The organism is Streptomyces sp. NBC_01275 (assembly GCF_026340655.1).
In the GTDB taxonomy this organism is placed as follows: domain Bacteria; phylum Actinomycetota; class Actinomycetes; order Streptomycetales; family Streptomycetaceae; genus Streptomyces.
In genome coordinates this window covers 170,815-286,157 of record NZ_JAPEOZ010000001.1, presented here as the reverse complement: position 1 = coordinate 286,157, position 115,343 = coordinate 170,815, and the positions used below count along the sequence as shown (strand labels likewise).

Annotated in this window: 88 protein-coding genes and 3 pseudogenes (2 of these 91 only partly in view); 40 read left to right on the top strand and 51 right to left on the bottom strand. The window is 70.7% G+C overall.

All coding sequences use genetic code 11. The features are described 5' to 3' along the window. The 7 genes from OG562_RS01230 to OG562_RS01200 all read right to left on the bottom strand — a co-directional run. Positions 1 to 418: the 5' portion of a sugar phosphate isomerase/epimerase gene (locus OG562_RS01230; protein ID WP_266392458.1), read on the bottom strand. Its footprint begins 392 nt before the window's first position; the window shows 418 of its 810 coding nt (coding positions 1-418); the start codon lies at positions 416 to 418; the stop codon falls past the left edge of the window. Continuing rightward, a complete protein-coding gene (locus OG562_RS01225) occupies positions 415 to 2,940 on the bottom strand; it encodes an alpha-L-rhamnosidase (protein WP_266392456.1) in 2,526 nt (841 codons plus the stop codon). Before OG562_RS01225 ends, OG562_RS01230 begins: the two co-directional genes overlap by 4 nt. A 198-nt stretch (positions 2,941 to 3,138) precedes the next feature. After that, positions 3,139 to 4,695 carry an ABC transporter substrate-binding protein gene (locus OG562_RS01220; protein WP_266392454.1) on the bottom strand — a complete coding sequence of 519 codons (1,557 nt, stop codon included), beginning with the start codon at positions 4,693 to 4,695 and terminating at the stop codon, positions 3,139 to 3,141. A gap of 79 nt (positions 4,696 to 4,774) precedes the next feature. Then, positions 4,775 to 5,620, bottom strand: coding sequence for an ATP-binding cassette domain-containing protein (locus OG562_RS01215; RefSeq protein WP_266392451.1), 846 nt, complete (start codon positions 5,618 to 5,620; stop codon positions 4,775 to 4,777). Then, positions 5,617 to 7,677, bottom strand: a complete 2,061-nt coding sequence (locus OG562_RS01210) for a dipeptide/oligopeptide/nickel ABC transporter permease/ATP-binding protein (protein WP_266392448.1) — start codon at positions 7,675 to 7,677, stop codon at positions 5,617 to 5,619. The genes OG562_RS01215 and OG562_RS01210 overlap by 4 nt, the downstream gene beginning before the upstream one ends. Beyond that, positions 7,674 to 8,615 carry an ABC transporter permease gene (locus OG562_RS01205; RefSeq protein WP_266392445.1) on the bottom strand — a complete coding sequence of 314 codons (942 nt, stop codon included), beginning with the start codon at positions 8,613 to 8,615 and terminating at the stop codon, positions 7,674 to 7,676. The genes OG562_RS01210 and OG562_RS01205 overlap by 4 nt, the downstream gene beginning before the upstream one ends. Positions 8,616 to 9,041: 426 nt before the next feature. After that, positions 9,042 to 9,662: a TetR/AcrR family transcriptional regulator gene (locus OG562_RS01200; RefSeq protein WP_266392442.1), complete on the bottom strand. Its 621-nt coding sequence runs from the start codon at positions 9,660 to 9,662 to the stop codon at positions 9,042 to 9,044. A 159-nt stretch (positions 9,663 to 9,821) separates the two neighbouring features. On the opposite strand from OG562_RS01200, the gene OG562_RS01195 reads away from it, so the two are divergent. Together OG562_RS01195 and OG562_RS01190 are read left to right on the top strand one after the other, a co-directional pair. Continuing rightward, positions 9,822 to 11,141 carry a serine hydrolase gene (locus tag OG562_RS01195; RefSeq protein ID WP_266392439.1) on the top strand — a complete coding sequence of 440 codons (1,320 nt, stop codon included), beginning with the start codon at positions 9,822 to 9,824 and terminating at the stop codon, positions 11,139 to 11,141. A gap of 103 nt (positions 11,142 to 11,244) precedes the next feature. Next, the gene (locus tag OG562_RS01190) at positions 11,245 to 13,221 is read left to right on the top strand and encodes a tannase/feruloyl esterase family alpha/beta hydrolase (RefSeq protein WP_266392436.1); all 1,977 of its coding nucleotides are present in this window, start codon (positions 11,245 to 11,247) and stop codon (positions 13,219 to 13,221) included. A gap of 52 nt (positions 13,222 to 13,273) precedes the next feature. Here OG562_RS01190 and OG562_RS01185 read toward each other — a convergent pair whose 3' ends face one another. Next, the gene (locus OG562_RS01185) at positions 13,274 to 13,900 is read right to left on the bottom strand and encodes a TetR/AcrR family transcriptional regulator (protein WP_266392434.1); all 627 of its coding nucleotides are present in this window, start codon (positions 13,898 to 13,900) and stop codon (positions 13,274 to 13,276) included. A 196-nt stretch (positions 13,901 to 14,096) separates the two neighbouring features. Between OG562_RS01185 and OG562_RS01180 the strand changes: the two genes are divergently transcribed. The 4 genes from OG562_RS01180 to OG562_RS01165 all read left to right on the top strand — a co-directional run bounded on the left by OG562_RS01180 (position 14,097) and on the right by OG562_RS01165 (position 19,427). Beyond that, positions 14,097 to 16,115, top strand: coding sequence for a hypothetical protein (locus OG562_RS01180; RefSeq protein ID WP_266392432.1), 2,019 nt, complete (start codon positions 14,097 to 14,099; stop codon positions 16,113 to 16,115). A 126-nt stretch (positions 16,116 to 16,241) separates the two neighbouring features. After that, positions 16,242 to 17,567 carry an ABC transporter substrate-binding protein gene (locus OG562_RS01175; protein WP_266392430.1) on the top strand — a complete coding sequence of 442 codons (1,326 nt, stop codon included), beginning with the start codon at positions 16,242 to 16,244 and terminating at the stop codon, positions 17,565 to 17,567. A gap of 175 nt (positions 17,568 to 17,742) precedes the next feature. Continuing rightward, on the top strand, positions 17,743 to 18,519 hold the full coding sequence (locus OG562_RS01170; protein ID WP_266392422.1) for a carbohydrate ABC transporter permease: 777 nt from the start codon (positions 17,743 to 17,745) through the stop codon (positions 18,517 to 18,519). Continuing rightward, entirely contained in the window at positions 18,519 to 19,427 is a 909-nt protein-coding gene (locus OG562_RS01165) for a carbohydrate ABC transporter permease (RefSeq protein WP_266392419.1), read from the top strand. The genes OG562_RS01170 and OG562_RS01165 overlap by 1 nt, the downstream gene beginning before the upstream one ends. Before the next feature lie 126 nt (positions 19,428 to 19,553). Here the strand turns inward: OG562_RS01165 and OG562_RS01160 are convergent, their stop codons facing one another. Together OG562_RS01160 and OG562_RS01155 are read right to left on the bottom strand one after the other, a co-directional pair. Continuing rightward, positions 19,554 to 20,246 carry an SDR family NAD(P)-dependent oxidoreductase gene (locus OG562_RS01160; protein ID WP_266392416.1) on the bottom strand — a complete coding sequence of 231 codons (693 nt, stop codon included), beginning with the start codon at positions 20,244 to 20,246 and terminating at the stop codon, positions 19,554 to 19,556. A gap of 64 nt (positions 20,247 to 20,310) precedes the next feature. Then, complete coding sequence (locus tag OG562_RS01155) at positions 20,311 to 22,023, bottom strand: IlvD/Edd family dehydratase (protein WP_266392414.1); 1,713 nt, start codon at positions 22,021 to 22,023, stop codon at positions 20,311 to 20,313. 148 nt (positions 22,024 to 22,171) lie between these two features. Here OG562_RS01155 and OG562_RS01150 point away from each other — a divergent pair, with 148 nt between their 5' ends. The 3 genes from OG562_RS01150 to OG562_RS01140 all read left to right on the top strand — a co-directional run bounded on the left by OG562_RS01150 (position 22,172) and on the right by OG562_RS01140 (position 24,908). After that, entirely contained in the window at positions 22,172 to 22,918 is a 747-nt protein-coding gene (locus tag OG562_RS01150) for an IclR family transcriptional regulator (RefSeq protein WP_266392412.1), read from the top strand. A 97-nt stretch (positions 22,919 to 23,015) separates the two neighbouring features. Beyond that, positions 23,016 to 23,876 (top strand): fumarylacetoacetate hydrolase family protein, encoded by an 861-nt coding sequence (locus OG562_RS01145; protein WP_266392411.1) that lies wholly within the window; start codon positions 23,016 to 23,018, stop codon positions 23,874 to 23,876. A gap of 9 nt (positions 23,877 to 23,885) precedes the next feature. Next, entirely contained in the window at positions 23,886 to 24,908 is a 1,023-nt protein-coding gene (locus tag OG562_RS01140; RefSeq protein ID WP_266392409.1) for a zinc-binding dehydrogenase, read from the top strand. Between the two features lie 49 nt (positions 24,909 to 24,957). Here OG562_RS01140 and OG562_RS01135 read toward each other — a convergent pair. From OG562_RS01135 to OG562_RS01125, 3 genes and pseudogenes are all read right to left on the bottom strand, one after another. Next, a pseudogene (locus tag OG562_RS01135) lies at positions 24,958 to 25,726 on the bottom strand (SDR family NAD(P)-dependent oxidoreductase). Next, positions 25,723 to 26,922, bottom strand: a complete 1,200-nt coding sequence (locus OG562_RS01130; protein ID WP_266392407.1) for an acyl-CoA dehydrogenase family protein — start codon at positions 26,920 to 26,922, stop codon at positions 25,723 to 25,725. Before OG562_RS01130 ends, OG562_RS01135 begins: the two are co-directional and overlap by 4 nt. Positions 26,923 to 26,962: 40 nt before the next feature. Continuing rightward, a complete protein-coding gene (locus tag OG562_RS01125; protein ID WP_266392405.1) occupies positions 26,963 to 28,654 on the bottom strand; it encodes an AMP-binding protein in 1,692 nt (563 codons plus the stop codon). Here OG562_RS01125 and OG562_RS01120 point away from each other — a divergent pair. Continuing rightward, positions 28,644 to 29,627, top strand: coding sequence for a LuxR C-terminal-related transcriptional regulator (locus OG562_RS01120; RefSeq protein WP_266392403.1), 984 nt, complete (start codon positions 28,644 to 28,646; stop codon positions 29,625 to 29,627). The genes OG562_RS01125 and OG562_RS01120 overlap by 11 nt on opposite strands. A 382-nt stretch (positions 29,628 to 30,009) precedes the next feature. Here OG562_RS01120 and OG562_RS01115 read toward each other — a convergent pair whose 3' ends face one another. The 3 genes from OG562_RS01115 to OG562_RS01105 all read right to left on the bottom strand — a co-directional run bounded on the left by OG562_RS01115 (position 30,010) and on the right by OG562_RS01105 (position 31,949). Next, positions 30,010 to 30,321: a hypothetical protein gene (locus OG562_RS01115; protein WP_266392401.1), complete on the bottom strand. Its 312-nt coding sequence runs from the start codon at positions 30,319 to 30,321 to the stop codon at positions 30,010 to 30,012. Between the two features lie 126 nt (positions 30,322 to 30,447). Further along, the gene (locus tag OG562_RS01110; protein WP_266392400.1) at positions 30,448 to 31,314 is read right to left on the bottom strand and encodes a hypothetical protein; all 867 of its coding nucleotides are present in this window, start codon (positions 31,312 to 31,314) and stop codon (positions 30,448 to 30,450) included. Beyond that, a complete protein-coding gene (locus OG562_RS01105; RefSeq protein ID WP_266392397.1) occupies positions 31,311 to 31,949 on the bottom strand; it encodes a ParA family protein in 639 nt (212 codons plus the stop codon). Before OG562_RS01105 ends, OG562_RS01110 begins: the two co-directional genes overlap by 4 nt. 688 nt (positions 31,950 to 32,637) lie before the next feature. Here OG562_RS01105 and OG562_RS01100 point away from each other — a divergent pair. Continuing rightward, positions 32,638 to 32,844 (top strand): annotated as a pseudogene (locus OG562_RS01100) (hypothetical protein); the annotation flags it as partial. Between the two features lie 118 nt (positions 32,845 to 32,962). Here OG562_RS01100 and OG562_RS01095 read toward each other — a convergent pair. The 5 genes from OG562_RS01095 to OG562_RS01075 form a co-directional block, all read right to left on the bottom strand. After that, positions 32,963 to 35,518, bottom strand: a complete 2,556-nt coding sequence (locus OG562_RS01095; RefSeq protein WP_266392395.1) for a TniQ family protein — start codon at positions 35,516 to 35,518, stop codon at positions 32,963 to 32,965. After that, positions 35,518 to 36,567 carry an AAA family ATPase gene (locus tag OG562_RS01090; RefSeq protein ID WP_266408933.1) on the bottom strand — a complete coding sequence of 350 codons (1,050 nt, stop codon included), beginning with the start codon at positions 36,565 to 36,567 and terminating at the stop codon, positions 35,518 to 35,520. Before OG562_RS01090 ends, OG562_RS01095 begins: the two co-directional genes overlap by 1 nt. Positions 36,568 to 36,644: 77 nt before the next feature. Further along, positions 36,645 to 38,840, bottom strand: a complete 2,196-nt coding sequence (locus tag OG562_RS01085; protein WP_266392393.1) for an integrase — start codon at positions 38,838 to 38,840, stop codon at positions 36,645 to 36,647. Further along, entirely contained in the window at positions 38,837 to 39,589 is a 753-nt protein-coding gene (locus tag OG562_RS01080; RefSeq protein WP_266392391.1) for a TnsA-like heteromeric transposase endonuclease subunit, read from the bottom strand. The genes OG562_RS01085 and OG562_RS01080 overlap by 4 nt, the downstream gene beginning before the upstream one ends. A gap of 168 nt (positions 39,590 to 39,757) precedes the next feature. Then, positions 39,758 to 41,209: a glyceraldehyde-3-phosphate dehydrogenase gene (locus tag OG562_RS01075; RefSeq protein WP_266392388.1), complete on the bottom strand. Its 1,452-nt coding sequence runs from the start codon at positions 41,207 to 41,209 to the stop codon at positions 39,758 to 39,760. Between the two features lie 371 nt (positions 41,210 to 41,580). Here OG562_RS01075 and OG562_RS01070 point away from each other — a divergent pair, with 371 nt between their 5' ends. Then, complete coding sequence (locus OG562_RS01070; protein ID WP_266392385.1) at positions 41,581 to 42,015, top strand: MarR family winged helix-turn-helix transcriptional regulator; 435 nt, start codon at positions 41,581 to 41,583, stop codon at positions 42,013 to 42,015. A gap of 21 nt (positions 42,016 to 42,036) precedes the next feature. On the opposite strand, the gene OG562_RS01065 is transcribed toward OG562_RS01070, so the two are convergent. Both OG562_RS01065 and OG562_RS01060 read right to left on the bottom strand, forming a co-directional pair. After that, positions 42,037 to 43,470, bottom strand: a complete 1,434-nt coding sequence (locus OG562_RS01065; protein WP_266392382.1) for an MFS transporter — start codon at positions 43,468 to 43,470, stop codon at positions 42,037 to 42,039. A 43-nt stretch (positions 43,471 to 43,513) separates the two neighbouring features. Further along, positions 43,514 to 43,915 (bottom strand): DUF3291 domain-containing protein, encoded by a 402-nt coding sequence (locus tag OG562_RS01060; protein WP_266392379.1) that lies wholly within the window; start codon positions 43,913 to 43,915, stop codon positions 43,514 to 43,516. Positions 43,916 to 44,007: 92 nt separating this feature from the next. Between OG562_RS01060 and OG562_RS01055 the strand changes: the two genes are divergently transcribed. Beyond that, positions 44,008 to 44,625: a MerR family transcriptional regulator gene (locus OG562_RS01055; protein ID WP_266392376.1), complete on the top strand. Its 618-nt coding sequence runs from the start codon at positions 44,008 to 44,010 to the stop codon at positions 44,623 to 44,625. 21 nt (positions 44,626 to 44,646) lie between these two features. Here OG562_RS01055 and OG562_RS01050 read toward each other — a convergent pair whose 3' ends face one another. From OG562_RS01050 to OG562_RS01005, 10 genes are all read right to left on the bottom strand, one after another. Then, a complete protein-coding gene (locus tag OG562_RS01050; protein WP_266392369.1) occupies positions 44,647 to 45,936 on the bottom strand; it encodes an NAD(P)/FAD-dependent oxidoreductase in 1,290 nt (429 codons plus the stop codon). 101 nt (positions 45,937 to 46,037) lie between these two features. Beyond that, positions 46,038 to 46,763 (bottom strand): 4'-phosphopantetheinyl transferase superfamily protein, encoded by a 726-nt coding sequence (locus OG562_RS01045; RefSeq protein WP_266392360.1) that lies wholly within the window; start codon positions 46,761 to 46,763, stop codon positions 46,038 to 46,040. A gap of 1 nt (position 46,764) precedes the next feature. Further along, a complete protein-coding gene (locus OG562_RS01040; protein ID WP_266392357.1) occupies positions 46,765 to 48,555 on the bottom strand; it encodes an acyl-CoA dehydrogenase family protein in 1,791 nt (596 codons plus the stop codon). A 15-nt stretch (positions 48,556 to 48,570) separates the two neighbouring features. After that, positions 48,571 to 50,280: an acyl-CoA dehydrogenase family protein gene (locus OG562_RS01035; RefSeq protein ID WP_266392354.1), complete on the bottom strand. Its 1,710-nt coding sequence runs from the start codon at positions 50,278 to 50,280 to the stop codon at positions 48,571 to 48,573. Next, entirely contained in the window at positions 50,277 to 51,890 is a 1,614-nt protein-coding gene (locus OG562_RS01030) for a PfaD family polyunsaturated fatty acid/polyketide biosynthesis protein (protein WP_266392352.1), read from the bottom strand. Before OG562_RS01030 ends, OG562_RS01035 begins: the two co-directional genes overlap by 4 nt. Positions 51,891 to 51,916: 26 nt before the next feature. Next, positions 51,917 to 59,587: a beta-ketoacyl synthase N-terminal-like domain-containing protein gene (locus tag OG562_RS01025; RefSeq protein ID WP_266392349.1), complete on the bottom strand. Its 7,671-nt coding sequence runs from the start codon at positions 59,585 to 59,587 to the stop codon at positions 51,917 to 51,919. Between the two features lie 74 nt (positions 59,588 to 59,661). Next, positions 59,662 to 66,453 (bottom strand): type I polyketide synthase, encoded by a 6,792-nt coding sequence (locus tag OG562_RS01020; protein ID WP_266392346.1) that lies wholly within the window; start codon positions 66,451 to 66,453, stop codon positions 59,662 to 59,664. 471 nt (positions 66,454 to 66,924) lie between these two features. Then, the gene (locus OG562_RS01015; RefSeq protein WP_266392343.1) at positions 66,925 to 67,782 is read right to left on the bottom strand and encodes an alpha/beta fold hydrolase; all 858 of its coding nucleotides are present in this window, start codon (positions 67,780 to 67,782) and stop codon (positions 66,925 to 66,927) included. Then, positions 67,766 to 68,032, bottom strand: a complete 267-nt coding sequence (locus tag OG562_RS01010; RefSeq protein WP_266392340.1) for an acyl carrier protein — start codon at positions 68,030 to 68,032, stop codon at positions 67,766 to 67,768. Before OG562_RS01010 ends, OG562_RS01015 begins: the two co-directional genes overlap by 17 nt. Before the next feature lie 518 nt (positions 68,033 to 68,550). After that, positions 68,551 to 69,366, bottom strand: a complete 816-nt coding sequence (locus OG562_RS01005) for a helix-turn-helix transcriptional regulator (protein ID WP_266392336.1) — start codon at positions 69,364 to 69,366, stop codon at positions 68,551 to 68,553. Between the two features lie 233 nt (positions 69,367 to 69,599). Between OG562_RS01005 and OG562_RS01000 the strand changes: the two genes are divergently transcribed. The 4 genes from OG562_RS01000 (at position 69,600) to OG562_RS00985 (ending at position 73,184) form a co-directional block, all read left to right on the top strand. Beyond that, positions 69,600 to 70,391 carry an IclR family transcriptional regulator gene (locus OG562_RS01000; RefSeq protein WP_266392334.1) on the top strand — a complete coding sequence of 264 codons (792 nt, stop codon included), beginning with the start codon at positions 69,600 to 69,602 and terminating at the stop codon, positions 70,389 to 70,391. Positions 70,392 to 70,639: 248 nt separating this feature from the next. Continuing rightward, the gene (locus OG562_RS00995; RefSeq protein WP_266392331.1) at positions 70,640 to 72,079 is read left to right on the top strand and encodes a cytosine permease; all 1,440 of its coding nucleotides are present in this window, start codon (positions 70,640 to 70,642) and stop codon (positions 72,077 to 72,079) included. After that, positions 72,076 to 72,627, top strand: coding sequence for a cysteine hydrolase family protein (locus OG562_RS00990; RefSeq protein ID WP_266392329.1), 552 nt, complete (start codon positions 72,076 to 72,078; stop codon positions 72,625 to 72,627). Before OG562_RS00995 ends, OG562_RS00990 begins: the two co-directional genes overlap by 4 nt. A 155-nt stretch (positions 72,628 to 72,782) precedes the next feature. Then, positions 72,783 to 73,184, top strand: coding sequence for an SseB family protein (locus OG562_RS00985; protein ID WP_266392327.1), 402 nt, complete (start codon positions 72,783 to 72,785; stop codon positions 73,182 to 73,184). Between the two features lie 6 nt (positions 73,185 to 73,190). Here OG562_RS00985 and OG562_RS00980 read toward each other — a convergent pair whose 3' ends face one another. From OG562_RS00980 to OG562_RS00940, 9 genes are read right to left on the bottom strand one after another with little or no spacing between them, the layout of a single operon-like run. Next, the gene (locus OG562_RS00980; protein ID WP_266392325.1) at positions 73,191 to 74,564 is read right to left on the bottom strand and encodes an FAD-binding oxidoreductase; all 1,374 of its coding nucleotides are present in this window, start codon (positions 74,562 to 74,564) and stop codon (positions 73,191 to 73,193) included. Beyond that, positions 74,561 to 75,667 carry an acyl-CoA dehydrogenase family protein gene (locus OG562_RS00975; RefSeq protein ID WP_266392322.1) on the bottom strand — a complete coding sequence of 369 codons (1,107 nt, stop codon included), beginning with the start codon at positions 75,665 to 75,667 and terminating at the stop codon, positions 74,561 to 74,563. The genes OG562_RS00980 and OG562_RS00975 overlap by 4 nt, the downstream gene beginning before the upstream one ends. Continuing rightward, positions 75,664 to 76,671: an ABC transporter substrate-binding protein gene (locus tag OG562_RS00970; RefSeq protein WP_266392319.1), complete on the bottom strand. Its 1,008-nt coding sequence runs from the start codon at positions 76,669 to 76,671 to the stop codon at positions 75,664 to 75,666. The genes OG562_RS00975 and OG562_RS00970 overlap by 4 nt, the downstream gene beginning before the upstream one ends. Before the next feature lie 12 nt (positions 76,672 to 76,683). Further along, positions 76,684 to 77,784, bottom strand: a complete 1,101-nt coding sequence (locus OG562_RS00965; protein ID WP_266392317.1) for an LLM class flavin-dependent oxidoreductase — start codon at positions 77,782 to 77,784, stop codon at positions 76,684 to 76,686. A 23-nt stretch (positions 77,785 to 77,807) separates the two neighbouring features. Next, positions 77,808 to 78,776: an ABC transporter substrate-binding protein gene (locus OG562_RS00960; protein WP_266392314.1), complete on the bottom strand. Its 969-nt coding sequence runs from the start codon at positions 78,774 to 78,776 to the stop codon at positions 77,808 to 77,810. Then, positions 78,773 to 79,489: an ABC transporter ATP-binding protein gene (locus tag OG562_RS00955; RefSeq protein WP_266392311.1), complete on the bottom strand. Its 717-nt coding sequence runs from the start codon at positions 79,487 to 79,489 to the stop codon at positions 78,773 to 78,775. The genes OG562_RS00960 and OG562_RS00955 overlap by 4 nt, the downstream gene beginning before the upstream one ends. Before the next feature lie 5 nt (positions 79,490 to 79,494). Next, entirely contained in the window at positions 79,495 to 80,373 is an 879-nt protein-coding gene (locus OG562_RS00950) for an ABC transporter permease (RefSeq protein ID WP_266392308.1), read from the bottom strand. A gap of 15 nt (positions 80,374 to 80,388) precedes the next feature. Next, complete coding sequence (locus OG562_RS00945) at positions 80,389 to 81,300, bottom strand: sulfurtransferase (protein WP_266392305.1); 912 nt, start codon at positions 81,298 to 81,300, stop codon at positions 80,389 to 80,391. Then, positions 81,297 to 81,995: an alpha/beta hydrolase gene (locus tag OG562_RS00940; RefSeq protein ID WP_266392302.1), complete on the bottom strand. Its 699-nt coding sequence runs from the start codon at positions 81,993 to 81,995 to the stop codon at positions 81,297 to 81,299. The genes OG562_RS00945 and OG562_RS00940 overlap by 4 nt, the downstream gene beginning before the upstream one ends. Positions 81,996 to 82,396: 401 nt before the next feature. On the opposite strand from OG562_RS00940, the gene OG562_RS00935 reads away from it, so the two are divergent. After that, positions 82,397 to 83,248, top strand: a complete 852-nt coding sequence (locus tag OG562_RS00935; protein ID WP_266392293.1) for a LysR family transcriptional regulator — start codon at positions 82,397 to 82,399, stop codon at positions 83,246 to 83,248. 31 nt (positions 83,249 to 83,279) lie between these two features. Beyond that, positions 83,280 to 84,371, top strand: a complete 1,092-nt coding sequence (locus tag OG562_RS00930) for a hypothetical protein (protein ID WP_266392290.1) — start codon at positions 83,280 to 83,282, stop codon at positions 84,369 to 84,371. Here the strand turns inward: OG562_RS00930 and OG562_RS00925 are convergent. The 6 genes from OG562_RS00925 to OG562_RS00900 form a co-directional block, all read right to left on the bottom strand. Beyond that, entirely contained in the window at positions 84,368 to 84,784 is a 417-nt protein-coding gene (locus tag OG562_RS00925) for a MarR family winged helix-turn-helix transcriptional regulator (protein ID WP_266392288.1), read from the bottom strand. The genes OG562_RS00930 and OG562_RS00925 overlap by 4 nt on opposite strands. Positions 84,785 to 84,929: 145 nt before the next feature. Continuing rightward, entirely contained in the window at positions 84,930 to 85,283 is a 354-nt protein-coding gene (locus OG562_RS00920) for a VOC family protein (protein ID WP_266392285.1), read from the bottom strand. Between the two features lie 125 nt (positions 85,284 to 85,408). Next, entirely contained in the window at positions 85,409 to 86,443 is a 1,035-nt protein-coding gene (locus tag OG562_RS00915) for a LacI family DNA-binding transcriptional regulator (RefSeq protein WP_266392283.1), read from the bottom strand. Then, on the bottom strand, positions 86,440 to 87,345 hold the full coding sequence (locus tag OG562_RS00910) for a carbohydrate ABC transporter permease (protein WP_266392280.1): 906 nt from the start codon (positions 87,343 to 87,345) through the stop codon (positions 86,440 to 86,442). Before OG562_RS00910 ends, OG562_RS00915 begins: the two co-directional genes overlap by 4 nt. Further along, the gene (locus OG562_RS00905) at positions 87,342 to 88,277 is read right to left on the bottom strand and encodes a carbohydrate ABC transporter permease (RefSeq protein ID WP_266392277.1); all 936 of its coding nucleotides are present in this window, start codon (positions 88,275 to 88,277) and stop codon (positions 87,342 to 87,344) included. The genes OG562_RS00910 and OG562_RS00905 overlap by 4 nt, the downstream gene beginning before the upstream one ends. Continuing rightward, a complete protein-coding gene (locus OG562_RS00900; protein ID WP_266392274.1) occupies positions 88,274 to 89,605 on the bottom strand; it encodes an ABC transporter substrate-binding protein in 1,332 nt (443 codons plus the stop codon). The genes OG562_RS00905 and OG562_RS00900 overlap by 4 nt, the downstream gene beginning before the upstream one ends. A 228-nt stretch (positions 89,606 to 89,833) precedes the next feature. On the opposite strand from OG562_RS00900, the gene OG562_RS00895 reads away from it, so the two are divergent. The 16 genes from OG562_RS00895 to OG562_RS45920 all read left to right on the top strand — a co-directional run bounded on the left by OG562_RS00895 (position 89,834) and on the right by OG562_RS45920 (position 108,011). After that, the gene (locus OG562_RS00895; protein WP_266392272.1) at positions 89,834 to 91,855 is read left to right on the top strand and encodes a beta-galactosidase; all 2,022 of its coding nucleotides are present in this window, start codon (positions 89,834 to 89,836) and stop codon (positions 91,853 to 91,855) included. A gap of 120 nt (positions 91,856 to 91,975) precedes the next feature. Continuing rightward, positions 91,976 to 93,535 (top strand): arabinogalactan endo-1,4-beta-galactosidase, encoded by a 1,560-nt coding sequence (locus OG562_RS00890; RefSeq protein ID WP_266392270.1) that lies wholly within the window; start codon positions 91,976 to 91,978, stop codon positions 93,533 to 93,535. Between the two features lie 213 nt (positions 93,536 to 93,748). Next, the gene (locus OG562_RS00885; protein WP_266392267.1) at positions 93,749 to 94,036 is read left to right on the top strand and encodes an ArsR family transcriptional regulator; all 288 of its coding nucleotides are present in this window, start codon (positions 93,749 to 93,751) and stop codon (positions 94,034 to 94,036) included. Positions 94,037 to 94,156: 120 nt separating this feature from the next. Then, entirely contained in the window at positions 94,157 to 95,125 is a 969-nt protein-coding gene (locus OG562_RS00880) for an SMP-30/gluconolactonase/LRE family protein (RefSeq protein ID WP_266392264.1), read from the top strand. A 128-nt stretch (positions 95,126 to 95,253) separates the two neighbouring features. Continuing rightward, positions 95,254 to 95,709 (top strand): fluoride efflux transporter CrcB, encoded by a 456-nt coding sequence (gene crcB / locus OG562_RS00875; protein ID WP_266392261.1) that lies wholly within the window; start codon positions 95,254 to 95,256, stop codon positions 95,707 to 95,709. A gap of 76 nt (positions 95,710 to 95,785) precedes the next feature. Further along, the gene (locus tag OG562_RS00870; protein WP_266392258.1) at positions 95,786 to 96,166 is read left to right on the top strand and encodes a DUF190 domain-containing protein; all 381 of its coding nucleotides are present in this window, start codon (positions 95,786 to 95,788) and stop codon (positions 96,164 to 96,166) included. Continuing rightward, on the top strand, positions 96,163 to 96,528 hold the full coding sequence (crcB, locus tag OG562_RS00865; protein WP_266392252.1) for a fluoride efflux transporter CrcB: 366 nt from the start codon (positions 96,163 to 96,165) through the stop codon (positions 96,526 to 96,528). The genes OG562_RS00870 and crcB (OG562_RS00865) overlap by 4 nt, the downstream gene beginning before the upstream one ends. 116 nt (positions 96,529 to 96,644) lie before the next feature. Then, positions 96,645 to 97,481, top strand: a complete 837-nt coding sequence (locus OG562_RS00860; protein WP_266392247.1) for an undecaprenyl-diphosphate phosphatase — start codon at positions 96,645 to 96,647, stop codon at positions 97,479 to 97,481. A 187-nt stretch (positions 97,482 to 97,668) separates the two neighbouring features. Continuing rightward, a complete protein-coding gene (locus tag OG562_RS00855; protein WP_266392245.1) occupies positions 97,669 to 98,346 on the top strand; it encodes a FadR/GntR family transcriptional regulator in 678 nt (225 codons plus the stop codon). After that, complete coding sequence (locus OG562_RS00850; RefSeq protein ID WP_266392242.1) at positions 98,343 to 99,782, top strand: amino acid permease; 1,440 nt, start codon at positions 98,343 to 98,345, stop codon at positions 99,780 to 99,782. The genes OG562_RS00855 and OG562_RS00850 overlap by 4 nt, the downstream gene beginning before the upstream one ends. 46 nt (positions 99,783 to 99,828) lie before the next feature. Further along, positions 99,829 to 100,845 carry an asparaginase gene (locus tag OG562_RS00845; RefSeq protein WP_266392239.1) on the top strand — a complete coding sequence of 339 codons (1,017 nt, stop codon included), beginning with the start codon at positions 99,829 to 99,831 and terminating at the stop codon, positions 100,843 to 100,845. 379 nt (positions 100,846 to 101,224) lie between these two features. Then, positions 101,225 to 102,634, top strand: coding sequence for an aspartate ammonia-lyase (aspA, locus tag OG562_RS00840; RefSeq protein ID WP_266392236.1), 1,410 nt, complete (start codon positions 101,225 to 101,227; stop codon positions 102,632 to 102,634). A gap of 79 nt (positions 102,635 to 102,713) precedes the next feature. After that, positions 102,714 to 103,643: a glutaminase gene (locus OG562_RS00835; protein WP_266392234.1), complete on the top strand. Its 930-nt coding sequence runs from the start codon at positions 102,714 to 102,716 to the stop codon at positions 103,641 to 103,643. 142 nt (positions 103,644 to 103,785) lie between these two features. Then, positions 103,786 to 105,117: a hypothetical protein gene (locus OG562_RS00830; protein ID WP_266392232.1), complete on the top strand. Its 1,332-nt coding sequence runs from the start codon at positions 103,786 to 103,788 to the stop codon at positions 105,115 to 105,117. Positions 105,118 to 105,243: 126 nt separating this feature from the next. Continuing rightward, complete coding sequence (gene mptB, locus OG562_RS00825; protein WP_266392229.1) at positions 105,244 to 106,641, top strand: polyprenol phosphomannose-dependent alpha 1,6 mannosyltransferase MptB; 1,398 nt, start codon at positions 105,244 to 105,246, stop codon at positions 106,639 to 106,641. Further along, entirely contained in the window at positions 106,638 to 108,011 is a 1,374-nt protein-coding gene (locus tag OG562_RS45920) for a glycosyltransferase 87 family protein (RefSeq protein WP_323187463.1), read from the top strand. Before mptB ends, OG562_RS45920 begins: the two co-directional genes overlap by 4 nt. Before the next feature lie 83 nt (positions 108,012 to 108,094). Here OG562_RS45920 and OG562_RS45915 read toward each other — a convergent pair. From OG562_RS45915 to OG562_RS00805, 3 genes and pseudogenes are all read right to left on the bottom strand, one after another. Next, positions 108,095 to 108,778, bottom strand: a pseudogene (locus tag OG562_RS45915) (D-alanyl-D-alanine carboxypeptidase family protein); the annotation flags it as partial. Positions 108,779 to 109,054: 276 nt separating this feature from the next. Further along, positions 109,055 to 110,194 (bottom strand): transcription termination factor Rho, encoded by a 1,140-nt coding sequence (gene rho, locus OG562_RS00810; protein WP_266392223.1) that lies wholly within the window; start codon positions 110,192 to 110,194, stop codon positions 109,055 to 109,057. A gap of 272 nt (positions 110,195 to 110,466) precedes the next feature. Further along, positions 110,467 to 110,916, bottom strand: coding sequence for a MarR family winged helix-turn-helix transcriptional regulator (locus OG562_RS00805; RefSeq protein WP_266392220.1), 450 nt, complete (start codon positions 110,914 to 110,916; stop codon positions 110,467 to 110,469). A 162-nt stretch (positions 110,917 to 111,078) separates the two neighbouring features. Here OG562_RS00805 and OG562_RS00800 point away from each other — a divergent pair, with 162 nt between their 5' ends. The 5 genes from OG562_RS00800 to OG562_RS00780 all read left to right on the top strand — a co-directional run. Continuing rightward, on the top strand, positions 111,079 to 111,900 hold the full coding sequence (locus OG562_RS00800) for an alpha/beta fold hydrolase (RefSeq protein ID WP_266392217.1): 822 nt from the start codon (positions 111,079 to 111,081) through the stop codon (positions 111,898 to 111,900). 110 nt (positions 111,901 to 112,010) lie between these two features. Then, on the top strand, positions 112,011 to 113,291 hold the full coding sequence (locus OG562_RS00795; RefSeq protein WP_266392214.1) for a cytochrome P450: 1,281 nt from the start codon (positions 112,011 to 112,013) through the stop codon (positions 113,289 to 113,291). 82 nt (positions 113,292 to 113,373) lie between these two features. Further along, on the top strand, positions 113,374 to 114,144 hold the full coding sequence (locus OG562_RS00790; RefSeq protein ID WP_266392211.1) for an SDR family NAD(P)-dependent oxidoreductase: 771 nt from the start codon (positions 113,374 to 113,376) through the stop codon (positions 114,142 to 114,144). 6 nt (positions 114,145 to 114,150) lie between these two features. Beyond that, positions 114,151 to 114,567 (top strand): VOC family protein, encoded by a 417-nt coding sequence (locus OG562_RS00785; RefSeq protein WP_266392208.1) that lies wholly within the window; start codon positions 114,151 to 114,153, stop codon positions 114,565 to 114,567. Continuing rightward, positions 114,564 to 115,343, top strand: the 5' portion of a protein-coding gene (locus tag OG562_RS00780) for an MFS transporter (protein ID WP_266392205.1). The gene runs 738 nt beyond the window's last position; the window shows 780 of its 1,518 coding nt (coding positions 1-780); its start codon is at positions 114,564 to 114,566; its stop codon lies off the right edge, out of view. Before OG562_RS00785 ends, OG562_RS00780 begins: the two co-directional genes overlap by 4 nt.

Genomic DNA, 115,343 nt, shown 5'->3' with positions numbered 1-115,343 from the left:
TGTGGTACCCCACGCGAACTCCATAATCCGCGCCCTTCGCCGCTGCGGCGTTCAGGCGGGCCGCGGTGTCGCGGATCGCCTCGATGTCCTGCCAGCGCTGGGGCGGGACGAGGGGGTGGACCACGGTGCCGATGCCGAGGCGCCGAGCGGCGGAGAAGATCTCGTCCTGGTCGGGGGGAGTTTCGGCGGGGATGTCGGCGGCGATGTCCGCCGGAGCGTCGATGGGGATCAGGAGGGTGTGGCCCGTCGGAGCCGTGATGTCGTGCTCCGCGAAGGCTGCGGCGAGTTCCTCGGTGCGGGTCTCGAAGGCGCAGGGTTCGACCCGGCGGTAGCCGATCTCGGCGAGTTGTCGGATCGTCCCTTCGAAGTCCGTTTCCAGTGCGTTGCGGACCGAGTAGAGCTGCACGGAATACGTCATGGAAGCAGAGGCCTTTCGGAAGAGGTGTTGTTGCACTCGATGGCCGCCGTCAGTTCGCGGCGCATGTGGTCGGTCACTCCTGGGAGCTCGTTCAGGAGCACGGACAACGGCAGGGCCGTGGACCGGCGGAGCAGTTGCTCCACGTCCAGGTGGGGAGGCAGGTGATCCCGCAGGATGCCGGAAACCGACGCGAGGACCGCGTCGTGCGCGGCGAGGCGCTCCACCGGGCTGTCGAGAGTGAGCAGGTCGGGTGTCGTAGTGGGCGTGTACGTCCATGCGTGCCGGCCGGCACCCACGGCGTGCTCCGCCCGGTCCGGGTGCTCGGGCAGCGCCACCACCGCGGTGGTGCCGTACGGGATCGTGACACGGACGGTCATGGCGTCGTCCTCGTGTTCCCACTCGACACTCACTCGCCCGTGGACGGTGTCGTGCGCGGTCCGGGCATGGGTCAGGCCGCCGCCGGGTCGTGGCGCGATCCGCATCGTCCGGTAGCCCGGGCTTGTCGCCCGTACGCCTCCGATGACGGTGTGCATCCAGTTCGCGACGGAGCCGAGCGCGTAGTGGTTGAGGGACGTCATTCCGGACGGGTTCACCGTGCCGTCGGGCAGGATGGCGTCCCACCGCTCCCAGATGGTGGTCGCTCCGCGGACGACCGGATCGAGGAACGAGGGCGCCCGTGTCTGCAGCAGCAGGCGATAGGCGTCGTCCGGGTGCCCGGTCGCCGTCAGGGCGTGCACCACATGCGGCGTGCCTGCGAAGCCCGTGGAGATGCGGTAGCCGTCGCGCCGCACGATGTCGGCCAGACGCGCGCCGGCGTGGGGCAGTTGGCCCTCGTCGAGCAGGCCGAACCGAATGGCCAGGGCGTATGCCGTCGCACACTCGCCGGTGATACGGCCGCTGGAGCTCACGTACTCGGCCCGGAACCCCGCTCGGACCTGATCCGCGACTTCCGTGAAGTACGCGACGTCGTCCGCACGGTCCAACACGTCCGCAGCGCGCGCCATCTCACGTGCAGTCTGGTGGAAGAAGGCCGTCGCGACGAGATACCGGTCGGCCTTGGACTGGCCGGGGCGGTCCATCGGGGTGGAGGGGTCGAGCCAGTCCCCGAACTGAAACCCGGTATTCCACAAGCCTGTCGGGTCGAGCAGCGGCACCACACTGCGCGTGAACGTCGCCATCGAGTCGTAGCAGCGGCGCAGAATCTCCTCGTCGCCGTACTCCCAGTACAGATGCCAGGGCAGCCGCACCGCTACGTCGCTCCACAGGGCCGTCGGTGTGTCGTGGCCGGGCTGCACATCGGGTACGACGTACGGGACGAACCCGAGGTCCTTCTGCTCAAGTGCGAGGTCGCCGAGCCACGACATCAGCACCCCACGCACGTCGTACAGGTAGGTCGCCGTCGGGGCGAAGGCGTTGATGTCTCCCGTCCAGCCGAGTCGCTCGTCGCGCTGCGGACAGTCGGTGGGAATGCCGACGAAGTTGCCGCGCATCGACCAGACGACGTTCTCGTGCAGCCGGTTCAGCAGGTCGTTCGACGTCTCGAACCATCCCGTACGGGTCATGTCGCTGTGCACGACCACGGCTCGCACGTCTTCCGGTTGCAGGTCGCCGGGGAGTCCGTCGATCTCGGCGTATCGGAAGCCGTGGTAGGTGAACCGTGGCTCGAACTCCTCGGGTCTGTCGCCGGCCAGGACGTACCGGTCGGTGGCCTCGGCCGTGCGCAGGGTCGTGTAGTCCGGCACGCCGTCGACGAGCACCTCGGCGTGCCGGACGGAGACCGAAGTTCCGCGGGGCCCGTCCAGGCGCAGCCGCACCCAGCCAGGGAGGTTCTGGCCGAAGTCCACGACGGTGGTTCCGGCCGGGGACTTCCAGATCCTTAGCGGCGGCAGCTCCTCGACGCGTCGGATCGGCTCCGCGGTGGCCTCGGCCAGGGTGGCCATGTCCCAGTCGACCGGTTCGGACTCGTGCCAGGTGCGGTCGTCGAATCCGGGCTCGGTCCACCCCGCTGGTTCGAGCGTTGCGTCGATGGTGACCCCGTCGTAGAGGGAGTTGGCGCGTACGGAGCCCTGCCCGCACCGGAACCTCTCGCCAGAGGCGACGTACTCCGTCCGGTCCGGGTAGCGCAGTTCGATCAGGGAGAGCAGAGCGGGGCGGTCGGCGTAGATCCGGGGGCGCGTGATCTCCTCGAAGCCGAGGCGGCCGACGGCCCAGCCGTCGCCGACGATGGCGCCGAACGCGTTCGTGCCGGTGCGTACCGTGGCGGTGAGGTCGTGGCTGCGGACGAGGAGGCGGTGCCGGTAGGACGTCCAGCCCGGCGCCAGGACCTCGTCGCCGACCGGGGATCCGTTCAGATGGGTCTCGGCGGTGCCGAGGGCGGTGATGTGGAGAGTTGCGCTCAGGAGGTCCGGGCAAGCTTCGAACTCGGTCCGGAAGTACACCGCCGGATCGCCTGGCTCGCCCACGCGTCGTTCGGGCGAGCCGACGAACACCGCGCCGGCGGCTTCGAACTGTGCTGAGAGCATGGTGTCCATTTCTCGTTCGGAGACAGTTGGCCGCGTGCGGCTCGAACGGTGTCGTGGGCCGGTCGGACACGCGTACGGTCACGTGGCAGAGATCTCGGGCCACCGGCCCGAGCCCCGTCGTGCCAGGCCGATGTCACCCGGCGGGGTGGTGCACCGCTGGGTCCACGCCGAGCGCGACTGCCGTCGGAAGTGCCGCTGTCATGCGGGGGAGAGTTCGGTGAGGTCGAGGAGCGGACGCTGCAGGTCGACCTTCACACCCTTCACCTTGGGTGATGTGTAGTAGAAGACCGAGAAGCTGGTCACTGGCACGAGCCAGGCCTGGTCGATGGCCCGCCGCGTGGCCTGGTCGTAGAGCGAGCGCTGCTCAGCACCCATCGCCGTGTCGCCCTGCTTGACCAGTGACGCCACCTTCGGGTCGTCCCCGCCGTACATCAGGCCAGGGGTCGGAAGGTAGAACTGCTTCGCGTAAAGGAAGAGCGGGATGTAGCCGTACCCGTAGGACACCATGGGATGCTCCCCGCTCAGATACTCCCGTGAATACTTGGAGCCGTCGCTGGCGTTGACCGCGCGCACCTTCACGCCGATCTTGGCCCAGTCCGAGATCACGGCTTGTGCGACGTCACTGGTGGGTGGGTTCACGGTCAGGCTGAGCATGGTGGCGCTGAAGCCGTTCGGGTAACCCGCCTTCGCGAGCAGCGACTTCGCCTTGTCGGGGTCGTAGGCGTAGCGGTCGGCTTCCGACTCGAGGTAGTCGGGCGTGCCCGGTGTCCCTACCTGGTTGACCGGCTTGCCGGTGCCGTGCAACAGGCCCTCGGCGATGGCCTTGCGGTCGATGGCGTAGTTCAGCGCCTGCCGTACGAGCTTGCTGCGCAGGGGCTTTGCCCCGGCACCCTTCGCACGGCCGGTCAGTTGGATTCCGGTCTCCGCGACCAGGGTGGAGTACGTCTTGAGGTTGGCGCTCTTGGCGCTGTCCAGCGTGTTGATATCGCCCTGCGCCAGGTCGGCGGCGCCGGTCTTCAGCAGGGAGAGCGCCGCGTTGGTCGAGCTGACGACCTTGATGACGATCTTGTCGTAGCGGATCGCGGACTTGTTGTAGTAGTTCCGGTTGGGCGTGTAGGTGTAGTGGTCGCCGGAGACGGTGGCCTTCTCGTCGAGCACGTACGGCCCTGCGCCGAACGTCTCGTGTCCCAGTGCCTTCTTGTTGGCGAGTCCCTTCGCGCTGATGACCGAGCTGAGGTGTGTGGTCGATGACAGGTTGTACGGCATTTCCGGGTTGGGCCGGGCGAGCTTGAGGGTGACGGTGCGCTCGCCCGTCGCCTCGACGGTCACCTTCCCGAGCGACGGCGCCTGCGGGCTGTTCGGATCGGCGAAGGTGTACTTCAGCGAATTGACCACCGCGGCCGTCGTGACCGGTGTGCCGTCCGCGAACTTCACACCGGGGCGCAGGGTGAGTTGGAACTCACGGTTGCCCTTGCCCACGTACTTCCACGAAGTGGCAAGGCCGGGCTCGTACTTGCTGTTCCGGCCACGGTGGATGAGTGAGTCGTACGCCAGCGGGGTGTACCAGTTCTCCCCTACGGTGATGCCCGCGCGCGCCGGGTTGAAGGTGCTGGGCGGCATGAGCGAGACGACGTTGAGCGTGCCTCCGGACTTGCCCGTGGACGAGTCGGCCGTGCCGCTGCAGGCCGTCGCGGTCAGTGCGGCGCACAGGGCACCGGCCAGCAATGTCGTGGTGCGGGTGAATCCTCTGTTCATGGAACTTCCTCCATGGAGTGCCGCGCGCCCGGAGCGGGTGTCGGTGCCGGCGGCCCGGTTCGCGCCGGCGGGGGTGTTATCAGGAGTCCTGTGCGACGGTGAGCCGCTGGGAGGGTGCTCGCTCGGGATCCGGGTCGGGCACCGCGGCGAGCAGCTGCCTGGTGTACGGGTCGGTGGGCGCGTTGTAGACGCGCTCCGCCGGGCCGGTCTCGACGATGCGGCCCTGGTGCATCACCGCCATGCGGTGGGACAGGAAGCGCACCACCGCGAGGTCGTGCGCGATGAAGAGATAACTGAGGCCCATCGACTCCTGCAGTTCGGCGAGGAGATTGAGGATCTGGGCCTGCACGGAGAGGTCGAGCGCGCTGACCGGCTCGTCGCAGATGACGAGCGACGGATTGATGATCAGGGCGCGGGCGATGGCGATGCGTTGCCGTTGTCCGCCCGAGAAGTGCGCCGGATAGCGGTCCGCGGCGTCGGGCGGCAGGCCGACCCGGACGAGGATGTCCCGCACGCGCGCGGCGATGTCCCGCCGCGACAGCGAGGACGACTTCAGCAGGAGCGGCTCGGCGATGGACGTGCCCACCCGCCGCGTGGGGTTGAGCGAGCTGTAGGGATCCTGGAAGACCGCCTGGATCTCCGAACTGAGGGCCCGGCGCTCGCGCCGGCCAGCTCCGGTGATGTCGCGCCCCCGGAACCGGATGTGCCCATCGGTCGGGGGCCGGAAGCCCAGGACGATGTTGGCGAGGGAGCTCTTGCCCGAGCCCGATTCGCCGACCAGGCCGAGGGTTTCTCCCTCGGCGATGTCGATGTCGACTCCGTGGAGAACGCGGGCGGGGTTGCGGCGAAACCCCTGCGGATAGTCGAGGACGATTCCGTGTGCGCTCAGCAGGGGCTGAGTGGGCGTCGTGTCGGTCCGGCTCACGAGGCATCCTCCATGTCGAGTTCCCGCACGCGGTCGATGTGGATGCAGCGGCTGTGGTGCTCGGCCGCGACCGCGGCCAGGGGAATCGGGCCCTGCGCGCAGTCGGCAGCGGCGAGTGGGCAGCGGTCCTGGAAGTGGCAGCTGATGGGCCAGGCGGCCGGAGGCGGCACGGTGCCCGGGATCGTGGGCAGCCTCGCCCGGTGTGTGGTGGTGCTGCCGTCGGCCGAGGTGCGGTCGAGTGCGCGGTGCGGGTTGGCCGCGAGGAGGCCGGCCGTGTACGGATGCGCAGGCAAGTGGTACAGGGCGCCGACTGGCCCCTGCTCGACGACCTGCCCGGCGTACATGACGACCGCACGCGCGCACAGCTGCGCAGCGACGCCCCAGTCGTGGGTGATCAGGACGATGGCGAGTCCGCGCTCCGCCTGCAAGCGCCGGAGCAGTGCGAGGATCTCGGCCTGGACGCGGGCGTCGAGCGCGGTCGTCGGTTCGTCCGCGACCAGCAGGTCGGGGTCACCGGCCAGGGCCAGCGCGATGGCGACCCGCTGGGCCATGCCTCCGGAGATCTGGTGCGGGTACCTGCGTGAAACGGCGCCCGGGTCCGGGATGTTGACCAGGTCGAGGAGTTCGACGGCCCGCGCCCGCGCGGCGCGCCGGTCCAGACCGTGGTGCCGGCGCACGGCCTCGGCGAGCAGATCGCCGACGCGGCACGTGGGGTCGAGCGCCATCATGGGTTCCTGGGACACGTAGCCGATGCGGGTTCCGCGCAGTGCGTGACGGTCCCGATCGGACAGCGACAGGAGTTCGGCTCCGTCGAACCGGCAGGAACGGGCACGGACTTCGGCGCCGGCGGGCAGCAGACCGAGTACGGCTGAGACCGTGACCGACTTGCCGCAGCCCGACTCGCCGACGATGCCGAGGATTTCGCCCCGGTCCACGTGGAAACCGACGCCTTGGACAACGGCGCTGCGCTTGCCGCCCGTGCCGAAGGCGACCGTGAGCCCGTGCACCGCCAGCAGGGTGCTCGACGCCGCCTGCTCCGTCGCCCCACCGGGTTCGGTGGACTCGTCCTCGTCTTCCTCCCATACGGGCGGTTCACCGCTGCCCGCGCCACCGTGCCGTGCCGGTGCGGTGCTCCACCGTTGCACCATCACATCGCGCACGGCGTCGCCGAGCAACGCGAGGGCGAGCATGGTCAGACCGATGACGCCGCCCGACGGCACCAGCATCCAGTTGGATCGGTCGAGAACCTGGCTTGCCTGGGTGATCAGACCGCCCCAGGACGGATCCGGTTCCTGCACGCCGAGCCCGAGGAAGGACAGACCCGCCTGCACGCCGACCGCGGCCGCGGCCATCAGGGACGCCTGCACGAGGATCGTCGTCGCGAGGCGCGGCACGATGTGCCGGAGCAGGATCTGACCGTCACTGAGGCCGGACACGCGGGCCGCCGCGATGTACTGCTCCGTGCGGACCTGTTGCGTCTCCGCGCGGATGACCCGGGCGAGCCCCGACGCACCGAGCACGCCGAGCACGATCATCGCGAGGTGCTGGTTTCCGGGGAACACGGCGAGGACGAGCAGGAGGATCAGAATGGACGGGAGCGCGACCGCGAGCTCGATCCAGCGCAGCACCGCCCAGTCCACCCAGCGGCCGAAGTAGCCGGCCAGCACGCCCATGGCGGTGCCGGTGACGACGAAGACGAGCGTCACCTCCACGATTCCCAGCAACACCCCCTGACCACCGAACAGGACGCGGCTGAGGATGTCCCGGCCCAACTGGTCGGTACCCAGCCAGTGTTGCCCGCTGGGCCCGGCCAGGACGTGGGTCAGGTCGGTGCTCGTGGGCCCGTACGGAGCGAGCGCGTCCGCACCCACGCTCATCACGCCGACCGTCACCAGCCACAGGAGCGAGAGGACCGCCAGCGGCCTGCGGACCAACGCCCGTAGAGCCGACCCGCGCCGCGGCTGCCGCTGGGTCACTGACGGCTGCTCCGCCGGGTCGTCCCTCAGGCCCATGTCGCCCGGCGTGGGGTCCACCGCCGTCTGCTCGATGCCGGTCACCGGACACGCACCCGGGGGTCGATCGCGCCGTAACAGAGATCGACGAGGAGGTTCGCCGCGACGACGAGCAGAGTGAAGTACACGACCGCTCCCTGAATCACAGGCAAGTCCCGGGAGGCCGTTGCCTGTTGGACGATGGAACCGAGGCCGGGCATCGCGAAGACCTGTTCGACGAAGATCGTGCCGCCGATCAGCCCGACGAACACGACGCCGATGACGCTCATGATTGGCACACCCGCGTTGCGGAGCGCGTGCCGGAAGAGAATCGACCGGTGCGCGAGGCCGTTGGCCCGCAGCGTCTTGATGAAGTCCTGGCTCAGGACCTGCCCGAGAGAGTCGCGGGTCTGCTTGGCGATGATCGTGGCTCCCCCGATCGCCAGGGAGGTCACCGGCAGAACCAGGGACTGCGCCCACTGCCCCGGTGAATCCGCGAAGCTGACGTAGCCGGCGACTGGAAGGAGCCGGAGCGTGACCGAGAAGAACGAGGTGAGGACCACCGCCAGCCAGAAGTTGGGGATGGCCATGCCGCCCACCGACAGGACGTCGACGATGCTGCGGGTGGCACCGCCGCGCACCGCCGAGGTGATGCCCAGCGCCAGACCGAGTACGGCACTCGCCAGCGTGCCCAGGATCAGCAGCGAGAACGTGACCTCGAGGTGCTCGTTGAGCTGGGAGGTGATGCCCTCACCGGAGAGGGTCGAAGTTCCGAGATCACCACGCACCGCATACGCCAGCCAGCTCCCGTACTGCTCGAACATCGGCTTGTCCAGGCCGAGGCTCTCACGGAGGGCGACAATCTGGTCCGACGTGGCTTGCGGACCGAGCATCATCTGCGCGGCGTCGCCGGGGACCACACTGGTGAGCACGAACGACAGGGCTGTGGCGACGAAGACGACAGGCAGTGACCACAGCAGGCGGTTTCCGAGGAGTTTCAGCACGGCAGGTCCTGCACGGACGGGTTCCCTGCGGGCGCGGAGCGAGCAGCGCCCGACAGGGAGGCGATGAGTGGCGGCATGGCGGTAGGCAAGTTGCGCACGGCGCTCTCCGGAGGTGGGTCGGATCGGATGTCGACGGCGGTCGATGTTCCAGACCGGTTTCGGACCGCTGAATTTCCAGTGACACTTGAAGTTCGGGCTCAAGGTAGGGCTGGGTTCAGCGCGCCGTCAATATCGAGCGCACACTGAAATTCAGGCGGCGGGCGGCTGGTGGGTAGCGGCATGGCCGCCCGGGCGAACTGCCGGCGGATGCCGTATCTGAAACGCCGGGCTCACCGGGGGTGGCGGTGGAATCTGAACTACCGGGCGCACCGGCTACCGAAGTTGAACTGCCCGTGAGCGAACCGGCGGCTGCCGAGCCCCCACCGACTACGGCGTGACCGTACGCGCGCTGCCCCGGTGCCCGCTGGGGGAGCGCAGCAGGACGGCGTCGATGACGGCGCCGAGTTGGGTGCCGATGTCGAAGGACGGGTCGACCAGCCAGTGGCTCTGCAATCCGTCCCAGGCCGCGATGATCAAGGCTGCGGCTTGTTCCGGATCGACTGCGGGGCTGACCTCTCCGGTCTCCTGGAGCAGCGAGATGTCGCGGGCCAGCTGTGCGCAAGAGATGCGCCAGCGTTCCTTGAAGTAGTCGTGCGCGGGGTGTTCGGGGTTACTGGCCTCGCCGAGCAGGGATGCGTAGAGGTGGACGATGTTGGTGCGGCGTACGCCGTCCACGGCGAGCGCGGGTGCCGCCGCTACGGACTCGCCCGGGCCCAGCAGGCCCATCTCCTGCTCGTCGAACAAGGCCAGAGCCGCGACGAGGAGAGCTTCCTTGGAGGGGAAGTGGTAGAGGAGGCCCGCTTCGCTGATGCCTGCTCGCTTCGCCGCCCCGAGCGTGGTCACACTGCGGTGGCCGTGCTCGACCACCAGTGCCAACGTGGCCTGGGCGATGGTTGCGCGGCGTTCGCGCGTCCGTGCATACGGACCGCGCCGACGGGGCTCTGGCATGCCAGCACCGTATCCGACTCCGCATGCGGGCCCGTCCGCCTCGCGGCGACGTGACCGGCGGAGCATCGATGAGAACGGGCAACTCTCGCCCGGCTGTTGACGCGCACCCGGGCAGCCGACACTATGAAATTCAAGTTGCACTTGAGATTCAATTCGAGGGTGCCCTGCGCTGCGGACGAGCGCGACGCGGAGAGCGCCGAACAGCAGCCGCCCCGAGAACCGGCCGAGGACTGCCCCGTAGCCGAACACCGCCGGGGAGAGATCAAGGACCGCGGCCTGCACCCCCAGCCGGTCACCTACCACCAAGCGCGAGGAGCCGACATGGCAGGAGTGTCCGTACAGAGCGTTGCCGAATTGAAGGCGCGGGCGCGACGGGACGTGGACGAGGGGCTGTTGCCGGCGTGCCAGTACGCGCTGGCCAGGCACGGCGAGGTGCTCGTGCACGAGACGCTCGGCGACGCGCCGCCGGACGCGCGGTTCTCGATCTGGTCGACGACCAAGCCGGTGTTCAGCTCGCTCGTGTGGCAGTTGATGGGCGAGGGCAAGCTGGATCCCCTGGCGCCGGTCGTGGACCTGTGGCCGGAGTTCGGGGCGCACGGCAAGGACCGGGTGACACTCGAACACCTCCTGCTGTTTACCGCGGGATTCCCGGAGGCGGAGCTCGACTGCGACTCGATCTTCGACCGTGCGGCCCGGGTGCGGCAGATGGAACAGTGGAAGCCGTCCTTCGAACCGGGCACCGCCTATGGCTATCACGGGTTCAGTGCGCACTACGTGATGGCGGAGCTGGTGGAGCGCGTGACCGGCACCGACCACCGCACGGCGTTGCGGGAGCGGATCCTCGATCCTTTGGGCCTCGACCGGCTCGAACTCGGCGTTCCCGAGGACCGGCAGGGCGACCTCCAGCGCATCCTCGGCGCCGGTGAGCCCAGCACGGAGGAGGAAGTGAAGGACCTCCTTGGTGTCGACTCGCTGCCGCTCGAAATCACCGAGGCGATCACGGCGGCCGCGGGGAACGCGAGTGTGCGCCCGGACACCGCCCTGATCACGTGGCAGCGGCCCGACCTGGTCGCGTTCGGTTTCCCTGGAGCCGGGGGAGTGAGCGACGCGGCGAGCTTCGCGCTGTTCTACCAGCACCTGCTGCACGACCCCAAGCGCGTGTGGGACCCCGCGATCCGGCACGACGTCACGACCCACGTACGGAACACGTTCACCGCCGCACCGTTCGACATCATCGCGAACCGCACCCGCGGGCTTGAGCTGCAGGGCGACGACCCGACGCGCCTCCACCGGGTCGGCGGTGGAGGCGCCACACCGCGGACGTTCGGGCACAACGGGGCCGCGGGCCAGATCAGTTGGGCCGATCCGGACAGCGGCCTGTCCTTCGTCTACCTGACCAACGGGTGCGACCGGAACGACGCCCGCGTCGTACGGCGCTCCCGCGACCTGAACACGGCGGCGCTGGCCTGCGCCGCATGAGCGCACCCGTTGTCACCGTACCGATCCGGCCATCACCACTCCGTCCATGACGGATGCCTTCTTGACCGATGCCTTCACGACCGAGATTGCGAGTCACCGAGAAATGACCGACCAGGACCTGACCGCCGTAGCGGATGCGCCCCACCAGGACGACCCCGCGTTCGGTCCCGCGTTCATCGATGTCGACGAGTGGCGCGAGAGCCCGATCCCGCACCGCTACCTGCACGGTGGTTTCGAGGGCACCGAGACCCGCTTCGTGATGTACCTGCCGGGGCGCGACGCCTATCAGGGCCGGATGGTCCAGGAGCTGGCGGGCGGTGTCGGAGGTTCCGAGGTGCACCCTCCCGAGTACCTGGAGAAGCTGCTCCGCAGCGCCTTCCGGCTGGGCGCCTTCGTCGTGGCGTCGAACCAGGGCTGGATCCTGAGCCCGGAGCGGCCCGGGGTCGGCGGGCCGGGCCTCCCGGAGGACCTCACGATCCTGTCGCACCGGGCGAGCGCACAGACCGCGCGCTACGCCAAGACGGCCGCGGTGGAACTGCTGGGGGCCCGGCCGCACCACGCCTACCTCATCGGCGGCAGCGGCGGCGGCGCCCGGTCGGTGTCGGGCATGGAGCAGGTGCCCGGTCTGTGGGACGGTGCGGTCCCGATCGTCATGGTCAATCAGCACCTCGCCTGGCACTACTGGTCGGTCTGGATCCGCGCGGAAGTCGCCCTGCGGCACAAGAAGGACGCGATCGCCGCCGCCGTCGACGCGGGCGCCGACCCCTTCACGGTCCTCGACACCGACGAGCAGCGGCAGTGCCTGTCCGACCTCTACCGCGCCGGATATCCGAAGGGGGCCGAGTACCTGCTCAGCATGGCGGCGCCCGAGTGGGCGAACTGGATCCCCCTCATCGACCCCGAATACGCGGAGGACTTCTGGACTCTCCCCGGCTACGCGGGCGAAGGCAAGGAACCACTTCGCGCGACCGCCACCGTCGCCGGCCTGGTCCGCGCGTCGGACCCGGAAGCTCCCGCGCTGATGGAGCCGCTCATCGAAGGACTCCGTGAATTGCTCGCACCCGAGCACGTGGTCGGTGCGCGACTCGGCGGTGCCGAGGTCACCAGCGACCTGATCGGCTGCCGGTTCACCGTCGGCGAGCCCGGCCGTGAGGTCCTGCGCGTGTGTACGGCCGTCACCGGTGACTGCATCGGTTTCGTCGACTTCCAGGAGCGCCCGGCACCGCAGGTGGGCGACGAGATCACCCTGGACGACACCTTCGAGCAGGCCTGGTCCCACTACCACCGGCACATCGTCGACCCGGAGCGGCCGACCATGCGGCACTGGGCGAACGACGGCCGGCCGATCTGGCCGCAGCGCCCCGCCGACGCCGAGCGCCGGGCCGTGCTCTGCGCCCTTCCGACCGGCCGGTTCGAGGGCAAGATGATCGCCGTCCAGAGCGCCCTCGACCATCTGTGCCCGCCGATCTTCGCGCACGACTACGTCGAGTCGGTGCGCGCCCGATGCGGGGACGGTGACGACCGCATACGGCTGTGGATCCTCGACAACGCCATGCACGGCGATGCCTCACCCGGGCTCGGCACCGAGATCAACCTGCGGTTCATCAGGTTCCTCGGCGCTGCGCTGCAGGCGCTCGATGACCTCGTGGCATGGGTGGAGGACGATGTGAAACCGCCGGCCGACACCTCCTACGAGCTGGACGCCTGGAACAGGACGCTGCTGGCGCCGACAGCCGGGCAGCGGGGCGGAATCCAACCGCTCGTCTCCATCGAGGGACCGGTCGAGGCCAGGGCCGGCGAGGCCGTGCGATTCACGGCCGACGTCGAGGTCCCGCCCGATGCGGGCTCGGTGGTCGAGGCGGCCTGGGACTTGGACGGCACGGGCCGCTTCGAGCAGAAGGCCCAGATCAAGGAGCCGGCGTCGAACCTGACGATCGACGTGGAGCACAGCTTCACGGAAGCGGGCACCCATGTGGTCGTGCTGCGCGTGGCAAGCCATCGCCAGGGTGACACCTCGGACCCGGTCAGGGTCGTGGAGAACCTGGCGCGGCTCCAGGTGCGCGTGACGGACGAATCCTGAGCGAACCAGGCGTCCTCCCCGTACCGAGCCTGCCTGGTACCGAAGTGCCGCGCTACTCGGTGAGTGCGTCGAAGTCGAGGTTGCGGAACGCGTTGGCGACGAACAGCGCGGCCAGGTGCCCGGCCTCGTCGAGGTCGTCGCCGCGGTCGATGGCGTGCTCACAGACCTGAATGGCGACGCCGACGCAGGCGGCGGCGAGCGCTTCGGCGGTCGGCCCGAGCGCCGGGCCGTAGGGCTGCCGACGGCGCTCGATGAGGCCGGCGAGCCGTTCTGTCACCGCGCCCAGGACCTGCCCCCGAAGACTTGTGGGGTGGTCGCCGGTCCTGTCCCCACGGAAGAGCAGGTCGAAGCCCTCGGCGCGCTGTGCGGCCATGCGGAAGAGCGGCTCCATTCCCGTCCGCGCGAGTTGAGTGAGCGACAGGTCGGCCCCGTGCTCGTAGGCGTCGGCGATCCAGGCATTGAGGATGTCCGCCTCGCGTTCGATGACGCGACGGTAGATCTGCTCCTTGCTGCCGAGGCGGGCATAGAGCGTGGGCCTGGTCGTCCCTGCCCGTTGTGCGATGTCGGCGATCTGGGCAGCGCTGTAGCCGGCCGCGTGGAACACGCCACGGGCGGCGTCGAGCAGTTGGTCTTCGTCGAAGCGGCGGCCACTCGGGCCGAGCGCGGTGCGGACGGACATGAGAAGAAAGTATAGGACGACTTCTTGACGCGAAGTAAAGCTCCACCCTAGCTTTACGCGAAGTAAAGAACGCGGCACTTCTCCGCAGCACCCCACCCACCTCGACATCCACATCCACACGCACGGAGGAAAGATGTCCCATTCCCGTTCGCGCCGTCGCGCCGCCGGGACGACGTCGCGGTCGAAACATCCGTCAGTGAGCGCGAGCGTGCGCTGGCGGATCCTGCCCGCCCTGGGCGCCACCGCGTCCCTGCTCCTGACCTTGGGGGCGACGGATGCCGGCGCCAGCAGCGCCGAAGCGGGGGCTGAGCGCGCGGCCGCACCTGCGAGCAGGGAGGGCGACGTTCCGTTCGAGCCGATCGGCTTCGAGCGCATCCCGGTGCCCCCGGAGATCCGCGCGGGCAGCCCGTCCTTCGCCCCCGACGGCAAGCATCTGCTGTTCCCCGGGACACACACGGTGGACGGCAAGCCGAAGAGCGATGCGTGGATCACCGACCTGAAGGGCAAGAACCTCCGCTGCCTCACCTGCTCAACCGGGGCGGACATCCCGCGGCTCCCCTACGTATTCCCGTTCGCGGACGGCAAGCGGCTCTTCCTGGGGTTCTACGGCGTGCTCGAGTGCGCGCCCAGCATCGTGAACTGCCGCACGTCCAAGTACCTGCCGTACGACCTCTCCACGGCGAACCCTCCGGGCGGCGTGATCCCGCCGGGCGGAGCGGCGAACAGACCGCAGGCCGTCGTCCGCCAGGGCGCCTACCCGACGCTGGCGCAGGACGGAAAGAGTATCGGCTACTCGGACGTCCGCACTGACGGCCTGGAGCAGATGGTGGTCGCCAAACTCGTACGCAAGGAAGACAAGTACGTCGCCGAGGACCCCAAGGTCATCAACCCGCCCGGCCCCACTTCGGCGACCGACCGGAACATCGACGCCTGGTCGGAGAGCACCGGGCTCTACGAGCTGAAGACCTTCACCCATGGCGGAAGCCGTGTGACGTACGTGCACTCAGGAGGCACCCACTCGGAGAACCCCGAGGTCTGGGAGGTGAACCTCAAGACCGGCGTCCGCAAGCGGCTGACCAACCACCCGGACTGGGACGAGGACTTCGCCGGGGCTCCCGACGGCAAGAGCGCCATGGTGTGGAGCAACCGGACCCTCCACATGTGGGACGCGCTCGGAGGCCTGTTGCCGCACCGCGGCTTCATCGACGCGCCGATGATCGGCGCCGAAGCCGGCATGCTGATCAACACAACGAACAACATCGCCTGTGGTGGTGTCATGTGGCTCATGCCCGGGGAGGGCGACCACGGCGGTTCGGTGTCCGGTCAGCCGATCGTCGCCCCGGAGATCCACGCGCACGACACCGTCTCGGGGTGGGGCGCGTGGAGTCCTGACGGCACGAAGTTCGCGCCCACCGCGCTAAAGGAGGGAGCCGGACTCTTCTCGGGCGACGCGCCCGACTATCTGCTCGTCGCGAAGATGTCCAGCCGCAAGCCGACCAAGCCGGCACCCGTCGTCAGCTCCGAGGTCGGCGACTGGGCCCCGGCCCCGGTCGACTGGCACACTCCGTTCGGCTACGTCGGGGACGTGACTCTCGACGGTCCGGGCGGCGGCACCGTGGACGTCCAGTACAACGGCAAGCAGGGCGCGGTCTACGGCGACTTCTCCGCGACGTACAAGAACTACTCGGAGGACGGCAAGACGTTCCTCGACGGGACCAAGAAGATCGACGTCCTGGAACCCGGTATCACCAAGGTCCACGAGGTCACCAACCTCGTGATGACGGGTGAGCACACCGGATCGCTCCGCAAGGACCTCGAGATCGCCGGCGGCAACGTCACCGGGACGCCGACCTACAAGGGCTCCTCCACCGCCACCTACGACGGCAAGACCGTAACGGGACCGCCCTCGTGGCTGACGCAGAAGGGCTCCTGCCCCGAGCGACTGCCGAAGAAGCCGCAGATGAAGGCGACGGCCAAGCACCTCGGCCATGGCCGCTACGAGATCAAGGTGACCGCGAGCGTCGGCGGCATGGGCCCACACGAGGCCACTGTCGACACCCGGCCGGTGACTCACGCGCGGATCGACACCCCCGGTCAGGACGCCTACACCAACGACCGCGGCATTGCTGTCGTCACGCTCCCCGGCGGCCGCCCGGCCACGGTGAAGGTGACGGCCGGCGAGACGATCACGCCGACGAACCTGCGGGTCGGCTGAGCTGTCGGCGCGGTGGATGCGTCCGGCGGCGAGGGCGAGGACTGCCGAGGTCCTTGCCCTCACCCGTCGGACACGAACCTCATGCACGGAGACAGGCTCCGCAGCCGCACAGGAGGAGGTTGCCCGATGAAGGGCGTGACACGCAGAGGCGCAGCAGCGGGAATCCTCGGAGTTCTGGCGATGACCGCCTGCTTGAACCCCGGCGCCGGCGCAGACTCCGGACCTCCTGGGACGGGGGAGGCCACGGTCCAGGCCAAAGCGTTGACCGTCTGGACCAACAGCGCCGATCCCGAATCGATCAGAAACGTCTACGAGCGGTTCGGGGAGAAGCACGGCGTCAGGATGAACATTGTCGAGATCGCCGCGGACGGCTTCGAGAACCAGGTCCAGACGAAGTGGGCCAGCGGGGACCGGCCCGACATCCTCGAATACCACGCCACCTCCGCCTTCTGGGCCCTCAACCCGGCCCGGAACATGGTGGATCTGTCAAGCATGCCGTACGTCGCCAAGTCCGGCGACCTCTACCAGCACGTCGGGGCATACCGCGGAAGAACGTACGCCGCGGTCACCCAGAGCCCAGGGCTCTTCGGCATTTTCTACAACAAGAACGTGCTCAAGAAGGCCGGACTGCGAGCCCCGAAGACGTACGACGACCTGAGCCGCATCTGCTCGGTGCTCAAAGCGAAGGATCCTGCCGTGAACCCTCTTTGGGAAAGCGGCGGTTCACAATGGCCCACGCAGATTCTGGGCGGCATCCTGTACATGAGCTCGGCTCAGAAGCGGGATGACTGGGCACAGAAGATCATGGACAAGAAGGCCGCGTTCGACGACCGGAACGGCCCGTTCGTCGCCGGAGCCTCCGCATACGATCGGCTGCGCAAGGATGGTTGCTTCAACAAGGACGCCACCACCGCCACGTTCGAGGCGTCGGTGAGATCCGTCGCCGACGGGTCGAGCGCGATGGTCGCGCTCGGCTCCGATCTCAGCCCGTTCAACCAGGAGTTCGGCGGCGACACCGACAAGACGGACGCGACCGTCGGCTTCGCCGCGGTGTCGGCGGACGGTCCCGTCGCATCCTGGGCGCCGAATGTCTCCGGCACCTGGTACGTCCCCAAAACCGGGGACGCGAGGCGGCAGAGCACGGCACTCGCCTTCATCGAGTACGCCACCGGTGAGGGGTACCAGCAGTACATCGAGGAATCCAAGACGGCCCCGCTCCTTGCGGGCTTCGAAGAGCCGTCCGGCGTGCAGCACCTGCAACAGCAGATCACCGCCGCGTACAAGGGGAACTCGGCTCTGGCGTTCAACACCGACCTGGTGGGCTTCAGTGACCGCTTCCCCACCTACACCACCGGGATTCTCAGCGGCCAGGAGGCACCGCAGGGTGTGGGGAATAAAGCGCAGATCGCCTTCGAGCAAGGTGCCAAGGCCGCCGGTCTGCCGGGGTGGTGACGAGTCGATGCGACCGCAGACGGTAGCGAACGTGCCTCCGGCGCTCGGCGGGCTTCGCCCGGTGAGCCCCCGCTCACCGGGCAAAGCCCGCCGCGGCCGGAGTCGGTGGTGGCCGTTCGCCCTGCCGGCCTTCCTCCTGGTCTGCGCGTTCTTCCTGCTCCCGTTCCTGCTGAACGTGCGCTTCGCGTTCACCCGATGGACCGGCTATGCCGAAGACATCAGCTGGAACGGCCTCGACAACCTACGGAGCATGGCCGAGCAGGGCATCCTGGCAGGCGCGATCGAGGCCACACTCACGTACGCGGTCATCGCCATGATCGTCCAGAACGCCTTCAGCCTCACCCTGGCCCTGGCACTGCAGCGTTCCGATCGTGTCAACAGTGTCTTCCGCGCCCTGTTCTTCCTCCCGGTCCTCATCGCACCGGTCGCCGCGGGATATATCTGGTCCGCCATCGTCGCCCCGGCGGGACCGCTCAACAGGGCCATCGGCCTGGTCGTACCGGGCTTCGACTACGCCTGGTTGGGGCACGGCCTCAGCGCCTTGGCCACCACGGCCTTCATCGACGCCTGGAAGTGGAGCGGGTTGACGACGTTGGTCTACATCGCCGGACTCAACGCGATCCCACGGTCCGTCATCGAATCCGCGACGGTGGACGGCGCGAACGCCTGGCAGCGGTTCTGGCGCATCCGCCTTCGCCTCCTGGCGCCGGCCTTCACCTTCACAATCGTCGTGACACTCATCGGGGCGCTGAGCGCCTTCGACATCATCATGGCGACGACCCGCGGAGGTCCCGGCGATGCCACCACAGTGCTCAACATCGCGGTGTTCACACAGTACGGCGGGGGCTTCTTCGGAACCGCGAGTGCGTTGAGCCTGGTGGTGACCGCGTTGGTGGCAGGGATCGCCCTTCCGCTGATCGCGTTCCTGCGCAGTCGAGAGATCGAGGTGTGATGGCCGGCATCGCTACTGGCTCTCGGCCTCAGCCTCAGGCGGTGGTTCGCCGACGTCCAGCAGTCCGTGTCAGTCGGAAGGGCCTCTGGGAGACCACCCGAGCCGTGCTCCTGACGACTGTCGCTGTGGGCTGGATCGGAATCCCGCTGTGGCTCCTGCTGGTGAACTCGGTCAAGCCCCTCAGAGAGGCCAGTGTGCTCGGGCTCGGGCTGCCGAAAGCCTGGAGCCTCATCGACAACTACTCCACGGTCATCCACGAGGGCCGTTACGGCACGGCCGTCATGAACAGCGTTCTCATCGCCGTGCCGACCATCGCCTCGGCGGTACTTCTCGGTTCGCTGGCGGCATGGGCGTACGCGAGATCGCGCAGTACGACGATGAAGTTCGCCTACAACCTCACGGTGCTGTCGATCCTGCTTCCGCCAGCCGTCCTCCCGACCATCTACGAGCTGCAGTTGACCGGCCTGGACGGCACGCGGCTCGGCTACTTTCTCGTCATGACCGGGACCCGCCTGGGAACGGTCGTCTTCCTCGCCACCGGTTTCATCCGGGCGATGCCGGCCGAACTGGAGGACGCCGCGGAGGTCGACGGCGCGGGCAGACTTCAGATCTACCGGCACGTCATTCTTCCGCTGTTGCTTCCTGTGCTCTTGGTCGGATCCATGATCCTGATCATCACCGTCTGGAACGAGTTCTTCTTCGCGGCGTTCCTTCTTCAGGGCAGCGAAAGGGCAACCCTCCCGGTGGCCCTATACCAGTTCGCATCGGCGTCGCCGGACACGTCGATCGTGCGATGGAACCTGATCTTCGCGCACGTCGTGCTCACGAGCCTGCCGCTCGTCGTCGCCTACCTGTTCGTCCAGCGGCGGATCGTCTCGGGGCTTTCCGAAGGCGCGATCAAGGGATAGGGCCTGCCCTGCGGATCACGTCGTAGCGACCCCGAAGGCGCGCCAGAAGGCACCTGGATCAAGGCTCAGGCCATGCTGAGCCCGTCCAGGACCAGGCCCCCGCTACCTGACCATGGACCTCGACCGTCAATAGGTCGCCCTGCCACCGCTGATGTCATAGACGGCGCCGGTGGAGAAGCTGACGCGGTCGGAGGTGAGGAACGCGACGAGTTCGGCCACCTCCTCCGGGCGCCCGATACGTTGCATCGGAATGAGTCCGGTGATGTGTTCCAGCACGTCGGGGGCGGTGGAATCGTTCATGGGCGTGGCGATGACGGCCGGTGTGACGACGTTCACCAGGACGCCGCTGGTGGCCAGCTCCTTGCCGGCGGACTTGGTCAAGGCGATGACTGCGGCCTTGGACGCGGAGTAGGCGGACAAGTTGGGGTTGCCGTCCTTGCCCGCCATGCTGGCGAAGTTGACGACGCGGCCCCAGCCACGCTCGCGCATGCCGGGCACGAAGGCGCGCATGGTGTTCACGGTCCCGATGACGTTGACGTCGAGGACACGGCGCCACTGCTCGGGCATGGTGTCGACGAGCGGGGTGTTCGGTCCGACGATGCCGGCCGAGTTGACCAAGATGTCCACCGGCCCTATGTCGACAGCCAGTTGACGCAGCGCGGACTCGTCCGTCACGTCCACCCCGATGTCGGCCGCGGTACCGGCGAGGTCGAGGGTGGTCGTCGTGATGCCGTCGGCTCGCAGGCGTTCGGCGATGGCGGCACCGAGTCCGCCGGCGCCGCCGGTGACGAGGGCGGTCCTGGCAGGGGTCGTCATCATGCCTCTCCTGTGGGTCGTCAGGGGTGAGGAGCCGAGGGTCTGGTGGCCCGTACGGCCAGGCTCGTCAGTGGGATTCGCGGCTGACGTCGGAGCCGCTGGAGCCGATGAGGAAGTCGAGGTCGGCGCCGGTGTCGGCCTGTTGCACGTGGTCGACATAGAGGCGTTGCCAGCCGCGGCGCGGGGCGGCGAAGCCGTCGAGGGTGGCCTTGTTCGGGGTGCGGTGGGCCAGTTCGTCCTCGGATACGTCGAGGTCGATGCGGCGGGCCGCGACGTCGAGGCTGACGACGTCCCCGGTGCGGACGAGGGCGAGCGGCCCGCCGGCTGCTGCTTCGGGGGCCACGTGCAGCACCACCGTGCCGTATGCGGTGCCGCTCATCCGACCGTCGCAGACGCGCACCATGTCGCGCACGCCCTGCTCCAGCAGCTTCTTCGGCAGGGGCATGTTGGAGACCTCGGGCATGCCCGGGTAGCCCTTGGGTCCGCAGCCGCGCAGGACGAGGACGGAGTTGGCGTCGACGTCCAGGTCGGGGTCGTCGATGCGGGCGTGGAAGTCCTCGATGGAGTCGAAGACGACGGCCCGGCCTCGGTGCTTGAGCAGGTGGGGAGAGGCGGCAGCGGGTTTGATGAGGGCGCCGTCGGGGGCGAGATCCCCGCGCAGGACGGCGATGCCTCCGTGGGCGACCAGAGGCTGTTCGCTGGGGCGGATGACCTCACCGTCCCAGATGAGCGCGTCCTCGAGGTAGTTGACGAGGGGCTGTCCGGTGACGGTGAGGGCCTCGGGGTCGAGCAGGTCGCGGATCTCGCGCAGGACGGCGAGGAGCCCACCGGCGCGGTGGAAGTCCTCCATGAGGAAGCGGCCGGCGGGCTGCAGATCGACGAGTACCGGGACGCGCGAGCCGATGCGGTCGAAGTCGTCGAGGACGAGATCGATGCCGAGGCGGCCTGCGATGGCGAGAAGGTGGACGACCGCGTTGGTCGAACCGCCGACGGCGGCCAGCGCCACGATCGCGTTGTGGAAGGACGCCCTGGTCAGGAAGGTTGCGGGGCGGCGGTCGGCGCCGACCATCTCGACGGCGAGGCGCCCGGTGCCATGTGCGGCTTGCAGCAGGCGGCTGTCGGGCGCGGGGGTTCCGGCCGTACCGGGTATCACTGTGCCGAGGGCCTCGGCGACCAGGGCCATGGTGGAGGCGGTGCCCATGGTGTTGCAGTGGCCCCGGCTGCGGATCATCGCGGACTCGGAGCGGGTGAAGTCCTCCTGGGTGAGGGTGCCGCCCCTCACCTCTTCCGACAGCTTCCACACGTCGGTGCCGCAGCCGAGCGGCCTGCCGCGGAAGGTCCCGGTGAGCATCGGGCCGCCTGGCACGACGACGGCGGGCAGGTCCACCGAGGCGGCGGCCATCAGCAGCGATGGGATCGTCTTGTCGCAGCCGCCCAACAGGACGACGCCGTCGATGGGGTTGGCCCGGAGCATCTCCTCGGTGGCCATCGCGGCCATGTTGCGCCAGAGCATGGCGGTCGGCCGCACGTTGGTCTCGCCGAGCGACACCACGGGCAGGTCCAGCGGGATGCCGCCCGCCTCGTACACACCATTGCGGACGGAGGCCGCGACCTCGTTCAGGTGCGCGTTGCAAGGGGTCAGATCCGAGGCCGTGTTGGCGATGGCGATCTGCGGCCGGTCGGCGAAGGCGTCATCCGGTACGCCCCGGCGCATCCAGGCCCGGTGGATGTAGGCGTTGCGGTCCTGGCCCGCGTACCACTGTGAGCTTCGAAGCTTCACCCGCGAATCTTTCCAATAGTCGGTACGGCGGTCTAATATTTGGAACGTCATGGATAATACGCAGACGTTCGACGGACCGAAAGCCCCCGGCGACAAGAAGGGTGTGCCCCCGACACCCCGTTCAACTGAGCGCGAGGACCAGGGACTTGTGGGATCCGATCGGGTGCTCGCCGTCCTCAAGGAACTCGCGCGCCACCCGGACGGCGCGGGCTTGGACGAGCTGACGCGCGTGATCGCCAGCCCCAAGCCGACCGTGCACCGCGCCCTGCAGTCTCTGCGCCGAGCGGGTCTCGCCGACCAGGACGCCCGGGGGCACTACCTGCTCGGGGACGAGTTCCTGCGCATGGCCTTCGTTCACCATGAGGCGCGCCCTGAGCATGTCCGCGTACGGCCCGTCTTGGAGGCACTGGCCGAGCGGTTCAACGAGACCGCGCACTACGCGGTGCTCGACGGCCAGGAGGTCGTCTACCGCGCCAAGGTCGACCCGCCAGCCGGCGCGGTCCGCCTGACCTCCACGGTCGGGGGCCGCAACCCTGCGCACGCCACCGGTGTCGGAAAGCTGCTGCTCGCACACGAGTTGAGGTCCCTCGCCGACGTCAGGGCCTGGATCGGCGACGACCTTCTGGAGCGACGCACCCCGCGGACGCGCTGTACGGCCACCGAACTGCACCGGGAGTTCGAGACCACCCGGGAGCGGGGTTACGCCCTGGACGACCAGGAGAACGAACCTGGTGTCAACTGCCTGGCGCTGCCCGTGTACGCGACCTCGGCGACGGCCCCGTCCGGAGCGGTGAGCATCAGCGCGCTGACCTATCGCACGCCGCTGAACGCGCTGGTCGGCGCGTACGACGAAGTCCGCGGGCTGCTCGGCCCGTTGGGAGAACCGCTCCGCTGAACGACAGCCCTCACGGCCCCGACCGGCGAGCCCCACCGTCGGCCGTTTTGGCCCGCTCCGCTCCTGAACTGCCCACCCGAATCTGGAGATTGAGCCCGTGTACCTCATGCGCATCGGTGCCGTCGGCACCGAGAGGCCCGTTGCCCGCGTGGACGACAACACATACGTAGACCTGTCCGACGTCGTCATCGACTTCGGCGAGACGTTCTTCGGGACCGGCGGGCTCGACCGGGTACGTCCTGTAGTGGCCGAGCGCGCAGCGGCGGGCCAGGTGTTTCGCCTCACCGGGGAGCGCATCGGCGCCCCCATCGCGCGACCGCACCAGATTCTCTGCATCGGCCTCAACTACCGCGACCACGCGGCTGAATCCGGGATGGCGGTGCCGGACGAACCGATACTGTTCACCAAGTCGCCCAACACCCTCGTCGGTCCCAACGACGATGTGCGCATCCCGCGCGGCTCCACCAAGCCCGACTGGGAGGTGGAGCTCGGTATTGTCATCGGCCGGCGCACCAGTTACCTCGGCTCAATGGAAGAGGCGCGCGACGCCATCGCCGGGTACGTCGTCGTCAACGACGTCAGTGAGCGTGCCTTCCAGTTGGAACGCGGTGGGCAGTGGGCCAAGGGCAAGTCCGCCGAGACCTTCAACCCCGCCGGGCCTTGGCTGGCGACCGCCGATGAGATCGACGACGTCCTCGCGCTCGACATGTGGCTGGACGTCAACAGGGTGCGCCGCCAGAACGGCAACACGAAAACGATGATCTTCGAACCGTACTTCATCGTGCATTACCTGAGCCAGTTCATGGTCCTGGAGCCCGGCGACCTCATCAACACAGGCACTCCGCCCGGCGTCGGCATGGGCTTCGACCCGCCGCTGTGGCTCAAGCCCGGTGACGTGATGGAGCTGGGCATCAGCGGCCTCGGCGCACAGTGCCAGCGCGTCGTCGGGCCCCGGTGAGCGCGCGCCATGCGGGCATTCGTCGTCACTGCTCCTCGCACGTACGAAGTCCAGGACCTGCCGAAGCCGTCCGCGGCACCCGGCGAGGTTGTGGTCGACGTCGAACGGGTCGGGGTCTGCGGGACCGACGTCGAGCTGTTCACGGGCGACATGGCCTACCTGCACCAGGGGTTGGCCGCCTACCCGCTGCGCCTGGGCCACGAATGGTCCGGCCGCGTCGCTTCCGTCGGGCAGGGCGTCGACGCCGGCTGGCTGGGGCGGCGCGTCACGGGGGACACCATGCTGGGCTGCGGGACGTGCCGCCGCTGCGTACGCGGTCAGCAGCACGTGTGCGAGCGACGGGAGGAACTCGGCGTCCGCGGCCCCCGGCCGGGAGCACTGGCCGAGCAAGTCGCCGTACCGGCATCCTCGTTGCACGCCCTGCCTGCATCCGTCGACGCAGTGCTCGGCGCCCTGGTGGAACCCGGCGGCAACGCCCTGCGCGCGGCCCGCGCCGCGGTGCCGGACCGGAACAAACGGGTACTGGTTCTCGGTCCGGGAACCATCGGGCTGCTGGTCGCGATGTTCGCGCGGGCCATGGGTGCCGACGTGCACCTCATGGGCGAGACACAGAGTTCCCTGGACTTCGCGGGCAGCCTCGGTTTCGAGCGGCTCTGGCGGGAGGGCACCCTCCCGGACCTTCCTTTCGACGCGGTCGTCGACGCCTCCAATGCTTCCCAACTGCCCGCTCTGGCACTGGAGTTGGTGGAGCCTGGTGGCCGCGTTGTCTACATCGGTCTGGCCCGCGAACCGAGCGGGATCGATACCCGCACGCTCGCGCTCAAGGACGTCACCGCGGTCGGTGTGCTCTCGGCGTCTCCCGCCCTCGACGCGACCGTCACCGCGTATGCGGACGGGCTCGTGAATCCCCGGCCGTTGCTGGGGGCGACCGTGAGCCTGGACCAGGTCGGGTCAGTACTCGCCGGTGATCGCCCCGCGGGTGGGGGAGCCGGCCCGAAGATCCATGTCGACCCGCGCCTGAGCGGGGAGTGAGAAGCGGCTGAATCGTGACAGTGACAGGTGGCGGCCGAGGGGCGGCTCGTCAGCGCGGGGCCATGCGGACGGCGCCGTCGAGCCGGATGACCTCGCCGTTGAGCATCGGGTTCGCCACGACGTGGTGGACCAGCGCCGCGAACTCGGCCGGGTCGCCGAGCCGTGCCGGGTGTGGCACCTGTCGACCCAGGGATTCCCGAGCTTCCAGCGGCAGTCCGACCATGAGCGGAGTGTCGAAGATTCCCGGCGCGATGGTGACGACCCTTATCTGATGCTGTGCCAGTTCCCCGTGCGGCCGGGAGCGTGAGCCCGACCACCCCGCCCTTCGAGGCGGCGTAGGCGGCTTGGCCGACCTGCCCGTCGTAAGCCGCGATCGACGCCGTGGCGATGAGCACGCCTCGTTCCCCAGCCACCGGCTCGGCCTCGGCGATGCGCTCGGCGGCGAGCCGGAAGACGTTGAATGTTCCTACGAGGTTGACCCGGACGACGCGCTCGAACTCCTCCAGGGGCAACGGCCCGCGGCGGGACAGCAGCTTGCCGGGGGTGGCCACGCCGGCGCAGTTCACGGCGATCCGTAGCGGTCCGAGCCCGGCGGCGGTGTCGACGGCGGCCTGTACGGTTTCGGGGTCTGTCACGTCGCAGGGGGCGTACACCACCTTGCCCAGGGAGGACAGTTCGGCGGCGACGTCCGATCCCGGGGACGTGGGGAGGTCGGCGATGACCACATGGGCTCCTGCGGTGAGCAGCTCCGTGGCGACGGCGCGGCCGAGCCCGCTGGCGCCGCCGGTGACCAGGGCGACCGATGCGTTGGGGTTCATGGGTGGACCTCCGTGGGCGCGACGGGCACGACGTGGGTGGTGGGGCCGGGGTTGCCGCGGGCGAGGTCGCGGCTGATGACCATGCGCTGGATCTGGTTGGTTCCTTCGAAGATCTGCATGACCTTGGCTTCCCGCATGTAGCGCTCCACGGGGAAGTCACTGGTGTAGCCGGTGCCCCCGAAGATCTGGACCGCCTCGGTGGTGATCCACATCGCGGCGTCGGTGGCGACGAGTTTGGCGATACTGGCCTGTCGGCCGTAGGGAAGCCCGGCGTCCTTGCGGCGTGCCGCGGCCAGCACGGTCGCCCGGGCGGACGTGACCGCCGCCTCCATATCGGCGAGCAGGAAGGCGATCGCCTGGTGATCGATGATCTTGCGGCCGAAGGTCTCCCGCTGCTGGGCGTAGGTGAGCGCGTCGTCCAGCGCGCCCTGAGCCAGTCCTACGGCCACCGCGGCGATACCGAGCCGGCCGGCGTCCAGGCCCTCGAGCGCGATCGCAAGTCCCTGGCCCTTCTCCCCGATGAGCCGGTCGTCCGGCACCCGGACGTCATCGAAGCGCATGGTCGCGGTGGCCGACCCGGTCAGGCCCATCTTGCGCTCCGGTGGATCGGCCTGGAGACCTGATACGTCAGCCGGCACGAGGAAGCAGGAGACGCCTCGCGCCCGGTCGTCGGAGGTGCGCGCCATGACCGTGTAGAAGTCCGCGTGCCCGCCGTGCGTCGTCCATGCCTTGGCACCGCGCAGCACGTACGCGTCACCGTCGCGCCGGGCCCGGCTGGTCATGGCGGCCGGATCCGAGCCCGCATGCGTCTCGGACAGACAGTAGGCCCCGAGCAGGTCGCCGGCCAGCAACTGCGGCAGCAGGCGCTCGCGTTGAGCGTCGGTGCCGTGCGTGGCCAGCGGGAAGCAGGACAGCGCGTGCACGCTCATCCCGACGGCGACGCTCGCCCAACGGGCCGCGATCTCCTCGACGACCTGCAGATACACCTCGTACGGCTGTCCACCGCCGCCGTATTCGACGGGGTACGGCAGGGCGAGGAGACCGGACCGGCCGAGCGTCCGGAACACCTCGCGAGGGAAGCGTTCCGCCGCTTCGTGCTCCGCGGCGCGGGGCGCCAGGTGACGCTCGGCGATCTCGCGTGTCAGGTCGAGCAGGTCCGCCGCCTCTTCGGTCGGCAGCAGGCGTGAGACAGGCATGGAAAGGAGACTCCGGATATCTCGTACGGGGCAGGAGGTGTCAGTGGCCGTCCAGTTCGTCACGGCGCTGTTTGCGCAGGACGAAGCGCTGGATCTTCCCGCTGGGGGTCTTCGGGAGTCCGTCGGTGAAGTGGATGGTGCGCGGGTAGGCGTGGGCGGCGAAACGCGACTTGACCAGCTGCTTCAGCTCCTTGGTGAGTGTGTCGTCGCCGACCGCGCCGGCACGCAGCACCACGAACGCTTCGAGCACCTCCCCACGCAGCGCATCAGGCACTCCGACGACCGCGACATCGGTCACCAGCTCGTGCTGCAGCAGAACGCTCTCGACGTCGAAGGGGCCGATGCGGTACCCGGCCATGATGATGACGTCGTCGTCGCGAGCGGAGAAGAAGAAGTAGCCGTCCTCGTCCCGGGTTCCGGCGTCGCCGGTGAGGTACCACTGGCCGTCGGCGGTGAAGCGTTCGGCGGTCTTCTCCGGGGCGCCGGCGTATCCGGAGAACCACATCAGCGGGCTGTCGGCCACCTTGATCGCGACGCGGCCTGCCGTCTCCGCCGGGGAGGGTTCGTCCCGTTCGTCGTGCAGGACCTCGGCCGACCAGCCGGGCAGAGGCCTGCCCATAGATCCCGGCCGGACCGGGGATCGTACGGCGTCGGCCCAACCGTTGGCGATCACCATGCCGTGCTCGGTCTGACCGTAGTGGTCGCGCACGGGGACGCCGAGCGCCTGCTCGGCCCAAGTGATGACCTCGGGCGTGAGAGGCTCACCGGCGGAAGAGGCGGCGCGCAGCCGCAGACCGTCCGGCACGGGCTCCGGGGCACTTCGCAGGCTGCGGTAGACGGTCGGGGCCGCGGCGAAGTTCGTGACGCCGAAGTCGCGCATGACCTGCCAGGTCAGCGCCGACGAGAAGCCGGAGTGCAGCAGCAGGCTCCGGTGGCCCGCGGCCAGCGGGCCGAGGATGGCGTAGTACAGCCCGTAGGCCCAGCCCGGGTCGGCGGCGTTCCAGAACACGTCGTCGGGCCGGACATCCAGGCCGAACTCCAGGTATGCCTGGAACGACGCCAGCGCCTTGACCGGGACGGGAACGCCCTTCGGTGTCCCGGTGGTGCCGGAGGTGAACAGATGGACCAGCGCCGCGTCCCCGCCGACGGCGACCGCCTGGCCCTCCGGCTCGTCTCCGCGACACGCGCCGAGCAGGCGGTCGAACGACAACTCGCCTTCGGCCGGTTCACCGCCCGCGACCACGACCTGCCACGGGGCGTCGGCGGGCATGTCCTCGCCGGGAGCGAGCTTGTGCCGCTGATCGGCGTCGACGACGACGGCCTTCGCCGTGCTCGCCTCCAGGCGCAGGGCGATGGCCGGCGGCGCGAAAGCGGTGAACAGCGGAACGTGCACCGCACCGCGCCGCCAGATACCCAGAAGCGCCACGATCAGGTCGGCCGACTTGCCCATCAGAACGGCCACGGCGTCGCCAGGGTCGACACCGATTCCGGCCAGAGCGGCGGCGCATCGCGCCGAGTCACGCCGGAGTTCGCCAAAGGTGAGATCGCGGGCCGACAGATCCGCCTCGATGACAGTGAAAGCCACGGCGTCGGCAGGGTGCCGGTCGCACAGCAACTCCGCAGCACATGCCCCCGGAGAGCCGAACCGGGCCAGCAGTTCCCGGACCCGCTCCGACGCAGCGGCCGGAACGTCAGCCCCTTGTTCACCGACGGATTGACCGATGCTGCTCATGATCAGCCCCTTTTCTGGCACGGTCGGCCGACTCTTTGCGGTGGCGCTACGGCGACCTATGCTCCGGATCACGTGGATGGCCGACTACCCCCGGAAAGGGGCAGGGGCAATGAGGCCCATTTCGGATATATCGATGCGTCCTGACGATGGTGACGCGTTTCGGCAGGCGCTGCGACTGGCCCAGCGGCGCTGCGACTTCCCCATCGCCTTCGGCGGCCCGGTCCAAAGTGCAGTCCTTCACCTGACACAGCACATCGGGGTTCAGACGGCGGGGCTGCGTGGACTCTCCGTCTTCGCCGCCACCGGCCTGGGCGGGCATGTCCTCGTGGAGCGCCGCCCCGCCGCCGTGGCGGACTACGGATCGGACGACTCCATCACCCACGACTACGACGCCCCCGTCCTGGCGGAACGTATCCGCTCCGTCGTGGCCGTTCCCGTCGTCGTGTCCGGTTCGGTACGCGGGGTGCTGTACGGAGCGACACGCGCCTCGACGCCGCTCGGGGACCGTGCAGCCGACGCCATGGTCGGCGCCTCACGGCAACTGGCGACCGAACTCGCCCTGCGGGACGAGGTCGATCGGCGGCTGAAGCTCCGGCTGGCCTCGGAAACCGGATCGGGCCGCGGCACGAGCCACGGCGCGGCCGAGGAGATCCGCGAACTGCACGCGGAGCTCCGCGTCATCGCGCAGGCAGTGCAGGACGACACACTGCGCGATCGGCTCCTCGACGCATCCCAGCGTTTGGCCGGCCTCGGCGCAGCACAGAAACCGCAGGTCCGTTCACTGCTCTCGCCCCGCGAGATCGATACCCTGGCGCAGGTGTCCCTGGGATGCAGCAACATCGAGGCGGCCGCTCGTCTGTCTCTCCGGCCGGAAACGGTCAAGGCCTACCTGCGCAGCGCCATGCGCAAGCTCGACGCCCGCACACGGTTCGAGGCCGTGGTGGGCGCCCGCCGCGGGGGCCTTCTCCCGTAGTACGCCGGCAGGATCCTGAGCGCCCTGTTCACGAGGGCCGGATCATGCACGAGGAGGCCGACCGCGTCCAGACCGAGCTTGCCGCGGCTGAGCAGGAACGGCAGGAGTGGCGGATCGCGCGCAGGCGGGTCGGTGTCGGTACGGCGCCGGCTCCGCTGAAGGTAGGTCCGGATACCGACAGGCTGATCAGCCAGGGTGTCAATTTTTGCAGGCTGCGGTGCGCAGGATAGAAGAGCAGGCCTCGATAACCGCCCGCAACGACTTGGGGGTTCGGGTGCCGGCGTCTGAGCGTTCGGTCGGTGCTTCGCCTCATATCTTGAACGAATTCCTGGCGCAGGACACTAGGCGAGGGAGCCCAGCGGCAGTTGGTCCGGCTGCCCGCTCATGACGTTTCAGCCTGGGGCGGGGTGAGATCGGGCGGGTAGCCCTTGGCACGAAGCCAGCTATCGAGGGCCAGGGCGACGATGTCGCCGTGGGGGACGTCATGGTCGGCGTTGTAGCGGCGGATGCGTCGCTGGAGTTGCAGGATGTCGGGGACGGCGTAGTTGAGCTGTCCGCGTTTGATGCGGCGGTCGCTGACGACCGCGAGAGTGTCTGGATGCGGGGTGAGTGGATCGTCGGCGGGCTCGGACTGCGCTTCGAGTGCGTCGGCCACGTCGCGTAGACGACGGGCGTGGTGGGAGAGATTGGGCACGAAGGCTGCTCCGGTCGGTCCGGCTAGGCGGCTAGTTAGCCGCCTATTGGGCTATTGGAATAGTCGGCGGTAGGGGTGGCCGGGCACTCAGCGAGCCGGCTGCCACCCCCTGTGCCGTACGGTGTGTCAGAAGCCGCGGGTGGTGAGCCATTCGTCCAGTGCCACCGCGACGATGTCGCCCATGGGCAGGTGGTCGAGTTCGTTGTCCAGCGCGAAGCGCTTGATCCGCTTCTTCAGCTTCAGCGCAGCGGGAACCGACGAGTCGAGGCTCTCGCGCGTGATAATGCGCTGGTTGAGGATCACGGCTGTCTCGGGGATGTTCTTGGGGCGGCCGGGGCCGTGAGCCCACGGCGTTCCCTCGCTGGGTGCTGCCTGCGACCGCGCGTCCTGTTCCTGACGAGGCCCCGGAGTATCGGTCCTCACCGGGAATGCCATGTCGCCTGCGACCGGAGGAGCTGCTGGGCGAACCGCCACCTCGGCGACCGGGGCCACACCAGCAGCCGCGGACGGGTCGTTGGACAGCCCGTGCCGAGCAACGGGTTCGGGCGGCTGCGCGGGCTGAACCGCAGGTGGCGTGGGCTCGGCAGTCGGGACCCCGGGCGGCACCTGCTCCTTCACCGGATCGCCGACGGAATCCATCCGAGCCTCGGGGGCGATGACGGACTGGTGAGCCGACTGACTGACGTTCGCCTCTTGCGCGGTGCCGCTCGGCGCGACCGCATAGGTCGACTGGGGGGACGCCTGAGCCACGTCAGCCACCGTCTCGGTCTTATTGTGCGCCGCCCCCTCGACGGGAACGGTGGAAGGGGCGGGCTGTACCTGCTGCTGGCCGGCAGCGGGTCGGCCTTCGCCTTGCGCGACTGCCTGTTCGGCAGCGAACTGCTCGGGGGTGAGCTCGGCGGCCGGGGGAGGAGGGGGAGGGGTCGTCTTCCTGGCTCCGCCCAGGGGGCGACCGCCCGTGCGGCGGGCCGGGGGCTTCATGCGTTCGGTCATGCTGCGGTCAGCTCCTTCATCAGCTCGGCGTACTCGCTCAGCTCGGTCGGGATCTCGCCGAAGGCCTCCATGTAGTGCACCCAGGAATGGATGGTGGTCTCGGCGAGCGGGAACGCCTCGTCGCGGTCCGGGCCGATGCCCTCGCCCTGGTCAGGGTCGAGGAGCTGGTCCTTTGCCCGGCTGGGCAGGCTGGTGCGGTCGTCGGCCTTGACCATGACGACGTGGGCGGTGACGCCGTGCTCGTTGCGTGCGGCGGCGCGCTCGGCCTCGTCGAAGGTGGCCACGAGCTTGCGGCGCTCGATCTTGGTGGGGGCGACCGGCACGAGCAGCAGGTTCGCCTCGGTTACAGCCTCGTGGAAGATGCGGGCGCTGCCGCCGCCGGCGTCGACCACGATCGCGCCGAACTCGGCGCGCTTGACCCGGATGTACTCGGCGATGTCGTCGAACGGGTACCGCTCGACAATCAGGTTCTCGGGAATGTCGAAGCCGGCGGCCTGGGCGACCTTGAACCAGTCGTAGGCGGACTGGCTCGTCGCGTCGGCGTCCAGCAGCAACGTGGGCAGGCCGAGGACGACGGCGTAGTAGAGGGCGATGAACCAGGCCGAGGTGGTCTTACCGGTGCCGCCCTTGAGCAATGGGTGGATTGATCAAGATGCGAAGATGGCCTCGGAGCTGCTCCGTACCTACTGCAACTTGGTCCACCCCCTCGCGGAGAAGCGAGCCAAGCACAGCGCAGACTTCGACACGGCCGATCTGTGCTGGTCGACAGTCAACGCTGTTCTCAACGACCTGGCGGCAAGCAACCCCCTATAGGGGTCGGTACCGGCGTTGACGGATTTGAGAGGCATCTGGCCGTCCGCTTCTCACGCCCGTCAACGCCGCGCCGCTGCGGGCGGCTGCCGGGAGCCGCCCATCGGCCGCGGGCGCACACTGATCGCAGACTCCCCTGGCTGCTGCTGACAGCCCCGGCGCAGATGGAACCAACCTCCGTCACACGCAGAGGAGAGTCTTGCGGCGGGCTCCTTCGAACGGGTAGGCGACGGGGGCGTACTGAGATCCTCCCTGACAGGGAACAACATGATCACGGCGATCGCAGCACTATCGTGCCACTGCCTGCCGCGGCGCCGTCCCTCGCGCAACCGACCACCGGTTCGACCAGTAGCCGCAACACAACGCCCTATGCAAGGCCGATAAACGCGGACACAATGGCGCCGAACAACAGCGCCAGAAGCCTCTTACGGTTGCCGTTCACTCCGGTTCTTCCTTCTCAACCTGGGAGGTAACCGGCGAGCGCACGAAGACTCGACCGGCCACATACGGATCATGCGCCGGGCCTTGCTGCCCGACATCGACATCGACATGGAGTCCGCCCGTCGGCTGGAGTACTACGACGCGACCTCCGAACGCTTCGGCAAGGAACGAGTCGCGGTCACCGCGATGCCCGAGATCTATCGGGCGCGCAGGGCCCTGCGCGACGTCGGCGTTGCTCTCGGAATCGCGCCCGCAGACATCAACCGGATCGCCAAAACGTCGGAATCCAGATGCGTCGAACATGGAGGGTGTCGGCCGATGGTGATTAATCGGCACCTTCCCTTCAGTCGAATCGATGACAGAGAGTGATCCGGCAACTGGGCTTCGTGAGGTCACGTTAACCGGGCATGATTGACTTTGGTCTCGCTTCGTTGTCGAGAAGAGCAATGAGATGCCGCGCCTCACGAAGGAAGGCGGCTCCTGTCCGAGCGATGGACAGCGGGTTGGTCCGTGCGATCACGGTGGTGCCCAGGGCGGATTCGATATCCCGCAACTGTTTGCGGAGGGTGGTTGGACAGATGCCGAGCGATTTTGCCGCAGCCGTGACGTGGGGGTGACCGGGGATGTGTAGGAGGTTGCGTAGCCGTGTCAGGCAGTTTCGCGTTCTGCTCAGACGTTGCATTGTCGGCGAGAGGGTGACGTTCAGCGAGGCGAAGGGGTTCGAGTAGGGCCCCTCGGGGCGTCGCGGGATGCCCCACCGCTGGAGCTGATCGGACACGCTGTCCTTGTGTACTCCGACCTCTCGTGCGATGTCGGGGACACTGCGGCCCTTGAGCGAGTATTCCGTGTCCAGCCACTCGCGGGAAACCCTGGCCGGCAGGAGAGGAGGACAGCCGCGAGTCCGTCGGGAGGCGATGTTGACCTCGGCGAGAGCTCGACGGACGGTGGTGTCGCTGCACCCCGCCATTTGTGCGAGTTTGGTGAAGGAGAGTCCCTGTTCCAGGTAGAGACGTCGCAATTCTTCAGAAGCGAGAAGGCCCTGGCGAGGGATATTGCGTCCCTGAGCCGGTAAACGGGACGCAGACGGCAGCGGAGCACTGCTTCCTATCGATTCGATGTGCAGCAGGATGTGATCCTCGCTGATGCCCATGGTGTCCGCGATCTGTGCCAGTGGATGGCCCGGGACCAGCAACGCGCTGAGCTTTGCAGTGTTGATTGTGTCGGGATCTATGCCGGGGTAGGCAACATCGTCGAGCCAGGCTGGCGGTGGCTGCCAGAGCACGGGTTCATCAATGCCGTGGGCCTTGAGATTCGCAGTTGCCTGCTGAAGGAGAAAATCTCTGAACTCGCCGGAGAACTGCTGTGAAAGGTCCGCGTTCCAGGCCGGGGTGCGGGACGAGGTGCCGGGGTCGGCTCCGAGGAGGAGTCTGAGCAGACGCCATCGCAGTCTCTTGGTGTGCACTGGGCCGTTGCGCAGCCCACGGCGTCGGCAATACTCCCGAAGAGCATTCAGGTCAAAACTCACGCTGGCCTCGGAGAAGGTAGTCCGCCGCCTGTGGTAGTCGATTGGGACCGGATGGGTGTCCAGGGCGCGGGCCAACAAAACGAGGACGGCGTCGAGTTCATCGGGTCGTTGCTTGTCGAGTGAAGTGTCGAGCGCTTCCCTGTTGCCGTATGCGCGGGGGTTGCCCAGCAATGCAGCGGCTTGGGGGTAGTTCCAGAAGGTTCCGGGCATCAAGAGCAGCGTTGCGCATGCCCGGCGAAGCCCCGCTAGCCGGAAGACGGGTTCGGGTAGCCGGGGCAGGATACGTATGGTCCACGCTGGCCACAGCATCGCCGGCAGCCGGGATGCTCGACGTTGCACGTCTTCGTCGGTGAGGGTTGGCCAGGCCGGAGTGGCCGTGGCGGCGCCGTAACGTAGCCGTGCTATCCAGGTCAGTTCGCCGGCCACCACAGCCAGGGCGCGCGAGGTCACTTCAGGTCCGGCTGGTACCCAGTTGGCGAGCCAGGGCGTCGGATGCGCACGGTGGCGCCGCAAGCGGTCGGTGCCCATCAGCCAGGAAAAGACAGCATCGCTGTCGTCCCGTTCTCGATTCAGTGCGATGCTGGCGATGGCGGTGCCGATGGCGGCGTTGTGGGAGTCGCTTCCGCCGTGGTGGCATTGGGCTTCGGGCAAGCCGCCGCACTCTGCGAGCACTGCGTGGACCACGGCAGGTGCCGAATCCAGTGTGCTGCGGAGACTGAGCAGGGCCGAGTGGGCAAGCGCCGCCAATTCACGACCGCGCTGCGCGGCCGCCTCGCGGGGGACCCCGATCCGCAGGACCTCCGAGTTGACCTCCTCCTGGGCCTTCATCACCAGGGAGCCCGGAGGAAGCAAGGGGGTGGCAGCGTACGGGAGGAAGAAGCCGCAGCGGACGGCATGAGCAGAGCCTGTGCCGTAGAGACAGACTCCCGAAGGAGTGTTCCGCAGCTGGCGCCGCCCATGGACTAGGGGCGGTTGTCCGCACTCCGGGCATCGGTCGAGCAACATAGTGCCGTGACGGGTGCAGGCGAACGACCACGGCAGCCGCCAGGCAATCTGCCAGCGTCCTGCGGTTTCGTCGAGGCAGCGGGGGCAATAGCGGGTGTAGTTGCCGGTGTGCCGCCAATGCGGTGGCCGGATGAGACGGCGCGTCGGGCGGTCGATGATGACGGCCAGATCGTCCCAGGGTTGGAGCGTCATCGCCGTCAGACAGTCCGATCCGAGCCCCGTGCGTTTCGACAGCACCTCCTGTTCATGCTCTGTCAGACAGCGGACCATGAGATTGCCGCGGCCTTGAGGCAGACCAAGAAAGCGCACGAAATGAGGAAGGTCCGTCCGCAGCCGGCGGGAATACGCCGCAAGCCAGCTGTCGAGGGCCTCCCCTTCAACCGGCGGCACCCAGAGAGGGATTCGCTCATTGCTCCACGCCATCAGGCAGACTTCCTGGCGCTTCTGCGTTGCGGCTTCGCTGTCAGAAGACCGGCCTCGATGGCAGCAACCAACTCCAGCCGTTCCTCCTCCGCCGCGGCATCATTCTTGATCTTGCTCATGAGCTCGACGTCCAGCCGTTCGCGGCCGGTCGTGATTGCGCGGTAGCAACCGCGGTTGATCAGCGCCATGAGAGAGGCGAAGTGACCGCTGGAGCGGGCCAGGAGATGGTCCGCGAGGTCGTCAGCCAGCATGCCCGGATACTTGTCGGCCAACACGAGCTTCTTCTCGATCGTCAGCAACACCTTGCGGAACTCCACGCGCCCGGGCTCGTCCTCCACCTGGAACGGGCGCAGGGTCAGTGCCGTGGTGCGCCGCCCGAACTGGGCGTGCAGAGCCTCGGTCGAGGAACGTCCCTCGTTCAGAATTCCGCGGTCTCGGACACCGACGCCGACGTAGATCAAGGTCACCGGGAAGGTGTTGGACAGGAACTTCAGCTGATTGACGAGCCGAGCCGAGTTGGAGTTCGCCGACGCCAGGAAATGGATGTCGTCGATGATGAAGATGGACGTTCTCAGGCTCAGCACAGCGTCGACTGCTCGCTCCGCCAACGTGTCCGCGTCTCCGCTGGTGGGCAGCCGGTAAAATCGGCAGATCGCTGCGTTAAGACCGCGGATTTGGGTGTTGCCCGTCAACGCGATATAGATGACGGGCACTCGGCGTTGGCCTTCGGGTGTCGTCTCCCCTCGTACCTTGATCTGCTCCTGGTGGAAGTCGCGGCCGAACTCACGCACTGCGGTGCTTTTCCCGATCCCGGGGTAGGCGTCGACCAACGCGGCGGGCTTGGCCTTGTCGCCGTCCTGGCGGTTCGAACCGACGATTTCGTACAGATCTGCGTGAAGTTCGAGAAGCTGAGGCGTTTTGATAGGGCCGATGTTGGCATGCCAGACGTGACGGATGTCGTTGTAACGCAGCAGATCCTGCCGCGACATGGCGGCCATCTGCTTACGCGTCAGCAACGGCGGCTGGAGTCGATCGGGTCCGTTGACCACCTCCAACCAGCCGTCTAGACGCGTGGGTGAGTACTGGCGGTCGTCACCCTCGAAGACGTCCCGCGTAAGCGACCTGGTCAACGGCTCTCCAGGATGTCAGCGTAGAAGTCGTCCTGGTCGATTTCGGTCCCGTCATCAGGCTCGTCCCCGGGGAAGAGAGCAGCGCACTCGTCGTCCGCGTCATCGTCTCCGCCTGGGACTTCCGCGGGGTCCGATACGGTGCGTACGTCCGGCGGCGCGCCTGGAGCATCTGGGTGCGAGCCGTCCGCGGATGATGTGGTGGTCAATGTGGCGAGGCGCTCGGCGGTAGGCAGCGCGGTGACCTCAGTGTCCGTGGCGTCATCCTCACCGATGATGCGGAACCTTTGGTGTGACAATCGGACAGCCATCCGTCGTTCCGTCCGGTCCGCAGTCATCCCGGCGCCCCAGCGTTCCAGCAGTTCGATCAGGGCGCGCCTGGTATCCGGGAAGCGATGGGTCTTCGCTGCGATCTTGCGGGCGTACTGCAATGCCTCCAGACTTGCCGGGCCATTCAGAGATGGGGCGTGCTCCCAGTCCAGCGCATGCCACAGATGAGTCTTAGGGTGCTGAAAATAGACTTTCCGGATGTCGTCGCGGTCCACCGCGATCGGCCATGCTCCCGGATGCCGCCCACGGTGGTGGCTCGTCTGGTTGTGGAGCCCCTTCAAGGCCTCCCCGCTGTAGCGCAGGCCGTTCACTTCCACTCCGTAGTGCTGAATGGTGCACCACTTCTCTTCCAAGAACTCGATGGCGAGACCCGGTCGGGACGGGATTCTCAGCGGGCCCGCTCGCATGATCCCGTGCTCGTACATTTCCAGCGGACTGAGCTTCAGCCCCGGAACCTCCGGAATCTTGAGCCCCCGGTGGTGCCGACGGTGATAGACCAGAGTGATCCACTCGCGGATGATGGCCTCGAGCTCATCCAGGAAGAAGTAGGCCTCGTCCTCCACTTTCTCTCCCCGGCTGTAGACGTCCGGCCCCTTGTAGCCGGGCAATGCAGCGAGGACTCCTTGGTTAAGCGTCCGGAACCAACGCTCCACCGGCTTGTCGGTCGGCGTGTGCGGACGAGCCGGTTGTAAGGAGATGTCGAGCTTGGCGCACACACTCTCGATGTGCTTCGACACGTAGATCTTCCCGTGGTCGAAGACGATTGCCTCCGCCGCTACGGAAGGCAGCAGGGGCTGCCCCTCTGCGTCCACCAGCTTCTCCGCGTCCAAAACCACCGTGGATGGCACTCCGCAATACGGAAGCGGCTCGCCTTTGCCGACAGACCTTTCGCGCGAGCGCACGGTCTCGAAGAGAACACCGGCCACGTCCACCGATTTCGTTGACACCGGAGTCAGTCGCAGCCCACAGATGGCCCGGCTGTACAGATCCATCGCCACAGTGAGTTCGCACCGCACCCACCTGCACGTCACCGGCTCCATGGCATAGACGTCCAGGCTGTTGGTATCCAGGATCACGTACTCACCCGGGCGCGTTGCCCGCAGCTTGCCGTACACTCCCGGAGGGCGCTGGGCGATGGAGCGCTTGCCCTTTGTGCTGCCGTCGAAGGCGTTGGTTCCCCGGCTGAGCTCCCGCAGCAGCTCGTACGCGGCCGTCCGTTTCGGGATGCGCACTGTGCCGTGGCCGTGTTCCTTGGCCAGGCGTTCCTCGATCTTGATGAGCGTCAAGTTCCGTACTGGGCGACTGGACTTCTCTTGTTCCTTGAGTACGGACCTGGCCATGTCGAGCCAGCGCGGATCGGCGCGGTCGAGGATGTGAGTGGCTTGGCGTTTTGTCACTAACCCAGCGGGGCCTTCGTCCTTGACCTTGGTGACCCACCGGCGGATGGTAGCCGGATCTACTCTGAGTTCCGCTGCCTTGACCTTGTAGCGGTGCATCATGGGCACGCCGGGGGCGTAGTCCGGACGGGGTTCGCCTTCCAAAGCCAGCTCGGACGAGCCCAATTTGTAGCCGAATCGGACTTCCTGAACGTGCTGGAAGCGCGTGTTCAGTTCGTCTTCATCGTCGTCCACTAGGTCGCCGAGCACCGTGGCGGTAGCCGGCCCCGGCGCAGGAGTCTCGACCAGAAACTCGGTCGACGGATGCGTCATAAGCAGAGAGAGATCTACTTGCCGCCATTGAGGGCGGCCATCCGGTCCCGTCCGCTGCAGGAGGACCCGCCGTCCGTCCAACTCCGCGATGGTGAACTGCTCACCGTCGAACACCAGGGGAAGACCGGGGCGAAGAGGGGTAGTCCACACGTTCATCCAGACCTCCGAAGTACCCAGTTGCCAGACAACGGAGTCGTCAGATCGGTGGTCAGATGCCCCGCCCACAGCAGGGCCATGATGGACGGGCGGACTTCGTGGGGGTCTCTCCCTTCTGCAAGCCGGTGCTCGGCGGCGGCGAGCTGATCCCCATCCTGCACGCTTGCCCAGGCCCGCTCGATCTCCTCGGCAGGTACCACCCCCGGTCGGCGATACGCTGCCAGGAATCGAACGTTCTCCAAGAGGATCGGGTCCGCTCCGGACCACACCTCATAACCCCAGCCGTGTCGCCCGACTAATTTCCGTGGCCATGCCAGGGCATCCTTGATCTTGGGATCGGCCAGTAGATCCGCGGGTTTGACGTTCACGACCTGGACTACGCCCGACTGCATGATCAGCAGGAAATCCGGTACGTGATGTCGCACTCGGCCGTCGACCTTGGCGGTCATCCGGAAGGGTTGGGCATAGATGGCTTGGACGGCTGGATCGAAGTCGGCCAGCAGTAAGCGGGCCAACTCCAGCCGACTCTCATATACAACGTGCCCGTTCGTCGTCGCCGAGGCATACGAGCCGGAGTGATGGGCCATGCCGTGAACTGACCGCACCGTGCGCCAGGGCTTGGATCTCCTGAAGTCCGTCAACCGTAGTTCGTCAAAAGGAACGTCCCGCACCGTCTCGTCCTCATATCGGAACGACGCGGCAGGAGCGCTGCGCCCCCGGCGAGCCTGGGCCGAACTCTGAAGCGCCATGCCTCGACGGTATGGAGCTTCAGCATCGCGACGCACCTAAAGATCACAAAGGATCGACAAGAGGTAGTTACGGAGCGGAGTCAGTGCGCACCAAGTTCCGGAATTGCGCATCTAGTGCGCATCTCGCACCTGCATTGCGCACTGACCCGCGGATCCTACAAAGGAGGGTCAGGCGCTGGTCGCCGGGTACGTCGGGTACTCCACGCCGGAGACGTGCTGGACGACCCGGACCACCTGGCAGGAGTAGCCGAACTCGTTGTCGTACCAGAGGTAGAGGATCGCGTTGTCGCCGTCGACCTTGGTGGCGCCGGCGTCGACGATCGAGGCGTGGCGCGAGCCGATGAAGTCCATGGAGACCGCGTCGGGGGCCGTGGTGAAGTCGATCTGACGCCGGAGCGGCGAGGTCAGCGAGACCTGACGGAGGTGGTCGAGGACCTCCTCGCGGGTGGTCTCGCGGCCGAGCCGCAGACTGAGGATCGCGATCGAGACGTCCGGCACCGGCACCCGGATCGAGCTGCCGGTGATGGGCGCCTTGAGGTCGGGCAGCGCCTTGGCGACGGCGGAGGCCGCGCCGGTCTCGGTGATGACCATGTTCAGCGGCGCCGAACGGCCGCGACGGTCGGCCTTGTGGTAGTTGTCCAGCAGGTTCTGGTCGTTGGTGAACGAGTGGACGGTCTCCACGTGGCCGCGCAGCACGCCGTACTCGTCCGCCATCGCCTTCAGCGGCGGGACGATGGCGTTGGTGGTGCAGGACGCGCAGGACAGGATCTGCTCGTCCGGCTTGATCGTGTCGTGGTTGACGCCGTGCACGATGTTCGGGACGTCGCCCTTGCCGGGCGCGGTCAGCACGACCTTGTCGATGCCGGGCCGCAGATGCTTCGACAGGCCCTCGCGGTCACGCCACTTGCCGGTGTTGTCGATGAGGATGGCGTTGTCGACGCCGTACGCCGTGTAGTCGATCGACGTCGGGTCGTCGGCGTAGATGACCGTGATCTCGTTGCCGTTGGCGATGATCCGGTTGTTCGCCTCGTCGACCGTGATCGTGCCCTGGAACTGGCCGTGCACGGAGTCCCGGCGCAGCAGCGACGCCCGCTTGACGAGGTCGTCGGCGGGCCGGCCGCCGCCGCGTACGACGATGGCGCGCAGCCGCAGGCCGTTGCCGGAGCCGGACTTCTCGATGAGCAGCCGGGCGACGAGCCGGCCGATGCGGCCGAAGCCGTACAGGACGACGTCCCGCGGCTCGCGGCGGTCGATCTTGTTGCCGCCGGTGGCGCCGGCCACGGCTTCGGCGGTGAAGTCCCGGACCGACAGGCCGCGGTCGTCGGCGCGGTGGGTCTCGGCGAGCATGCCGATGTCGATCTGCGACGGGCCGAGGTCCAGCGTGGTGAGGGCCTCGAGGAACGGCAGGGTCTCGGTGACCGAGAGCTCCTCGCCGGCGATCTGGCGGGCGAACCGGTGGGTCTTGAGGATGCTGACCACCGACCGGTTCACCAGGGAGCGGCTGTGGAGCAGGATCGTGACGTCCCGTTCCCGGTGCAGCTTCCCGATCATCGGGATCATCGACTCCGCGATCTCCTCGCGGTTCTTCCAGTTGGTGAACGAATCGTCGTTGAGCGTCACGGGCCTATCTTTCGAGCTAGGAGGCGCTCATATGCTAACCCGTGGGTGTTTTGATCATTCAAGCGGGTCTCTGCTCAGGTGTGCACGGTGGGGCGTCAGGGTGTCGGCACGACGCGGACGCCGGGGGCGGCGGGCATGCGCCAGGCCTCCTCGACCCGGGTCAGGGGGGCGGCGGCGGGTCCACGGCCAGTGCGCCCGAGGCGATCTCCTCGGCGAGGGAGGGCGGTTCCGCGACGATGCCGGCGGTGGTGACCGAGCCCTGGCCGCTGCCCAGGATGGTCGCGTCGATGCCGGGGTTGGTTTGTGGCGCAAACTATTTCTCGGGAGGGAAGGTAGTTCGTGCCACGTACCAGGTTGAGTAGGCTGCCTCCATGACCGCCCGAGCCGCTCACGAAGAACCCCTCACCACGGTGGACGCCCTGGTCCAGCTGTCGTTCCTGATCCAGCGCGTCCTCGCCGAGGTGGGCGGCGCGCACGATCTGTCGATCGTCCAGATGAGAATGCTGGGCGCCCTGCGCGGCCGACGGGCGTCGATGCTCGCCCTCGCCGAGCGCCTGGGGCTGGACAAGTCGTCCATGACCGGCCTGGTCACCCGCGCCGAGAAGCGCGGCCTGGTCCGGCGCGAGCCCTCCCCGCACGACGGGCGCGGCGTCCTTGTGTCCCTCGGCCCGCTCGGCGAGGAGCTGGCCGCCCGCTGCACGCAGGAGGTCAGCGCGCGCATCGCCGTACTGACCGACCGATTGACGGCCGACGAGCGGGCCCGGCTCACGGGCCTCGCCGCCGCGTTGCTGGAGCCCGCGCGGTGACGCCCGCGGCGGTGGTGCGGCTCAGGCCTCCTCGGCGGACCGCTGCCGGCGTGGGATGCCCAGCGCGCACAGCGCACCGCCGAACACCACCACGACGCCGACCCACACCGCCGGGTGCAGCCCGTCGACGAACTGCTGCGGCCCCTCGGTGCTGCCGTGCGCCACGAACACCGTGCTGAGTACGGCGATCCCGAGCGCGCCGCCGATCTCCCGGACTGTGGTGTTGGCGCCCGAGGCCTTGCCCGCGTGCTCCTTGGCGACCGAGCCGAGCACGACCGCGGCCGTCGGCGCGAACACCAGGCCCATGCCGACGCCGGCCACGATCATCGGGCCGACCAGGGACGAGTACGCCGTGTCGGTGTCCGCGACCAGGTTGATCCAGCCCAGGCCGACGCCCTGGAGGAAGAGGCCGAGGGCCATCAGGCGGCCGCCGCCCACCTTGTCGGTGAGCAGACCGGCGACGGGGGCGACGAACATCGGCATCAGCGTCCAGGCCAGGGTGCGCACCCCGGCCTCCAGCGGGGTGCGGGCGGGCACGATCTGGAGGTACTGGGCGAGCAGGAACAGGGAGCCGAAGACGCCGAAGTACATGGTCGCCGAGACGACGTTGGTGAGGGTGAAGGCCCGCGCCCGGTAGAAGGACAGCGGAAGCATCGGCTCGGAGACCCGGGCCTCCCAGGCGACGAAGACGGCCAGCAGCACCGCGCCCGCCGTGAACGCGCCCAGCACCTTCACCGAGGTCCAGCCGTCCGGTTCGCCGTGCACGATGGCCCACACCACCGCGCACAGTCCGGCCGCCGCCAGCACCATGCCGACCAGGTCGAGGCGGGCGCCGGGCAGCGAGCTCTCGCGCAACGCGAACAGCACCAGCGGGATGGCGATCACGCACACCGGCACGTTGATCCAGAAGATCCACCGCCAGTCCAGCCCGTCCACCACCGCGCCGCCGACCACCGGGCCCATCGCCACGGCGAGCCCGCTCACCCCGGACCACACGCCCAGCGCCATGCCGCGCAGTCGCTCCGGCACCGCCTGGGAGAGCAGGGTCAGCGACAACGGCATCACGGCCGCCGCGCCGAAGCCCTGGATCGTACGGAAGGTGATCAGCTGGGCGCTGGTGTCGGCGAGGCCGCAGCCGATGGAGGCGAGGGTGAACAGGGCGATGCCGACGACGAAGACCCTGCGCCGCCCGAACCGGTCGCCGAGCGCGGCGCCCGTCATGAGCAGACAGGCGAAGCTCAGCACGTAGGCGTTGACGAACCACTGCAGTTCCTGCGTGTTCGCCTGCAGATCGACGGCCAGGGTGTGCAGGGCCGTGGAGACGACGAGATTGTCGAGCGCGACCATGAACATGGGCACGCTCGCGGCGACGATGGCGAGCCAGAGCGGTATGCGCCGCCCCGGGGCGGCGACGGCCGGCTCGTCGAGAACCGCGTTCTCTTCGGACAGCGTCATGGCGGGGTCTCTCCTAGCGGAAGGGGGGCGGAGGGCGGGGGGATCAGGCGCCGGAGCGCTCCTGCTCGGCGAGGCGGCGCCGGGCGTCCGTCCAGTCGATGGGCAGATCCGCCGCCGGGACCTCCCAGAACGTGAAGACCGAGTCCTTCATCGTGGGCCGCAGCCCGTTCATGATCGACCGGTGCGGCTCGGTCCGCGCGTAGGCGTACAGGGCGTCCTTGTCGGTCCAGGCCGACAGGGTCCAGAAGGTGCGCTTCAGCGGCTGGGCGATCAGCGAGGCGCCGTACGCGCCGGGCGCGCCGGAGACCTGCTTCCACGCGGCCAGGGACTTCAGGAAGAAGCGCGGCACGTCCTTGAGCGAGCGGACCTCCAGTCGGGACGCCATGACGAACGCCTCGGTGTCCGGTGCGGGGGTGCTGACGGTGGTCCAGCGCAGGGTGGGCATGGCTGACGCCCTCTCGGAGGGAATAATTGGATACCTCTACTATCTATGTTAGACAGTAGAGGTATCCAGTTTCCAGTGCGGAGGCGAACTCCATGCGCATCTCCCAGCTGAGCCGCCGCAGCGGCGTCTCCGTGACGACGATCAAGTACTACCTCCGCGAAGGCCTCCTCCAGCCCGGCCGCCAGACGGCGGCCACCCAGGCCGAGTACGACGACCAGCACCTGCGCCGACTCCGGCTGATCCGTGCGCTGACCGGCGTACGCGGACTGTCCGTCAGCACCACCCGCGAGGTGCTGGACGCCCTCGCGGAGCACACCGGCGACACCCACCGCCTCCTCGGCCTCACCCTGGGCTCCGTCCGGGTCGGCGAGGAGCCCGCCGTGGACGCCCCGGAGGCGGCCCAGGTCGAGGCGCTGGTCGAGAAGCTGGGCTGGGACGTCCACGAGTCGGCCCCCGCCCGCGCCACCCTCGCCGAGACGATCGGCCACCTGCGCGCGCTCGGCGTCCCGCTGGACTGGCAGACCCTGCTGCCCTACGCACGGCTCGCCGAGCGCACCGCGGTCCTCGACCTCGACCAGCTCAAGGGAATCGACGACCCGTTGGAGGCCGCCGAACGCGCCCTCCTGCTCACCGTCCTCCTGGAGCCCGCCCTGATGGCCCTCAGGCGCATGGCCCAGGAGAACGAGTCGGCCCGCCGGCACACTCCCTAGCAGTGCCGAAGCCGTACCGGCCTAGCGGCCCAGCTCCCGCAGCAGCCCGGCCGCGGCCTCCTTGCCGGAGGAGAACGCGGCCTCGTGGGAGCCGATCTGGTCCCAGTACTGCTGCTTGGAGTGGAAGTACGACCCGCACAGCTTCACCCGCGGGCCCTCGTTGACCTCGTAGATGGTCTGCTGCGCGGTGCGCATCGCCATGTCGAGCACCGGGTGCTCGTAGGCGAACCGACGGATGACGGTGTCCTCACGGACCTCCAACGGATAGTCCAGCGTGACGAAGTAGTCCGTCTCCGACGCGAAGCCGTGCAGCTTGTTCATGTAGTACGCCACATACGTGCGCGGCTCCCCGTCGACCGTCACCTTGCCGTAGTTCCACGCCTCCCAGCGCGCGCGATCGGCGGGCATGACCGACGGATCGGTGTGCAGGACGACCGTGGAGGCGTTGTAGCGCAGGGACGCGAGCAGCTCGCGCTGGGCCGGCGTCGGGTTCTCCAGCAGGGTCCGGGTCACGTCGGCGTGGGTGGCGACGACGGCGTGGTCGAAGCGCTCCTCACCGTTCGCGGTCCGGACCACGACCCCGTCCGCCTCCTGACGGACGCCGAGGACCGGCTCCGCGAGACGTGCCTTCGGATCGATCGCGGCCAGCACCTTGCGGACGTAGGAGATCGAACCCCCGCCCACCGTCCGCCAGTCGACACGCCGGCCGCCGAGTCCGGTCTCGTCGTGCGCCATGAAGAAGGCGATCACCGTGGTCGCCGGCATCTCCCACACCAGCTCGGCCGGGACCGACCAGACCGCGCTGCACAGCAGGATGAAGTAGCCGTGGCGGAACTCCTGGCTGTAGCCGCCCCGGTCCAGGTACTCGCCCATCGGCATGTCGGTGCGCTTGCGGAAGAAGTCATGGCGGCCCTCCTCGTGGAACCGCCGCGCCTCGCGCCAGATGGTCTGGAAGTACTCGGGGTAGCGGGTCCGTACCTCCGCCTCCGACAGCTCCAGCTCCTCACTGCCGTACTGCAGCCCGCTGCTCAGGTCGAAGAAGTTGAAGCCGCTGAGGAGTTGCTTGTCCGCCACGCCCAACTCCTCAAGGAACCGGGAGAAGTTGGGGTAGGCGGGCCGGTTGAAGACGACGAACGCGGTGTCGATGCCCAGGGTGCGGCCGGCGTCCTGGACCTCCACCGTGTTGGCGTGACCGCCGAAGCGGTCCTCGCGTTCGAAGAGGGTGAGCTGGGCGTGCTCGCGCAGGGCGTACGCGGCGGAGAGGCCGGCGACTCCGCCGCCGACGACGGCGATGCTGGGCTTCTCGGACATCGGGGCTCCTCGCTCAGGGATCAGGAAACAGGAAACAGGGATCAGGAATCAGGACAGGGATCAGGGATCAGGGATCAGGGATCAGGAAGGTCACAGGGAGGTCAGTCGGTCACCACGGTGGTGCGCAGTCCCTGGGGACCGGTGTGCTCGGTGGCGACGGCCACCACGTGGTCCGGGGTGGGGTGAACCAGGTCGAACTGCCAGAACCGGGCGGACCGTCGGGTGTCGTCGAGGGTGATGAAGGGTCCCGGCAGGCCGGCGAAGGCGATCGACGACAGCTCGCGGCGCAGCCCGGTGCCCAGAGCCTTGAGATAGGCCTCCTTGAGCACCCAGTAAGCGGCGACCCGCGCCGCCCGCGCCCGCTCCCCGACGACGGCCGCGAGGTCCGCAAGCCGCGCCAGGTCCGCCTGCTCGGGCTCGGCGAAGTGCGCCGGCAGATGTCGTACGGCGTCGGCGGTCGCGTGGGCGGCCTCCGTGTCGACCCCGCAGGCGCGGCCGCCCTCGGTGACCACACAGGCGATCAGACCGTCGGTGTGGGAGAGGTTGAAACGCAGACCGGAACCGAGCGGAGTCACCGGCTCCGGTCTGCCGTCGGAGGTGGCGGTGAAGCGCCAGGAATCGAGCGGATGGCCCGAGAGGCTGCTCAGCGCGTGCCGGGCCAGCAGCAGCGCGGCCGTCCGGCGCAGCCGCGCGGGCAGCGCGAGCGGGCGCTCGCACCGCGCCCGCTCGCCGTCGGTGAGCAGGGCCGTTCCGCCCAGCCGGGCGACGAACCCCTCGGCCGCGCGCTCCGGCAACAGCCACAGATGACGGTCGGCCGTCCCCGCCATCTCAGCGCCGCGCCGCGGACAGGTCGGCGCGCGGCGCGAGCGGGAACTGCCAGTAGGAGAACAGCAGATCCTCCCGGTGCAGACACCGCAGCACCCGCATCACCTCGTCGACCACCGCCGCGTCCGTGACCGCCTCGTGGGGCCGCAAGTGCCTTCGGATCCGCTCCAGTTGGAGCAGCAGCAGCGCCCCGCTGGGCAGCGGATCGTCGAGCGCGGCGGCGGAGTGGACATAGCTGAGCACACAAGCGGCGCTCGCGTGCAGCAGGCAGTACTCCTTGGCCAGGTCGAAGAGTTCGGCGGACTGGCCGAAGTCCCGGCCCAGCGCCGCCTTCAGCGCGGCCGTCCGCTCCCGCAACCCCTGCGCGTGCGCCAGGAGTTCACCGGCGACCTCGGCCGACCGCGTCAGCCACTCCCGTTCGTCCGGCTTCGCCTCGCCGGCCAGCCGCCGCAGTCGTAGCAGCGCGTCGGGTGCGGCGAGCAGGGCGTCGTCCATGCCCCGACTGAACAGCTCCTGGTCCCAGGGCCGGTACAGCGGCAGCTCACGGTCGATGCCGAACAGCACGGCCGCCCGCTCCTGCGCCCCGGCCCGGACGGACGCGTCCGCCGTGTCGGCCAGGGCGAGCAGGCCCTCCAGTTGCAGGGCGATGTTCTTGAGGTTCACCACCGTGTTGCCGTCGGCGAAGTTGGCGACCGGCAGATCGCGCATCATCTTCTGGTGGATCGCGTAGTGGGGATGGTCGCGCAGATAGAAACGGGCCCCGAGCACCACGTTCAACTGGGCGAACGTGCGCTCCAGCAGCGTCGGCACGAAGTACTTCACCACCGACGACCACACGCTGGTCTGCTCCGGCACGACCTGCAACGCCCGTACCGCGCCCAGACTCACGGCGTCAGCGACCATCAGATCCGCGAAGCACTCGGTCAACTGGCGTCGGGAGTACGGGATGTCGCTCACCATGCGGCCGTAGACCTCGCGGCTCTCGGTGAAGTCGAGGGTGACCCGCAGGCCCGTGTCCACGGCCGACAGGGCGATGCCGCTGATCAGGGCCCGGGCCGTCTGGGAGGTCTTGAGCGCGATCTCCAGGCCCTGTCCCGGGCGGCCGAGGAGGCCCGAGTCCGGGACGAAGACGCGGTCGAGACGGAAACCGCTCATGTCGAGGCCGCGCAGCCCGTGCATCCGCTCGCGCGGCAGCTCCTCCACCGTGCCGGCGGGCGTGCCGCGCTTGTCCAGGACGAACACCGAGTAGCCGCCGGGGCCGCCCCGGGGATCCGTGCGGGCGTGGACGCTGAGGCCGTCGGCGACCCGGCCGTTGCCGATCAGCCACTTCTCCCCGGTGAGCAGCCAGCCGCCGTCCGTCTTCTCGGCGGTCAGCTCGTTCGCGGTGAGGTCGCTGCCGTGGCGTCGCTCGGACAGGCCCCAGGCGTAACGCGTGCCGTGCTGGATCGCGTCGACGAGGGCACGCTTCTGCTCGTCGGTGCCGGCGACCCACGCGGGCATGAAACTCAGGCTGGTGATGATGAAGGCCGTGGCGGTCGTCGGATCGCGGCGGGCGATCAGCCGCATCAGGTTGAAGCCGACCTCCACATCGCCCGCCCTGCCGCCCTGGGCGACCGGCAGCGAGTAGTCGGCGCCTCCCCAGCGCTGGATCAGATTGACGAACTCGTAGGGGTAGTCCTCCCGTTCGTCGTATTCCAGGACACGGGCGTACGGCATCCGGCTCGCGGGGTCGTGCGGATCGCCGAGGTGGCTCTCCAGCCGCCTCGCCAGCTCGGTGAGGTCCTTCTTGGGCACGAGTGTCTCCGACGGTCAGGCGAGGTGGACGGGGAGGGCGCTGAAGAGCTGGTCGTGGTGGTGCAGGTCGGTGGTGATGTCCAGGGCGGGGAGCTGTGCCGGCCCCTCGCGGCGGGGATCCGTGCCGTCTGCTCTCGCGAGGAGGTGGGCGAGGGTGGCTTGCAGCCAGGCCACGGTGAAGAAGGGGTTCTCTTCGTTGGCCCACCACAGGTGGAGGCAGGACGCTGCCGCGTGGAGCCAGGTGAAGGTCTCTGCGAGGTCTATGAGGCCGGTGTTTCGGTCGGCCTCGGTGAGTTGTGCGGGTAGGGCGGCGACGGTTGCCACCAGGCGGGTGACCAAATGGGCCGTGGGGTGGTCGCCCTGGGCCGTGAGTCTGGCCAGTGCTTCCGGGGCCACGTGCGGGAGGGCTGCGGTTACGGGGTCCTGGCCTCGGGCGTTGAGGTCGAGACGGCGAGGGTCGTATGGGGGGAGGGGTTCACGGAGGTCGAAGAGGGTGCGGATTCGTTCTTTGGCCTCGGGTGCGTGGGGGCTGGTCGCGCCCACGCGGCGGAGCCGCTCGATGTCATGCCCCACCCCCCTGAAAATCTGCGGTAGTTGACTTGCGAATGAGCGGAGGTTGGCCAAGGTGCTGGTGTCCACCACCCGCACGATCGCTGCGTCCCTCTGAAGCTTCTGGAACAGGCCGCCTCCCGGGCCCTCCGTACGCAGGACCGCTCTCGTCGCCAGGACGGCTCCGCAGCGGCGGAGGACCTCCTCCGTGCTCTCCGCCACCACGTGTTTCGCCGCGCAGCCCCAGATGCTGAACGTCTCGGGGGCCACGTGGATGCCTCGGGACGCGGCCAGGGCGGTGGCGTCGGCTGCCAGCGCGGCGGCGGAGGCGATCGCCAACTCCCGCCGGGGATAGGGGGAGTCGAGGACCGTCGTACGGCCGACCCTGCGGTCCGCCGCGAAGTCCAGGGTCAGGCGCAGGGCCGTGTCGGCGATGCCCAGGCTGCCGGCCATGCTCATCACCCGGACGACCTGCTGGGCCTTCAGCACCGACTCCAGCGCCTGGCCCTCTTGGCCGACCAGGGCGTCCGCCGGCACCGGGAAGCGGTCGAAGCGCAGGTGGGCGAAGTCGATGCCGCGCATGCCGCTCGCGGGGACGGCGGGGCTGCGGGTCAGGCCCTCGCCCTGGGTCAGGTCGAGCAGAACCGCCGTGAAGGCACCGGGGCCGCGCCCACCGGTGCGGGCCACCAGATACACCGCCTCGCAGCGGCGGCCCAGCCCGACCATCCACTTCTCGCCCGTCAACTCCCAGCCGTACTCAGCGGGTTCGAGGCGAGCGGTGTTGGCCAGCAGATCGCTGCCGTGGGCGGACTCCGACAGGGCGAAGCCGACCGCGCCGCCCCGGGCGAGGATCTCCGCCGCGTACTTCTGCTGCTCCGGTGAGCCGTGCAGGGCCAGACAGGTGGCGGCGGTGATGCCGAACATCGTGGCCGGCATGACGTTCAGATCGCGGCGGGCGGCCGTGCGCACCAGCAGCATGGTCTCGTCGAACGAGGTGAACCGGCCGCCCCACTCCGGCGGAAGGTGGTTGAGGTGGAAGCCGGTCTCGCGCAGGACGGCGCACAACTCCTCGGGGAACGCGTCCTGTTCGTCCCGGGCGACCGCCGCCGCGAAGCCGTGCGGACTGGCCGCGTCGTAGGGGTCGCCGAGCCGTCGCTCGAGCTCGTCGGGGGTCACCGGGCGGCCTCCAGGGACGGTGTCTCGAGGGGGACGGGGCGGTAGTCGGCCGCCGACGCCGGGACACGCACGCCCGCCACCCGGAGCTGGGCGAGCCGGGTGTGGAAGGCGGCGCCGCGCATCAGATGGTGGGCCACGTCGGCGACCCGGCGGTTTCCGGGGGCCTTGAGGTAGCTGGCGGTGACCCAGTCGTTGAAGGCGCCCATTGCGGGCCCGCACCACACCTGGTAGTCCAGGACGCGGTCGGGATCGCCGACCGTGGACCAGCGCGAGGCCATGCCCAGGTACCAGCGGAACACCAGCGCCATCTGCCGCTTGGGGTGGTCGGCGGCCCGGGCCAGCTGATCGGGGTCGCGGCGGCTGAAGTAGCCGACGCACTCCTGCCAGACCTCGTCCAGCGGACGGCGCATGATCTGCGACTCCACCCTGGCCCGCTCGGCGTCGGGGAGGGCCGCCAGACCGTCGTACGTCTGGTAGAGCTCGTAGAGGCGCTTGGCACGCATCGGGAACAGGGTGCCCTTCTTCAACACCTGGAGTTCCACGCCCATTTCGAACATGTCGGCCGCCGGCGCCATCTCGCAGTCGGCGATGCCGGCGTCGGCGAGGAGCGCCTTGGCCGCCTTGGACGCGCCGGACTCGACGCAGGACTGGTTGACCGAGCCGGTGACGACGTAGGCGGCGCCCATGGCGAACGCGCCGGCCACCGACGTCGGGCAGCCCAGGCCGCCCGCCGCGCCCACCCGGATGGGGGTGGGGTAGCGGTGCTCGTGCTGGACGGTGTCGCGCAGCCGCAGGATCGTCGGCAGCAGGGCGGTGAGCGGGCGGCGGTCGGTGTGGCCGCCGGAGTCGCCCTCGACCGTGATGTCGTCGGCGACGGGGACGTACTTGGCGAGGTCCGCCTGCTCGGCGCTGATCAGGCCCTGGGCGAGCAGAGCGCTCACGACGGCGGCCGGCGCCGGCCGCATGAAGCGCTCGGCGGTCTCCGGGCGGGAGATCTTGGCGATGAGACGGTGGTCGGCGGCCACGGCGCCGTTCGCCGCGCGCCGCAGGCCGGTCAGCCGGTAGCGCACCACGTGCGGGCTGAGGCTCATGAACGCCGACGCCTCCACGCACCGCACCCCGTGGCGCAGGAACAACTCCACCGCCTCGCGCTCCAGGCGCTCCTCGCTCGGGCTGTGGATGAGGTTGACGGCGTACGGCAGTCCGGGGAGCTCGGCGGCGAACCGGGTCAGCGCCTTCTCGATGGTCTCCGGCAGCAGCCCGGCCGCGCCGTAGGAGGCGAGGAAGCCCTCCCGGGCCAGTGCGATCACCAGGTCGGCGGAGGCGATGCCGCCGGCCATCGCGCCCGCCATGTAGGCGTGCCGGACGCCGTGTGCGGCGAGGAAGGCGGGGGAGCCGAGGGTGTGCGGAGGCAGGGGCGCGGCCGCGGCCAGCAGGGGCAGGCCCTCGCCGGTGGTCGCCTGCCCGCCGGAGACCGCGCCGACGCCGGAGGGGGTGCGCACGACGAAACACGAACGGTCGAGGTCGGAGAGGGCCTCGCGGATGCCCGCGGGGTCGGTGCGGGGGCCGCTCGCTCCGTGCCAGCGCAGGGGAGTGGTCTGGGTCTGCATGACGGGGGTCGTCTCCTCGGGCCCGGTCAGGCCTGGTCGCGGGGGTCGTCGGCGGAGGCGGCGGAGCCGGCGGAGTCGGCGGAGTCGGTGGACTGGGCCGAGTCGGCGGACGGGGCGGACTGGCCGGAGTCGGCGGAGTCGGGGGCTTCTTCGGGGCTCGTCTCGGAGCGCACCTCGATGGCCACGTCCGTGAGTTCGTAGATGCGCAGGCCCGGCTTCCACAGGTCGGCGTCGGCGATCACGACCAGTCGGTCGCCGTCCCGGCGCACCTCCTTGATGTGCGCGTCGAAGCTCAGCTCGCCGTCGTGGCGCAGGATCTGGCCGCGGTACTTCCAGCTCATCGCGATGTCCGTGGCGAGCGCGAAGCGGGGGCGGGCGATGCCGTCCGCCAGGCCCTGGTCGCGGACGTACAGGCGCAGGGCCTGGAGGATCGCCTCGACGCCGAGCGAGCCGGGCATCACCGGGTCGCGGTGGAAGTGGCAGTCGAAGTACCACTCGTCGGGCCGGACCCGGCGCCGGCCGTGCAGATAGCCCTTGCCGTGTCTTCCGCCGCCCTCGACCACGTCCACCTGGTCGACGAGGTGGAAGTGACCGCCGGGCAGGGCCAGGTCGCCGGTGAACTGCGGGGCGTCGTCGGCGAGTTCGATCCGGCGGACGTTCTCGCGCGGGGCCTGCTCGATCCAGGGCGCCACATACGTGCCGTTGTCCAGGCCGGCCTGGTGGGCGAGGGCGGCCTCGCTGAAGTAGCCGAAGAGGGACTCGCCCGTGTAGAACACCTCGCCGTCGGCGGAGAGTTCGTAGCGGAAGTTCTGCAGCACCGCACCCGACACCGCGCTGGTCATCAGCAGCGTGGAGTGGTGGCGGACGGTCTTGCCGCGCAGGTCGACGTCCTTGACGAGGGTCGCCGTGCCGTCGAGGTTGCGGATGGAGTACTCGGTCTCGGGCTGCTTGAGGGTGGCGCCGAGGTAGTAGCCGTTCAGGATCGCCGCCTGGAGGGACGTCTCCATGTAGACGCAGTTGGGCATGTGCGGGTGGGAGTTCTCGCGGTAGTACCAGGCGTCGGCAGGCGAGTCGTACTCGGTGACCATCTCCGCCCCGGGCTTCAAGTCACCACGAGTGCCGGTCAGTTGCATGATGCGGTCGACGAACTGGAAATCCCCGTTGGGGATGTACGGCGCCCTGCTGTCCCGGTAGACGTCGAACTCGGGGCCCATCGCCGTCCCGAGGTCGCCCTTCGCGGCGTGCGCGAGATGCAGCTCGTTGATCATCGCGGGCTCGCCGGCCCGGTTGCGGCGGCCGAGGAACTCGGGCACGCCACCGATCCCGGCCCGGTACGGCGTGCCGTCCTTCTCCCGGATCTGGATGCCGAAGTTCCGCATCCGGATCACCGGCTTGTCGCCCAGGTACACCAGGACGTCGGCGATCACCGAGGGACGCGGGAGCAGCGTCAGCTCCATGACCTCGATCTCGTAGCGGATCTCGGAGTGCGCCGGGGTGATCTGGCCGCGCACCTGCACCTCCGTCTCCAGCCCGACGATCGTCTGGAAGCGGGCGTCCGGCAGGACCAGGTGCATGCCCTGGTGGAGCAGATACGCCTGGAGGGTCTGGACCGCGCCCTCGGCGACCATCGAGCCGGCCAGCACCGGGTCGTCGGGGAAGTGGCACGCGAAGTACCAGGCGTCAGGCTCCAGCCGCTTGTGCGCGGTGATCGCGCCGAGGCCGCGCGGTCCGCCCGTCCGGTCGATGCGGATCTCGTCGACCATGCGCAGCCGGACGTCCGGCAGCCGCAGCGCGGGGTTGAGCCCCGGGTCCTGGGCGTGGTGCGGGCCGAAGACCTCGCCCGGACGGCCGTCGGCCAGCAACTCCAGCTCCACGGCGGTGAGATGGTCCCTGTCGGTGTACGCCAGCGGCTTGAACCAGGTCTTCGTCAGCGCCGCCCGCCGCTGCCGCTCCCGCTCGGTCACCACGACGCCGAGCGGGGTGTCCAGCTCCGCCTGCGTGAAGAAACCGGCGCAGGCGTCCTTGAGTTCGAGGATCAGCTCGCCGTCGGCGTAGCAGAGGTAGCTGAAGAAGAAGAGGGTCGTGTCGCCCTGGCGGACGAAACGGTTGATGGAGATGTCGTAGCGCAGGGTCTGGCCGGTGCGGGGCAGGTCGCCGTGGAAGACCAGTTTGCTGTCGAGCAGCCGGTAGACGCGCTCGCCCTTGTTGCGGAAGTCGATGCCCAGGTAGCTGATCAGCAGCAGGTCGCACTGGCCGGCCTCGATGGCCACCGCCGGCGGCACCCCGCCGTCGACGGCGTACCAGGCGTCCTCGGGCACGTCGTACTCGGTACGGATGAACGACGGCTCGTAGACCCCGGTCTCGCCCTGCAGCGCGGTGACGCGGGTGACGAAGTGGTACGGCGGGGCGGGCAGGCGCACCCGCTTGGCGTAGGCGTCGACGGGGGCGAACTCGGGGCCGAAGACGTCGGCGATGCGGCCGGTGGCGAAGGCGAGAAGCTGCTCCTCGCCCCAGACGACGCCGGAGGCCTCGGGGACGGGGGCGGACACCGGCGCAGGCACAGGGGCGGGCGCAGGGGCAGGCACAGGGGCAGGGGACGGGGAGGCGGGGAGGGCGGGGCGCTGCGGAGCGGGCTGGACGGCACGGCTCGCGGCCGGGGGTTCGACGGGGCGGGGCGGGAGGGAGGGGAAGGGGACGGGACGGGGCGTGTGCCGACCGGTGGCCGTCGGCGCTTCGAGCAGCGCGTCCGTGCGCGCGAGGGTGTGCTCCTGGAGCACCCGCTGCGTCTCCATGACCACCGAGTGCGTGGCCACCATCTGCCGGCGCAGCTCGCGCACGAGGTCGGTGGCCGCGGAACCGGTCGAGGCCGAAGACACGGGTGCGGACGGCGGTCCCGGCAGGGCGGCCCTTTCGCCGGGTGCGGCGGGACCGCCGGCCGGGCGGTGGGCCACGGGTGCGGGTGGTGTGTCCTGGGCCGCCCACGGCAGGAAGGCGATCGGCTCCCCGTCGAAGGTGATGACCTCGGCGTCGTCGAGGGTGGGGTCGGCGGGCATCGGGTCGGTTACCTCCAGCGAGACGGTCGCGGCGGGGATCGGCCGCGCCTGCGTGGGGTCGGGGTCGGGCACGGTCCGGGCGTCCGTCACCTCGGCGACGACGGGCACGGGTCGGCCCTCCGTCACCTGGGGTGCGGGAGAGGCGGAGAGCGGGGAGCGCGGGGAGAGCGCGGAACGGCGGACCGCGGGAGACGCGGCGGCAGGAGGGGTGGACGGCGTCGCCGACAGCCCGGCCGCCGGTCGAGCGGACGGGGCCGCCGACCCCCCGGCCGTCAGCGCGGCGACCCGCGTCGCCACGCCCGCCGGGATGGACGCGCCTCCGCCCACCGGCACCCGAAGCAGGGCGCGCCGGGCGGTGGACACGGGGTCCGGGCCGAGCAGTGCGGTGAGGTCGACGGGCAGCCCGTGGGCGGCGAGCCGCGCCGCCAGCTGGGCGACGGAACGGACGGCCGGCACCCCGCGCCGGTCCACCGGCACGGCCACATGCGGGGCGTCGCCGAGGGTGTCGTGGATCCAGCGGGTGCAGGTCGCGCCGGGACCGACCTCGATGAAGTAGCGGAAGCCCCGGTCGTGGGCGGTGCGCACGAGCCGCGGGAAGTCGATGGCGCCGCGCAGGGTCTGGGCGATGCGGCGGGCCACCTCCCCCTGCTCCAGGTCGCCGACCGGCCCGTAGTCGTAGGCGCTCAGCAGTTCCAGGCCGCCCGGTGAGCCCGTCGGATGGTCGTTGAGCTCGGCGAGGGCGGCCAACTCCCCGTCGACCACCGGGCAGTGCATCACCGAGCCGACCGGGGAGCGGGCCGACGGGCAGCCCAACTCAGCGATCAGGGAACGGCATTGGGCGGGATCACCGGCGATGACGGCCTCGGTGGGCGTGTTGACGTGGGTGAGGAAGACCCGCTCGTACCGGGCGAGCGCCTCGGTGACCCGGTCCGCGGACTCCAGCAGCACGAAGCTGCCCCACACCGCCGCGTCGGGCGTGTCCTCGGGCAGGTTCCAGAGCTCCCGTACCGTGCGGCGCGGGCCGGTGAGCCGGTCGTGGAACAGCGGGGTCGCGCTGATCCGGTCGTCCCGGCGGGCCGAGCGCCGCCAGCCGCCGGTGGCGAAGAGCATGCTGGACTCGCCCAGGCTGTAGCCGAACGCGCCGTGCGCCGGCACGCCCAACAACTCCCGCACCAGGTCCGTGTAGAGGATGGCGAAGGTGGTGCCGGTGGCCAGCATGAAGGGGACGTCCTCCCCGAGTCGCCCCTCCAGCTCCATCAACGCCCGCCGTTCGAGGGCGACTTGGGTGCGCGGATACAACTGGGCCGCGCGGAACAGACGGTCGGGGTCCGCCGCCTCCGCCTCGAAGCGGTTGAGCAGTGACGGGAAGACGCGGAACAGGTCCCGGCCCAGCCCGGGATAGGAGTTGAAGGCCCCCGGATACACCAGGGCCACCTTCCCCTCCGCGCCGATCGGCCGCGGCGCGAAGCAACTGCCCGCAGGCGTCGTCCACTCCTCGCCCTTGGCGTACGCCTCCCGCAGGCCATGAGCGGCCGACTCCAGCTGCTGCCGCAGCTGTTCGCCGTCCCGCCCGACGAGGACGACCCGCAGGTTGCTGCCCGCGAGCCGCTCGGCCGCGGCCCGGCCCAGCCGGTACGGGTCCGCGCCCTCGGCCAGCAGCACCAGATGGCGGTCGACCTCCGCCAGCAACCCGTCGACGCCGGCCGCGCCGAGCGGCAGCAGCAGCGGGGCGCCGGCCCGACGCCAGTCGGCGGACACCTCGTCCCCACGGGTGCGCTCACCGGACAGCACCACATGGCCGTGCGCGCCGTCGGATCCGATGACGCTCACCGAGGCGTACCGACGGCCCTTGTGTCCACGGCCGCGCTCCTCGCCGCCTCCACGGCCGCGCTCATCGCCGTCTCCGTCGCCGCTGCCACCAGCGCTCCCGCCGCGCAGCCACGGCCGGGAGGAGTCCGGCACATGGAAGGCGGAGGCCGCGAAGTGGTCGCTCAGCTCCGGGTCCGGCCTGCGCCAGCCCGGAACCCCGGGGACGTACCCGTGGTGCACACACAGCACCGCCCGCAGCAGCCCGGCCATCGCCGACGCCGCCTGCACATCCCCGACCTGCGCCTTCGCACTGCCGAGCGCGACCGCCCCGGACCCGGCCGGGTACACCCGCGCCAGCCCCTCCAGCTCTGTTGTGTCCTGCGCCGCCGTACCGCCCGCGTGCGCCTCCAGGTAGCCCACGTCCCCCGGCCCGATCCCGGCGTCGGCAAGGGCCTGCCCGGCGGCTGCGGCGAGCGCCCCGGCGTCCGCCTCCGGCAGCACGCCGTCGACGGGAGCGGCATGCCGTACGGCGATGGAGTCGACCCGCGCGTACCCGGGCCGCGCGGCCTCGCCCGCCCGGGTGACCACGACGGCCCCCGCGCCCTCGCCGATGCGCCGGCCCCGCTGTCCCTCGCCGAAGCTGAGACCCGCGCCCGCCGCCGGACGTCCCCCGCGCAGCAGCAGGTTCTCCGGGGAGGCGGCCAGGTCGACGGCGCCGACCAGCACGGCCTCCACGCTCTCGTCGAGCAGCAGGAGTCGGGCGATCTGGAGGGCCTCGGCCGCGCCCGCGCCGTCGGAGGAGACGGTGAAGGAGGGGCCGGTGAGATTCCAGAGCGAGGAGATGCGGCTGGCCATGATGTTGCCGATGTAGCTCAGCACCTCGTTGGCGACGATCGGCTCGTGGACCGCGTCCCGGGCGGCCGCCAGGAGCTGCTCCGGCGTCGGTTCCAGACCGGCGTCGGCGTACGCCCGGCGCAGGAAGTCGCCGAGGCCGTACCGCGCCAGGTGCAGATGCGCGCTGGGCTCGATCTCCATCGCGACCACGACCGCCACCCGGCGCGGGTCGGGGGCCTTCCGGCCGGGCGGCACGGTCCGGTCGTACCCGGCGTCGCGCAGCGCCTCGTCGGCGACCTTCGAGATCAGGGCGTGCTGAAGGTTGTAGTTGCGCAGGTCGGCCGGGGGGATGCGGTGGTCGGCCGGATCCAGTTCGACGCGGTCCACGAACCCGCCCTCGGGCAGCTGCGCCCGGGTCAGACCGGCCCGCTCAAGGGTGCCGCCGGGGGTGTCCTCCAGGCCGCGCCAGCGGTGCTCGGGCAGTGGACGGAAGGCGTTCGTGCCGTCGTGGAGCGCGCGTTCGAAGGCGGCGGCCGAGTCGAGCGTGCCGAAGTGCGCGCCGAGGCCGACGACGTCCAGCGCGGGCGGAACGACGACCGGCTCGGACGCGCCTTCCCCGGTCCGGGTCTCCGGGGTCTCCGGGATCCCTTGGATCCCCTGGATCCCCTGAAGCCGCTGGGTCCCCTGGGAGAGCACCACGTGGGCGTTCGTCCCGCCGAAGCCGAACGCGGACACCGCCGCCCGGCGCGGTCCGGGGTGTTCGGGCCAGGCCCGCCCCTCGCGCACCACCGGCAGCCGGTCCGTGAGCGGCCGTTCGACGCCGAGCGTCGGCGGAAGATGCCCGTGCCCCATGGCCAGGATCACCTTCAGCAGACTGCTCAGGCCCGCCACGGTCAGCAGATGCCCGAGGTTGCCCTTCACCGAACCGAGCGCGGGGATCGCGCCCCGCGCGCCGAACCAGTCGGCGACGGACTCGGCCTCCGTGCTGTCGCCGATCGGCGTCCCGGTGGCGTGGCACTCCAGGTAGTCCACCAACTCGGGTCCGAACCCGGCCTGCGCGTAGGCGAGTTCGTACGACGACCGCTGCCCGGCCGGATTCGGGACCAGCAGATGCCGGCCCGCGCCGTCGTTGGACAGACCGATGCCGTCCACGACCGCGTAGATCCGGTCCCCGTCGGCGAGGGCGTCCGCGAGCCGCCGTACGGCGACCATGCCGGCGCCCTGCCCGGTGAGGATGCCGGTGGAGCGGGCGTCGAAGGGCTGGCTGACGCCGTTGCCGGGATAGGCGTGCAGGTCGGAGAAGGAGAGGTGGATCAGCGTCGGGTCGGGGGCGCACACCCCGCCCGCGAGGACCAGGTCGGCCTGCCCGGCGGCCAGATGGTCGCAGGCCAGCTTCAGCGCGTACAGCGCCGAGGAGCAGGCGGCGTCGAGGGCGTAGCGGGGGCCGCCCAGACCCAGGGCGGCGGCCGTGACGCGGGCCGGGGCGCCGCTGACGCGGGCGTCGGCCGGGTGCACGGCGGCCGGGTCGAGGAGCGGGGCCGCGTCGGGCGCCGGCCTGCCGGACGCGCGCAGACCGGCCAGCACGGCCTCGTGGACCAGGGGCAGACTGATGCGCGCGGAGGCCGGGGTGGGGAAGGAGTAGTCGCCGATCACCAGGCCGGTGCGGGTCAGCAGCCCGGGGCGGTCGGCGTGTCCGCTGTCGCGCAGGGCCTCGCGGGCCACGTGCAGCGACCAGTGGAAGACCCGGTCGAGGCGGGTGAGGTCGTCAGGGCGCAGCAGATATCCGGTGGGGTCGAAGTCGAAGCCGGATACGAACCCGCCGCGCATGCTGGTGATGTGGTGCGCGGGGTCGGTGTCCCGGGCGTCGGCGGCCGGGCCGAAGACCTCCGGCCCGCCCTCCGTACGGCTGTCGACGCCGTCGCGCAGATTGTCCCAGTACGCGTCGGGAGTGGCCGCCCCGGGGAAGAGGCAGGAGATCCCGACGATCGCGAACTTGCTCATGGCAGCTGTTTCCTCCAAGGCGCCGGGGCCCGGCGGGAGTCGACCCGCCGGTGCCTCCGGTCCGTACGTCGGGCTCAGCGGCTCGCGAACTTGGCGGCCAGCTGCGGGGTGGACACAAGGGACACGCCGGAGAACCGGGCCAGGACGCGCCCGCCCGGGGTGCACGCCGTCACGGTCAGCGCCGTGCCCGACGCGGCGGGCTCCACCGGCTCCACGACGACGAGGAACGGCTCGCCGTCCGGCAGCGCCTCGTACAGTTCGACGCCCGCCACCGCCATCGGCAGACTCGCCGTGTCGCGGTGCAGCCGCGTCCACACCAGCGCGGCCTGCAACAGCAGGTCGGCGGTGCCGGGCGCGAACCGCTCACCGCCGAACGCGCCGCCCGCGGGCCGCAGTTCGGCCAGCGCGCACTCCAGCACGAGCCGCGCCTCACCCGGCTGAAGCACCCGGCGCAGCCCCCGCAGGGACGCCCCGTGGAACAGCGTGCCGTCGGCGTAGAACACCTGCGCGTCACCGCCGCCGCCGAGCGCCGGCAGCCCGGACACCCGCCCCGGCTCCGACGGAGCACCGCCGAGCAGCACCCGGGCCGCGTAGTGCGGTCGTACGGTCCCGTCCGCGCCCACCGAGCGGATCGCCACGTCGGCCTCCGCGCCGTCCGGCGTCGGGTCGACGGACAGCTGGAAACGGCTGCCGTCGAGCGAGCCGTCGAAGACCACGCCCTTGTGCACCGCGAAGTCCCTTATCCGTGCGGTGACTTGACCGGTCAACCGCTCGAGGGCGCCGGCCGCCCAGCCCAGGGCGGCCGCGGCGGGCAGCACCGGGGCGTCGCCGATCACATGGTCGGCCACGAGCGGCTCGGCGACGAGCGCCGACAGGTCCCGCTCCAGTAGGGCCGCCGGGGTGCGCGCGCCGTCCTCCCGCGCCGACAGGGGAGTGGTCGGGCCGAGGACCGTGACCACGTCGCCGGACCGCTCGGCGGCGAACTGCTCGGTGAACATGCGGGCCCCGGTCTCCTGCGGGATCAGCGCGATGCCGCGCTCCTCGAAGACCGCCTTGATCTGCGGGGACACCATGCCGCTGTCCCAGGCGCCCCAGTTCAGCGCGGAGACATGGGCCTCGGGCCGACGGGACTTGAAGGAGGCCGCCCAGGCGTTGAGGACCTCGTTGGCCATGGCGTAGTCCGACTGGCCCCGGTTGCCGAAGAACCCGGCGACCGACGAGAACAGCACGACGTGGCGCAGCCGTTCGGCGGGCACGGCGGCCACGACCGACCGCAGACCGCCGAGCTTCACGGCGAAGACCCGCTCGATCTCGGCCGCCTTCTTCGCGGCGATCAGCTGGTCCGCGAGGACGCCGGCGCCGTGCACCACCCCGCTGATCCGCTCCCGGTACGGAGCGAGCGCGGCGGCCGTCGCGGCGGCGTCGGCGATGTCCACGGCGAGGTACTCGACCTCGCTGCCCGCCGCCCGGAGGTCGGCCAGCGTCCGACGCACCTCGCGCTCCCCGACGACCGCCTGGTAGAGCTGCTCGACCCGCTTCGGGGTGGGCTTCTCGCCCGACTCCTTCAGCCGGGCCACGGCGGCGGCCTTCAGCGCGGCCGCGTCGGTCAGCCCGTGCGCCCACCGGGGCTCCTCGCCGAGCGCGGTACGGCCCAGCAGCAGCAGACCGGGGCGGTGCGCCGCGGCGAGGGCGACGGTGCAGCGGGCGGTGATGCCGCGCGCGCCGCCGGTGACGACCAGGAGGTCCTCGGAGGTCAGCGGGCGGGCCGGCTGGGCGGCCGGCGCGGCGGCCGATCCGGCGGCCGGCGCCTTGCCGAGGGTGAGCGCGACCCTGCGCAAGCCGTCACGGCCCACCTGCACCGGGCCGCTCGCGGCGTCGTACACCTCCTCCAGCACCAGATCCGCGGCCCGGTCCGCGCCGAGCGCAGGGGCGAGATCGACCGCCCGGCAGAACAGCTCGGGGGCCTCGACGGCGAGGGTCTTCACCAGACCGCCGACTCCGCCGGCGGGCACGGCGTCCTCGGACACCCCGGTGAGACCGAAGGCGCCGTCGAGCCGGGTGACGGTGACGAAGGCGGCCCGGTGACCGGTCTCCGCGCCGACGGTCAGCGGGCCGACCAGATGCTTGGCGACGAGCAGCGTGTGCGCGAGCCTGCGCACGCCCTCGGCCCACGGCAGATCGTCGACGGCCGCGAAGGCGAGCACGAGGTGGACCTTGTCGCCGGTCAACTCCTCGGCGCGGGAGGCGAGTTCCGTGGCGCCCCAGCCGGTGAGGGGAAGGTCCTCCGCTCCGGCGACGCGCTGCGCGACACCGGGCAGCCGTAGCACCCGCACCTTCCAGCCGGCCGCGTCGAGCCGGGACGCGGTGGCCTGGGCGACCTCGCTGCCGTCGTCCACGACCAGCGCGGTCGCGCCCTGCGGGTAGCCGCCTACCAGGCGGTCCGGGGTGGTGGGAAGGTCCCGCAGCGCCGCGTGACCACGACCGATCGCGGCGGTGGTGACGGCGGGGGCGGGGACTCCGGCAGCGGGGGTGGCAGGAGCGGCGGTGGCCGCCGGGGTTGAGGGGGCTTCCGGCGAGGGGACGTCGGACAGACCGGCCACGAAGCCGACGATGTCGCCCAACGTCCTCAGTTCCGCGAGGTGTTCGGGGCCGACGGGGGTGGGGCTGGGGAAGTGTTCCTGGAGGACGCCCATGATTTCGACGCGTTTGATGGAGTCGATGCCGAGGTCGGCTTCGACGTCCATGCCGAGGTCGAGCATCTCGGCGGGGTAGCCCGTCTTCTGGGAGACGATGCCGACGAGCGCGGCGGTGACGTCGTCCGTGGCGGGGGCGTCAGCGGCGCTGCCGACGATGTTCTCGGTGCTCTCGGAGGTCGTGCTCGCACCGCCGCCCAGTTCCAGGACGAAGCCGACGATCTCGTTCAACGTCCGTAGTTCGGCGAGGTGTTCGGGGCCGACGGGGGTGGGGCTGGGGAAGTGTTCCTGGAGGACGCCCATGATTTCGACGCGTTTGATGGAGTCGATGCCGAGGTCGGCTTCGACGTCCATGCCGAGGTCGAGCATCTCGGCCGGGTAGCCGGTCTTCTGGGAGACGATGCCGAGAAGGGCGGCGGTCACGTCGGCGGTGGTGGCCACCGGGGCCGTCGGGGCCGGAGCGGGAGCCGCTGCCCGCGCACCGGCGCTCGTGCCGCCCAGGCTGAGCACGAAGCCGACGATCTCGCTGAGCGTGCGCAGCTCCGCGAGGTGTTCGGGGCCTACGGGGGTCGGGCTCGGGAACCGTTCCTGGAGGACGCCCATGATCTCGACGCGCTTGATGGAGTCGATGCCCAAGTCCGCCTCCACGTCCATGCCGAGGTCGAGCATCTCGGCGGGGTAACCGGTCTTCTGGGACACCACGTCGAGCAGCGCGGCGGCGATGTCGTCGGCGGTCGCACCGACCGGATCCGGAGCGGGGGCGGGCGCGGGGGCGGGTGCAGGCGCGGGCACTACGGGAGCGACCGCCGCCGGAAGCGCCGCAACGGTAGGCGTCACCGGAACCGCTGTGGCTGCCGGAACCTCCGGAACCTCCGGAACCTCCGGAACCTCCGGAACCGCCGGGGCTGCCGTGGCCGTCGACGGCGTCACCGCGCCGATCTCCAGAGCCGCCAGGTCCCGCAGGATCTCGTTGGCCCGCAGATGGGTGCGCCCGATCGCCAGACCGTGCTCCTTCACCGAGGAGACGCCCGGGATCACCGCGTCGACGCGGCCCTGCTCGTCGGCCCGCTCCAGCAGCCCCATCATGCGCTGCGCGCTGGTGAGCTGGCCCTGGAGGTACTCGTCGTGCAGGGCGAGATGGTCGGCGATGAGCGAGGAGAGCCGGTCGTCGCCGGGGATGGGAGCGGGGCCAGGGGCAGGGGCGGGGGCAGGGGCGGGGACGGGGCGTTCTTCTTCCACGAGCTCGCTCTCCAGAACGTCTGCGGGGAGGGACAGGGCCAGGCTTGCGGCGGGCGTCGAGGCAGTGACGTCCACGGAGTGCGTCGCGACCGGCGCGACCCGGTACCCGTTCTCCAGCGCGTCCCGATACGCGGCCCTGCGCGCGTCGGGCACATGGTTGATGCCGTTGAGCGGCACGGTCATGCCCTTGACGGGCTCCTCGACCGGCGGCTCGGCCACATACCGGTCGGCCGTCGCCAACGGCAGTCCGAGTACGGCGAGTTGGGCCACCGCCCGCTTCAGCGTGAGGTCGGCGTCGCCGGCGCTGCCCGGGTCCAGCTGCACCGCGTGGTGCTCGCGCTCGCCGAGGATCCGGTCGACCAGCCGGGTCAGCACGCCCTTCGGGCCGAACTCGACGAACGTACGGAAGCCGGCCGCGTACATCTCCTCGACCCGCTCGGCGAACTCGACGGGCTTGACCAGCTGGTCGACCAGGGTCCGCCGGTTGGCTTCGGCGTCCGAACCGTATGAGGCGTCGGGGGAGTTGGCGAACACCGGGCGCTGCGGCTGGCCGATCTCGGCGGCGGCGACCCGGCGGCCGAACTCCTCCACCGCGTGGGCGACGAACGGCGTGTGGAAGGCCGCCGACACCGGCAGCCGCTGCGCCCGGACACCGGCCGAACCCGCCGCCGCGACGAACCGTGCCACGGCGTCGGTGCCGCCGCCGACCACGACCTGGTCCGGAGCGTTCCGGTTGCAGACGGTCAACTCCGGGTGTGCGGAGAGCAGTTCGGCGACCTGCTCCGGTGAGGCGGTGACGGCCGCCATCGCCCCCGGGTCGAAGTCCGCGTCGGGCGGCGGGGCCATGGCCGCGCCCCGCGCCCGGGCCAGCGCGTAGTACGTGTCGTCGTCGAGGGCGCCGGCCGCCCAGAGCGCGGCCAGTTCGCCGAAGCTGTGCCCGAGGAACCCGTCGGCGTCGAAGCCGAGTTCGGTGAGATAGCGGTAGTGGCCGGCCGCCAGGGCGCCGATCGCGGGCTGCGCGTACTCGGTGCGGCGCAGCTCGGTCTCCTGGGCCGCGCGGGTCGCCTCGTCGAAGGCCGGCGGCGGGAACGCCACCCGGGACAGCGGGAGTCCGCCGTCCGTGAAGGCCGCGTTGGCCCGGTCGAAGGCCGCGCGCAGCGGGGGCAGCGCGAGGACCGCGGTGCGGCCGGGCTCGACGTACTGGCTGCCCTGGCCGGCGAAGAGCGCGGCGACCTTGCCGGTGGGGGCTGCGGCGCGGCGGAAGTAGACGCCCTTGGGGTGCGACCAGGACTCGGCCGTCGGCCGGTCCCGCAGCTGTGCGACGGCCAGGGCGCGCAGTTCGGCGAGTTCGGCGTCGGTGCGGGCGACCAGAGCGAGGCGCGGGCTTCCGGCGGGAGCGGGCGTGCTCTTCGGCTCGGCCCCCTCCTCGACGGCCCGTATCAGCCCGTTCATGTCAGGTTCATGCCATACGCATATCCGGCTCACAGGGAACATCACCCGTAGGTCGTCCCCGTCCCCGTGCTCCTCCAGCACCAGGTGGAAGTTGGTGCCGCCGAAACCGAAGGACGACACCGCCGCCCGGCGTCTGGGGCGACGCGGGTCGCGGATCCAGGGGCGGGTGCGGGCGCTGACGTAGAACGGGCTGTCCGTCCAGTCGATCGCCGGGTTGGGGCGCTCCACGTTGATCGTCGGCGGGAGCAGCTTGTGGTGCAGGGCGAGCGACAGCTTGATCATCCCGGCCGCGCCGGCCGCCGCCTTGGTGTGGCCGATCTGCGACTTCACACTGCCGACCGCGGCGAACTGCCGTTCCTCGCCCGCCTCCGACACCACCGCCGTGAGCGCGGACAGCTCGGTCGCCTCGCCGACCGCCGTGCCCGTGCCGTGCGCCTCGAACAGCTCGATCGAGTCGGGGGAGACGTCCGCGTCCTCGTACGCCCGGCGCAGCGCGGCCATCTGGCCCTCCTTGCGCGGGGCGTAGATGGACTTGAAGCGGCCGTCGCTGGAGGAGCCGATGCCGCGCAGGACCGCATAGACGCGGTTGCCGTCGCGTTCGGCGTCGGAGAGGCGGCGCAGCGCCAGCATGCCGATGCCCTCGCCGATGAGGGTGCCGTCGGCGTCCTCGTCGAACGGGCGGATGCGGCCGGACTTGGAGAAGGCCGGGGTCTTGCTGAAACACAGGTACATGAAGATGGTGTTCTCGGCGTCGCAGCCGCCCACCAGCATCGTGTCCGAGCGCCGTTCCAGCAGATCGCTGACCGCGGCCTTCACCGCGCCGAGCGAGCTGGCGCAGGCCGCGTCGATCGTCATGTTGATGCCGCCGAGGTCGAGGCGGTTGGCGATCCGGCCGGCGACGACGTTGCCCAGCATGCCGGGGAAGGAGTTCTCCTCCCAGGGCGCGAAGGCCAGCTTGAACTTCTCCGCGATCTCCTCCGCGTCCCGGTCGGACAGCCCGCAGCTGCGCACGACCTCCTTCAGGACGGGCGTCTGCAGCCGGGCGGACAGCGGCTGGGTGAGCTGGTTGGCGCCGGTCACGCCGAGCACCACGCCGGTCCGGGAGGCGTCGTACCAGTCCTGGTCGGCGCCCGCGTCCTTGAGCGCGTCACGCGCCACGACGAGGCTCAACAGCTGCAGCACGTCAGTGACTTCGAGCGTGTTCGGCGGCAGCCCGAACTCCAGCGGGTTGAACGGGACGGTGGGGATGAAGCCCCCGCGCCGGGAGTAGGTCTTGTCGGGCGCGGCGGGGTCGGAGTCGTAGTGCTCCGACACGTCCCAGTGGGTCGCGGGGACGTCCTCGATGCAGTCGGCGGCGGACACCACGTTCGCCCAGAACTCGCGCAGATCGCGCGACTTGGGGTACAGGGCGGACAGGCCGACGATCGCGATGGGATCCCGGGCCAGCCGGCGGTCGAGGTCGGAAGGGTGCGAAGCGTTCACGGCGAGGCTCTCTTGGTCGGACGGCGGGGCCGGGGAACGGCCCTGGTCGGTTCGGGCCCTACGGGTGACGCACAGGGAAGGGGGAGAGGAACGGGACTTACGGGTGTGCGGGCGTACAGGCGTGCGGGTTTACGGGCGTGCGGGTTTACGGGCGTGCGGGTTTGCGGGCGTGCGGACGTGCGGGTTTACGGAGTGCGGTGGCGACGGGCCGTCGGCGATCACGACCGGGCCGCGCCGGCCGGGCGTCCCGCGGCAGCCGGGGGAGCACGCCGAGGCCTGAACAGAGGGGAGCGGGGCAGCGCACGGCGGTCGGCCGTCACACCGAAGCGACAACAGCCAGGCCGTCGTGAGCGAAGCCGCCGACAGTCAGGTTGTCGTGAGCGAAGCCGTCAACAGTCGGGCCGTCGTCGGCCAAGCCGCCCACAGTCGGACCGTCGTAGGTCAGGCCGCCGACCGTCGGACCGTCGACAGTCAGGCGTTGTAGAGGAGTTCGGCGAGCACGCCGAGGGAGTCCGGGCGGCTGAGCATCGTGTAGTGGTCCCCGGGGCACAGGTGCACGGTCAGTCCGTGCGGGGCGAGCGGCTGCCAGCCGAGCGTCTCGTCGCCGGGGACGAGGCTTCGCTCGGCCTTCACCAGCACCAGCGGGAGCGGCGCGGGCGCCGGCCGGTGCGGTGCGGTGAGGCGGTTGTTGCGCAACAGGCCGTCGACATAGGTGTCGTAGAGCTTGCGCAGTCCGGGCAGCGGGGTGTCGGGGAGCAGGGCTCCGGCGGCGGTCGCGGCGTCCAGGACGACGGGGAGTCCGTCGTCGACGCCGCGCCCCTCGAGCGCGCCGGGGTCGAGGCGGACCGGGCGGTCCCGCTTGGCCCCGAGATACATGGCGAACCAGTCCAGGAGCAGGGCGGGTTCGAGCGCGTCGTCGGGCTGCTTGTACGCGTCGGTCGGCGCGATGCTGTCGAGGAGCACCAGGCGTTCGGGCCGTCGCCCGGCGGGCAGCGCGTGCGTCATCGCCAGCGCCAGCACTCCGCCGAAGGACCAACCGGCCAGCGTGCAGGGGCCGTCGACCGGTTCCAGGGCCGCCAGCAGCCGCTCGGCCAGGGCCTCCACGGTGGTGGCCGCCCGGCCCCCGGTCAGGGCCGCGTCCGCGTAGTCGGGGACCGCGCCCAGGTCCAGTACGGTCAGTCCCTCGCCGTCCGGCAGGGCCCGGGCCAGACCGACGTAGACCTGGGGGGCGAGGGCGCCCGGGTGGACGACGTACACCGTGCGTCGGCCGGGTGCGGCGGTGCGCAGCGGGCGGGCGACCGGCGAAGCGGCGTCACGCGGCGGCCGCACGCTGAGCGCTCTCCTCGGCCAGATAGGTCGCCAGGTCCTTGACGGTCGGGTGGTACCAGAGGGTCGTCGTGCTCAGCTCGAAGCCGAGCCAGTTCTCCAACTCGCCGGCCAGGATGAGGGCTTCGGTCGAGTCGAGGTCCAGTTCGTCGAAGTAGACCTCGCGGGAGACCTCGGTGGCCGGCACGCCGAGTCGGTGGGCGATCTTCTCGATCAGCCAGGTCTCGGCTTCGGGTGCGGTGACTGCGGGCATGGGGGACGTCCTTCCCTGAGGGGCGGGTGGATGCTGAGCCGTGCACCGGACAGGCCCGGGCGGGTGACGGCGCGCGGCGCACGCCGAACGTGCCACACGGCGTGCGCGTCGGGGACCGACCGGATTTCTCATCCGGTCGACGGGCCTGTGCCGTGAAAGGGGCCGGAAGTCCGGCCGGGCCTGAGAGCGTGGGGGGATTTGAGCTATGGGCAACTTTCTGCTAATCGCCGTGGGGGGTGGCGAATAAATAACTTGTCAGTAACTCGTCAGCAAGTTGTCGGCGTCCGGTTCGTGCTCAATGGTGCAGACCTGCGTCTTCGCAGGTGTCGCGTGTGTCGCGGTGTCTTCGGAGTGGCCGCCCGAAGCACGCAAGGCACAGTCTTGCCAGTTTTCGGAATCTGCAACAAGCGTTCTTCCGAAGAGTGGAAAGAAATTCGGGTTTACGGGCGTAGACCCGAAGGAGGACCTGTGGAGGAATTATGTGAAGGGCTCGTGAAGTGACGGTCGAACCGGCCGTATTACCGCTGATTGACCACTTTTGACTCACGGCGGAAGGCGCCCGGTGTCATATTCACGCGGCGCGCGAAGAACTTGCCGAAGTTGGTCACCTCGGAGAATCCGAGCTGCCGGGCGATGGCGCTGATCGGCAGATCCGTGTGGGCGAGGAGACGGCGCGCCTCCAGGGCGACCCGGGCGTCGATCATGTCCTTGGTGGAGGTGCCGGCGACGGCGTGGCAGGCCCGCGCCAGAGCGCGCGTGCTGCAGTTGAGGGCCGCGGCGTAGTCCTCCACCAGTCGGGTGGCCCGGTAGGAGCGGTCCAGCTCGCGGCGGAACCGGAGGAAGAGGTCGCCGTTGTCGCCGCTGACGGGCGAGGCGTTGTTGTGGCGCAGTCGGCACATCTGGTCGAGGTGGAGCAGGACGACCGCGAGCAGATGCTTGAGCAGCTCCTCGCCGAGCCCCCGGTCCGGTCGCTCGAACTCCTCCTGGAGGAGGCTCAGTACGCGCTGGAACGGAGGCGACTCGCTGTCGTGCAGCTGCCAGTGCGAGGGACGCAGCACATCGTCGAGCATCGCCATGTGGGCACCCATCTGCAGCGGGAACGCCTCGGTGAACATGATGATGTCGGCGTCCATGGAGGGCTGCGGGAAGGACTGGATCACCTGGTTGGGCCGGGTCCACAGCAGGGTTCCGGGCCGGCACTCGAAGCAGGTGGAGTCGATCGAGTAGCTCCCTGACCCCTCCCTGACCAGCATGACCTGGTGGAAGTCGAGCCGGTGCGGAGCGGCGAGGAAGTCGGCGCGGACCATGGTGAGCAGCTCGCGCAGGGTCAGCACCGCGATACCGAGACCGGGCCGGCAGACAGGTCTGTAGGGGACGCGGGGGATCGGTAACGATGCGAAATCAACCATGAACGTTCCGGAATCGACCTTTCACTGGCCACTTGAGGGTTCAATGATAGAGCCGGTCGCCCGATGCCAGATCACTTCTGGTGCCTGTGTGTGCACGGACATGCACACGCACGTGTCAACACGCGCCATGACCTGAAGGTGAAGGGACTCTGAACGGGATGACCACTCCCCACTCCGCAGCTCCGGAGCGCTCAGTCGTCGACCGGACGCTCAGCATCCTCGGCGCCTTCGACCGGGACAACCGAACCCTGACGCTCAGCGACATCAGCCGGCGCTCGGGACTGCCCGTCGCCACCGTGCACCGCATCGTCAACAAGCTCCACGGCTGGGGCGCCCTGGAACGGTGCGCCGACGGCGGGTACAGCATCGGACTGCGGCTGTGGGAGACGGCCGTTCTCGCGCCGCGCTCCTCCGCCGTCGTCGAGGCGGCCCAACCGCATCTCGTCACGCTGCACGGGCAGACCTCGGCCGCGGCCACGATCGCCATCCGCGACGGCAAGGAGAGCGTCTGCCTGTCCTTCGTCTCCGGCGAACCGGAGGTGGCCGCCACCTACGGCGACCCCGGCCGCCGGGTGCCGCTGCACGCCACCGCGGTCGGACTGGTCCTCCTCGCCCACGCCGGCGCGGCTCTGCAGAACGAGGTCTGCACGGCCCCGCTGCGCGCCTACACCTCCGCCACGATCACCGACGGCGCGCAGCTGAAGCAGTGCCTCGCCAAGGTCCGCCGGGAGGGCTACGCGGTCGTCCACGGCACGCTCTCCCCCGCCCGGGGCGGCTTCGCGATCCCGGTGCGCGACAGCCGCGGGATGGTCGTGGCCGCCGTGGGAGTCGTGGGGCCCTCCGAGGTCGTCCAGCCCAGGCGCGTGGCACCCCACGTGCGCGCTGCGGCCGCGATGATCCAGCGGTGCGTGCGGAGCGAGGGACTGCGCGTCACGGAGGTCGGCGCATGAGCTGAGCCCGGCGGCCGGGCGACCGCCCCTCCCGGGCGGACCCGGCCGCCCCCGCCGTGGATCAGGGGTCCTGACGGGTAGGACGGGGGTAGGACTGTGTGGCGGGCCACGACGGACGCCGCGCCCCTCCCCCTCTCCGGACAGGCAGGTCGACGATGACGAACCCCCAAGCCGGCCCACCGGAGAACAGACCGGCAGACGGACCGGAGAGCAGACCGGTGGCCGGACCGGCGGACAGACCGCTCCAGGTGGAGACGCACGGCCTCGACGTCATCCGGGACACCGAACGCAAGGGCACGCCCCGCACCCTCTTCTGGCCCTGGTTCGGGGCGAACGTCTCCATCCTCGGTCTGAGCTACGGCGCGTTCGCGCTCGGCTTCGGCATCTCCTTCTGGCAGGCCCTGGCCGCAGGAGTGATCGGCATCGTCTTCTCCTTCCTGCTCTGCGGGTTCGTCGCGGTCGCCGGGAAACGCGGCTCCGCGCCCACCATGGTCCTCGGCCGCGCCGCCTACGGCGTGCGCGGCAACCGGCTGCCCTCGGCGCTCTCCTGGATGCTCACCGTCGGCTGGGAGACGGTCCTGGTCGCCCTCGCCGCCATGACCACGGCCACCGTGTTCGACCGCCTCGGCTGGGGCGGCGGCACCGGCACCAAGGTCGTCGCGCTGATCCTCGTCGGCGCCCTCACCGTCGTAGGCGGAGTGATGGGCTTCGACCTGATCATGCGCCTGCAGACCGTGATCACCGTGGTCACGGGCGTGCTCACTCTCGTCTACGTCGGACTCGTCGCCGACCACGTCCACTGGAGCACCGTCTCCGCGATCCCCGCCGGCTCCGCCCAGGAGTTCATCGGCGCGCTGGTGTTCATGATGACCGGCTTCGGCCTCGGCTGGGTCAACGCCGCCGCAGACTACTCCCGCTACCTGCCCCGCTCCTCCTCAGGCCGGGGCGTGATCGGCTGGACCGCCTTCGGCGCCTCCGTCGCCCCGCTGCTCCTGCTGGTGTTCGGCCTGCTGCTGGCCGGCTCCTCCGAGGAGCTCTCCGCCGCCGTCGCCGCCGACCCGATCGGCGCGCTGACGACGATCCTGCCCACCTGGTTCCTGGTCCCGTTCGCCGTGGTCGCCGTCCTCGGCCTGGTCGGCGGCGCCGTCCTCGACATCTACTCCTCGGGACTCGCCCTGCTCTCGGCCGGACTGCGCATCCCCCGCCCCGCGGCGGCCCTCGTCGACGGCGTCCTGATGATCGCGGGCTCGGTCTACATCGTGTTCTTCGCCGACGACTTCCTCGGCCCGTTCATGGGCTTCCTCACCACCCTCGGCGTCCCCATCGCCGCCTGGTGCGGCATCATGCTCGCCGACCTCGCCCTGCGCCGCCGCGACTACGACGAGGCCGACCTCTACCGCCCCGACGGCCGCTACGGCGACGTACCGCCCCTGCCGCTGCTGCTCACCCTCGCCGCCACCGCCCTCGGCTGGGGCCTGGTCACCAACGCCTCCGCCGACTGGCTGGAATGGCAGGGCTATCTGCTCGGCCCCTTCGGCCTCGGCGGCAAGTCCGGCGCCTGGGCCTACGCCAACCTCGGCGTCCTCGCCGCCCTGGCCCTCGGCTTCCTCGGCGGCCTCGCCCTCGGCCGCGACCGGGTCCGCGCCCAGGAGGCACAGCCCCCGAGCAGACAGGCGACGCCCGTATGACCCGCGCCGCCGCCCACCTCGCGGTCATCGACATGCAGCACGTCTTCGCCGACCCCGACAGCCCCTGGGCGGCCCCCCGCTACCCCGAGGCGGCGACAGGCGTACGACGGCTGCTGCCGGCCTTCGCCGAACGCGTCACCTTCACCCGCTTCCTGGCCCCCGAGCGACCCGCCGGAGCCTGGCAGGCCTACTACGACCGGTGGCCCTTCGCCCGCCGGCCGCCCGACGCCCCGCTGTGGCGGCTGACGGACGAGTTCGCCCCGCTCGCGCACGACATCCTGGACGCGCCGACCTTCGGCAAGTGGACACCCGGGCTCGCCGACCGCGTCGCCCCCACGGGCCGCCTCGTCCTGGCCGGCGTCAGCACCGACTGCTGCGTCCTGTCCACCGCGCTCGCCGCCGCCGACGCGGGCGTCGAGGTGCTGGTCGTCGCCGACGCCTGCGCGGGCGCGGACGACGACTCGCACGCCAAGGCCCTGCACGTCATGGACCTGTACCGGCCCCTGATCCGGGTCACCGCCGTCGACGAGGTGCTCCGGGCCCGCTGAGGACCGGCCGGGGGATCGGTCCGGGGCATGGGTCCGGGGCATGGGTCCGGGTCGACCAGGGGATTGAACCGTCCCCGCTCGGGTACGCGAGCCGGACCGCGCCCGGACGTGCCGTGTCCGGGGCGGGCCGTCCGACCGCCTACAGAGGACCCGTCATGAAGACACCCGCCCACGACTCGCTCGCCAACCCCGCCGCCGCCCGCGCGCTGGACGTGCTGGCCCACGACACCGAGGACACGGCGGCACTGGACACGCTCGCGCGCTGCGACGTGCTGGTGCCCGTGCCCGACGACGCCGTCGACGAGGACGTGACCGACCCCACCACGGTCGCGCTGCCCGTCCTCGACCAGCCCGGGGGCACGCCCGTGGTGCCCGTGTTCACGTCCGAGCCGGAACTGGCCGGCCTGTTGCCGAACGTCGACCGCTACCGCCTGGTGCCCCTCGGGGCGCTCGCCGCGCAGTGGCCGACCGGTGAGCTGTGCCTGTGCATCGACGCGGCCGGCGACCACCCGCTCACCCTCACCTCCGAGGGCGTCCGCACCCTCCTGGCCCGGTAGGGCCGCTCACAGGGCCTTGCCCGGATTGAGGATGCCCCGCGGGTCGAACGCCTCCTTGATCCGCCGTTGCAGCGCGTGCGCCGTGGGACCCAGCTCCTCGGCCACCCACTGCCGCTTCAGCACGCCCACGCCGTGCTCCCCGGTGAGCGTGCCGCCGAGCCGCAGCGCGAGCGCGAAGATCTCGCCCGCGGCCTCCCAGGCGGCGTCGGGCAGCCGGTCGAGCGACGGGTCGACCACCACGATGGGGTGCAGATTGCCGTCCGCGGCATGTGCGATCGTGAACACCGGTACGTCGTGGCGGGCGGAGATCGCCCGGATCTCCGCCGCCGCCTCGGCCAGCCGGGAGCGGGGCACCGCGATGTCCTCGATCAGGGGCCGGCCCAGCCGCTCCAGCGCGGGCAGCGCGAGCCGCCGGGCCGCGAGCAGCGCCTCCGCCTCGGCAGGGTCCTCGGCCGTCTCCACGCTCGTCGCCGTCCCGGCGAGCAGCTCCGCGACCGCCGCCGCCTCCACCGCCGCCCCGGCCCCGTCGCACTGCACGATCAGCAGGGCCGCGCCCCGCGTCCGCAGCGATGGATCCACCGCCTGAAGCACCGGCCCGTCCACCAGCTCGGCCAGCGCGGGCACGATCCCCGCCCGCCCGATGGCATACGAGGCCTCGGCGGCGGCCTCGAAGGTCGGGAAGTACGCGGCGAGCGTGGCCGTCGCCGCCGGCGCGGGCCGCAGCCGCAGCGTCGCCGACGTGATCACCGCAAGGGTGCCCTCCGACCCGGTGAGCAGCGCCGTCAGGTCGTACCCGGTGACGCCCTTGACGGTACGGCGGCCCGTGCGCACCACCGTCCCGTCGGCGAGGACGGCCTCCAGACCCAGGACGCTGTCCCGGGTCACCCCGTACTTCGCGCACCGCAGCCCGCCGGCGTTGGTCGCGATGTTCCCGCCGATCGTCGACCACGCGGCACTGGCCGGGTCGGGCGCGTAGCGCAGCCCGTGCGCGGCCGCCGCCCGGTCCAGGTCGGCGGTGACCACCCCGGGCTCGACGACCGCCAGCTGGTCGTCGACCGACAGCTCACGGATGCGGTCCATCCCGGACAGGTCCAGGACGAGCGCGCCCTCGCCCGCCGTCGCCCCGCCCGACAGGCCGGTGCCCGCCCCGCGCGGGACCACCGGCACGCGCAGCGCGTGCGCGTGCCGGAGGGCGACCGTCACGTCCGTCGTCCGCCGCGCGTGCACGACGGCCAGCGGGAGCCCGTCCGGGCGGGTGCCGGAGCGGTCGGCGGCGTGCGCGGCGAGGGTGCGCGGATCCGTGGCCAGCCGGGCGGGCGGCAGATCGCGGGCGAGCAGGCCGAGGAAGCGGGCCGAGGCGGTGGGCAGGGCGAGGGTCACAGCGACAGCGCCTTCGTTCCGATCGCGAGCAGCGAGACGTCCTCCTGGGGCGCGTGCACCGGCGCGCACTGGATGTCGCGCCAGTGCCGCTCCAGCGGGTTGCCGCGGGCCAGCCCCGGATTGCCCAGCAGCCGCACGGCCAGCTCCACGGCCCGCACCCCGTGCCGGTCGGCCAGCACCCGCGCGCCCAGCGCCTGCTCCGGGCTGTACGCCGGATCCCGCGCGTCGACCCGCGCCGCCCCGCCGAACACCAGCTGCTCGGCGCCCGCGAGCAGCACCTCGATCTCCCCGGCGGTCCGGCGGAACCGTTCCGTACACGCCACCGGATGACCGAGGTTGGCGGGCACACGCGCGTGGGCGAACGCGTGGAAGGACTCCTGCGCGGCCCGCGCCACCCCCAGGTACAGCGCCGCCAGCGGCAGATGCAGGGACGCGCCCGCCCGGTTGTCCTGCTCGGCGGCGGGACCGTACGGCCCGAGCCCGATGACGTCCTCGTAGGCCACCTCCACGTCCCGGAACGTCACGTCATGGCTGCCGCTCGCCCGCAGGCCCAGCTGGTCCCAGCGTCCGGTGACCTCGATGCCGGGGGAGTCGCCCGGCGCCAGGAACGTGCCCACGCGCGGCTCGGGCTCGTCGGTGGTGGCCCACACCAGGAACCAGTCGAGCCCCTCCGCGCCCGTCACGAAGCGCTTCGTGCCGCTGACCGCCCAGCCGTCGGCGGTGCGCCGGGCCCGCGTGGCGGGCAGTCCGCCGCGCGCGGGGGAGCCCAGATCGGGCTCCACGCGCGCGTGGTTGACCAGCACCGGCCGGGCGAGCGACTCCTTCACCACGCGCGCGTACAACGCCTCCGGCCAGTGCGGCTGGGCCGCCTGCCGGGCGTGGGCGCCGAGGGTCATCGCCGCGATGAGGGCGACGGACGGGTCGAGCCGGCCGAGTGTGTGCAGGATCCGCGCGGACTCCTCGACCCCGCCGCCCGGGCCGCCGTACCGCTGTCCGAGCGTCGCGGTGAGCAGGCCCGCCTCGTGGGCGATGCGCAGCGACTCCGCGGGGAAGGCGCCCGAGCGGTCGTGGGAGGCGGCCAGGTCGGCGATGCGGGCGGTCACAGGGCCTTCTCCAGGTCGGTGGTGAGAGCGGTGGTCCAGAACGACTTCACGTCCAGGCGGGACTTCAGCGCCCCGAGTTCGGTGAAGACGTCCGCGACCTTCTGCTGTGAGGAGATCGCCGCGTCGTCGACCGTACGGGCCTGTGTGGGCCGCTGCTTCTGCTGGGCGAGAAGGTCCTGCTCCGCCTGGGCGACCGGCTGGTGCGTGTTCTTCGCGATCACTTTCGCGAACGCTGCCTCGCGCCCGTCACGGACGTACGCGTACGCCTTGTTGATCCGGGCGATGAGATCGGCCGCGGCCTCCTTCTGGGCGTCGCTCTTGAGGACGCTGTCCCTGGCCGACCACAGGAAGTTGCCCGACAGGATGTCCGCGCCCGAGCCGACCGTCGTCGCGCCCTGCTGGTGGGCGGTGATGATCGAGGTGCCGTAGGAGGCGAAGGCGTCCAGGGAGCCGCCGTTGAGGGCGGCCAGGCCGTCGTTGGGCAGCAGCGGCTTGGCGTCGACGTCGGACCACTTCAGGCCCGCCTGCTTCAGCAGCTCGTAGAGGAAGTAGTGGGCGGTGGTGTTCTGGACGTAGCCGACCTTCTTGCCCTTCAGGCCGGCGATGTCGGTGACCTTCGAGCCCTTGGGGACGACGACCTCCTGGTTGAGCGTGGCGCCGCGCTGCACGGCGACCACCTTGAAGTTCGGCTTGCCGTCGGCGGCCGCGAACACGGGCGGGATCTCGCTGGAGGAGGCCAGGTCCAGCGCCCCGGCCCGGACGGCCTGGAGCTGCTGGTCACCACCCTGGAACAGACTCCACTTGACGTGGTAGGGGGTGTCGTCGAGGTGGGCGAACTTCAGCACCGCCTCCTCGACCTTCCACCCGGTGGCGCCGACGCGCAGGGTGACGTCGGCCTGGGAGTCGGCCTGGGCGTCACCGCCGCAGGCCGTCGCGAACGGCAGGAGCAGCGCGGCGAAGGCGAAGGCGGCGGCGGACGTGCGCAGGGAACGGCGGAACGACACGGGAGCTCCATATCAGGCGGCGTGGGCGGCGGACGTGCGGTGGGCGAGCTCCTGCCGGACCAGCGGCAGGACGTGACGGGCGTAGTCGATGGCGTCGTTGAGCGGGTCGTAGCCGCGGATCGACAGCAGGTCGCAGCCGATGTCGACGTAGTCGAGCAGCGCCTGGGCGACCGTCTCCGGGGAGCCGACCAGCGCCGTGGAGGCGCCGGCCGCGTTGGTGGCGACGGCCGGCGCGGTCCACAGGCAGCGGTCGTGGACCTCGCCCCGCTCGGCGATGTCGAGCAGCCGCTGCGAGCCGACGTTGGCCGGGCGGCCGTCGGTGCGGTAGTGCCGCAGCAGTTCGGTGTTGCTTGCCTGGTCCTTCAGCACGCCCAGCGTGCGGTGTGCCTTCTCCCAGGCCAGTTCGTCGGTGGGCGCGATGATCGGGCGGAACGACACCCAGATGCGGGGGTGGGGACGCCCGGCGGCGTCGGCGACCGCGTTGACGGAGGCGATCTGCTCCGCCGTCTCCTTCAGCGGCTCGCCCCACAGCCCGAAGATGTCGCCCTGCTGCCCGCCGACCCGGTAGGCGTCCTGCGACGACCCGCCGACCGAGATCGGGACCAGCCCGTTCACCGGCTTCACATCGGAGTGGTAGCCCTCGAAGCGGAAGTGCTTCCCCTCGTGCGAGACGGGTCCCTCGGCCTGCCACACCTTCCGCAGGATCTGGATGTATTCGTCCGAACGCTCGTACCGTTCGGCCTTGTCGAGGTAGTCGCCCTCCCGGCGCTGCTCCTCGTCGCTGCCGCCGGAGATGATGTGCAGCGTCAGCCGGCCCTTGCTGATCTGATCCAGTGTGGCCAGGGCGCGGGCCGCGTGCGTCGGGAAGATCACGCCGGGCCGGTGCGCGAGGATCGGGCGGATGCGCTCGGTGTGGGTGGCGACGAACTGGGCGATCTGGAAGGCGTCGGGTGAGGCGGAGTGGTAGGCGACCAGGGTGTGGTCGAAGCCGCCGTCGTCGAGGGCGCGGGCGTACTTGCGGAGATGGTCGACGTCGAAGCCGGTACGGCCGGCGGCGGCGGGGCCCGAGGCCCCGGAGTCGGTGTGGACGGCGCTGATGAACTCGACAGGCATGAGCAACTCCTAAGAGGCGAAGGTCACTTGAGCAGGGAGGTGTCGGCGGTCTTGGCCACGTCCACGTTCGGGTCGAGGACCCCGATGCTGTTCATGAGGTCGGCCACCTGCTGGACCGTCGTGTTGACGTCCGACGTGATCGGCAGCACCTGGCTGTACGCGGCCGAGGCGAGCGTCTTCGCCACCGACGCGTCGGCGCCGTTGCGCTCCACGATGGCCTTCGCGTACGCGTCCTTGTGGGTGCTGGTCCACTTCAACGCCGTGCTCAGGCGCTGGAGGAAGTCGCTCAGGGCGTTCTTCTTCGCGGAGTTCGCGAGGGCGTTGTCGGAGGCGTTGACGAAACCGATGCCGCTGACCCGGCCGTCCCCGCCGTCGACGAGGAGCTTGCCGCCCTGCTCCAGGCCGACGGCCTGGTAGACGCCGAAGGTCGCCCAGATCTTGATCTTCCCGGAGGCGAAGGCGGCCTGCGCGTCGGTCGGCAGCAGGTACTGCACCTTGACGTCCTGGTAGCTGAGCCCGTTCTGCTTGAGGACGTTGGCCAGCAGATACTCCGAGACACTGCCCTTCGCCGAGGACACCACGACCTTCTGGCCCTTGAGATCCTTCACACGGTCGATGCCGGAGTCCTTGCGGACCACGATCCCGACGTGCGTGCCGTCGTTCTTGAGAGCGGCGATGTTCTTGAGCTTGACGCCGCCGCTCAGTGCCTGGAGTGCGGGCAGATCGGCGGAGAACCCGGTGTCGGCGGCATCCGCCTGCACCGCCTGGTAGAGCGGCGCGGCACCTTGGAACTCGGCCCACTTCACCTTGTACTCGGCGCCCTTGAGCGCGCCCGAGGCGGCGACGATCGTCTGGAGGGTCTTGGCCTGGTCGCCGATGGTGAGGGTGACCTGGCCCTTCGCCGAGGCGTCGGCGGAGGAGTCCGCACCGCAGCCGGTCAGCGCCAGCAGGGCGGTGAGGCTCAGTGCGGCGGAGGCGATTCTGCGGATCACGAGGAGGTTCCTTCCAGAGTGCGGGTGACGCCGAGCCAGCCCAGGAGACGGGCGCGCAGGGTGACGAAGTCGGGGGCGGTGAGGTCGCGGGGGCGGGGCAGGTCGACGGTGAGCTCGTGGGCGATGCGGCCCTCGTCCATCACCAGGACCCGGTCGGCGAGCAGCAGCGCCTCCTCCACGTCATGGGTGACCAGGAGGATCGCGCAGCCGTGCGACTTCCACAGCTGGGCGACCAGCTGCTGCACCTTGCCGCGGGTGAGCGCGTCCAGTGCGCCGAACGGCTCGTCGAGCAGCAGCAGTTCGGGCTCGCGGACCAGGGCGCGGGCCAGCGAGACGCGCTGGGCCTGGCCGCCGGAGAGCGTCTTGGGCCAGACGTCCGCCCGCTCCGCGATGCCGACCTCGTCCAGCGCCCTGCGCGCCAGTTCCCTGTCGGGGCGGCCGGGCAGCCCGAGGACCACGTTGCGCCACACCTTCAGCCAGGGCAGCAGCCGCGGCGACTGGAACGCTGCGCTGCGCCGGGCGGGCACGGTCACCTCGCCGCCGATCTCGTCGTCCAGCCCCGCCAGGATCCGCAGCAGCGTCGACTTGCCGCAGCCGCTGTGCCCGAGCAGGGCCACGAACTCGCCCTCGCGGATGTCGAGATCGAGCGCGTGCAGCACGGTGTTGCCGTCGAAGGCCCGTGAGAGTCCCCGTATTTCCACACTGTCGGCCATGCCGCTCACGCCTCGCCCTCGAAGTTGGCCCGCCAGGTCAGCAGGCGGCGCGAAAGGATCCGTACGGCGAAGTCACAGGCGAGGCCGAGCAGTGCGTACACCGCCAGGCACAGCACGATGACGTCCGTACGGAAGTACTGCTGGGCGTTGCTCATCAGATAGCCGAGGCCCGCGTCCGCGTTGATCTGCTCGGCGAAGACCAGCGCCAGCCAGGCGGTGGACAGCGCGTACCGGAGCCCCACGAGGGCACCGGGCAGGGCGCTCGGCAGGATCACGTACGTGATCAGTCCGAGTCGGCCGAGCCCCATCATCCGGGCGGCCTCGACGAGTTGGGCGTCGGTGGAGCGGATGCCGCCGTAGATGTTGAAGTACAGCGGGTAGGTCACGCCGAGCGCGACCAGGGCGATCTTCGGGGTCTCCTCGATGCCGAACCAGACGATGAACAAGGGGATGAGACCCACCCAGGGGATCGCCCGGAACATGCCCATCGAGGAGTCGATGACGTCCTCGCCCAGCCGGAACAGGCCGGCCAGCAGGGAGAGGCTCAGGGCGACGGCGGCGCCGACGAGGAAGCCGACGGCGGCCCGGCGGCCCGACGCGGCGATCGCGCTGGGGAGTTCGCCGCTCTTCGTCAGCTCCACCGCCTGCCGGATCACGTCCACGGGCGAGGCCAGCACGGACTCCGGGAGCACTCCGGTGGCCGAGGCCAGGAACCACAGCAGGACCAGGCCCACGGGACCGGCGGACCGGCGTACGGAACGGGGGACGGTGCGGCGGCGGCCGGACTTGGCGGCGCCGCGGATGGTGACGCGGGCGGATGTGGTCGGGTCGGGCGGCGCGTCCTGCGCGGGCGGCGCGGCCGCCTCCAGCGGTTTCGTCGTCATGGTGAGGATTCCTTGTCAGGCCGGTGAGGGGCCGGTCGCGGCCGGGCGGGCGGGATCGGCGGACCACGCGGACCAGGAGCCGGGGAAGAGGACGGCCTCGAAACCGGCGATCTCCAGGGCGGCGATCTGGTGGGCGGCCGTGACACCGGAACCGCAGTACACGCCGATCCGGGCAGCCGCCCCCGACGCCCCCGCCGTCCCCAGACCTTCCGCCCCTGCCGTCCCTACGTCCTCCGCCCTCGTCGAGTGCGTCGCCCCCTTCTTCTCGAACCGCTCGCGCAGCGCCTCGGGCGGCAGGAATCGTCCGTCGGCCGCGAGGTTCTCCCCGGTGGGCGCCGAGACCGCGCCCGGGATGTGGCCGGCCCGCGGGTCCACCGGCTCCATCTCCCCCCGGTACCGCTCCCCGGCGCGGGCGTCCAACAGCAGCCCGGTCCGGGCCAGTTCGGCGGCGCCGTCGGCGTCGGTGACGGGCAGAGCACCGGGCCGCAGCACGACCTCGCCCGGGGCCGGGGCGGCGGGGATCCCGGACTCCAGCGGCCGCCCGGCCGCCCGCCACGCGCCCAACGCACCGTCGAGCAGGGTCACTTCGTCGACCCCCGCGTACCGCAGCAGCCACCAGGCCCGGGCCGCCGCCGTGTTGCCCAGGTCGTCGTACACCACGACCGCCCGGCCGCCGTCGACCCCCCAACGACGGGCCGCCGTCTGCAGCGCGGCGAGGTCGGGCAGCGGATGCCGGCCGCCCTCGGGGCTGGGCGGGGCGGCCAGCTCGCGGTCCAGGTCGACGTAGACCGCCCCCGGGACATGGCCCTCGGCGTAGTGCTCGCGGCCGTGCGGATCGCCCAGCGCCCAGCGCACGTCGAGGACGACGGGCGGCCGGTCGGAGTCGAGGGCGGCGCGCAGCTCCTCGATCGTCGTCGTCACGCTCATGCCGGACCCGCCGCGATCAGGGGCAGCTCGGGGGAGAGGCGCAGTCGTTCCAGGAACAGCACGACGGTCGCGGCGACGGTGCGGTGGAAGGCGTCGTTGAGGACGTCGTGCCGGCCGCCGTGGAAGGCCACCAGCCGCACGTCGGTGTCCGCGTAGGCCTCGCGCGCCGCCTCCAGCGGGCTCACCGTGTCGTCCGCGCCGTGCAGGGCCAGCACCGGGACCCGCACGAGGTCCAGGCGCAGCTCGGGCAGCTCCGGGGTTTCGCCGAGGGCCCCGCGCCGGAAGGCGGGGTCGTTCGTCAGCCTGTCCTGATGTGTGGGGCAGGCGGTGCGCGCCTCGGCCTCCGCGTCCCAACTCCCGCCGCTCCAGGGGGCGGTGGGCAGTCCGGCCAGGATCAGCGCGTCGACGCCCGCGGTCTGCTCGGCGGCGAGCCGGACGGCGTACGAGGCGCCCGTGTCGGAGCCCACGAGCACCTTGGGGCCCGGCAGGGACTCGTCGGCGAGCAGCTTCGCGGCCTCGTCGAGGACGGCGGGGTCGGCGGACGGATCGCCGAGGGCGCGGACCCGGTAGGCGTCGAAGGCGAGCCGGCGGCCGAACCGCTCGTACACACCGCCGTGTTCACCGCGTCCGGCGAGCACGATCAGGGTGCCGCGGGCGGCGAGGCCGTCGGGTTCGTCCCAGGAGAAGGAGGGCATGAGAGAGCAGCTCCCGTGGTGAGGGCAGGGGGAAGGGGCGAGGGCAGAGGAAAAGGCGAGGGCAGGGGGAAAGGCAGGCCGTAGCGGCTGTCACGTGTCAGTGATCAGGGGGGGCCGGACGGCAGAAAGACCGGGGGAATCCGAAGAAGCCGAAGAACCCGAGGAGACCGGAGAACCGGAAGTGAGGTCGCCGCAGAGCGGGCGGGCAGGGTCAGCGACAGCGCGCGCTGCACGCCACGCCGAAGTCGATGACTCGGCGCTGCGTCAGAAGGGCAGCAGAAGCGGTCGCGTGCAACATGCGTTCATCATGACCGGCCGTGACCGATCGCGTCCAACGATGATTCCGCATCGAAACCGATCAGCTCTCGCGATCGAACGCGGAAGCGGATACCGTCGCCGACATGCCCCGACCCGTGCTCGACATCGTGGCCCTGCGCAGCCTGACCGCGATAGCCGACTGCGGCGGCTTCCACCGTGCCGCCGAGACGCTCGCCCTGAGTCAGTCCGCGGTCAGCCAGCATGTGCGCAAACTGGAGAAGACGCTGGGGCAGGCCGTCGTCGAACGCGAGGGCCGCGGCACCCGGTTCACCCCCGCGGGCCGACTGCTGCTCGAACAGGCCCGCCGTATCCTCGCCGTCCACGACGAGGCCGCACGCACCCTGCTCGACGTCGACGTCGACACGGTCACCATCGGCTCGACCGAACACGCCGCCGACCAGTTCCTGCCCCGGCTGACCGCCGCCGTGCAGGAGGTGCGCCCCGGCTGCCGCGTCCGCTACCGCATCGACCGCTCCGCCCGCCTGGTGGAGGCCGTGGAGCGCGGCAGCGTCGACGTCGCGGTGTACGTCACCGAGGCCGCCGCCACCGAGGGCACGCCCGTCGGCGGACTCCCGCTCACCTGGCACGCCACCCCCGGCTGGCGGCCGCCGCCCGCGCCCGCGCCCGTGCCGCTGGTCGCCGTCGAGGACCCGTGCGCGATCCGCCGCCGGGCCATCGCGACCCTCGCCGCGCACGGCGTGCCCTCGACGGTCGTCGGCGACGCCGGCTATCTCGCGGGCGTCCTCGACATCGCCCGCACCGGTCAGGGCGTCGCCCTCCTCGCCGCCGTCGGCCCGACCCCCGACGGCCTCAGCCCGTACACGGACCTGCCCGCCGTCACCCCCATCCCGATGAGCGCGCTGGCCCGCAGGGGAACGGACCCGGCGACGGTCGAGGCGGCGTTCGCGGCGGTACGGGAACTCCTGGCGTACTGAGCTGCCCGTCCGCCCGGTTCAGAATGACCTCATGATCTGGCTTTCCGGCGTGGCCGGCGGACTCGTGCTCACCCTGGTCCTCGGCAGCGTCCTGCGCATCCTGGTCGTCCCGCGCGGCCTCTACTCCGTGGTCGTCTACCGGCTGTGGTGGACCCTGCGCAGCCTGCTGCACCTGGGGGCGCGACGCCGGGGCTACGAGGCCATCGACCGCGCCCAGGCCTGGCTCGCCCCGCTGATGCTGGTCGGGATGCTCGCGATCTGGCTCGGCGGAGCCTTCGTCGGCTACGGCCTGCTGCTGTACGCCCTGTCCCCGCTGTCCTGGGGCACCGCCTTCCGCGAGGCCGGCTCCAGCCTCTTCACCCTGGGCTTCGCCAGCGGCGCCCGGCTGCGCCTGTCCGTGCTCGACTTCGTCGCCGCGGTCACCGGACCGGTCGTCATCGCCCTGCAGATCGCCTATCTCCCCACGCTCTACGCCGCCTACAACCGCCGCGAGCTGGAGGTCACCCTGCTGCAGTCCCGGGCCGGCGAGCCCGCCTGGGGACCGGAGCTGCTGGCCCGGCAGTGGCTCGTCGACACCGAGACCGCGCTGCCCGAGCTGTACCGGGCGTGGGAGCGGCTCGCCGCGGACATGGGGGAGAGCCATGCGACGTACCCCGTGCTGCTGGCGTTCCGCTCCCCGCGCCCGTACCGCAGCTGGCTGGTCGGGCTCGTCGCGGTGATGGACGCGGCGGCCGTGCAGCTGGCGCTGACGCCGGGCAGCGCCCCGCCGGAGGCCCGGCTGGTGCTGCGCGCCGGATTCACCGCCCTGCGCGACATCGCCCGCTCGATCCGCTTCCCCTTCGACCCGGACCCGCCCCCGGACACCCCGATCCGGCTCACCTACGGCGAGTTCGAGGCGGCGGTGTCGATGCTGGAGTCGACGGGCTTCCGGGCCGAACGCGGCACCGAGGAGGCGTGGCCGCACTTCCAGGGCTGGCGGGTCAACTACGAGACGGTCGCCTACGAGCTGTGCCGCCGCTGCGACGCGGTCCCCGCCCTGTGGACCGGCCCACGCGACTTCCCGACGACCCCGGTCCCACCCCGGCGACCGGTCGACCGCAGGCCGGAGGGGAAGCGGCCCTAGCCTTCGGTGTCGCCCGGGGCCGGACTCGGGCCCAGCATCTGCTCCAGCACCGTCCGCTGCAGCGGCAGCACCTCGGTGTGCAGGTCACGGCCCTTGGGGGTGAGGGCGACCCACACCCCGCGCCGGTCCTCCACACAGACGGAGCGCTCCACCAGGCCGTCCTTCTCCAGCCGGCCGATGAGGCGGGACAGAGCGCTCTGGCTGAGATGGACCCGTCCCACCAGGTTCTGCACCCGGCACTGGTCGCCCTCCCGGGGCGCCTCGGAGGCGAGGATGTCGAGCACCTCGAAGTCGCTGGCGCCGAGGCCGTGCGGGTGCAGCGCCCGGTCGATCTCGCACATCGTGCGCGCGTGCACCGACAGGATGTCCCGCCATCGATCCTCGAGGCCCACCGCGGCCGTCTTCGCTGCCATACCCGCACGGTAACACCGATCAAGCCATTTGTTGACTGTGCAACTAGTGCGGGTGCAAGCAGTCCTGCGCCGTCGGACGTCGGACGTCGGCCGGACGTCGGCCGGACGTCGATCGGACGCCCGTCGGACGTCGGCCAGGCGTCGGTCAGGCGACCGGGTCCTGGATCAGCCCGACGAGATTCCCGTCCGCGTCCTTCACGAAGGCGATCAGCCGGCCGCCGCCGACGTCCTGCGCGTCCTGGAGCAGCTCCGCCCCGGCCGCCAGCAGCGCCGCGAGCCGCTCGCGCAGGTCCGTGACGTGCCAGTACGGCACCGGCCCGGTCATGCCCTTGGCGTGCCCGTTGGGGTCGAGGCCGATGTCCTGGCCCGCCGCCTTGTAACCGACGTAGTACGGCTCGTCGGCGTACGGCTCGACCTCCAGCAGCACGCTGAACAGGGCCTTCGCCTGGTCGAGGTCCTTGACGGGGTAGATGATCGTCTGCAGTCCGGTGGTGGTCATGGTGGCTCACTCCTCGCCGATACGTGGCCCGACGGGATCCGCCGGTGATTCCACGCTAGGGCCGAGGGGCGCCAGGCCGCTTCTCGATTCCTGACCGACTGCGCGAAGCGCGCCCGAACGCCTGCTCACGTCGACTCGCGCTTCACCAGCTCCGTCGGCAGGATCACCGCCGCCGGATCCTCGCCCCCTATCTGGGCGAGCAGCACACGCACCATCTCGTTGCTGATCCGGTCCCAGGGCTGGCGGATCGTGGTGAGGGAGGGGCTGGCCGCGGTCGCCGCGGGGGAGTCGTCGAAGCCGCCCACCGCCACGTCCTGAGGCACCCGCCGCCCCGCCCGCTGGAGCGCGGTCAGCACGCCCTGCGCCATCAGGTCGGACGCCACGAACACCGCGTCCAGGTCCGGCGCCTGCGCCAGCAGCAGCTCCGCGCCCGCCTCGCCGCTGGCCCGGCTGTAGTCGCCGGAGACGACCAGCCGCTCGTCGTGCTCGACGCCCGCCTCGGCGAGCACCTCCTTGTAGCCGGCGAGCCGCTCCACACCGCCCGGGGTGTCCAGCGGGCCGGTGACCACGCCGATCCGGCGGCGGCCCTGCGCCAGCAGATGGCGCACCATGTCCCGGGCGCCGTCCCGGTCGTCGGCGGCCACATAGCTGACCTTGGACCCGATCCCGATCGGCTTGCCGCACGCCACCAGCGGCACGCCCGCCTCGCGCAGCTCCGTGGCGATCGGGTCCCCGGAGTGGCTGGAGACCAGCAGCACCCCGTCGACGTGCCCCGCGGTGATGTACCGCGTGATGCGCCGCCGCTCGTCCTCGGTGCCGGCCAGCATCAGCAGCAGCGGGATGTCGTGCTTGGCCAGCGCCTGGGTGCAACCCCGCAGCAGGACATTGAAGTTGGGGTCCTCGAAGAACCGCTCCTGGGGCTCCGTCAGCAGGAAGCCGACGGAGTCCGAGCGGCCGGTGATCAGCGAGCGGGCGTGCCGGTTCACGACGTAACCCGTCCTGCGGATCGCGGCGTTGACCGCCTCCGCCGCCGATGGGCTCACATAGTGGCCGCCGTTGAGCACACGTGAGACGGTGCCTCGGGAGACTCCCGCCTCGCGGGCCACGTCGTGGATGGTCGGCGGTTTGCGCCTGCCCCCCGCACCATTGTTCATGGTCATGACTTTACGGCTCCGGACAGCAGATCCAGGCTCCAGAACCGCTGGACGACCAGGAACAGCGCCACCAGCGGGATCACCGCGAGGAACGCGCCGGTGATCACCAGCGTGTACAGCGCCGGAGTGTTGGCCCCCTGCTCGAGGAGCGTGAACAGCCCGAGCGTGATCGGGAACCGCTCGTCGTCGCTGAGCATGATGTACGGCAGCAGGAAGTTGTTCCACACCGCCACGAACTGGAACAGGAACACCGTCACCAGTCCCGGCACCATCATCGGCAGCGCGATCCGGGTGAAGATCCGCCACTCGCTCGCCCCGTCCATCCGGCCCGCCTCCACCACGTCGCCGGGCACGGCCGCGGCCGCGTAGATGCGCGCGAGGTAGACGCCGTAGGGGGAGAGGATCTGCGGCAGCAGCACCGACCAGTAGGAGTCCGTGAGGTCGGCCTTCGCCATCAGCAGGTACTGGGGGATGGCGAGGATGATCGGCGGCATCAGCACGCCCGCGAGCAGGACGTTGAACAGGGTCTCGCGGCCGCGGAAGCGGTACATCGCCAGCGCGTACCCGCTGAACGCCGACACGCACGTCGACAGCAGCGCGCCGAGACCGGCGTACAGGGCGGAGTTGCCCATCCACTTCCAGTAGACGCCGTCGCGGTAGGCGTTGAGGTCCTTGAGGTTGTCGGCGAAGCCCGTGCCCGGCAGGAAGGTGAAGGTGGAGAACAGCTCACTGCCGGACTTGGTGGACGCGATCACCACCCACGCCACCGGCAGCAGGCAGTACAGCGCGCCCAGCAGCAGCGTGACCGTCGGGACCAGCGAGATCCGGCTGCGCAGCGGCGGGCGGCTCTGGGCGGTCCCTGTGGCGCCTGCCGCCGAAGCGGCCTTCTGTACGGCAAGAGAACTCATCCCGCTGCTCCTTGACTGGCGTCCTGCTTGTTCCGCCGGTTGGCCGCGCGCAGGAACCCGAAGGACAGCACCAGCGTGGCGCACGCGATGATCACGGCCTCGGCGGCCGCCTGGTAGATGTCGCCCGTGCCGAACGCGTCCCGGTAGACCTTCATCAGCGGACTCCACGTCGTGGACACGGAGTTGGTGAGCGGCTTGAGGGTGGTCGGCTCGTTGAACACCTGGAGCGTCGCGATGATCGAGAAGAAGAAGGTCAGCACCAGCGAGGGCGCCACCATCGGGATCTTGATCCGCAGCGCGACCTGCAACGGGGTCGCGCCGTCCAGCTTGGCCGCCTCGTACACCTCGGCCGGGATGGCCTGCAGCGCGGTGTAGATGACGATCATGTTGAAGCCGGTGCCGCCCCAGACCGCGATGTTCGACAGGGCGAGGTACAGCGGGCCGCCGTCCAGCAGGTCCGGCTGCGGCATCCCGAGCTTGTCGAGCACGAAGTAGAAGGGGCTGACCGACGGCAGGTACAGGAAGCCCCACAGCAGCGCCGCCACGACGCCGGGAATGGCGTACGGCAGGAAGATCGCGAGCCGGGTGAACGGGGCGAGTCGTACCTTCTCGGTGTCCAGCATCAGTGCGAACAGCAGCGCCAGGCCCAGCATCACGGGGACGACGATGCAGCCGTACCCGAGGACGCGCAGCGCGCCGTCGAGCAGTTCGCTGTCGGTGAGGGCGTCGGTGTAGTTCTCGACGCCGGCCCAGACCTCTTTCCGAGCGCCCGCCCCGAGGCCGAGGCCGGAGACGTGCACCTTGTGGAAGCTGAGCCACACCGCGTACCCGATGGGCAGCGCGAAGAACAGGGCGAAGAGGATCGTCGCGGGGACAAGGAAAGCGTACGGGGCCCCCTTGACCCCGTACGACTTCCGGCGTGCGGTGGTCACTCGGAGACTCCGAAGCCCTGCTTCTTGAGGTCCGCGACCGTGTCGGACTGCATCTTCTCCAGGGCGACGGTGAAGTCCGACTTGTCCTTGGCGGCGGCGCCGAACGCGTCCTTGAAGGTCGTGTAGGCGACGTTCACGTTCGGGCCCCAGGCCGACGGCGCCGTGGTCTTCGCGATCTCGGCGGCCGTGGTGTAGAAGTCCGCCTGGGTGGAGAAGTAGTCCGGCGGGGTGGTGAAGGCGCCGCTGAGCTGGGCGGAGGTGGAGGCCGGGTAGATGCCGCTCTCCTTGGCCAGCGCGTTGAGGGCGTCGCCGTCGGTGTTCAGCCAGGCGGCGAACTTCGCGGCGGCCTCCTTGTGCTTCGAGTCCGTCGTCACGGCCGTGGAGGAGCCGCCCCAGCTGCCGGTCACGTTCTCGCTGTTGGACCACTGGGGGAGCGGGGCCATGGCCCACTTGCCCTTGGTGTCGGGCGCGGCGGTGGTCAGGGTGCCCGGGGCCCACACGGCGGAGACCCAGGCGATCTGCTTGCCTGTGTTGAGCGCCTTGTTCCAGGCCGGGGTGTACATCGGCTGGTTGTCGACGGCGCCCTCCTTGACGAGGCCGCCCCAGAAGTCGGCGACCTTCTTGGTGGCCGCGTCGTCGATCCCGACCTTCCACTTGTCGCCGGAGGTGGTCCACCACTTGGCGCCGGCCTGCTGGGCCAGGCCCGCGAAGAGACCGGAGTCGTTGGCGGAGAAGGTGGTGAGGTCCGTGTCCGGGGCCTTCTTCTTCAGCGCACGGGCGGTCTCCGCGAACTGCTCCCAGGTCCCCGGGACCGTCAGGCCGTACTTCTTGAAGAGGTCCGCGCGGTAGTAGAACATCATCGGGCCGATGTCCTGCGGCACGGCGTAGACGGCGTCCGTGCCCAGCGTCGTCTGCTGCCAGACGCCCTCGGCGAACTTGTCCTTCGCGTTCCCGACGTTCTTGGCTATGTCCGCCAGCGCGTCATTGCTGACCAGCGTCGGCAGCGCCTGGTACTCGGCCTGGACCAGGTCCGGCGCCTTGCCCGCCTTGTGCGCGGTGAGGATCTTGGTGACCAGGGTGTCGCCGGACGCCTGCTTCTTCACCGTGACGGTGATCTGGTCCTTCTTGCCCGGACCCTTGTTCCACAGGTCCACGACCTTGTCCATGCCGGGCGTCCACGTCCAGTACGTGAGCGAGACCGGGCCGGACGCGGCGTCGCCGTCGTCGTCGGACGAGCCGCAGGCGGCGAGGGCGGTGGCGCCGAGTGTCACGGCGACGGCCGTGGCCGCGCCTCTGACAAGGAGCCGTCGGCGCTTCGTGTTGGGCATGGATTTCTCCCCTGACCTGGGTTTCCGCCTGCTGCGAAAACCTGCCATGCGATCACATGGGCCAGGTCCCCGCCCGTCGCGAGGCCCTGCCACGTTGTCTGTGAGCGTTCACAGTAGAGAAACATCCCGGACACTTGTCAATGGTTGTTGCTGTGCGGTTATGTTGGGCTCGCACCGCCACCGCCGTGTGTGCACGTTCCCAAATGATCGACAAAACGGGAGAGATCCATGCCGGAGACCACGCCCAGGGGCCTCACCAGGCTCGCCTTCGGCGGGGACTACAATCCCGAGCAGTGGCCGGAAACCGTCTGGCACGAGGACGTCCGGCTGATGCGCGAGGCCGGCGTCACCATGGTGAGCGTCGGGATCTTCTCCTGGGCCCTGCTGGAGCCCGCCCCCGGGGTGTACGACTTCGGCTGGCTGGACCGGATCATCGACCTGCTGCACGAGAACGGCATCCGCGTCGACCTGGGCACGCCCACCGTGGCCCCGCCGGTCTGGTTCTACCGCGAGCACCCCGACGCGCTGCCCGTGACCCCCGACGGCGTGCGCTACGAGTTCGGCTCCCGCGCCGCGATCTGTCACAGCAACGCCCACTACCGCGCCGCGGCGGCGACCATCACGACCCAGCTCGCCGAGCGCTACGCCGACCACCCGGCCCTGGCCATGTGGCACGTGCACAACGAGTACGGCGTCCCCGTCTCGGCCTGCTACTGCGACTCCTGCGCCGCCCACTTCCGCCGCTGGCTGGAGACGACGTACGGCACGGTCGAGGCGGTCAACGAGGCCTGGGGCACCGCCTTCTGGGGCCAGCGCTACGCCGCCTTCGACCAGATCAACCCGCCCCGCACCGCGCCCACCGTCGGCAACCCGGGGCAGGCGCTGGACTACAAGCGGTTCGCCGACGCCACCATGCGCGAGAACTTCTGCGGGGAGCGGGACATCCTGCACCGCCTCGCGCCCGGCGTCCCCGTGACGACCAACTTCATGACCGCCCTGAGCCAGTGCGACTCCGTCGACTACTGGGCGTGGGGCCGCGAGGTCGACATCGTCACCAACGACCACTACCTGATCACCGACGGCCGCCGCACCCACGTCAACCTCGCGATGGCCGCCGACCTCACCCGCTCCGTCGCCGGCGGCGCGCCCTGGATCCTCCTGGAGCACTCCACCTCGGGCGTCAACTGGCAGCCGCGCAACCCCGCCAAGGCCCCCGGCCAGATGGCCCGCAACTCCCTCGGGCACGTGGCCCGCGGCTCCGAGGGCGCCATGTTCTTCCAGTGGCGGCAGTCCCGGCGCGGCGCCGAGAAGTTCCACTCGTCGATGCTCCCGCACGGCGGCACCGACACCCGCGTGTGGCGCGAGGTCGTCGAGCTCGGCGCGTCCCTCGACTCCCTCGGCACGATCCGCGGCACCCGCACCGAGGCCGACGTGGCCGTCCTGTGGGACTGGCACTCCTGGTGGGCGCAGAACCTCGCCTGGCGCCCCAGCGAGGACGCCGACCCGCGCGAGCGCGCCGACTCCTTCTACGAGGTCCTCTACGACCGCCACCTCACCGTCGACTTCGCCCACCCCGAGGCCGACCTCTCGAAGTACCCCCTGGTCGTCGTGCCCGCCCTGTACCTGATGACGGAGGCCGCCGGGAACAACCTCAGGGAGTACGTGGAGAACGGCGGCACCCTCGTCGTGTCGTACTTCTCCGGGATCGTCGACGAGCACGACGCCGTCCACGAGGGCGCCTACCCGGGCGCGCTGCGGGACGTCCTGGGCCTGACCGTCGAGGAGTTCTCGCCGCTGCTGCCGGGCCAGGGCGTGCGGATCACCGGCCCCGACGGCTCCGAGCTGGGCGGCGACGTGTGGACGGAGTTCGTGACGCCGCGCGGCGCCGAGACCGTCTGGACGTACGCCGACGGCCTGACCGCCGGCCACCCGGCCGTCACCCGGCACCGCCTGGGCGAGGGCACCGCCTGGTACGTCTCCACCCGCCTGAGCCACGAGGGCCTGGACGCCCTGGTCGGCTGGGCCGCCGAGGACGCGGCGCTCGCCCCGCGCGCCGACCTGCCCCACGACGTCGAGGTCGTGCGCCGCTCCGGCGAGACGGGCAGCTACCTCTTCGCGATCAACCACACCGCCGCCGAAGCCAAGGTGCCCCTGGACACGTCCGGCACCGAGCTGCTGACGGGCGAACGCGCCGCCGGCCGCCTCGCGGTCCCGGCGGGAGCCGTCCGGGTCGTACGACTCGACGGCTGAGCCGACTCCCCCTTCGCCCGTGGAGCCGCGAGCCGCGGGCGGAGGGGGTCCCTCACCGCACCACCCAGCACCACCGAGGGAACCCCCATCCCCATCACGTCGAAGGGACGACGGACGACGATGTTCCATCCCAGACGCACCCTGAGGGCCCTGCTGCTGCCGCTCGCCGCAGGCCTCGCCCTCACCGCCCTGCCGGCCCAGACCGCCCAGGCGGCGAGCACGCTCACCAACGCCGGCTTCGAGACCGACGGCGCCGGGGCGGCCACCCCCAGCGGCTGGACCGAGTACGGCGACACCGGCGCCAGCTACGTCGAGTCCGGCGGGCACAGCGGCAGTTACCGCCTGTCCCACTGGGCGTCCACCGCGTACAAGGTGGAGACGTACCAGTACCTGTCGGGCCTGACCAACGGCAGCTACAAGCTCACCGCCTGGGTCCGCTCCAGCGGCGGCCAGAACTCGGCCTACATAGCGCTGAAGAACTGCGGCGGCGCCGAGCAGCGCACCGACCTGCCGGTCTCGGCCAGCGGGTGGATCCACATCGTCACGCCGGTCACCGTGACGAGCAACCAGTGCACCGTCAGCATCAACAGCGACGCGAACGCGGGCAACTGGATCAACGTCGACGACCTGACCTTCACGTCCGGCGCCACCGGGCTGTCGATCAAGGGGTCCGACATCTCCTCCCTCGCCAAGAGCGAGGCCAAGGGCGGGGTCTACAAGACCAGTTCGGGAACGACCGGCGACGCGGTCACCATCCTGAAGAACGCCGGCATGAACTACGCCCGCCTGAAGGTCTGGGTCAATCCGGCCGACGGCTACAACAACAAGACGCGCGTCCTGGCCATGGCCAAGCGCGTCAAGGCCGCAGGCATGAAGCTGCTGGTCGACTTCCACTACTCGGACACCTGGGCCGACCCGGGCGCCCAGTCCAAGCCGGCCGCCTGGTCGGGCCACTCCTACAGCCAGCTCAAGACGGACGTGTACAACCACACGTACGACGTGCTGAACGCGCTGAAGGCCCAGGGCACCACCGCCGACATGGTCCAGGTGGGCAACGAGATCAACGGCGGCATGCTGTGGTCCGAGGGCTCCACCGACAACTGGAGCCAGCTGGCCGGTCTGCTCAACTCCGGCTACGACGCCGTCAAGGCGGTCAGCTCCTCCACCACCGTCGCGCTGCACCTCGCCAAGGGCGGCGACCTGAGCGGCACCCGCTGGTGGTTCGACAGCGCCGTGTCCAACGGCGTGAAGTTCGACGCGATCGGGCTGTCGTACTACGGCTACTGGCACGGAACCCTCGCCGACTTCCAGACGACCCTGGACGACGCGGCGTCCCGCTACGGCAAGCCGGTGTTCGTCGCCGAGACGGCCTACCCCTTCCGCCTCGACAGCGACGACTCGCTCACCAACCAGATCGACCTGTCCTCCGAGCTGGTCACCGGCTACCCGGCGACCGCGGCAGGACAGTTGGCCTGGATGAACGCCGTCGCGAACATCGTGGAAGCCGTCCCGAACGGCCGCGGTCTGGGCATCTTCTACTGGGAGGCGACCTGGACCGCCGTCACCGGCAACGGCTGGGACCCGGCCGACGCGAGCTCCGGCAACGGCTGGGAGAACCAGGCCCTGTTCGGCTACGACGACAAGGCCCTGTCCTCGATGGCGTGGTTCAGCCACCGCTGATCCCCTGACCGATCCCACGGCCTCGTGACCGAGGGGCCCGGCCGCACCGCGCGGCCGGGCCCCTGTCGCGTTCCCGCCCCCAAGTTCGAACAGCCTTGTACGGCAGGGGTGTTCGATCACGCCAAGGCTCGCGGAGTGCGGGACACGGCGGCCCCGACTGCGTAAGAGTGGGGGAGACGCGGTACGAGGAGGACCGGACGAAGGGGGACGACGATGCTGAGGACTCCCGTAGGGGAGAGGCGGCTGGACATCCTGGAGCTGCTGAAGGAGCCGACCCGGCACTTTCCGCCCCGGCGCCACGGCGACCTCGTCGAGGACGGCGTCACCGCCGACGCCGTCGCGACCAGACTGGGCATGAGCCGCCGGGTCGCCGAGACCCACCTCGCCCTGCTCGCCGACCTCGGCCTGCTGCGCGCCAAACGGATACGGCGGCGCGTCTACTACCGGCGCGACGAGATGCGCATCGCCGAGGTGGCCCGGATGTTCGAGAAGGGGTGGTAGAGGCCCCAGGGCCCGTGGGGACCGTTGTACGGAAAGCCCCGGCAAAGGCCACCGGCACACCCCGCCGACGCCCTGCCCACCTGGGAAGATGGCCGCCTCCGAAAGGAAGGGCAGGCCCCTATGGACCGTCGCACGCCTCTCGTCCCCCTCAGGTACATCACTCTCCCAGGACACGGCCCCGAAGACGTCGTCGCCGACCCCCGAGGCCGGGTCCTGACCGGGATAGCGGACGGGCGGATCCTGCGCATCGGCTCCCTGGAGGACCCGCCCGCGGCCCGCGTCGAGCGGATCGCCGAGATCGGCGGCCGCCCGCTCGGCCTCGAACTCCTCCCGGACGGCGACCTGTTGGTGTGCTGCGCCGACGGAGCCCTGCTGCGCGTCGCGCTCGCCGACGGCAGCGGGAGGGTGAGCGTCCTCACCGAGTCGGCGGCGGGGGAGCGGCTGCGCTTCTGCAGCAACCTCGTCGCCCTGCCCGACGGCACCGTCTACTTCACCGTCTCCAGCCAGGTCCACCCCTTGCACGACTGGCTGGGCGACCTCGTCGAGCACACCGGCACGGGACGCCTGCTGCGCCTCGCCCCCGGCGCCCGCGAGGCCGAAGTCGCCCTGGAGGGGCTGCAGTTCGCCAACGGCCTGGCGCGCAGCGCCGACGACTCCTTCCTCGTCGTCGCCGAGACCGGCGCCCGCCGCCTCACCCGCTACTGGCTCACCGGCCCCCGGGAGGGACAGGCCGAGCCGTTCGTCGAACACCTGCCGGGCTTCCCGGACAACCTGTGGCGCGGCGCGCCCGACGGACCGATCTGGGTCGCGCTGGCCGGCCCGCGCGTCCCCCCGCTGGACCTCCTGCACCGCGCCGCCCCCGCCGTCCGCCGCCGCGCCGCCCGCCTCGCCCTGAACGCGCCCTTCCGGCCCTCGGGCACGACCGGAGTGCTCGCGGTCGACGACGACGGCCGCATCGTCCACTGCCTGACCCGCCGCCGCTCCGGCTTCCGCATGGTCACCAGCGTCTGCGAGACCGGCGGCCGACTCGTCCTGGGCAGCCTCTGGGAGCGCGGCATCGCCGTCTGCGAGGCGCCCGAGGTGAAGTAAGAGGGCGGGCCGCGTGAGGCGTCCGGGGCCGAGTGATCCGGCGTTACCCTGACCCTGCCGACCGGCCGTGATCACCCCGCGAGCCGGGGTGACGGGGAACGAGGCGATCGAGGCAGGAGACGTACGACATGACAGCCCCGGAGGCCGAGAGTCTCCGCAGCAGCGCGCCACGGCGGGCCGCCGGGACGGGTCAGCTCCCGGTGGTCGCCGCGGTCGCCGTCGGCGGCGGGATCGGCGCCGCCGCCCGCTACGCGGCGGCGCTGGGGTGGCCCGTCCAGAGCGGCGGCTTCCCCTGGACGACCTTCTGGGTGAACATCGCCGGCTGCGCCGTGATCGGCGTGTTCCTGGTGCTGATCACCGAGGCGCTCTCCGCGCACCCGCTCGTGCGCCCCTTCTTCGGCACCGGCGTCCTCGGCGGCTTCACCACCTTCTCGACCTACGCCGTGGACATCCAGCGACTGGTCGACGCGGGCCGCCCGGCCACCGCCCTGGCCTATCTGGCCGCGACCCTGTGCGCGGCGCTCGCGGCGGTGTGGCTCGCCGCCACCGCGACCCGCCGCGCCCTGACCCGGAGGCGGCGATGACGAACGGGAAGCGGCGATGACGAGCTGGAAGCAGCGATGACGAACTGGAAGCGGCGATGACGATCCGGAGGCGGCGATGACGAGGCTGACCGGCAGTGCCCTGCGCGTGACCGTCTTCGTCGGCGAGAACGACACCTGGCGCCGCAAGCCCCTCTACACGGAGATCGTCCACCGCGCCCACACGGCCGGCCTGGCCGGCGCCAGCGTCTTCCGGGGCATCGAGGGCTTCGGCGCCTCCTCCCGGATCCACACCGCCCGGCTGCTCTCCCTCAGCGAGGACCTGCCGGTGGCGATCGTCATCGTCGACACCGAGGAGCGCGTACGCGCCTTCCTGCCCCAGCTCGACGAACTGGTCACGGAGGGCCTGGTGATCCTCGACGAGTGCGAGGTCATCAGGTATGCGGGCCGGGACGAGAACCAGGGCGATTCGGACACGAAGGGTAAGAAGTCGTTGTGAACTGGCTGGTGGTCGTCGGCGGCGGCATGATCGGCGCCCCGCTGCGCTATCTCACCGACCGCGCGGTGCAGTCCCGGCACGACTCGGTCTTCCCCTGGGGCACCTTCGCCGTCAACGTCGTCGGCTGTCTGATCCTCGGCACGCTGACCGGTTCCGCCGCGGCGGGCCCCGACCTGCGGTTGTTCCTGGGCACGGGCCTGTGCGGGGCCCTGACGACCTACTCGACGTTCTCCTACGAGACCCTGCGGCTGACCGAGACCGGCGCGGGCCTCTACGCTGCCGCCAACGTCGTCGGGAGCGTGCTGGCGGGCCTCGGGGCCGCGTTCGCCGGGGTCGCGATAGGCCAGGCGGTGTGGCCGTAAGCCATCCGGCCGCCGCCGGACCGTCGTCGGGCCGCCATCGGGCCTGGTAGGACTGTGTACGACACCCGAACGTCTACAACGCTGTCGACCGATTCGTCTCCTCAGAACTGGATTCCATGAGCGCCATCTCCGTCGGCCAAGCCGTCGTCCTCGGAGCCGTCGAGGGAGTGACCGAGTTCCTCCCCGTCTCCTCGACCGGACACCTGAAGATCACCGAAGGCCTGATGAACATCCCGGTCGACGACGACGCCGTCGTCGGGTTCTCGGCCGTCATCCAGGTCGGGGCGATCGCCGCCGTGCTCGTGTACTTCCGCAAGGACATCGTGCGGATCGTCTCCGCGTGGTTCCGCGGGCTCGGCAATCGTGAGGAGCGCCACCACCACGACTACAAGTTCGCCTGGTGGGTGATCTACGCGACGATCCCGATCGTCGTCGTCGGCCTGGCCGCCAAGCCCCTGATCGAGGGGCCGCTGGCCTCGCTGTGGGTGGTCGCGGGCTCGCTGATCGTCGGCAGCGGCGTGATGTGGGCGGCCGACCAGATGGGCCGGCACAAGCGCGGCGAGGACGACACCTCGTTCAAGGACGCGATGCTGGTCGGCAGCTCCCAGATCCTGGCGCTGCTCTTCCCCGGCTTCTCCCGCTCCGGCGCCACCATGTCCACCGCGCTCATGCTCGACCTGGACCGGGTCGCCGCCACCCGGCTCTCCTTCTTCCTCGGCATCCCGGCCCTGACCGGCGCCGGCCTGTACGAGCTCAAGGACGCCCTGGGTGCGGGCGTGGGGGCCGCCCCGCTGGCCGTGGGCACGGCGGTGTCCTTCGTGGTCGCCTACGCCTCCATCGCCTGGCTGCTGAAGTTCGTCGCCAAGCACTCCTTCAACGCCTTCGTCGTCTACCGGATCGTCATCGGCGTGACGTTGTTCGGGCTGCTGGGCGCGGGCGTCCTCGACAGCTGACCCACGGCGGCCGACGGCCGGGCGACGCATGACCGCCAGGGGGCGGGAAGCCGACTTTCAGGCTTCCCGCCCCCTGAATTTTTATTTTCGTGCGTCTTGACAGCGACCTTCGGGCACCCGGAGTATCACTCCCGTGAACCTGTCAGACAGCCAGACAGGTGGCTCGGCACCGCGGCGCGTCAGCGCGATGGAAGCGGTTCTCACCCACCTCCGCGGCGCCATCGAGCGCGGCGAGTACGCCATCGGCGACAAGCTCCCCTCCGAGGCGGAGCTCTGCCGCACCCTCGAGGTGTCCCGGCCCGTGCTGCGCGAGGCGCTGCGCGCCCTGCAGACCATGGGCCTGACGGTCGCCAAGACCGGCAAGGGCACCTTCGTGATCGCGAACACCGTCGAGGACCCCACCTTCGGCGACTACGCGGCCAGCGATCTGCTCGAGGTGCGCCGCCATGTCGAGATCCCCGTCGCCGGGTACGCGGCCCTGCGCCGCACCCCGGAGAACCTCGACCACCTGGCTCACCTCCTCGACCGCATGGAGCGGGAGACGGACACCACCGCGTGGGTCGCGATGGACACCCTCTTCCACCTCGCCGTGGCCGAGGCCGCCCAGAACCCGGTGTTCCGCCGGGTCATCGAGGAGATCCGGGACGCACTGGCGCGTCAGTCGGCCTTCCTCAACGAGCTGGGCGGACGGCGCGAGCAGTCCAACCGTGAGCACCGGGCGATCGTCGAGGCTCTGATCGACGGTTCCGAGCCCGACGCGACCGAGGCGATGAGCCATCACCTCGACCGCGTCGAGACGACCCTGACCGACATCGTGCGCGCCCCGCGCACGGACACCCCCCTGGAAGGCGGACCCGCGGCGTGAGCGACCAGCACCTCAAAGACGAGACGCGCACCTCTCCCCGTCACGTCGATGCCGGAGACGAGGGCTACAGCAAGTCGCTGAAGTCCCGGCACGTCAACATGATCGCCATCGGCGGCGCCATCGGCACCGGCCTCTTCCTCGGCGCCGGCGGCCGCCTGGCCGACGCAGGACCTTCCCTCTTCATCGCCTACGCGGTCTGCGGGATCTTCGCCTTCCTGGTCGTGCGCGCCCTCGGCGAACTCGTCCTGTACCGCCCGTCCTCCGGGGCCTTCGTGTCGTACGCCCGCGAGTTCCTGGGCGAGAAGGGCGCGTACACGGCCGGCTGGATGTACTTCCTGAACTGGGCCACCACCGGCATCGCCGACATCACCGCGGTGGCCACCTACACCCACTACTGGGGCATGTTCTCCGACATACCCCAGTGGGTGATCGCGCTGATCGCCCTGGCCGTGGTCCTCACCGTGAACCTGATCTCGGTGAAGATCTTCGGCGAACTGGAGTTCTGGTTCGCCATCGTGAAGGTCAGCGCGCTGGTGATCTTCATGTGTATCGGCATCTTCCTGCTGGTCACCCAGCACCCCGTCGACGGCGCCACCCCCGGCCCGTCCCTGATCACCGACAACGGCGGCGTCTTCCCCAACGGCCTGCTGCCCATGCTGCTGATCATCCAGGGCGTCGTCTTCGCCTACGCGTCGGTCGAACTGGTCGGCGTCGCCGCGGGCGAGACGCAGAACCCCGAGAAGATCATGCCGAAGGCGATCAACTCGATCATGTGGCGCGTCGGCCTGTTCTACGTCGGCTCGGTCGTCCTGCTGTCGATGCTGCTGCCGTGGAACAAGTACACGTCCGGCGAGAGCCCCTTCGTGACGGTCCTGTCCAACATCGGCATCCCGGCGGCCGGCGGCGTGATGAACCTGGTCGTGCTCACCGCGGCCATGTCGTCCCTGAACTCCGGCCTGTACTCCACCGGCCGCATCCTGCGCTCCATGGCGATGTCCGGCTCCGCCCCGAAGTTCACCGGCGTGATGAGCCGCAGCCAGGTCCCGTACGGCGGCATTCTGCTCACGAGCGGTATCTGTGTCCTGGGCGTCGGCCTCAACTTCGTCGTCCCGGCGGACGCCTTCGAGATCGTCCTGAACTTCGCGGCGATCGGCATCCTCTCCACCTGGGGCATGATCATGATCTGTCACCTCCTCTTCTGGCAGAAGACCCAGAAGGGCGAGCTGACCCGCCCGAGCTACCAGCTCCCGGGCTCCCCCTGGACCGAACTCGTGACGCTGTTCTTCCTCGCCTCGGTCCTGGTCCTCATGTACGCCGACGGCGGCGCCGGACGCACCACAGTGCTGTGCCTGCCGCTGATCGTCGCTGCGCTGGTCGGAGGCTGGTACGCCATCCGCCGCAACCGCGCGCGCACCGCATCCAAGGCCGACGCGTGACCCCGGCGCCGGCCCCCGACACCTCACCGAAGATCCAGGCAGTGTGATGTACAGCAGTTCCCTCGCCGACGCCCCCGCGATCCGCGAACCCCTCCACGCGCCCGTCGCCCACCTCGTCCGCGGCGGGGTGACCGAGGGCGTCCACTACGGCTCCGTCGTCGTCCTCGGCGCGGACGGCCAGGTCGCGCTCCAGCTCGGCGACATCGAGGCCGCCTTCTACCCGCGCTCGGCGCTCAAGCCCGTCCAGGCCGTCGCCATGCTGCGGGCCGGGCTCCCGCTCGACGGCGAGCTGCTCTCGCTCGCCGCCGCCAGCCACTCCGGCGAGGAACGCCACCTCGCCGGAACCCGGCGGATCCTCGAGCTGGCGGGCGTCACGGAGGACGACCTGCGCAACGTGCCGGACCTGCCGTACGGCCCGGAGGTCCGCGACGCGTGGATACGCGAGGGCCGCGCGCCCTCCCGGCCGGCCCAGAACTGCTCGGGCAAGCACGCGGCCATGCTGTACACCTGCACGCTCAACGGCTGGTCCCTCGACGGCTACCTCGACCCGGAGCACCCGCTCCAGCAGGCGATCGCCGAGATCGTCGAGGACCTCACCGGGCAGCGGATCGCGGCGGTCACCGTCGACGGGTGCGGCGCCCCGCTCTTCTCCGTCTCCCTGCACGGCCTCGCCCGGGCCGCGGCCCGGATCACCACAGCGGCCCCGGGCACCCCGGAGGCCCGGGTCGCGGACGCCATGCGCGACCACGCCGAGATGGCCTCGGGCGCAGGCCGGGACGTGGCCGCCCTGATGCGGGCCGTCCCCGGCCTCCTGGCCAAGGACGGGTTCGAGGGCGTGGAGGTGGCGGCCCTCCCCGACGGCCGCGCCGTCGCCGTCAAGATCTCCGACGGCGCGAACCGGGCCCGCGTCCCGGTGACAGCGGCCGCCCTCGCCCGAGCAGGCGTCGACCCAGCCCTCCTCGCCGACTTCGCCGGCGAACCGCTCCTCGGCGGCGGCGAACCGGTCGGCTCGATCCGCCCGGCCCGCGCCCTGGACCCGGTGACGGTACGGGCCTGCGCCTGACGTGACCGACGGGCGCGGGCGCCGTACGGCGACGCCTGCCGGGCCACCGGCTCGGGCGGCTGTCGTCGGCCCACCGCTCGGCCAGGGCCTCGCACCGGGCGATGAGCCGACCGACGCGCGGGCCGGACACGGCCGGCGCCCCGGGATCGGTCGCTCGCCGGGCCGACCCCGGCAGGCCCTCGCCCCCCGAACCACCGGCCCGGACACCCTCCGGCCCGGTGACCGATCGGTTCGGCGGTCGTCACCCTCGACCGCCGGGCCGGTCACCCTCGTCGTCCCTCGTCCCTCGTCCCTCGTCCCTCGTCCCTCGTCGCCGACTCCTCGCCCGCACCCTCAGCGACTCCTGACCCGCACCCTCAGAAAGAGGACCCGAACCGCCATGACCGTCGTCACCCGCAGTGAGCACGATCTGCTCGGAGACCGGGACGTTCCCGCCGACGCGTACTGGGGCGTCCACACCCTGCGCGCCACGGAGAACTTCCCCATCACCGGAACGCCGATCTCCGCCTACCCGCACCTCATCGACGCCCTGGCCGCCGTCAAGGAGGCCGCCGCCCGGGCCAACGAGGAGCTGGGGCTGCTGGCGCCGGAGAAGGCGGCCGCGATCGTCGCCGCCTGCCGTGAGATCCGGGAGGGGAAGCTGCACGACCAGTTCGTCGTCGACGTCGTCCAGGGCGGCGCCGGCACCTCGACCAACATGAACGCCAACGAGGTCGTCGCCAACCGGGCGCTGGAGCTGCTGGGGCACGAGAAGGGCCAGTACTCCCACCTGCACCCCAACGAGGACGTCAACCTCGGCCAGTCCACCAACGACGTCTACCCGACCGCCGTCAAGGTCGCGACCGTCTTCGCGGTGCGCGGGCTGCTCAAGGCCATGGCCGTCCTCCAGGACGCCTTCGCCCGCAAGGCCGTCGAGTTCCGTGACGTCCTGAAGATGGGCCGTACACAGCTCCAGGACGCGGTGCCGATGACGCTCGGGCAGGAGTTCTCGGCGTACGCCGTCATGCTCGACGAGGACCGCAGCCGACTGGCGGAGGCGGTGGAGCTCATCCACGAGATCAACCTCGGCGCGACCGCGATCGGCACCGGGCTCAACGCGCCCGCCGGCTACGCCGAGTCCGCCCGCCGCCATCTCGCCGAGATCACCGGTCTGCCGCTGGTCACCGCCGCCAACCTGGTCGAGGCGACCCAGGACTGCGGGGCGTTCGTCCAGATGTCCGGCGTGCTCAAGCGGATCGCCGTCAAGCTCTCCAAGAGCTGCAACGACCTGCGGCTCCTCTCCTCCGGGCCGCGCGCGGGTCTCGGCGAGATCAACCTGCCGCCGGTGCAGGCCGGTTCGTCGATCATGCCCGGCAAGGTCAACCCGGTGATCCCCGAGGTCGTCAACCAGGTCGCCTTCGAGGTGATCGGCAACGACGTCACCATCACCATGGCCGCCGAGGCCGGACAGCTCCAGCTCAACGCCTTCGAGCCGATCATCCTGCACTCCCTCTCGGAGTCCATCACCCATCTGCGCGCGGCCTGCCTCACCCTCGCCGAGCGCTGCGTCGACGGCATCACCGCCAACACCGAGGTGCTGCGCGCGAGCGTGGAGAACTCCATCGGCCTGGTCACCGCCCTCAACCCGCACATCGGGTACACGGCAGCCACCGACATCGCCAAGGAGGCCCTCGTCACCGGCCGCGGCGTCGCCGAACTCGTCCTGGAGAAGGGCCTGTTGCCCGCCGAGCGACTCGCCGAGCTGCTGCGCCCCGAGGTCCTGGCAGGCAGCGGCGCGCCCCTCGCCTGACCGCCTCGCCCGACCACTCACGGCAAGCTCCTGACCTGCGATGACGCATCAGGACCGGCGCGGAGGCACAATAGTGATCATGACAACGACGTCGTCCCTCACCTTCCAGCCGGTCCTGGAGCGCATCGCCGAGGAGATGGAGCGCACCCCCGGTCGCGGCCGCCCCGCCGACTACATACCGGCGCTCGCCGCCTGCGATCCGCGCCGCTTCGGCATGGCCGTCGCGGAGCTGGACGGCACGGTGTACGGGGTGGGGGACTGGCGGGAGCCGTTCTCCACGCAGTCCCTCACCAAGGTCTTCACCCTCGCCCTCGACCTGGCCCGCGAGGGCGACGAACTCTGGGAGCACGTGGGCCGCGAACCCTCGGGCAACCCCTTCAACTCCCTGATCCAGCTGGAGTACGAGAACGGCATCCCGCGCAATCCCTTCATCAACGCGGGCGCCCTGGTCGTCACCGACCGTCTGCACACCCGTACCGGGGACGCGGCCGGTGAACTGCTGGCCTTTCTGCGCGCCGAGAGCGGCAACCCCGCCCTCGGCTTCGACGAGGAGGTCGCCGCCTCCGAGTCCGCGCACGGCGACCGCAACGCCGCGCTCGCCCACTTCATGGCCTCCTACGGCAACATCGACAACGAGGTGCCGGTCCTCCTCGACCAGTACTTCCGGCAGTGCTCGCTCACCGCGTCCTGCGCCGACCTCGCCCTGGCCACCGGTTTCCTGGCCCGGCACGGCATCCGCGCCGACGGCGCCCGGCTGCTCACCCGCAGCCAGGCCAAGCAGGTGAACGCGGTGATGCTGACCTGCGGCACCTACGACGCGGCCGGCGACTTCGCCTACCGGGTCGGCCTGCCCGGCAAGAGCGGAGTCGGCGGGGGCATCGTCGCCGTCGTACCGGGCCGCTGCACGCTGTGCGTGTGGAGCCCGGGCCTGGACGAACGAGGCAACTCGGTGGCCGGGGTCGCCGCCCTCGACCGCTTCACCACCCTGACCGGCCTGTCGGTGTTCTGAGCCCTCCCCCGGGGTGCACAGGTGCGGTGGACAGACGCAGTGAACAAAAGCAGTGAACGAATGACGTGAACGAATGACGTGAATGAACGCGATGAATAAATGCAGTTGAGGCTCGCCCCGGTCACCGGAGAGGATCCTCCGCATGTTCTCCCGCAGGAATCGCCGTCGCCCCAAGTCCCCCGCACTGCTCAAGGCCTGGGAGCGCCTCGACGAAGGCGACGTCCAGGGCGCCCTGCGTCAGCTGCGGGCCGCAGCCGACGCGCAGCCGGCGCAGTCCCTCGGCGAGGTCGCCCTCGTGGTCGCCCGGGCCGCCGGGGCGTCCGGGTTCGACGACCTCCAGCAGGCCGCCGCCGCGCTGGCCGAGCAGCCCGAGCGGGCGCAGAAGCTGTACGACTTCGGGTACGCGTGCGTGGAGCGCGGCGTCTCCTACCTCGCGATACCGGCCCTGCGCGAGGCGCTGCGCCGGGCGCCGGGCTCGTTGCAGGCGCTGCGGGAGCTGGTCTCGGCGTACGAGGACGAGGAGCGGCATCGCGAGGCCGCCGACGTGCTGTCCGCGCACGAGGCCGACTTCGCGGACTGGCCCGACCGCTATCTGCTGGTCTTCAACGCCGTCCTGGCGGGCGACCTGGCCCTGGCCCGCCGTCAGCACGCCCTGCTGCCCGACCCGCAGGAGGACCTGTGGCGGCCCGCCCGGGAACGGCAGAACCGCGTCCTGGAGCGGGCCGCGAGCGCCGCGGAGGCCGCCCCGCTGGACGCCTCCGACCTGCGGGGCTGGCAATACGTCCTGGGCGGCGCCGTGCTCGGCACGCTGTCCCCGTACGGCTTCGACGCGGGGATGACCGGCCGGTACGCGTATCTCCAGGACAGCCCCGACACCTGCCTGCAGGGTCTGCTGCGACTGAAGGCCGTGCTCGCCGCCGCCGAGGTGCGGCCGCGCTCGGTCTCCCTGCTGCCGGACCGCGACAGCCGCATCCTGGGCCTGGCCGCGGCCGAGGTGCTGGACCTCCCGGCCGAGCCCTTCGCTCCGGGGCGGGAGGACACCGTCGTCCTCGCCTACGACCTCAACGAGACGCTCCGGGCCGGTGAGGGCCCCGTGATCCTCGGGCAGCTGCTCAACAGGGCGCCGGGACAGGTGCTCCACGAGCACGCGAGCAGCTGGACGGACACGCCGGCCGTCACCCCCGACAGCGTCACGTTGCTGCACCAGGCGGCGACCGCGCCCTGGGGCGAGGCACTGCGGCAGAGCGCCGACGGCGGCCTGGAACGCGGCGGGGCCGACGACCGGCCGGAGGCGGAGATCGCCGCCGACATCGTGGCCGCCGACCCGACCCCCGACGCCGGCGACGGCGACACGCCCACGGATCCCGTCGAACGGCTCACGGACTTCGTCACGGCCGTGCGCGGCACCTGGCTGCAGGGCGACCGGACCCGGGTGAAGTCGTCGGGACCGGTGCGCAGCTCCCGCTTCCACTGACCCCGGCCCGGTCCGCTCGGCCCCGCCCGGGCCCGCTCACACGGCTGTCATGCGCAGGCCGCCGGGCGGAGGGCGGCACGTCGTGTTCCGGCCACCCGGCGTTGACACGCTGACGGAGTGTTGGCCATGGCTTTCCCCGTCGATCTCCGCCGCTGTCAGGTCCTGGGCCTGGCCGGCACGGCCTGTCTCGCGCTGGGCGGCGAGAGCGCGGGCGCGCTGCCCGCCCGGGAGCTGCTGGCCCCCTCCTCCGCGCACGCCGTGCTCGGCCTGGTCGGGGTGTACTTCGGACTGGTGCTGCTGACCGCCGCCTGGGTGCTCCTCGGCCGGCTGGTACGCGGCGCGGCCCCGCCGAGCCCGCGCGCCCTGGTCCTGGTCCTCGCCGTCTGGGCGGCCCCGCTGCTGATCGCGCCCCCGCTGTTCAGCCGGGACGTCTACAGCTATCTGGCGCAGGGCGCGATGGTGGACGCGCACATCGACGTCTACACGCACGGCCCGGCCCAGCTCGGCGGCCCGCTGGCCGACGAGGTCCCGCCCCTGTGGCAGCACACGGGCGCGCCCTACGGACCGGTCTTCCTGGCCGTCGCCTCCGCCCTGTCCGGACTGACCCACGGCGAACTGCCCGCCGGGCTGCTGGGGATGCGGCTGGTCGCCCTGTGCGGGGTGGCCCTGATGGCGGCCGCCCTGCCCCGCATCGCCCGGCACAGCGGCGCGGACCCGGCCGCCGCGCTGTGGCTGGGCGCCCTCAACCCGCTGGTGCTGCTGCACCTGGTGGCGGGCGCCCACAACGACGCGATCATGCTGGGCCTGCTCGGCGTCGGTCTGGTCGCCGCACTCGGCGGCCGCCCGGTGACGGCCGCCGTCCTGGTCACCCTCGCCGCCCTGGTCAAGGCGCCCGCCGCGCTCGGCCTCGCCGCGATCGTGGTGCTCCAACTGCGCGCGGGCCGCCGCCCGCTCCCGGCGGCCCTGACGACCGTGACCGCCTCCGCCGTCACCACGGTCCTCGCGACCGCCGTCGCGGGCACGGGATACGGCTGGATAGCCGCCCTGGACACCCCCGTCTCCGCACAGAACTGGGCCCTCACCAGCCTCCTCGGCCGGGCCACCGGCGCCCTGCTGGGGCGCCTCGGCAGCGATCTGGCCCCGCTGGCCGTCCCCGCCTGGCACGCCCTCGGTCTCGCGCTCACCGCCGTGACCCTGGTCGCCATCTGGTGGCGGCTGCGTCCCCGCCCGGTGTACGCGCTCGGCCTGAGTCTCGCCACGGTGGCCGCGTTCGGCCCCGCGATCCGCCCCTGGTACGCGTTGTGGGGACTCTTCCTGATCGCCGCCGCCGCGCCCAACACCTCGGTACGGCGCCGGATGGCGGCCGTGGCCGGAGTCCTCGCCCTCGGCGTCCTGCCCGACGGCGGCCCGGCCGACCTGGACCAACTGGTCCTGGCCTGCTCCGGCGGCGCACTCGCCGTGGTCGTCCTGTGGCAGGCCCGCCTCGGCGCCCGGGTCCCGGCCGCACTGGGACGTACGGCATGAGGGGTCCCGCCACGGATCGTGGCCGGCTGCTGCTGCTCGGCGCGCTCGTCGCCGTGGTCGTCGCCTTCACCGCGACGGTTCCGCTGCTGCGGGACTGGTTCGACCTGCGCGTCTACTACGGCACCGTCAACAGCTGGATCCATGACGGCGGCCGCGTCTACGACTACCGGGTGCCGGGGACGCCGTACGGCTTCACCTATCCGCCGTTCGCGGCCGTCGCGATGCTGCCGATGGCGCTGGTGGGGCTGCGCACGGCGATCGTCGTCGCCCTGCTGCTCAATCTGACGGCCCTCGCCGTCGTCGTCCGGGTGCTGATCGGGCCGGGCTGGCGGCGACACGGCTGGTACGGCGTCGCCCTCGCCGCCTGTGTGCTGGCGCTGTTCGAGCCGTTGCGGGACACGTTCAGCTTCGGGCAGGTGAATCTGCTGCTGCTGGCCCTCGTCCTGACCGACGCCTGGCTCCTGACGACCGGGCGGAGCCGCTGGGCCGGGGTCGGCATCGGGCTCGCGGCGGCGGTCAAGCTGACGCCCGCGCTCTTCATCGGCCTGCTGCTGCTCGCCCGCCGGCCGCGCGCGGCCGCTCTCGCCACGGCCGTCGCCGTCTCCGCGACGGGGCTGGCGGCCCTGGTCGCCCCGGACGCGTCCCGCTTCTACTGGACGCGGGCGATGTGGGACACGACCCGGGTGGGCCGTCTCGACTACGTCTCCAACCAGTCGCTCCAGGGCGTCCTGGCCCGGCTGGGCGTGGAGAGCCGGGCCGTGTGGGCGGTGCTGGTCGTGCTGGTGCTGTGCGGCTGGGCGTGGCGGGCCCGGCGGGCGGTGGCCGTGGGGGACTGGCCGGCGGCCTTCGCCCTCACCGGCCTCACCGCGTGTCTGGTCAGCCCCGTCACCTGGGTCCACCACCTGGTCTGGCTGCTGCCGTCCTTCGCCGTGCTGATCCGCGCCGGGTGCCCACGGCTCGCGGGCGCCCTGTACGCGGTGCTGTGCACCAGCGTGGTGTGGCTGTGGTTCGACGATGCGTCCGGCGTCGACGGCTTCCTGGGGAGCAACGCCTACACCTGGGTCACGCTCGGCCTGCTGCTGTGCCTGCCGATCGGTCAACTCCCCGTGGGAGAACGGAAGATGAGCCGCAGCGCCAGCGCGACGACGGCCCCGCCCAGCAGCGCCGCGCCCGCGATCGCCGCGGCCTGCGACCAGCCGGGCCCTTCTTCGACGGCCGGGGCGGGCGCGGCCATGCGCACCGCGTCCGGACCTGAACCCGGCCCCGGACCAGGGCGCGGCCGTACCCGCAGCCCGTCCAGCGAGCCCACCGGATCGACCCGCCCATCGGCCTCGAACCCCCAGTCGAGCAGTTCGCGCGCCTCCTCGTAGACGGCGAAGCCGCCGCCCTCCTGAGGGTTCATCACCGTGACGACGAGGGTGCGCCCGCCTCGGCGGGCGGCGGCGACCAGGGTGTTGCCCGCGTTGCTGGTGTAGCCGTTCTTGACCCCGATCAGCCCCGGGTACGGCTCGACGCCGTTCTCCCCGGTCAGCAGCCGGTTGGTGTTCTCGATCCCGTACGACCCCCCTCGGCTCCCGGGGAACCGGGACTCCGCCAGCCCGCAGTACCGGGCGAAGTCCGCGTTGCGCAGCCCGGCCCGCCCGAACACCGCCAGGTCGTACGCCGAGGACACCTGGCCGGGAGTGTCGTACCCGTCCGGGGACACGACCTGGGTGTCCAGCGCGCCCAGCGCCCGTGCCTTGGCCTGCATCCCGGCGGCCGTCGTACGCCAGCCGCCGCTGAGGGCGGCCAGGACGTGCACGGCGTCGTTGCCGGAGTTGAGGAACACCCCGCGCCACAGGTCGGAGACACGATACGTCTGTCCCTCGGCGACCCCGACCAGGCTGCTGCCGGGCCCGATGTCGGCCAGTTCCTCCTCGGTCACCCGGTGCCGGACCCCGGCGGGCAGGACCGGCAGCACGGTGAGGGCGAACAGGGTCTTGAGCGTGCTGGCGGGCGGCAGCTTGCGGTGCGCGTCCGACGCGGCGAGCACCGCGCCGCTGTGGGCGTCGGCGACCAGCCACGACAGCGCGGAGACGTCCGGGATCTCGGGCGCCGAGCGGTGGGGCCTGACCTGCGTTCCGGATCGGTACAGCATCGACGGCAGCGGGGCCGCTACCCGGTGCCGGTCGTGCGCGCCGGGGTCCGGGCCGGCGGAGGCGACGGCCGTGACGGCCGCGGTGGGCCCGAGGGCCAGGACGCCCGCCGCACAGAGTGCGCAGGCCGACACGACGGCCCGGGAAGAGAATCCGATGGTCATATGATCAACGTAGGAATGATCCGCACCTTTCCCACGCTGCCCGTGCCGCAGGCCCGCACGCGAGCACCCGGATGCCGCACAGCCACGAGGGGCTCGACGGGCTGAGGGAAGTGTCTAGGCCGAGGGCAGCGTCGGCTGGATGCGCCGCAGGAAAGCCGCGTTGTCCGGGGTCTCGCGCATCCGCTGGAGCAGCGTCTCCAGGTTCGCCTGGCCGTCCCGGGTGCGCAGCGCCCGGCGCAGTCCGCGTACGGCGGTCAACTCGCCGGGGGTGAGGAGGAGTTCCTCGCGCCGGGTGCCGGAGGCGTCGATGTCGAGGGCCGGGAAGACACGGCGGGAGGCGGGCTCGCGGTCGAGGCGGAGCTCACTGTTGCCGGTGCCCTTCAGCTCCTCGAAGTAGAAGTCGTCGGCCCGGGAGCCGGTCTCGACCAGCGCGGTGGCCAGGACGGTGAGCGAGCCGCCCTCCTCGGCGGCGCGCGCGGCCCCGAAGAACCGCTTGGGTCCGATCAGCGCGGTCGCGTCGACCCCGCCGCTGAGGGTGCGGCCCCCGGCGGCGGCCGTGTTGTTGTGCGCCCGGCACAGCCGGGTCAGCGAGTCGAGGAGGATGACGACGTCCTCGCCCGCCTCGACGAGCCGCTTGGCCCGCTCGATGACGAGTTCGGCGAGGGCGATGTGCTGCTTGGGCGCCTGGTCGAAGGTCGAGGCGTACACCTCGCCGCGCACGGAGCGCCGCATGTCGGTGACCTCCTCGGGCCGTTCGTCGAGCAGCACGACCATCAGCCGGGCGTCCGGGTGGTTGCCGGCGACGGCGGCGGCGATCTGCTGGAGCAGCACCGTCTTGCCGGTCTTGGGCGGCGCGACGATCAGGCCTCGCTGGCCTTTGCCGACGGGCGCGATGAGATCGGCGACGCGTCCGGCCAGGCCGGCCGCCGGGTGTTCGAGGCGGAGCCGCTCGCGGGGGTGCACGGGCGTGAGGTCGCGGAAGTGCCGGCGACCGCGCTCGGCGTCGGGCGTACGGCCGTTGACGCGCGCTACTTCGGTCAGCGCGCGCTGACCGCCGCGTACGCCTTCGACGAGGTCGCCCTTGCGCAGGCCGTGACGGCGGATCAGCGCGGCCGGGACCTGGACGTCGGCCGGTGTGGGCAGGCAGTTCGTGGGGCGCAGGTGCCCCTTCCCGCTCGCGTCGACGTCGAGGACGCCGGCGGCGATCCGGGCCGGGGGCTGCTGGAGGGGAGGGTGTTCGAGAGTGGTGGTCATGGGTGGTGTGTCCTTTCACGGACGGAAGGCATGAGGCATGCGAAAGAAGGGGGAGCAGCCGCGAAGGGAGGGCGCAGGGCGCGCCTCGGGCGGCGAGAACAGCACCTCGACCACGGCAGTACACGTGCGCTACCGGCGAGATGGTGCGGGAATACCGTTGCACCGGCCTGAGAAACGGCGGGTGAATCGGCGAACAGAAGAGAGAGAAGAGGAGCTGGCACCGGCGCCCAGACGTATGGGCGTACACAAGTGCTGTCATTACTGTAGCACGTCTAGCGCAGTCGGCCCAGGACGTCCGGCGAGATGCGGTCGGCGAGTTGCTCCAGCAGGGCGACGGTCCGTGCGATCTCGTCCGCGTCCTGGGTGCCGAGCGCGGCGCCGACCGCCGCGTCGACGGGGGTGGCGGCGACCTCCGCCCGACGTCCGGAGACCTCCGGGTTGCGCCGCAGCAGGGTGCGCCGGCGGTCGGCCGGGTCGGGCGCGGTGACCACCGAGCCCACGTCCTTGAGGCGGGCCACGCATCCGGAGACCGCACTCTGCGGCAGGCCCGTGCGGGCGGCGATCTCGCCGACCGTGGTGTCGGCGTGCCCGTACACGTCGAGCAGCACGATCAGCATGGACCGGGTGCTGGTGGAGTGCCGGCCGACGCCCTCGGTGGGGATGGCCTCCTCGCCGATCTTCATCAGGGTGCGGCCCAGCAGGAAGAGCTCGACTCCGTTCATGCGGACAGGCTACCCCCGGTTCCATCGGATCTGATGCATCGATGCTGATGTATCAGTCTTGATGCATCAAGAATGATGGGTTAGCGTGAGCCGTGTTCGCCGGCCGTGTGCGTCGGCCGTGTTCGCCCGTCGTGTCAGCCCGCTCTCGACCGAGGAGTCCCCATGCAGTCCACCCTGACCGTCCCCGGAGCCGTCCTGCACTACGAAGTCCGCGGCGGCGGGCCCCTGTTGCTCGTCTCGCAGAGCGGCGAGGGCGACGCCAACCGCAGTGACGCGATGGTCGACCACCTCGTGGACGCCTACACCGTCGTGACCTACGACCGTCGTGGTCTGTCCCGCAGCGTCCTCGACGAGCCCGGGCGGGGCGCCACCCTCGACGAGCACGTCGACGACGTCCACCGGCTGCTCGCCGCGCTCACCGACGGGCCCGCCCTGATGCTCGGCTGCAGCATGGGGGCCGTCATCGGACTGCGGCTCGCCGCGCGGCACCCCGGGCAGTTGGGTACGCTCGTCGCCCACGAGCCCGCCATCCCCGGTCTGCTGCCCGAGGCCGAACAGCGGCGCACACACGCCGAGTTGGACGAGATGCGGGCCGTCTTCGAGCGGGACGGCTGGCTCGCGGGGGTGCGGAGGATCGGTGAACTGCTCGGCATCGACCCGGCCCGGCAGGAGGTCGAGCCGGGCGCCCGGCTCGCGCCGATGGACGCCTCCCGCGAAGCGAACTTCGACTTCTTCGTCCGCCACGACGCCCTCACCATGCGCCACGCCGACCTGACCCCCGCCGAGATCGACGTCCTCAGGAGGGGGCCCGTGCGCGTCGTCCCGGCGGCCGGAAGCGCCACCCCGCGCACGGTCTTCGACTACCGCTGCGCCGAGGAGCTGGCCGCCGGACTCGGCGCCGACCTGCCCCACTTCCCGGGCGGCCACAACGGCAACATCACCCACCCGAAGGGCTTCGCAGAGGTACTGCGCGGAGTGCTGTGAGCGGGCAGAATCGAGGACCGTACGCAGCCGACCCGCCCGCCCTGCGCCAGCTCTCGCTCACCCTCTCTGCCCGCTCTCCGTCACCCCCTCTCTGTCGTCAGGAGTCACCGGTGGACGAACGGCCCGACACGCCCCATCGCCTCGACGCCTCCGGCGGCTGCCCGCACGCCGCCAACGCGCGTCTGCTCGCCCGGGGTTCGGTCGCCCGGGTGATGCTGCCCGGCGGGATCGAGGGCATGGCGGTCCTCGGCCACGAGGCGCTCAAGGAGTTCCTCTCGCACCCCGAAGTCGCCAAGAACGCCCGGCACTTCACCGCCCTGTGCGAAGGCCGGATCGCCGAGGGATGGCCGCTGGCGACCTTCGCGACCGTGCCCGGCATGACCACCGCGGACGACGCCGACCACCGCCGGCTGCGCTCCCTGGTCAGCCGTGCCTTCACCGTCCGGCGGGTCGAGGAACTCCGGCCCCGGATCGAGGAGTTGACCGACTCCCTGCTGGACGCGCTGGAGGAGGCCGCGGACGACGGCGTCGCCGATCTGCGCCGGCACTTCGCGCTGCCCCTGTCGATGGGCGTGATCGGCGAGCTGCTCGGGGTGGACGCCGGCTACCGAGACCGGCTGCACCGTCTCTCCAACCAGGTCGTGGCCACCGACATCGGCCCCGAGGAGGCCGTCGCCGCCAACCGCGAACTCCTCGCCGTGCTGGGCGAGATCGCCGCCGCCCGGACCGAGGACCCCGGCGACGACCTCACCAGCGCCCTGATCGCGGCCCGCGACGAGGGCGGCGACCGGCTCAGCGCGCCCGAGCTCATCGGCACCCTGCTCCTGATGATCGTCGCCGGGCACGAGACCACGCTCAACCTCCTCACCAACGCCGTCCGGGCCCTGTGCGGCCACCGCGACCAGCTCGACCTCGTCCGGTCGGGGAAGGCGAGCTGGGCGGACGTGGTCGAGGAGACCCTGCGCTGGGACGCTCCCGTCAGCTACTTCCCGTTCCGCTACCCGGTGCGCGACCTGATCCTCGACGGCACGGTCGTCCCGCGCGGCACGCCCGTCCTGGCCGGCTACTCCGCCGCCGGCCGCGACCCGTCCGCGCACGGCCCCGACGCCGACCGCTTCGACGTCACCCGCCCCGCCCGGCCCGGCGCCACCCGCCCTCTCTCCCTCGGCCACGGCGCCCACTACTGCCTCGGCGCCCCGCTCGCCCGCCTGGAGTCCGGCATCGCCCTGGAGCGGCTCTTCGCCCGCTTCCCCGACCTCGACCTCGCCGTCCCCGAGGCAGACCTCACCCGCCACTCCAGCTTCGTCGGCAACAGCGTCCGGACCCTCCCCGTACGCCTTAGGGCCCGCGCCGCATACCAGCCATACGAACCCCCGATGCCCCCGCGCTGACACATTTCTTGTTCCGCCCAATTGCTCTCCCTACGCTGCCACCACCGCACTCGGGCGGCATGAACAAGGGACTTGGGCAATCATGGGTCGACTGGCCGGGAAAATCGCCTTCATCAGCGGCACGGGAGCCGGAATAGGCCGGGCCGCCGCACAGATATTCGCGGCCGAGGGAGCCCGTGTATTCGGCTGCGACCTCGACGCCGACAGCGACGCGGAAACGGTCGAACTCGTGGAGAAGGCCGGCGGGTTCATGCGCTCCCTCACCCCCGTCGACCTGTCGACCGAAACGGGCGCCCGGGCGTGGATCGAGGCCGGAATCGCGGCCTACGGCGGACTCGACATCCTGTACAACAACGCCTCCGCGCTGCGCAACGGACCGTTCGAGACCCAGCCTGCCGAGGACTGGTACTTCACCCTCCGCAACGAACTCGACATCCCGTACTTCTGCACGCGCGCCGCCTGGCCGCACCTGGTCGCACGCGGCGGCGGCACCGTCCTCAACGTCGCCTCCGTGGCCGCCGTACGAGGGGCGCCCTTCCTGCCGATGGTGCCGCACGGAGCCGCCAAGGGCGGGGTGCTGGCGATGAGCAAGCACCTGTGCGCAGCCGGCGCGCCGCATCGCATCCGGGTCAACACCATCGCCCCCGGCATGACCCGCACCTCGGCCACCGCGCCCTTCCTCGACGATCCCGAGGGGCCGAAAGCCCACCTGGAGGCGCGGATCCCGTCCGGCCGGATCGCCGAACCGGAGGACATCGCCCGGGTCGCCGCCTTCCTCTGCTCCGACGAGGCGGCCTTCGTCAACGGCGCCAACCTCATGGTCGACGGCGGCGACAGCGCGATGGCGGGCTGAGCGGACGTGACCACGCGACTCGACCACGTGGGCGTCAACGTACGGGATCTGGCGGCCCAGACCGCCTGGTACAAGGGCGCGTTCGGGCTGGAGACCGTCTTCGAGTTCCGGCTCGACGGGCCCGGCCTCAGCGGCGTCGTCCTGGAGCATCCGCACGGCTGGCGCCTCGAACTGCTCGCCCGGGCCGGCTCCGCGCCGGGCCTGCGGGCCCCCGACCCGATCACCGCGGCCCTCACCGAGGGATACGGCCACTTCGCGGTCACCACCCCTGAACTCGACCCCGTCCACGCGGCCCTGGTGGCCCACGGAGCGGGCGAGGCCCTCGCACCCGGACCGTCCCCGGAGCCCGGAGTGCGCATGGCCTGGGTCACCGACCCCGAGGGAAATCTCATCGAACTCATAGAGCGACGGAGTACGGAATGACAAGCGTGCTGAAAAGACTCGACAGGGGAACACTCATAGCCTGCTGTCTGGCCGTTGCCGCCGCACAGCTGTGCATTACCGTGCCCTCGCCCATCAACGGGGAAATCCAGGCCGCATTCGGCGCCTCGGGTTCCCAGGTCGCCTGGGTCACCTCCGCTTTCATTCTGCCCACCGCGATTCTCGAGCTGAATTTCGGTGTGGTGGGCGACCTCTTCGGCCGCAAGCGACTGCTGGTGCTCGGCGGACTGGTCCTGGCGCTCGGCGAACTCCTCAACGCCACCTCGCAGAGCATCACCATGCTCTGGATCGGCCAGGCCCTGGCCGGCATCGGCGCCGCCGCGCTCTTCCCCAGCTCCCTCGCCGTCATCGCGGCCGCCACCCCCGACGAGAAGGACCGCGCCAAGGCGGTCTCCACCTGGGCGCTGAGCATCTCCCTCGCCTCGGCCGCAGGCCCGCTCTCCTCGGGCATCCTGGCCACCGTCGCCGACTTCCGCTGGGCCTTCGTGCCCCCGGTCGTCCTCGGCCTCGCCGTCGCCGTCACCAGCCACTTCATGGTCACCGACTCCAAGGCCCCCGAGGGGCGCGCCCTGGACTGGCCCGGCCAGATCACCGTCGCCGTCGGCCTCACCGCCCTGCTCTGGGGCATCATCGAGGGCGGCGAGCGGGGCTGGAGCAGCCCGGCCATCGTCGGCTCCCTCACCCTCGCCGCCGTCGCCCTGGTCGCCTTCGTGGTCGCCGAGAAGCGGTCCGTCTCGCCCATGTTCAACTTCGGCCTG

Excerpts from the sequence above, each read along its gene's own strand:
- OG562_RS00920 (WP_266392285.1), bottom strand. The coding sequence starts at position 85,283 with ATGACCACCACCGGACTGCAGACGATCATCTACCCCGTCAAGGACCTC.
- OG562_RS01065 (WP_266392382.1), bottom strand. The coding sequence starts at position 43,470 with ATGACGCTGTCCGAAGAGAACGCGGTTCTCGACGAGCCGGCCGTCGCC.
- OG562_RS01055 (WP_266392376.1), top strand. The coding sequence starts at position 44,008 with ATGCGCATCTCCCAGCTGAGCCGCCGCAGCGGCGTCTCCGTGACGACG.
- OG562_RS01130 (WP_266392407.1), bottom strand. The coding sequence starts at position 26,922 with ATGCCTGTCTCACGCCTGCTGCCGACCGAAGAGGCGGCGGACCTGCTC.
- OG562_RS00805 (WP_266392220.1), bottom strand. The coding sequence starts at position 110,916 with ATGAACGGAGTCGAGCTCTTCCTGCTGGGCCGCACCCTGATGAAGATC.
- OG562_RS01140 (WP_266392409.1), top strand. The coding sequence starts at position 23,886 with ATGCGGGCATTCGTCGTCACTGCTCCTCGCACGTACGAAGTCCAGGAC.
- OG562_RS01030 (WP_266392352.1), bottom strand. The coding sequence starts at position 51,890 with ATGCAGACCCAGACCACTCCCCTGCGCTGGCACGGAGCGAGCGGCCCC.
- OG562_RS01125 (WP_266392405.1), bottom strand. The coding sequence starts at position 28,654 with ATGAGCAGCATCGGTCAATCCGTCGGTGAACAAGGGGCTGACGTTCCG.
- OG562_RS00940 (WP_266392302.1), bottom strand. The coding sequence starts at position 81,995 with ATGCCCTCCTTCTCCTGGGACGAACCCGACGGCCTCGCCGCCCGCGGC.
- OG562_RS00895 (WP_266392272.1), top strand. The coding sequence starts at position 89,834 with ATGCCGGAGACCACGCCCAGGGGCCTCACCAGGCTCGCCTTCGGCGGG.
- OG562_RS00935 (WP_266392293.1), top strand. The coding sequence starts at position 82,397 with ATGCCCCGACCCGTGCTCGACATCGTGGCCCTGCGCAGCCTGACCGCG.
- mptB (WP_266392229.1), top strand. The coding sequence starts at position 105,244 with ATGGCTTTCCCCGTCGATCTCCGCCGCTGTCAGGTCCTGGGCCTGGCC.
- OG562_RS00910 (WP_266392280.1), bottom strand. The coding sequence starts at position 87,345 with ATGAGTTCTCTTGCCGTACAGAAGGCCGCTTCGGCGGCAGGCGCCACA.
- OG562_RS01025 (WP_266392349.1), bottom strand. The coding sequence starts at position 59,587 with ATGAGCAAGTTCGCGATCGTCGGGATCTCCTGCCTCTTCCCCGGGGCG.
- crcB (WP_266392261.1), top strand. The coding sequence starts at position 95,254 with ATGACAGCCCCGGAGGCCGAGAGTCTCCGCAGCAGCGCGCCACGGCGG.
- OG562_RS01050 (WP_266392369.1), bottom strand. The coding sequence starts at position 45,936 with ATGTCCGAGAAGCCCAGCATCGCCGTCGTCGGCGGCGGAGTCGCCGGC.
- rho (WP_266392223.1), bottom strand. The coding sequence starts at position 110,194 with ATGACCACCACTCTCGAACACCCTCCCCTCCAGCAGCCCCCGGCCCGG.
- OG562_RS00830 (WP_266392232.1), top strand. The coding sequence starts at position 103,786 with ATGTTCTCCCGCAGGAATCGCCGTCGCCCCAAGTCCCCCGCACTGCTC.
- OG562_RS01175 (WP_266392430.1), top strand. The coding sequence starts at position 16,242 with ATGAAGGGCGTGACACGCAGAGGCGCAGCAGCGGGAATCCTCGGAGTT.
- OG562_RS01045 (WP_266392360.1), bottom strand. The coding sequence starts at position 46,763 with ATGGCGGGGACGGCCGACCGTCATCTGTGGCTGTTGCCGGAGCGCGCG.
- OG562_RS00985 (WP_266392327.1), top strand. The coding sequence starts at position 72,783 with ATGAAGACACCCGCCCACGACTCGCTCGCCAACCCCGCCGCCGCCCGC.
- OG562_RS00880 (WP_266392264.1), top strand. The coding sequence starts at position 94,157 with ATGGACCGTCGCACGCCTCTCGTCCCCCTCAGGTACATCACTCTCCCA.
- aspA (WP_266392236.1), top strand. The coding sequence starts at position 101,225 with ATGACCGTCGTCACCCGCAGTGAGCACGATCTGCTCGGAGACCGGGAC.
- OG562_RS00925 (WP_266392288.1), bottom strand. The coding sequence starts at position 84,784 with ATGGCAGCGAAGACGGCCGCGGTGGGCCTCGAGGATCGATGGCGGGAC.
- OG562_RS01165 (WP_266392419.1), top strand. The coding sequence starts at position 18,519 with ATGGCCGGCATCGCTACTGGCTCTCGGCCTCAGCCTCAGGCGGTGGTT.
- OG562_RS01080 (WP_266392391.1), bottom strand. The coding sequence starts at position 39,589 with ATGGCGCTTCAGAGTTCGGCCCAGGCTCGCCGGGGGCGCAGCGCTCCT.
- OG562_RS00900 (WP_266392274.1), bottom strand. The coding sequence starts at position 89,605 with ATGCCCAACACGAAGCGCCGACGGCTCCTTGTCAGAGGCGCGGCCACG.
- OG562_RS00965 (WP_266392317.1), bottom strand. The coding sequence starts at position 77,784 with ATGCCTGTCGAGTTCATCAGCGCCGTCCACACCGACTCCGGGGCCTCG.
- OG562_RS01160 (WP_266392416.1), bottom strand. The coding sequence starts at position 20,246 with ATGATGACGACCCCTGCCAGGACCGCCCTCGTCACCGGCGGCGCCGGC.
- OG562_RS01120 (WP_266392403.1), top strand. The coding sequence starts at position 28,644 with ATGCTGCTCATGATCAGCCCCTTTTCTGGCACGGTCGGCCGACTCTTT.
- OG562_RS00945 (WP_266392305.1), bottom strand. The coding sequence starts at position 81,300 with ATGAGCGTGACGACGACGATCGAGGAGCTGCGCGCCGCCCTCGACTCC.
- OG562_RS00800 (WP_266392217.1), top strand. The coding sequence starts at position 111,079 with ATGCAGTCCACCCTGACCGTCCCCGGAGCCGTCCTGCACTACGAAGTC.
- OG562_RS01225 (WP_266392456.1), bottom strand. The coding sequence starts at position 2,940 with ATGCTCTCAGCACAGTTCGAAGCCGCCGGCGCGGTGTTCGTCGGCTCG.
- OG562_RS00845 (WP_266392239.1), top strand. The coding sequence starts at position 99,829 with ATGTACAGCAGTTCCCTCGCCGACGCCCCCGCGATCCGCGAACCCCTC.
- OG562_RS00890 (WP_266392270.1), top strand. The coding sequence starts at position 91,976 with ATGTTCCATCCCAGACGCACCCTGAGGGCCCTGCTGCTGCCGCTCGCC.
- OG562_RS00870 (WP_266392258.1), top strand. The coding sequence starts at position 95,786 with ATGACGAGGCTGACCGGCAGTGCCCTGCGCGTGACCGTCTTCGTCGGC.
- OG562_RS01010 (WP_266392340.1), bottom strand. The coding sequence starts at position 68,032 with ATGCCCGCAGTCACCGCACCCGAAGCCGAGACCTGGCTGATCGAGAAG.
- OG562_RS00915 (WP_266392283.1), bottom strand. The coding sequence starts at position 86,443 with ATGACCATGAACAATGGTGCGGGGGGCAGGCGCAAACCGCCGACCATC.
- OG562_RS00930 (WP_266392290.1), top strand. The coding sequence starts at position 83,280 with ATGATCTGGCTTTCCGGCGTGGCCGGCGGACTCGTGCTCACCCTGGTC.
- OG562_RS01110 (WP_266392400.1), bottom strand. The coding sequence starts at position 31,314 with ATGACCGAACGCATGAAGCCCCCGGCCCGCCGCACGGGCGGTCGCCCC.
- OG562_RS00885 (WP_266392267.1), top strand. The coding sequence starts at position 93,749 with ATGCTGAGGACTCCCGTAGGGGAGAGGCGGCTGGACATCCTGGAGCTG.
- OG562_RS00950 (WP_266392308.1), bottom strand. The coding sequence starts at position 80,373 with ATGACGACGAAACCGCTGGAGGCGGCCGCGCCGCCCGCGCAGGACGCG.
- OG562_RS00990 (WP_266392329.1), top strand. The coding sequence starts at position 72,076 with ATGACCCGCGCCGCCGCCCACCTCGCGGTCATCGACATGCAGCACGTC.
- OG562_RS01070 (WP_266392385.1), top strand. The coding sequence starts at position 41,581 with ATGACCGCCCGAGCCGCTCACGAAGAACCCCTCACCACGGTGGACGCC.
- OG562_RS00790 (WP_266392211.1), top strand. The coding sequence starts at position 113,374 with ATGGGTCGACTGGCCGGGAAAATCGCCTTCATCAGCGGCACGGGAGCC.
- OG562_RS01000 (WP_266392334.1), top strand. The coding sequence starts at position 69,600 with ATGACCACTCCCCACTCCGCAGCTCCGGAGCGCTCAGTCGTCGACCGG.
- OG562_RS01085 (WP_266392393.1), bottom strand. The coding sequence starts at position 38,840 with ATGAACGTGTGGACTACCCCTCTTCGCCCCGGTCTTCCCCTGGTGTTC.
- OG562_RS45920 (WP_323187463.1), top strand. The coding sequence starts at position 106,638 with ATGAGGGGTCCCGCCACGGATCGTGGCCGGCTGCTGCTGCTCGGCGCG.
- OG562_RS01060 (WP_266392379.1), bottom strand. The coding sequence starts at position 43,915 with ATGCCCACCCTGCGCTGGACCACCGTCAGCACCCCCGCACCGGACACC.
- OG562_RS01190 (WP_266392436.1), top strand. The coding sequence starts at position 11,245 with ATGACCGACCAGGACCTGACCGCCGTAGCGGATGCGCCCCACCAGGAC.
- OG562_RS01220 (WP_266392454.1), bottom strand. The coding sequence starts at position 4,695 with ATGAACAGAGGATTCACCCGCACCACGACATTGCTGGCCGGTGCCCTG.
- OG562_RS00835 (WP_266392234.1), top strand. The coding sequence starts at position 102,714 with ATGACAACGACGTCGTCCCTCACCTTCCAGCCGGTCCTGGAGCGCATC.
- OG562_RS00860 (WP_266392247.1), top strand. The coding sequence starts at position 96,645 with ATGAGCGCCATCTCCGTCGGCCAAGCCGTCGTCCTCGGAGCCGTCGAG.
- OG562_RS01200 (WP_266392442.1), bottom strand. The coding sequence starts at position 9,662 with ATGCCAGAGCCCCGTCGGCGCGGTCCGTATGCACGGACGCGCGAACGC.
- OG562_RS01095 (WP_266392395.1), bottom strand. The coding sequence starts at position 35,518 with ATGGCGTGGAGCAATGAGCGAATCCCTCTCTGGGTGCCGCCGGTTGAA.
- OG562_RS01185 (WP_266392434.1), bottom strand. The coding sequence starts at position 13,900 with ATGTCCGTCCGCACCGCGCTCGGCCCGAGTGGCCGCCGCTTCGACGAA.
- OG562_RS00855 (WP_266392245.1), top strand. The coding sequence starts at position 97,669 with ATGGAAGCGGTTCTCACCCACCTCCGCGGCGCCATCGAGCGCGGCGAG.
- OG562_RS00955 (WP_266392311.1), bottom strand. The coding sequence starts at position 79,489 with ATGGCCGACAGTGTGGAAATACGGGGACTCTCACGGGCCTTCGACGGC.